The organism is Achromobacter sp. UMC71, assembly GCF_014170305.1.
Taxonomy (GTDB): Bacteria; Pseudomonadota; Gammaproteobacteria; order Burkholderiales; family Burkholderiaceae_B; genus Achromobacter.
Genome location: NZ_LZZT01000047.1, coordinates 56,017 through 166,020 on the forward strand (window position 1 = coordinate 56,017; position 110,004 = coordinate 166,020).

A 110,004-nucleotide genomic window follows, 5' to 3' on the forward strand; every position below is an offset into this window, starting at 1 on the left:
CGACGAGCGGTGCGCCACGTTCCGGTCAGATGGGATAGATCAACGAATTCGGAATCAGCTCGCTGTCGAAAATACACAGTCTTGATTCGAATTTCAGGCCGTCGGGGGTCTGGCGGATGACGTCCAGGTAGCGGCCTACGTTGAAGACGGTGGTGAGCTGGCAGGGTTTGGTGCGGAAGACGGCGTAGTTGGCTTCGGATTCGATGCGGTCGCCGGCCGCCGACAGGACCCGGGGCGCGCCGACGACGTGGCGCTGGTAGTAGGGGTCGTGGAAGATCGTGTCGGTGGCGCCGTAGATGCGGTCGCGCAGCATGCCGCGGCTTTCGAAGGACATCGTGGCCAGGGGGTAGCCGCGCTCGTGGTTTTCGCGGGGCAGGACTTTGTAGGCGCAATCTTCCAGGAAGAAGTCCGGCCACTTGTCCCATTGTCCGGCGTCCAGCGCGGCGGCGTAGTCGGTGTATAGGCGGGTCAGCGCGTAGTACAGGGGAAAATCCAGCATTTTTCAGGCCTCCGTTTCCATCACGCGGCGCCAGTAGGCATACATGCCGCGGATCAGCGTTTCGGTCACCATGTGGTCGGTGTTCTCGGCGGTCTTGCCGCCCAGTTCGGCCACGCTGCGGTGCCAGGGCTTTTGCTGGAAGCCGGATTGCGAGAACTCGATCACTTCGCCGTCGTCGGCGGACACGAAACCGGCAGGGCCGAACAGGTTGGCCTGGCGCAGGCGGCGCCGGGTCATTTCGGGCGTGTCGTCGGCGAAGCCGAAGTGGGTCCAGACGAAATCGAAGGCGTCGTGGCCGACGGGCTGGATGTGGCGGGTCGACAGCGAGTTGACCTGCTGCTGGATGATGACGCTGGGGAACAGGGTCATCAGCACGGCCGTCGGGCCGTTCCACCAGGGTTCGGGCACGATGTCCAGGAAGCGGTCGTCGTTCAGCGACATCTGTTCCTTGAAGCTGGAGACGCCGCTGGTGACGCTGCCCTTGCCGCCCTGGCCGCGGGTCGAGATCATCGCGGCGTGGCGGTAATGGCGGTCCATCTTCAGTTCGGACCGGTTGTCGGCCCGCCACAGGCCGAAGGTGACGAACCAGGTGTGCAGGAGGCCAGGGTGATAGGGGTCCTTGATGTTTTCCTGCATCAGCTTCCAGTTGCCGGGGATGCGCTGTCGGCTGTAGCCGTGCACCACCAGCTGGCGGCCGTCGAAGACGCGGTCGAAGTAATGCAGGATGTCGGGGCCCAGGTAGTCCTCCAGCGGTTCGACCTCGTGGTCGAACGAGGCAAAGACCACCCCGTTGCGACAGGCCACGGCCAGCTTGGTCAGGCCGTGTTCCTCGGGCTTGAAGTCCGGCGGCATGCCGCCGTTGATGCGGCCATCCTGCTTGACGCCGCGGCGGAACGGCACGCCGATCAGGTTGCCCTGCAGGTCGTAATTCCACTGGTGGTAGGGACAGACGAATTCGCTGCGGTTGCCCGAGAGTTCGCGGCAGAACTGCACGCCGCGATGGGCACAGACGTTTTCCACCACCCGCACCTGGCCGTCGTTATCGCGCAGCAGGATGACCGAGCGTTCGCCGACGGCGGTGCGCTTGAAATCGCCGGGGTGGGGAATTTCCGCCTCCAGGCCGACGTAGCTCCAATGGGCGCGGTAGAAGAAGCGGTCCAGCTCCTTTTGGTGCAGCGCGGCGTCGGTGTAGACGCCGAACGGAATGCGGTGCGTGCCGTCGGCAGGCCAGGGGCGCATGGTTTGTCTCCATTTTCAGGGGCCACGCGGCATGGGCGCGGCGTTTGTTGCATGATCGACCCGGCCATGAAATAAATAAATAGAATCTGCATGATGACAACAATCACCAAAATCAATATTGGTGGAGACAAGCATGAACCTGCAAGACATGGACCTGAACCTGCTGGTCGTCTTCAACGAGTTATGCAAGCACGGCCGGGTATCGGCGGTGGCGCGCAACCTGGGTATCTCGCAGCCCGGGGTCAGCAATGCGTTGGGACGGCTGCGCAAGCTGCTGGGCGATGAGCTGTTCCTGCGGACCTCGCGCGGCATGGTGCCCACGCCGTATGCCGAGGCGCTGGCCCAGCCCATCGCCGATGCGCTGGGCGCCTTGCACGGCACGCTGAATGCGCGGACGTCGTTCGATCCGGGGCATAGCGAGCGGGCCTTTGTCATCGGCGTCAACGATGTGGGCGAAACCTATTTCCTGCCGCGCTTGATGTGGGCGCTGGATGCGGCGGCGCCGGGCGTCACTATCCGGACCGTGCGCACCACGTCCATCGACGTCAAGGACGAAATGGAGCGCGGCCGCATCGACCTGGCGATGGGCTTCCTGCCGGGGCTGAAGCAGGGCTTTTTCCAGCGGCGCTTGTTTCGCCAGCCCTATGTGTGCATCTTCCGGCAGGACCATCCGCTGGCGCGCGGTGGGGTATCGGCCCGGCAGTTCCGCGCGGCCGAGCACGTGGCCATCGTGTCCGAAGGCACCGGGCACGGCGTGGTGGACCAGGTCATCGAGCGAGCAGGTATCCGCCGCCGCCTGCGGTTGACGGTGCCCCATTTCATGGCGGTGGGGCCGGTGCTGCAGGCCACCGACATGATCGCGGTGGTGCCGCAGCGCTTCGCCGACTGCGCCAGCAGGCCGTTCGGGCTGGCGACGGCGCCCTGTCCGGTGAAGATCCCGGAGTCCGTCATCAACGTGTTCTGGCACGCGCGCAACCATCGCGAGCCGGCCAATCAATGGCTGCGGCAGGTGGTGGTGGAGCAGTTCGCGGATTAGGGCCAGTTGACGCGCCCGGCGGCCTCAGGTTTCGCGCAGGGTCACGCCGAACCAGCCGCGCAGGGCGTTGGACAGGCGGATGTCGTCGGCCGCATGCAGATCGGCCAGGGTCAGGACGCGCTCGGTCACGTTGCCGGTATCCAACAGTTCGGCCCGCTGCACGCCCGGCAGGCAGCCGCTGTCCGTGGGCGGCGTGTACCAGTCGCCATCCAGGCGCAGGTAGACATTGCTGCGGCTGCCTTCGCACAGCTCGCCGCGTTCGTTCAAATAGACCAGATCGAAGATATGCGGATGCGCCGGCAGCCATTCGATGGTCTTGGTGTACCAGGGCCGGTAGGTGGTCTTGTAGCGCAAGAGCGGCTCGGACGAGCGCAGGGCCTCGGGGGCCAGCATGATTTCCTGCACGGCGGGCAGGGGCGGCAGCACCGCGGTCTGGATGTGGCGGCTGCCGTCGCGCGCGACCAGCAGGCGCAGGCGGTGCGCGCCCGGCGTGACCAGGCTGAGCGCCGCGATCATGATGTCGCTTTCCACCGTGCGTCCGCCCCAGGCGTAGCCCAGCGCCTTGCAGGACTGCTCCAGCCGGTGCAGATGGCGCGCCAGCAGCGGCACGCGGCGCTCGGCATCGACCAGGATGGTCTCGATCAGTTCGGGTTGCATGGGGGCTCCTGGGTAACGGCGGACGGGGCCGCGCTCTATCCTACTCTGCCGGCGCGGCTTGCGCATTCATGCACGCAAGATGCGGGCCTTCCAGTGGCATTCCTGCCATTCCTCGGCGGGGTCCGAATCATGCACGATGCCGCCGCCCACGCTGTAGACGCCGTGGCCGGCCGCGTCCAGCACCAGTGTGCGGATCGCCACGTTCAGCGAAAAATCGCCGTCCGGCGCCAGCCAGCCGATGCTGCCGCAGTACAGGCCGCGCGGCGCGGCTTCCATCTGGCGGATGCGGCGCATGGCGGCCACTTTGGGCGCGCCGGTGATGGACCCGCAAGGGAACAGCGCGCGCAGCACGGCTTCCAGCGTGGCGCCGGGGGCTTGCGCGGACACGGTGGACGTCATGGTCCAGACCGTGGGATAGCGTTCCAGCGAGAACAGGGCATCGACCTTGACCGAGCCCGGCTCGGCCAGGCGGCCCAGGTCGTTGCGCAGCAGGTCGACGATCATCAGGTTTTCGGCGCGGTTCTTGTCGCTGGCCAAGAGGGCCTGGCCCAGGCGGGCGTCCTCGACCGGGTCTGGATGGCGCGGCGCCGTGCCCTTCATGGGCCGGGTAGTCAGTCGGGCGCCGCGCCGGGCGACGAACAGTTCGGGCGAAAACGACAGCACCGTGCGCGCGCCGTCCTGGATGAAGGCGGCGTGCGCCACCGGATTGCGCGCGGCGATGCGCCGGTACAGCGTGGCGGCATCGCCCTGGTATTGCAGGTCCAGCGGCTGGGTATAGTTGACCTGGTAGAGCTCGCCGTCGGCGATCAGGCCGCGGATGGCGTCGATCTGGCTCACGTAGCCGGCTTCGGTCATGCGCGGCGCCGGGATGCTGATGGCGGCCGGCGGATCGGCGGCGTCCGGCGCATCCCACGGCGCCTCGTCGATCTGGCGCTCGAACACCAGCGCGGTCAGGCGCGGCGCGCCGTCGTCGCGCGGGGGCGTCCAGGGGCCGGCGGGCGCGGGCCGGGTGGCCTCGGGCAGCAGCCATTCGCCCAGTTCGTAGTCCAGCAGCAGCGCGACCCAATGGCCGCGTTGGCGGGCCGCATCGATGGCGGCCAGCGCGGGGCCGACCTCGGCCGCTGCGCGCGCCTCGATGCGGGACAGCAAGCCGTCCAGCCGCAGCGCGCGGCCGGCCAGCCGGTCTTCAAAACGACAATGCATGACGCTCTTTATTGTTGTGCCAGGAACTCCGCCAGGACCCGCCCGGTATGCGATTGGGCGCTTTGGGCCATGACGTGTTCCGGCGAACCCTGGCCCACCAGCTTGCCGCCGCCCGTGCCGCCTTCGGGGCCCAGGTCCAGCAGCCAGTCGGCTTCGGCGATGACGTCGAGATTATGCTCGATGACCACCACGGTGTTGCCGGCTTCCACCAGGCGGTGCAGCACGTGGATCAGCTTTTCCACGTCGGCCATCGACAGGCCCACCGTCGGCTCGTCCAGCACGTACAGCGTGTGCGGAATGCGCGAGGCGCGGCCGGTCTTGATCAGGCCGTCGGTCAGGCGCGCCTTGGACAGCTCGGTCACCAGTTTGATCCGCTGGGCCTCGCCGCCGGACAGCGTCGGCGACGGCTGGCCCAGCGTCAGGTAGCCCAGGCCGACGTCCTGCATCAGTTGCAGGGGGCGGTGGATTTTCGGGTGCGCGGCAAAGTAGCCGATGGCGTCATCGACTTCCATCGACAGCAGTTCGCCGGCGTTCTTGCCGCGCATCTGCACGCTGAGCGTGTCGTTGTTGAAGCGCGCGCCGTTGCAGGCGTCGCACGGCACCTTCACGTCGGGCAGGAAGTTCATCTCGATGGTGCGCATGCCCTGGCCTTCGCAGATCGGGCAGCGGCCGTCGCCAGTATTGAACGAGAAGCGCGCCGCCGTCCAGCCGCGCATGCGGGCCTCGCGGGTATCGGCGAACTGCTTGCGCACGTCGTCCCAGAAGCCGACGTAGGTCGCCGGGCAGGAACGCGGCGTTTTGCCGATGGGGGTCTGGTCCACTTCCAGCACGCGGTCGATGGCTTCCCAGCCCAAGATGTTCTCGCAGCCGGCCCAGCCCGGCGCCTTGCCTTGCGAGACGGCCTGCATCAGGTTGTCCAGCAGCACTTCGCGCGCCAGGGTCGACTTGCCCGACCCGGACACGCCCGTGACCACGCTCAGGCGGCCCACCGGAATCTTGGCGTCGACGCTGCGCAGGTTGTGCAGCCGCGCGCCCTGGATTTCGATCATGGGGGTGTCGGCCTCGACAGGGCGGCGGCCCTGCAGCGGATGCTGTAGCGGCTTGGCCAGGTAGCGGCCGGTGACGGATTCGGGGGCGTCCATCAGGTCCTGCGCGGTGCCCTGGGCCACCACGCGGCCGCCGCGCACGCCGGCGCCGGGGCCGATATCGATGATGTGCGAGGCGCGGCGAATGGTGTCGTCGTCATGCTCGACCACCACCAGCGTGTTGCCGTTGTCTTCCAGGCGCGCCAGCGCGTCCAGCAGGATGCGGTTGTCGCGCGGGTGCAGGCCGATGGTGGGTTCGTCCAGCACGTAGCAGACGCCCTGCAGGTTGGACCCCAGCTGCGCCGCCAGGCGGATGCGCTGCGCCTCGCCACCCGACAGGGTCGGCGCGGCGCGGTCCAGCGCCAGGTAGTTCAGGCCCACTTCCTGCATGAAATTCAGGCGGCCGCGGATTTCGGTGAGGATGTCGCGGGCGATCTCGCCTTCGCGGCCGCGCGCCACCAGTCCGGTAAAGAAGGTGTGCGCGTCCGACACCGGCAGCGACGCCAGTTCGGCGATTGACTTGTCGCGCCAGCGCACCGCGCGCGCGACCCGGTTCAGGCGTTGGCCGTCGCACTGGGTGCAGACCTTGGCCTCGCCTTCGTACCAGGCGTTCCAGGCGGTTTCCTCGCCGGTCTGCTCTTCGTCAAAACCTTGCAATTGCAGGCCGGTGCCGTAGCAGCCGGTGCACCAGCCGTGCTTGGAGTTGTACGAGAACAGGCGCGGATCGGGCTCGGGGAAGCTGGTGCCGCAGGACGGGCAGGCGCGCTTGACCGAGAAGTGCTGTTGCTGCAATTCGCTGTTCAGCGCGTCGTGCAACTTGTTCACCGGCCACACGACCGACATCACGCCCTGGCCGTTTTCCAGCGCGCTCTTGACCGCGGCGCGCAGGTCGGCCTCGTTGGCGGGGTCGACCACCACGTCGGCCACCGGCAGTTCGATGGTGTGTTCCTTGTAGCGGTCCAGGCGCGGCCACGGCGCCACGGGAATGAATTCGCCGTCGACGCGCAGGTGCGTATGGCCCTTGGACCCGGCCCACTTGGCCAGGTCGGTGTAATAGCCCTTGCGCGCGGTCACCAGCGGCGCCAGCAGGCCGATGTGCTCGCCCTTGTGGTCGCGCAGCAGGCGCGCGACGATCTGGTCGGTGTTCTGCGGTTCCACGGCCACGTTGCAGTCGGGGCAGTACTGCGTGCCCAGCTTCACATACAGCAGGCGCAGGAAGTGGTGGATCTCGGTCATCGTGGCCACGGTCGACTTGCGGCCGCCGCGGCTGGTGCGCTGCTCGATCGCCACAGTGGGCGGAATGCCGAAGATGGCGTCCACGTCCGGTTTGCCCGCCGGCTGCACGATGGCGCGGGCGTAGGCGTTGAGCGATTCCAGATAGCGGCGCTGACCCTCGTTGAACAGGATGTCGAAGGCCAGGGTCGATTTGCCCGAGCCGGACACGCCAGTGATGACCGTGAACTTGTCGCGCGGAATCTCGACGCTGATGTTCTTCAGGTTGTGCTCGCGCGCGTTGCGGATCTCGATGGACATATTGTCCTGGCGGCGCTTGCGCATCACCGATTGCAGCGGCGTGCCTTCGCCCGCGCCATAGGCCACGGCCGGTTCGGCGATGCGGGCCGTCAGGCCGGCTTGCTCGACTTCCTGCGCGTCGGCGTCGCTGGTCACCACCACATCGGCCGGCAGGATGCTGACTTCGTAGTCGCGCAGCGCCGCGCCGGTGTGCGAGGCGGGGTTGGCCATCAGGTCCTGCGGCGTGCCCACGCCCAGCACCAGGCCGCCGGCGTCGCCGCCTTCGGGGCCCAGGTCGATCAGCCAGTCGGCCGCGCGGATCACGTCCAGGTTGTGCTCGATGACCAGCAGCGTGTGGCCGGCGGCCAGCAGCTTGCGGAAGGCGCGCATCAGGCGCGCCACGTCGTCGAAGTGCAGGCCGGTGGTGGGTTCGTCGAACAGGAACAGGCTGCCCTTCTTGGCGACCTTGGCGGTGGAGATGCCGCTGCGTGCCGCCTCGGCCAGGTGGCCGGCCAGCTTGAGCCGCTGTGCCTCGCCGCCCGACAGCGTCGGTACGGGTTGTCCCAGCCGCACGTATTCCAGGCCCACGTCGGCCAGCGGCGCCAGGCCCGTCTGCACGTCGCGCAGGCCCTTGAAGAATTCCAGCGCTTCGCTGACGGTCATTTCCAGCACCTCGTCGATCGAGGCGCTCTTGCCCAGGTGCTCGACGCGCACTTCCAGCACTTCGGGGCGGAAGCGCTTGCCGTCGCAGTCGGGGCAGCGCAGGTACACGTCGGACAGGAACTGCATTTCCACGTGCTCGAAGCCGGTGCCGCCGCAGGTTGGGCAGCGGCCGTCGCCGCCGTTGAAGCTGAAAGTACCCGCGGTATAGGCGCGTTCACGCGCCAGCGGGGCCTGGGCGAACAGCTTGCGGATCGCGTCGAACGCGCCCACGTAGCTGGCCGGGTTGGAGCGCGCGGTCTTGCCGATGGGGGTCTGGTCCACCATCACGACGTCGGCGATCTGCTCGGCGCCCAGCAGGCGCTCGAACGCGCCCGGCGCTTCGGACGGCTTGCCCTTCTGCTTGAGCAGGGCGGGGTACAGCACGTCCTGCACCAGCGTGGACTTGCCCGAGCCGGACACGCCGGTCACGCAGACCAGCCGGCCCAGCGGCAATTCGATCGACACATTCTTCAGGTTGTGCGCGCTGACGCCTTCGAGCAGCAGGCGCGGCGTGTTGGCCGCCACCGGCATCGGCCGCGGCGCTTCGACGCGCTGGCGGCCGCCCAGATAGTTGCCCGTCAGCGTGTTGGCCGCGCGCAATTGCGCCGGCGTGCCGTCGAACACGATGTTGCCGCCGCGCTCGCCAGGGCCCGGGCCGATGTCGATGATGCGGTCGGCGGCCACCATGACTTGCGGGTCGTGTTCCACCACCACCAGCGTGTTGCCGGCGTTGCGCAGCCGGTGCATCACTTCGACCACGCGGTGCATGTCGCGCGGGTGCAGGCCGATGGACGGCTCGTCCAGCACGAACAGCGTGTTCACCAGCGAGGTGCCCAGCGCGGTGGTCAGGTTGATGCGCTGCACCTCGCCGCCAGACAGCGTGCGGCTCTGGCGATCCAGCGTCAGGTAGCCCAGGCCGACATCGCACAGGAACTTGAGCCGCGCGCGCACTTCGGTCATGAGCAGATCGGTGGCGGCATCCAGCGCGCCGGAGAACGACAGCTTGTCGAAGAAGGTGCGCACCCGCTCGATGGGCAGCAGCATCACGTCATGCACCGACAGCCCGTCCAGGCCGTCCAGCTGCGGCCGCGTCCAGTTGGCGCCGACTGGCATGAAGCGCTTGTAGCGGCCGTCATCGGGCGGCAGTACGGCATCGGCTTCTTCCTTGGTGCCCAGGCGCCACAGCAGCGCGTCGGGCTTCAGGCGCGCGCCATTGCAGGTGGGGCAGGGCGTGTAGCTGCGGTACTTCGACAGCAGCACGCGCACGTGCATCTTGTAGGACTTGGTCTCGAGCCAATCGAAAAAGCGCTGCACGCCGTACCACTGGTGCTTCCAGGCGTCGTTGCCGCCCTTCCAGTCGGGCGTGCCGTACAGCACCCAGCGCTTGTGTTCTTCGCTCATGTTTTTCCACGGCACCCCCAGCGGGATGCCGGCGCGCGGCGCGTACTTCTGCAGCTCGTCCTGGCATTCCTTGTACGACGGCGTGGTCCAGGGCTTGATGGCGCCTTCCAGCAGGGTCTTGTTTTCGTCGGGGATGACCAGGCCGAAGTCGATGCCGATCACGCGGCCGAAGCCGCGGCAGGCTTCGCAGGCGCCCAGCGGCGAATTGAACGAGAAGCTGCTGGGCAGCGGGTCGGTGTATTCGATGTTGCAGTCGGCGCAGTGCAGGCGGTCGCTGTATTTCCAGATATCGGCGTCGGCGCCCTCGGCGTCCATGACATAGACGGCCAGGTGGCCCGCACCCATGCGCAGCGCGGTGTCCAGCGCTTCCATCACGCGTTCGCGTTCGGTGTCTTTGAACCGGAAGCGGTCCTGGATCACGTGCAGGATGCGACGTTCATCGGATTCGGTCTTGGCCTTGCCCTTGCCCTTTTCCTTCTTGGCGCCCTTGGCCGGAGCCGTCGCACGGGGCACGGCGGTTTCCTCGGCATGCACGCGGGTGTAGCCCTGCTGTTCCAGGAAGCCGCGCACTTCGTCTTCGGTGAAGTTGGCGGGCACCGCGATGGGGAAGGTCACCACCAGGCGCGGATCGCCGGCCACGGCCGAGCGTTCGGCCAGCGAGTGGTAGATGGAATCGGGCGTGTCGCGCCGCACCACCTTGCCGCAACCGCGGCAGTGCAGCCGGGCGCCGCGCGCGAACAGCAGCTTTACGTGGTCGTTCAGCTCGGTCATCGTGCCGACCGTGCTGCGCGAGCTGCGCACCGGATTGGTCTGGTCGATGGCGATGGCCGGCAAAATGCCTTCGATGCGGTCTACCTGTGGCTTGTCCATGCGGTCCAGGAACTGGCGCGCATAGGGCGAGAAGGTTTCCACGTAGCGGCGCTGCCCCTCGGCGTACAGCGTGTCGAAGGCCAGCGAACTTTTGCCGGACCCCGATACGCCGGTCACGACGACCAGTTCGCCGGTGGCGATGGTCAGATCCAGGTTCTTGAGATTGTTCTGGCGGGCGCCAACGATGCGGATTTGGGAGCTCATGGACGGTATCGTAGCCTGAGGGAGGGGCCCGCCCGGGCGACGGCCTGTCGCTGGTTCCGGACGCGGCGATGTGGAATAATTGCCTATATAGTGAGGCATGAGTCCACAATGTGGTCACTCACTGTGATCAATCACGCGCTCAGCTGCTGTACAAATAAACAGTATCGCAGATTCGTCTGAAATTCGCGCGGTTTGCCTTGCGCATTCTGCATAAGCATTGTTAACGCTGGGCATCTACCCAATGTGGGGGTGATCGTGTCGGAAACCAAGGTGGCGGGCGCCGCGGCGTTCGCCAAGTTCATGACGGTGCTGCAAGCGGTGGCCGACGCCCCGCAGCCGCCCACGGCCGCCGCGCTGGCGCGCAGTTGCGGCTATCCCCGGCCCACCGCCTACCGCATCGTGGCGGCGCTGGCCGAGCAGGGCATGGTGGCCGAAACCGAGGGCGCCTATCGTCTGGGCCCGCGCCTGCTGGCCTTGGCCAGCCGCGCCTGGTCGCAATTCGACCTGCGCGCGGCGCTATCGGCCGACTTGCAGGCGCTGCGCGACGACACCGGCGAAACCGTGCACCTGGCGGTGCCGGCCGGCGCCGAAATGATCTACATCGACAAGCTCGAAAGCCCCGGCCCGGTCCGCATGGCCTCGCGTGTGGGGGCCGCCGTGGCGTTGCATTCCAGCGCGGTCGGCAAGGCCTACCTGGCAGCGCTGGCCGAGCCGGCGCGCGAGCGCCTGCTGCGCGACCTGCCTTTGGCATCGCGCATGCCCGGCACGCTGTCGACCCTGCCGGCCCTGCGCGCGGCGCTGGCCGACACGGCCGCGCGCGGCTATGCCATGGACAACGAGGAAAACGAACCCGGCATCGTCTGCTACGGCGTGGCGCTGCGCGACGCCGCCGGCCAGCCGGTGGCCTGCGTCAGCGTCAGCACCCTGCTGTTCCGGCGCCGCGACGATCCGCAAGCCGCCTATATAGAACCCCTGCTGCGGTTGCGCGACGCCGCCTCAGCCAAACTCGCCGTCCTGCCGGTGTCATCCGGCGGCGCCTGAACGCCCGTCCCCGAGGAATCCCATGACCGCTGCTCCCCTTGCCTCCAAGCTCGCCGCCCTGCTGGCCGCCCGGGTCGTGCCCGTGCTGCGCTACACCGACGCCAACACCGCCGCCTATGCGGCCGAAGTCGCCGTCGCCGCCGGCTGCACGACGCTGGAACTGACCTGGACCATCCCCGGCGTGACCGACCTGGTACGCGCGCTGCGCGACAAGCACGGCCCCAACCTGCTGCTGGGCGTGGGCACCGTGCTGAACGAAGAACAGGCCCGCGAGGCCCTGGTGGCGGGCGCCGACTTTCTGGTGTCGCCGGCCCTGGCCACCGAGATCGTGGACCTGGCGCACGCGGCCGACGCCCTGTGCCTGCTGGGCGCCTTCACGCCCACCGAAGTGCTGGCGGCACGCCGCGCCGGCGTGGACGTGGTCAAGGTGTTCCCGGCCGACACGGGCGGCCCCAAGCACCTGGCCGCGCTGAAATCGGTCTACCCGGACACGGTGTTCTGCCCCACGGGCGGTGTCACCGCCGAAAACATGAACAGCTATTTCGCGGCCGGCGCCGGCCTGGTCGGCATCGGCAGCAACCTGTACGACAAGGCCGCCTTCGCCGCCCGCGACACGGCCGCGCTGGTGACGCAGATTACCCGCACCCGCGAGGCCGCCCATGGCTGATTTCGATATCGTCGCGCTGGGCGAACCCCTGGTCGAACTGAACCAGACCAGCCAGGACCAGCTGCAATACCTGCAAGGCTTCGGCGGCGACACCTCCAACGCGGTGATCGCTGCGGCGCGCCAGGGCGCGCGCTGCGCCTACCTGACCCGCGTGGGCGACGACGCCTTCGGCGCCCAGTTCCTGGCGTTGTGGCAGGCCGAAGGCGTGGATACATCGGGCGTCGAGGTCGACGCCCAGGCCCACACCGGCCTGTATTTCGTGCAGCACGGCCCCGACGGCCACGCCTTCAGCTACCTGCGCCGCGGCTCGGCCGCCAGCCTGATGACCCCGGCCAGCCTGGCCGGCGGCCTGATCGAACGCGCCCGCTTCCTGCACGTCTCGGGCATCAGCTTGGCGATCAGCACCAGCGCTTGCGATACGGTCTTTGCCGCCATGGCCCGCGCCCGCGCGGCCGGCGTCCAGGTCAGCCTGGATTCCAACCTGCGCCTGCGCCTATGGCCCCTGGACCGCGCTCGCGCCATCCTGCGCGAAGCCCTCTGCCATGCGGACCTGTTTTTGCCGAGCATGGACGATATGCAGCACCTGACCGGCAACGACGACCCCGAACGCACGCTGGACTGGATCCGCGATGCGGGCGCCCCGGGCGTGGTGGTGCTGAAGCTGGGCAAGGATGGTTCGATCATCGACGACGGCAAGACCCGCACGCCGGTGGCGGCGCTGCGGGTGGACGCGGTGGATGCAACGGGCGCGGGCGACTGTTTCGCTGGCAGCCTGCTGGCGCGGCGCTGTCAGGGCGACGGCTGGGTGGACGCGGTGCGCTATGCGAACGTGGCGGCGGCGCTGTCGACGCTGGGTTATGGCGCGGTGAATCCGCTGCCCAGGGCAGAGCAGGTGCTGGCAAAGCTGAAGCGCTAGGCCTGGGAAATTCCGGCCCCAAAAGGAAAATCCCCGTCAGGCTCGCGCCTGGCGGGGATTTTTTCGATCAAGCCACCCAGGCAAAGCCCAGGTAACCAGCGGTCATTTAGACGCGCTTGATCTTTTCCAGCATCTTGAAAACACCCTTGGGCGACTTGACGAACAAGCGCTTGAAGGCCTTGCCCAGGCAACGGCGTTCCAGGGTGTTACGACGCACGCGTTTGCGTTCAGCCATGTTGATTCTCCTGTTGAATTTGCGGAAATCGGATTTGCGGTTGGAAGGTCCAACTTGCGGTGCTTCCAACCGACCGCACAACCGGATACTGGGCTGGCGGGGAAATTGGGTAACTCGGTATTCTAGCCTGAATTTTTTTGTTGCGCTAATTTTGGCTTTTCGGGGTTTGCTTTGCGGGGGCGGGGGGATCTTCGTAGGTCGCCCCTGGCGGCGGTGGCAGGCGGAGTGGGCGCCCACGATTGCGGTCCGGCGCGCGGGCGCCGGACTTCCCCGTTGTCATCGTCGTCCGCCTTCGGCTCCCTTCCGATTCCCTCGGGCGCATCGAGGTTGCCCACTCCGCCTGCCACCGCCGCCAGGGGCTACGGGTTTCGAGAATTGCCGCGCTGCTAGACCCGTGTTCAGGGAATGGAATCAGCAGGGCCGCCAAGCCGCGGCCGCGCGGGCGGCCACGTTTGGCATTGCATTGCTGGACAGTGTTGCGGGGGCGCTTCGCGCTGGTGGAGGTAGGGGTTCTTAAGGTTACGCAATTATTTTGGGGGGCGGTGATGGGCGGCGCGGCATGGGCTGGCTTGCGGGTGACGACGGTCTCGCGCGCCGCCCATCGGGCGCTGCACGTTGACTTGGCATGCCACGGCATCCGCGCCGCTAGAAGACTGGGGCCAGTCGGGCGTCAATTCAACGGGTGACCAAAACGCGCGCGTGCTCCGCAAGCGCGATAGCGGCATCGGTGTACGCAAGACGGCGCGTAAGTCTCGTAAGGCCGCCCGCGCGGCCGGCACGAGACGGGCCTCGCACCCCGCTCCACCCCCGCACTGATCTTCATCAATATGCCAATCGCGGCTTAAGAACTACTCAGCCGGCCCCAACTTGGGCCGAATGAAATCCATAAACGCCCGGGTCTTGGCCGGCTGAATACTCGACGGATACACCACGTAGATCGAAATAGGATCCACCGACCACCCCGGCAACACCCGCCGCAGAGAGTTCCGCTTGATGATCGGATCCAGCGCCTGGCAGTGCGGCATCCGGGTAATCGCCAGATCCAGCCCCGCCAGCGTTCCCGCGATACTCATATTGTTGGCGGCCAGATGCCCGCTGACCGGAACCAGCTCGCTCACCTTGCCGTTATGCAGCGTCCAGTGGGAATGCGCGTCGTCGATCGTCGTGCGCAGGCATTGGTGCTGTGTCAGGTCGCCGGGCGTCTTTGGCTCGCCGAAGCGTTGCAGATAGCGGTCAGAGGCATACAGGTAATTGTCCAGCGACACCAGCTCTTGCACCACCGCGCCGTCGCTGCGCGGCGTCAGTGATCCGTTGCCATTGCCGTTGTCGATATTCGCCGTCGGATAATCGCTATTGCGGCCGAAACGCAGAACGATATCGAAAGGCGTGCCTTGCGCGTCCGACGCCGTCATCATGCTCAGGTCGAACTCGCACTCCACCTCGGGGTAGCGGTCCGTGAAATCATTGATCGTTTCCGGCAGTAGCCAGATCGCCAGGCTGTAGGGCATCGATACCCGTAGATTGCCCGACGGGCCGCCCGACAGCGATTGCAGTTGCTCGTGGGCCAGGCGGGCCTCGTCGATCAGGCCCTGGCAGCGGCTCATGTAGGCCGCGCCCGCTTCCGTCAGGTCCAGGCGGCGCGTATTGCGGTTGATCAGGCGCAGCCCGATCGCTCGTTCCAGCTCGTTGATCCGGCGCGACAGCGTGGACGTGGGCATGCCCAGCGCGCGGGCGGCCAGGCTGAAGCTCTTGCGCTTGGCTACCTCTACGAACAAGGCGATGTCATTGAGCTGGACGGTCGAAGCTTCCATAGGCATTCCGGTTGGGGCCGCCCGAGTTTACGCCACTCCGGCGCCCGCCCCAACGGGCGACGCGGCGAGGTGATCCCGGCCTGCGCGCCGCATATTGTCAGATTTGATTGCAAATTTGCATGCCGTGCCATCGGTTCGCGCAGGCATATCCCCTACACTTCAGGCGAAAACACGCATACCAAGACCGCAGCGGTTATCCGGAAATCGCAAAAGGGCACAGCAGGCATGACCGAAACGTCGACGTTCTTTACCGTTCTGACGCCCACCTACAACCGTGCGGGCACACTGCACCGGGTGTATGAATCGCTATCCCGCCAGACCTTCCGGGATTTCGAATGGGTTGTCGTGGACGATGGCTCCACCGACAACACCCACGAAGCGGTGCTGGAATGGCAGCAGCGGGCCGACTTTCCGATCCGCTATGTCTGGCAGAACAACCAGCACAAGAAAACCGCCTTCAACCGTGGCGTGCGCGAAGCGCGTGGCCGGATGATCGTCGGGCTGGACAGCGACGACGAGATGCCGCCCGACTCGCTGGCTACCTTCAAGGCTGCCTGGGACGCCATTCCGCCCGCCCGCCGCGATTCCTACGTGGCCATCACCGGGCTCTGTGCGCGGCCCGACGGCAGCATCGTGGGCGACCGTTATCCGCAGGATGTGTTCGACAGCACCGCGGTGGACATCTACTTCCGCTACCGCATCAAGGGCGAGAAATTCGGCTGCATGCGCACCGATATCCTGCGCAAATATCCCTTTCCCGAAGACGTCGCCGGTTTCGTGCCCGAAAGCCTGGTGTGGTGGGCGATCGCGCGGGCGGGGTATCTCAGCCGCTTCATCAACCAGGTCGTGCGCACCTATCACGACACCCCGGGCGGCTTGAGCCAGGGGGCGGTGTCTGTGGCCAACAACGCCCAGGGGCTGTATCTGCTGGCCTGGGACATGTTGCAGCACCACCTGGAATTCTTCCGTTTCCGGCCGCGCGAATTCATCATGGCCGCCGCGCGCTATACGCGGTTCCGGCTGCACCTGAAACATTCCGGCGTGCCGACGGCGGTGCAGGCGTATCGGCTGACCCAGCCGTGGGCGCGGCTGATGGTGGGGGTGATGTGGCCGCTGGGCTATGCGCTGTACCGCCGTGACCGACGGCGGGGCGTGGCCTGAGAAAAAGGGCGGCGGGGCGCTGATCCGGATGGCCCCCCGCGCCGGCCGCATTCGCTTCAACGTTTGCACGGGGCCATCAAGTCGCCGCCGGCGCGGCGTGTCCCAGCCCCAGGTAGACCTCGACCACGCGCGGGTCCGCGGCGACCTGGGCGGCGGGGCCTTCCAGCGTGACCGCGCCGGTTTCCAGCACATAAGCGTAATCGGCCACCTGTAGCGCGGCGCGGGCGTTCTGTTCGATCAACAGGATGGACACGCCCATGTCGCGCAGGTGCGCGACGATGCGGAAGACCTCGCGCACGATGCGCGGGGCCAGGCCCAGGCTGGGTTCGTCCAGCATCAGCAGGCGCGGCTTGGCCATCAGCGCGCGGCCCACCGCCAGCATCTGGCGTTCGCCGCCCGACAAGGTGCCGGCCAGCTGGGCGCGGCGTTCCTGCAGGCGGGGGAACAGCGTGTAGACCTCGGCCAGCGTCTTGTCCTGGTCGCGCAGGCCGCGGCGGAAGCGGTCGAAAGCGCCGAGCGCCAGGTTGTCTTCCACCGTCATTTCGGCGAACAGCTCGCGCTTTTCGGGCACCAGGTTCATGCCGGCCGCCACCATTTCCTCGATCTCGGCGTGTTCCTGGCGTTTGCCGCCGAAGACGATCTCGCCGCGCGAGGGCAGCACACCCATGACGGCTGACAGCAGCGTGGTCTTGCCCGCGCCGTTGGGGCCGATGACCGTGACGATCTTGCCTTCGTCCACCGACAGGCTGACGCCCGAGATGGCCTCGACCTTGTCGTAGGCCACGCGCAGGTCGCGCACTTCCAGCAGTTTCGCACTCATTCTTCCACTCCGCCCAGGTAGGCTTCCAGCACCGCGGGGTTGTGCTGGATCTCGGCCGGCAGCCCCTCGGCGATCTTTTCGCCGAAGTCCATTACCACCACGCGGTCCACCAGGCCCATCACGAAATCCATGTCGTGCTCGACCAGCAGGATGGCCATGCCCTCGGCGCGCAGCTTCTTCAGCAGCTCGGCCAGCTCGCATTTTTCCTGGTAGCGCAGGCCGGCGGCCGGTTCGTCCAGCAGCAGGATGCAGGGGTCGGACGCCAGCGCCCGCGCGATTTCCAGAATGCGTTGCTGGCCCAGCGCCAGCGAACCGGCTTCGTCGTGCAAGTGCTTGCCCAGGCCGACGCGCTCGATCTGGCGGGCGGCTTCGGCCAACAGGCGGGCCTCTTCGGGGCGGTCCAACCGCCAGGCCGCCGGCAGCACGCCGCGGTGGCCGCGCAGGTGCGCGCCGATGGCCACGTTTTCCAGCACGCTCATGCGGCCCAACAGGCGCACGTGCTGGAAGGTACGCGACAGGCCCAGGCGCGCGATCTTGCGCGCGCCCGCGCCGGCTACGGGCTGGCCCAGCAGCGTGACCTGGCCTGAGGTCGGTGTGTCTACGCCCGAGATCTGGTTGAACATGGTGCTCTTGCCGGCGCCGTTGGGGCCGATCAGCGCCAGGATCTCGCCGGCGCGTATTTCCAGGTTCATGGCGTTGTTGGCCACCAGCCCGCCGAACTTGCGGGTCACGTCCACGGCCTTGAGCACTACCTCGCCGCGCGGCGGCATGGGCTTGCGCGGCAGCGGCTCGGCTTGCGGGTCGATCTTGCGCAGGCTTTTCCTGACCGGGAAGCGCCGCGCCAGCACCGGCCACAGGCCGCCGCGGGCGCGGTGCAGCAGCAGCACCATGCCGAAGCCGAAGATGATGACTTCAAAGTTGCCGGTTTGCCCCAGCAGCTTGGGCAGCCAGTCCTGCAGCCATTGCTTGAGCACCGTGAATACGCCCGCGCCCACCAGTGCGCCCCAGACCTGGCCGGCGCCGCCGATGACGGTCATGAACAGGTATTCGATGCCCATCTGCAGGCCGAACGGGTTCGGATTGACGAAGCGCTGCATGTGCGCGTACAGCCAGCCCGATGCGCAGGCCTGCAGCGCGGCGATGATGAAGATCACCATGCGCGAGCGGGCGGTGTCCACCCCCATGGATTCGGCCATCACGCGGCCGCCCTTGAGCGCGCGGATCGCGCGGCCCTCGCGCGAGTCCAGCAGGTTGCTGGTCGACCACATGGCCACCAGCAGGAAGGCCCAGATCAGGTAGTAGATCTCGCCGCCCTGGGTCAGCGACCAGCCGAACAGGTTGATGGCGGGCACGTCGGGAATGCCGGTGTGGCCGCCCAGCCCTTCGACCGAACCGAAGGCGAAGTACAGCGACAGGCCCCAGGCGATGGTGCCCAGCGGCAGAAAGTGGCCGGACAGCTTGAGCGTGATGGCGCCCAGCAAGTAGGCGATCACCAATGTCAGGAGCAGGCCGGCCAGCAGCGTGAGCCAGGGCGAGGCGCCCACCCAGGCCAGCCAGGCAGGCAGGGTGCCGGCCTGGGTGGTGAGCAGCGCGGTGGTGTAGGCGCCCACGCCGACGAACGCGGCCTGGCCGAAGCTGGTCAGGCCGCCGACGCCGGTCAGCAGCACCAGGCCCAGCGCCACCATGGCGTACAGGCCGATGTAGTTCAGCAAAGTCACATAGAACGGCGGCAGGAACAGCGGCGCGGCCGCCAGCAGCGCCAGGAAGGCGAGAACGAGGTGGCGCGGGGTCATTCTTCTTCTTCCTCGACGTGGTGGCTTTTCAGCGAGCGCCAGAGCAGCACGGGGATGATCAGGGTAAAGACGATGATTTCCTTGTAGGCGCTGGCCCAGAACGAGGAAAACGCTTCGATCAGGCCGACCAGTACGGCGCCGGCGGCGGCCAGCGGATAGCTCACCAGGCCGCCGATGATGGCGCCCACGAAGCCCTTCAGGCTGACCATGAAGCCGGAATCGAAATACATGGTGGTGATGGGCGCGATCAGGATGCCCGAGACGGTGCCGATCAGTGCGGCCAGGAAGAACGTGGCCTTGCCGGCGAACACCGGCGAAATGCCCATCAGGCGCGCGCCCAGCCGGTTGAAGGCAGCGGCGCGCAAGGCCTTGCCGTACATGGAGCGTTCAAAGAATTGGTACAGCACGATGATCAGCAGCGCCGACACCGCCACCACCCACAACGCCTGGCTGTTGACGTTGATCGGGCCCAGCGCCAGGCTGGCGTCGCTGAACGGCGCGGTGCGCGCGCCCTCGGCGCCGAAGGCCAACAGGCCCAGGCCGACCAGCGCCAGGTGCACCGCGATCGACACGATCAGCAGCACCAGCGTCGAGGCGGACGCGATGGGCTGGTAGAACAGCCGGTACAGCTGCGGCCCCATCGGCACCACCAGCAGCAGCGTCAACAGCGCCTGAACGGCCATCGGCAGCTGCGCCAGCGGCAGCCGGTAGAACAGCGCCGCCAGGATCAGCGGATACGCGACTTTGGCGCCGATGCGCCAGGCGCCGCGATTGCGGCCCGGCCGCTTGGCGCGCGCCAGCAGGTCGGCGGCGGCCTCGGCCAGCGCGAAGGCCAGCAGCAGCCATACCAGCAGCACCGGCTTGCCGGCCTGCAGGGCGGCCATGGTCAGCGCGCCGAAGGCGACGAACTCGCCCTGGGGGATGAACAGCACGCGGGTAACGGTAAAGACCAGCAGGATGGACAAGGCCAGCAGCGCATAGATGGCGCCGTTGGTGATGCCGTCCTGCCCGAGTATCAGGGCGATCTGGGCATTCATCAGTACTTCCGGATAAAACAGACAAACATGACGGCGACCTCATCGTGACCTAAGCGCTCCCCAGCGGGATGCCATGGAGCCGGCTTTGCCGGTCCATAGGCATGCCCCCTGGGGGGAGGCGCGTAGCGCTTCGGGGGGGCCTTTACCTTTACTTCACCAGCGTCCAGTTGCCGTCCTTCACGGTGATCAGCTCGCGGCCGCGGTCGTCAAAGCCGCTGTGGTCGGTGGCGCTCATGTTGTAGACGCCCTGGGTGCCGACCAGCTCGCGGGTCTGTTCCAGCGCGTCGCGCAGGGCGCTGCGGAATTCCTTGGTGCCCGGCTTGCCGGCTTTCTCGGCCAGCGGAATGGCCTTTTCCAGCAGCAGGCCGGCGTCGTAGACGTTGGCGCCGAACGTGGCGGGCTTGGAACCGTTGAGCTTTTCGTAGGCGGCGATGTAGTCGCTGGCGACCTTCTTGGACGGGTTGCTGTCGGGCATTTCCGGCAGCACCAGCATCAGGCTGGCGGCCAGCACCGTGCCTTCGACCTTCTTGCCGCCCAGCTTCAGGAAGTCGGGCAGCGCGGCGCCGTGGGTCTGGTAGAACTTGCCCTTGTAGCCCTGGTCGAACAGCGTCGTCTGCGGCAGCACGCTGGCGGCGCCGGGGGCGGCGATCAGCACGGCGTCGGGCTTGGCCGCCAGGATCTTCAGCGCCTGGCCGGTCACCGAGCTGTCAAAGCGCAGATAGCGCTCGTTGGCGGCGATCTTGATGCCCTTTTCGGCGGCCAGGCCCGAGAAGACCTTGTACCAGTTCTCGCCATAGGGATCGTTCAGGCCGATGAAGCCGACGGTCTTGATGCCGGTCTTGGCCATGTGGTCGACCAGCGCGCGGGCGATGATGTCGTCGTTCTGCGTGGTCTTGAACACCCACTTCTTCTGCTCGTTCATGGGCAGCACCACGGCGGCGGTGCCCACCGGCGCCAGCATCGGCACGCCCGCTTCGGCGGCGAACTGGATCACGCCCATCGCGTTGGGCGAGCCTGACGGCCCGATCAGCGCGTCCACGTTCTGTTCCGTGATCAGCTTCTTGAAGGCCGTGACCGAGTTGGTGGAATCGCTGGCGTCGTCCAGCGCGATGTATTCCACCGTCAGGTCGCCGATCTTCTTGGGCAGCAGTGGCACGGTGTTCTTCTGCGGAATGCCCACCAGCGCGGTGGGGCCCGTGGACGAGGAGACGACGCCGACCTTGACCTGGGCCAGGGCGGGCAGGGAACACAGCGCGGCCAGGACGGCGGCGGCCAGGGGGAGTTTCTTCGACAGCATGGCAAAACCTCCGGATGGAGAGCGTAAGGGGAGTGCGGCTGGAAAACGGAGAAAACAGGAACTGCTGGAAATATTTGCGGCTTGAACTTTCTGAGAGGCAAGGCTCAGCACTGTAGACCCGGTCCCCGTGCTTACCTATCCGTCAAAACCCGAAGCGGGCGTGAAACCGCCCATTCAGATGGTGATGGAACTGACGCTGGCGCCGCCGCAGACGAACAAGGTCTGGCCGGTGACGAAACTGTTGGCCGGGTCGGCGAAGAACATGACGGCGCGCGCCACATCGTCCGAACGGCCCAGGCGCTTGACCGGGATGCCGTTGGCCAACTGCTTTTCGCGTTCGCTGCCGGGTTCGATCACCTCGTAGAACATGTCGGTCTGGATCGGGCCGGGCGCCACCACATTGACGGTGATGCCGTAGGGCGCCAGTTCCAGCGACCAGGTGCGGGCCATCCCGACCATGCCGGCCTTGGTGGCGGAATAGGCGGTGCGGGTGGGCAGGCCCAGCGCGCCGCGCGAGGACATCATGACGATGCGGCCGAATTTGCGTTCCTGCATGCCGGGCAGGGCCGCCTGCACCAGGCTGATGGCCGCGCCCAGGTGGATCTGCGTCAGGCCGTGCAACTCTTCCTGCGTGACCTCCGGCAGCAGCTTGGGCCAGATCACACCGGCGTTGTGGATAACGTGGCTGACCGGAAACCGGGCCACGACTTCCGCGCCGGCCTGCGCGGTGGCGTCCGCGTCCAGCAGGTCCACCTGCACGTTGTGCAGGCGCGGGTGGCTGAAATCGGCGGCGCGGCGCGCCATCGAGATCACTTCGTAGCCGGCATCGAGCATGCTGCGGCAGATTTCGGCGCCGATGCCGGCGCTGCCGCCAGTGACGATCGCGACGTTGGATTGAGTCATGCGGGTTTCCTTTGCGTGCGGATCAGGCGCGGGGCGCCAGGGCCAGTACCCGCAACGGGCTGCCCGAGCCGCTGCGGATCTTCAGCGGCGCCGAGAAGATCACGGCGCCGGTGGGCGGCAGCTGGTCCAGATTGGTCAGGCACTGCAGGCCGTAGCGGTTGTTGCCGTGCATGTAGTAGTGGCAGGGGTAGGGCGGATTCAGGTGATGCGCCTGGCCGGCGTCGGTGCCCACCGACTCGGTGCCGAAGCCGTGCACGTCGCGTTCCTTGATCAGCCAGGGCACCACGTCGGCGTCGGGGCCGGGCGAATGGGCGCCGTCTTCCTTCATGTTCAGGTATTCGGCGGGCTTGGCGCGCTTGGACCAGTCGGTGCGCATCAGCACCCATGAACGGGCGGGAATACGGCCGTGCTTTTCTTCCCAGGCCTTGACGAAGTCGATGGTCAGCAGGAAGTCGGGGTTGTCGCGGGCCTCTGCAGAGCAGTCGATGACGCAGGCGCCGGCAATGAAAGCGTCCACGGGGATCGTGTCCACCGTGTTGTCCGGCTGGTCCTTGCCCGTGACCCAGTGCACTGGCGCGTCGAAGTGGGTGCCTGTGTGCTCGGAACACGAAAAGTTGTTCCAGTACCAGGCCGGGCCGCGTTCGTCGTAGCGCGAGATCTCTTCGATGCGGAACGGCCAGGCCTGGCCGAATTCCGGCGGCAGCACGATGGTGGGGAACTCCGGGGTCAGCGTCTCGGTCAGGTCCACCAGGCGGATGCGGCCCGAAACCAGTTCGGTCATGAATTGGGCAAGAATGGGTTGGCTCATCTGTTGCTCCTTTGGTTTTCGTGTCGTCGGATCGGGCGGCGCGTCAGGCGCCCAGCTCTCGTTCCAGTCCCTTGGGGTTTTCCGCCAGCCGCGCGCGGAACTCCTGCGCGACATCGCCGACGTACACGTCTTCGACGCCGTCCTGCAGCGCGCGCACGATGGCGCTCGCGATGGCCTTGGGCGCCACGCGCGGGGGCGGCGTGCGCTGCTCCCATTCGTGGTCGATCGGACCCGGAAACACATTCACCACCCGCACGCCCGCCGGCCGCATTTCGGCGCGCAGGCACTGCGCCAGCGACAGCGCGGCCGCCTTGGAGGCCGACCACATGCCGCGCGAGGGCAGGTTCACGTGGGCGTAGATCGACAGCACATTGACCCAGGCCGCCGCGTTGTTGACGCCGTCGGCCGCTCGGCCGCACAGCGCCGGACCGAAGCACTGCGCCAGCCGCATCAGGCCCAGCACGTTCACGTCCATGGCATCGCGGGCGGTGTTCACGTCGCGCCGGTTCAGCAGGCCGCCTTCGCGTTCCAGGTCGGCCGTGTTGACCAGGATCTCGACCTTGCCGCCGATGGACGCCGCGGCGCGTTCGACGGAATCGGAATCGGTGACGTCCAGCGCCAGCGTCTGCACGCGGGGATCGGCCGCCAGTGCGTTGAAGCCGGCGTCCTGGCGCCAGGCCTGCGGATCGCCCAGGAACACGGCGGGGCTGCCGGCATCCAGCAGCGCGCGCGCCACCGCCTGGCCGACCGCTGACTTGCCGTCGGTGACCAGCGCGCGACGGAACTTGGGATCGCACGAGGTTTCGCGCAGGGTCTTGTCGTCTTCCATGTTCGGCGTATTCCTTTCGGGCAGGGCGATCATCACGGCCTGGCCGGCGCGGTCCAGCTTCAGCGCCAGCCGCACGCGGGCGCCGTCGGCGCAGTCCTGGTGGATGTGGGCCACGACGGAGGGGCCGGCGTCCATGCGCACGGTGCCCACGCGCCAGGGCAGGCGTTCGCGGAAGTAAAGGTCGTTGCTGTGGTGCAGGGTGGTGCTGACCAGCAATTCGCCATGCGGGTCCACCGGCCGCCACGGCAGGCGGTCGGACAGGCAATGGCCGCAGGCGTCGCGTGGCGGATATTGCACCGCGCCGCAGTCGGCGCAGGTCTGCAGGTCGAAGCGGCCTTCGGCGGCCGCGGCCGTCAGCCCCAGCGCGGCGCGGCTGCGGGCGCCGGGCGGCAAGGTCGGCTGGCGGGTGCGCGCCACCGGGTTCTTGCGCGGCGGCTTGGCTAGCGGCTCGGTCATGCGTCGCTCCTTGCCAGGATGGCCGCGGCGGTGCACAGCCCGCGGTCGTAATTGATCATGCCGAAGCCACTGACCAGGCCCAGGCGTGCGTCGGCCACCTGGGTGCCGCCCGCCGTGCCGGTCAGTTGGCGCAAGGCCTCGACCATGCCCAGGTAGCCGCCGGCCGCGCCCGCCTGGCCCACCGACAACTGGCCGCCGTTGGTGTTGAAGGGCAGGCTGCCGTCCACCGTGAAGGTATTGGCGCGCACGAACTCGGGCGCCGCGCCCTTGGCGCAAAAGCCCAGGTCTTCCATCTGCATCAGGTTGATGACCGGGTAGTCGTCGTAGGCCTGCAGGAAATCCATGTCGGCCGGCGCGGCGTTCGCCATGCCATAGAGTTCGTCGATGTCCACGGTCCAGCCGCCGCGGGTCTGGATCGGGTCCTCGATCCAGGCGTTGTGGCGCTCGATGGTGGACAGGATGCGGGCGTAGGGCAGGCCCAGCGCGTTTGCGCGGGCCTCGGACATGACCAGGAAACCGTCGGCGCCCGCGCAAGGCATGACGCAATCGAACAGGTGGATCGGGTCGGCGATGACACGCGCGTCCAGGTATTGGGCCAGCGTCAGCGGCTTTTTCATCAGCGCGGGCGGGTAGCGCAGGGCGTTGTCGCGCTGGGCCACGCAGACCTTGCCGAAGTCCTCGCGGGTGGCGCCGGTGGCGCGCATGTAGTGGGCCGTCAGCAGTGCGAAGCTGGCGTTGGGGCCGCCTGCGCCGTAAGGATAGACGGCGTCCTGCGCAAAGCGCGAGAACTGGCTGACCGTGTTGCGGAACGAGTCCACCTGGTTGGTGTCGCCGGCGATGCAGGCGACGATGCTGGCGTCGCCCGCCTGCACCGCGCGCGCGGCGCGGCGCAAGGCGGCCACGCCGCTGGCGCCGCCCATCGGAATGTGATCGAGCCAGCGCGGGCTCATGCCCAGATGCTGCACCAGGCCCACGGCGGTGTCCGGCGCCAGCGTGAAGCTGGACACGCACAGGCCGTCGACATCCGTCTTGGCGATGCCGGCCTGGCGGATCAGCGCGGCCAGCGCCCGGCCCAGCCAGCCATGCGCGGCCAGCGTCGAATAGCGCTCGTACGGAATGCTGACGGGCAGGGCCGCCACCACGCCGTCGTAGCGGGCGCGCGGGGCGGTCATCGGGCAGGCTCCTGACGCTTTTTCATGGCGGTGGTGTCGACGCAGCAGGGCGTGCCCGGCAACGTCGGCGCCAGCGTCTTCATTTCGCCGCGCTGGATCTTGTTGGTGGTAGTGAGCGGCAGGCTGTCGACAAAGGCGACATAGCCGGGCGCCTTGTAGTAGGCCAGCTGCTGCAGGCTCCATTGCACGATGCCGCGGGCGGCGTCGGCGCGGGCCGCGTCGCTGGCGGGCGGGGTTTCGGCGACGATGCAGGCCAGCACCTCGTCGCCGCGTACCGGGTCGGGCACGGCGGCAACCGCCACGGCCTTGACCAGCGGATGCTGCAGCAGCACGCTTTCCACTTCCACTGCCGAGATGTTCTCGCCGCTGCGGCGGATCACGTTTTTCTTGCGGTCGACAAAGCGCAGCGCGCCGTCGGCCTCGCGCCGCACGATGTCGCCGGTATGGAACCAGCCGCCTGCCCAGGCCTGGTCGGTGGCCTCCGCGTCCTTCAGGTACCCGGCGAAAAAGCCGTAGCGCGGATCGGCGCCGGCATGGCGCACCAGCAACTCGCCCGGTTCACCGGCCGCCGCCTCGCCGCCATGATCGGCCACGATGCGCACTTGCACATCGTCTTCCTCGGCGCCGAAGCAGCTTTCGCCGATATGGCGCGGTTCCTTGTTGGCGATGATGACGGCGCCCGCGCCCGTCTCCGTCATGGCCCAGGCCTCCAGCAGCGGAAAGCCGAAGCGTTCCTCGAACGGTTGCTGCAGCTTGCGGTCCACGCCCGCGCCGAAGCCGAAGCGGATGGCGGGCTGGCGGTCTTGCGCGGACGGTTCGGCCTTCATCAGGATGGCGGGCATCACGCCCAGGTAATGCAGCACGGTGGCGCCGGAGTCGCGCACGCTGTCCCACCAGGTCTTGGGATGGAAGCGATCCAGCGGAATCAGGCAGCCTCCGGTCAGCACCATGGCCATGGCGGAATAGGCCATGGCGTTCATGTGTACCAGGGGCAGCGGCGTGAGCATGCGTTCCTGCCCCGGGCGCAGCGCGGCCAGGCCGCCGATGCGGGCGTACCAGCCGCCGGCGTGCAGGAAGTAGCGGTTAGGCAGGATGCAGCCCTTGGGCCGCCCGGTCGTGCCCGACGTGTATAGCAGCGCGCATTCGGTCAGTTCATCGGGCGCGCCGGTCAGCGGCGCGGCGAACGGCGCGGCTGGCGGCGCATCGTGCGGGGCCATCACGCGCAGCGGGCGGCCGGCGCGCTCGGCCGCGGCCAGCAGCTCGGCATGGCGTTCGGGCAGCGCCACCGCCAGCGCGATCTCGGAGTGACCCGTCAGGTATTCCAGTTCGGCCGCGCGCAGGTCGGGGTTGATCGGCACCACCGACACGCCCAGGGCGTTCAGCGCGAACCAGTGCAGGAAGAAGGCGGGGCGGTTTTCCAGCAACAGGCCGGCGCGGTGGCCGTGGCCGTAGCCGGCGCGCGCATAGGCGGCGCGCAGCGTTTCGATGGCGCTGGCCGCCTGGGCGTAGCCCAGTTCGCCGGGGCCGATGGCGTAGGCCTCGGCGGTTTCGGGCAGGATGCACAGGAAGGGCCTGGCGCCGTGGCGGGCCGCGGTGTCGCGGAAAGCCTGATGGACGGTGGTGCTCACAAGCCGCTCCTACATGAACAGTTGGATGTTGCCGAAGGCGGCGTCGCAATTGACCAGGTCAACGCGTTTCAGGCGAATCCGCAGCGCGCCGTCCTGCTCCACCAGATGGTGGGTCGTCCAGCCGGCGTACAGGGTCTGCGCGTCCTGGCGGGTTTCGACATAGTGGAAGGCGGTGCGCAGTACGTGGCGGCCTTCGTCGGGCGCCGATTCCGGATGGCCGCGCTCGATCGTGGGCGCCTGCAGCAGGTGGTGGCAGCGGCTCTTGGGCTGTTGCGAAAAGGTACGCTGGCCAGCCAGCCGCTCGACCCGCACGCGCAGCAGCAGTTTGTCTTCGTACATCAGCGAGGCGTGCAGCTTGGCGTCCGTCTGACCGTGCGCCAGCGGCATCCAGTAGTAGCCGTCCTCGGTATACAGGTCCAGCCAGTCCTCGAAGCGCAGCTCGTCGAGCAGGCGCGCTTCGGCGTAGACGAAATCGATCAACTCGCGGTCGGTGAAACTCATGCCGCCTCCGTCTGCGTCATGTAGCGGCCCCAGGCGCGGTACTGGTTGCGCATCTGCCATTCGTTGGTGCCGTTGGTGGTGACGTTCCTGCGCCCGATTTCGTCGGGCGAGTACAGCCGGCCAACGTTGACCCAGTCGCGGGCCCGCGATTGCAGGCCGTCCTGCGCGCGTTCGTACATTTCCAGGTCGTCGTGGCCGACCACGGACGTGGGGGCGTTGATCAACCGGTTGTACATGAGGGTGCGTTCCAGCAGCAGGTCGGGCGCGCCCACCAGGCGGAAGGTCCAGGATTCGACCAGCGTGCGGTCGGCGGCAATCGGCTTGAACACGCGCAGTGTCTGGATCGGGCCCTTGACCATGATGTTGGGGAAATACACCGTGTTGTGGCGCACGTCGCCCAGGATCTGGCTGGCGCGTTCCTCGCCATAGGCCGACACCATGGATTCCCAGTAGCCTGGAATGCCGGAGTAGGAGGCGTGGATCGAATCCGACACGCCCGTGTGGCCGTGGCCATTTTCCCAGACGCGGATGCCCATGTTCTCGAAGAACTCGTAGGGCGAGATGAACGGCGCGAACAGTTCCACCGCCATGGGCTTGGGCGTGCCGGCCGGGGCGGCTTCCCAGACCTTGACCGCGGTGCCGGCCGACGACTCGTGCGCCACCATCGGGTGGCAGGTGTCGGTCTGGTTGTCCACCAGCATCTTCCAATTGCAGCGATGCATATAGCGCAGCACGCCGCCGGCCACTTCGAGCCGCCCCTCGGGTGAGCGGTCGACCATATTGTCCAGGGTCGACAGCGCGTCGCCGAAGAAGTCCTCGAACGACTGGCCTGCGGGGTTCAAGCGGCAGAACACGAAGCCGCGATGATTGCGCACGTCTTTCACGGCCGCCATCCCCTGGCTGGCTTCGCATTGCTCCAGACCGGTGTTCTCGTAGCCCTTTTTCAGGGGGATCGACAGCAGGCTGCCGTCGGTCTTGAAGGTCCAGGCATGGTAGGGGCAGCGGAAGAACTTGCCCGTATTGCCGCAGGCCTCGCCCGCCACCATGGTGCCCTTGTGCGGGCAGCGATTGTGCAGCACCCGCACGGTGCGGTCGCTGTGGCGCACCATCACCACCGGCTGGTTGCCGACGGTGGTGGTGATGTAGTCGCCGGGGTTAGGCACCTGGCTGTCGTGGCCGACGTAGACCCAGGTGTTGGCGTACAGCCGTTCCATTTCCAGGTCGAACAGCTCCTGGTCAATGAACAGGTCCTTGTGCACCTCGGTCTCGCGCAGCAGGGCGCGGATGGCGTCGGGGTTGTCGCGGTATTTGGCCATGCTTGTCTCCTTGCTGCGCCCGGCCCTACAGGTCCAGCACCAGGCGCGCCGACTTGGCGCGCGAGATGCAGATCTGGATGATCTTGCCGCTGGCTTTCTCGGTGTCCGACAGGTAGTAGTCGCGGTGGTCGGGCTCGCCTTCCAGCACGGTGGCCTGGCACACGCCGCATTCGCCGCGCTTGCAGTCGTACATGGGATCGCAGCCTTCTTCTTCCATGACGTCGACGATGGTCTTGTCGGCGGGAATCGTCAGTACCCGGCCGGATTGGCGCAGTTCGACCTCGAATGGCTGGTCGCCGGCCTGCGGCGCGGCGCTGGCGAACAGCTCGAAGTGGATGTGGGCATCAGGCCAGTGACGCGCGCGGGCGCCCTGGATAACCGCGTCGATCAGGCCCTTGGGGCCGCACACGTACAGGTGCTGGCGCGGGTTGGCGGCATCCAGCAGGGCCTGCAGGTCGAAGCGGCACGACGGTTCGTCGTCAGCGTGCAAAGTCAGGGCGTCGCCGGCCAGTGCCTGCAGTTCCGGCAGGAACGCCAGCTGGTCGCGGCTGCGGCCGCTGTAGTGCAGGCGGAAAGCGCGGCCGGCGGATTTCAAGGCCGCCGCCATGGACGCGACCGGCGTGATGCCGATACCGCCCGCGATCAGCACCACCGGTTCGTCGCCGGCCGGGGATTCGTGCAGCGGAAAGTCGTTCTTGGGGCCTTCCACGGTCAGCGTGTCGCCCACCGCCAGCCCGTGCATGTGGCGCGAGCCGCCCTGGCTGGCTTCTTCCAGGCGCACGCCCAGGCGGTATTCGGTGGGTTCGGCATAGCGGCCGGCTTCGGCGGCCAGCTGTACCAGCGAATAGCAGCGCGGCTCGCACAGGCCGGGCACCGACACCTTCAAGTGGGCGCCGGGGCCGAAGGCAGGCAGGACGCCGCCGTCTTCGCGCGTCAGGCGCAGCGAGCGGATCAGGGGCGATTCCTGGCGGATCTCGCGGACGATGAGTTTCAGGGTTTGCACGGCGTTCGTCTCTATCTTGTGGGTCAGGCGGCCAATTTGTGGGCCAGCGTGTCGGCCAGCTGGCGTTCCATGGGGCCGCATTTCTCGTCGGCCAGCGCGGCTTCACGCAGCGACCGCAGCGACGCCGCGGCATCGGGCCGGCCAACCAGTTGCGCGGCCGCCGCGATCAGCTGGCGGTACTTGCCGCCGCCGCGCACGTGGGTGTCGCTATAGCCCTTGACCAGGCGGCGGCAGTTGACGGTTTCCACGGCCAGGTCGTAGTCGCGCGGCGCCAGGCTGGATATCAGATCCAGCCACTGCGTCAGCGCGGCCGATTCGATCTGGTGGCGCAGCGTGCGGCGGCGGAAACGCCGCATCCCGGCCAGCAGATACAGCATCATGAAGCCGCCCAGGGTGCCGCTTTGCATGCGCCGGCCCTTGCCCAGGCGCCGTTCGACGAAGCCGCCAAAACCTTTGGACTGCTCCAGCCACCGGCCCAGGCCCGCGGGCAGCGTGCCGCAGATCTCTTCCAGCCGTGGATGCATGAATTCGGTGGTGTAGACAAGCTGGTCCGGTTTGGCGCCGACTTCGCTGCGCACCCGTTCGAAGCGCGAGCCGCGCGTCTTCAGGTCGGCCACGCGGATCACGTCGTCGTACGCCATGGCCGTGGCCAGGTAGCGCGCGGCGGCGCAGGTCAGCGCCCATTGCCTGGCCTCGCCGCCATGGCGCGCGTCCAGCTCGCGGATGTGCTGCATGCGGGCCAGGTAGTCCTGGGCATAGGCCAGGTCCTGGAATTCGATCTGGCGGCGCACGCCGGCCGCCAGCATGGGTTGGGCACAGGGCGGGAAATCGCGCGAAATGGTGTCCAGCAGCGCTTGCGTGCGCGGGCTGGCGGCGCGCGCGGGCAATGCCGGCACCGGACGCGTCAGGTCGATAGCGGCGGGTTGCGCGGGCGCCTGGTCGGCGGCTTCGAAGCCCAGCGCGAAAGCGCGCAGGCTGGCCTCGACGCCGACGCCGGCGCGGCGCACCGTGGCCTCAAAGTCGTCGCGCGAGAACGGCAGGGCGCCGCTGCCGGCTACCGCGCCGAACAGGCTGGCGCTGATGACGCTGCCGGCCCGGTCGGCCAGGTCTTGCAGATCAAAGCACAGGAACCGGCGCGCGGCGGCGCGGCCGGCCTCGAGCACCTTGTTGGGATCGGCGATGCCGTTGCCGGGCGCCGACTTTTCGCTGACCGCGTAGCTGCGGTGCGACGAGGCGATCAGCACGCTGCGGTCGGGCGTGACCAGGCCGCGCTGGATAGCGCGGCCGCCTTCCATCAGCTCGGCCGCCACGACCAGGTCGACGTCGCCCGGCGTGGGCATCAGCGCCAGCGCGGGCGGACGGCCGGCGCGGGCCACATCGGCTTCCGGCAGCAGTTCCAGGTAATAGATGGTGGCGCCGGTGCGCTGGGCCACGCCGGGCACGGAAGTGGTCTGGGCCCACCAGCCGGCGTGCTCGGCCATGTCGACGATCCAGTCGGCCAGCACGCCGCCGCCTTGGCCGCCCATGGCCAGGATGGCGATCTTGATGGGAGTGCCTTGCTGCAATGCCACCGGGTTCATGGAGCGGGTCCTTACAGGGCGAATTTGGCCAGGCGCGCGGCGCGGCGCCGTTGCAGATAACCGATCACGCCCTGGCGCAGGCGCGCCAGGAAACGGTCGCGGCCGCTGGGGTTGTGCACGATGTCGGCGCGGTAGAAAGACGGGCACAGCACCGCGGCATGGGCGACTTCGCCGCAATTGCCGCAGCCTACGCAGCTGCTCTCCACATGGGCGACGGGGTCTTCCTTGAGCGGATCGCCGCTGTCTTTGACGGTTAGCGACGGGCAACCGGACAGCCGGATACAGGCGTGGTCGCCGGTGCACACGTCGGGGTCGACGCCAAAGCGTTCCTTGACCACGCGCTTGCCTTCCTTGACCGCCTTGTTGAACAGCGGCTTGATGCGGCGCTGCTTGTTCAGCATGCATTCCGACTGGGCGATGATGACTTTGGGGCCCTTGATGTCGGTGGTCAGCGCTTCTTCGAGGGTGGCGCGGACCTTGGCCACGTCATAGGTGCGGTCCAGCGTGCGCACCCATTTCACGCCCACGCCGCGCACGGCCTGGTCGATGGGGTTGTTGGTGGACCGGTCGGGATTGTCGGCGCGAGAGGACAGGATGTCCTGCCCGCCCGTGGCCGAGGCGTAGAAATTGTCGACGATGACAATGACGCCGTCGTACTTGTTGAACACGGCGTTGCCGATGCCCGAGGCCAGGCCGTTGTGCCAGAAGCCGCCGTCGCCCATGATCGAGATCGGCCGCTTGGCCGCCGGCACGTTGAACGCGGCCGCGCTGGACGCGCCCAGGCCGTAGCCCATGGTGGTGGCGCCCAGGTTGAACGGCGGCAGGATCGAAAACAGGTGGCAGCCGATATCGCACGAGATATGGTGCTGGCCCAGCGTTTCCTGGGCCAGGGTCAGGGCCGAGAAGATAGGCCGCTCCGGACAGCCGGTACAGAAGCCGGCTGGGCGCGGCGGCACCACGGCGGCCAGGTCGGCCACTTGCTTGTGGAAGGTGATGGGCTGCTCGACCGGACGCGGCGCCGGCTTGGGCCGGGTGATTTCGGTGATCTCGAGCTGCGGGGCAGGGGCGGCGCCGCTGTCCGCGGCTACCGCCGGATGCGTCTGCAACGATTCCGGCCGTTCGCGCTTGAGGAATTCGCGCAGGCCATCGCGCATGACCTGGGTGGTGTATTCGCCCGCCATCGGCAGCACGTCCTTGCCGGACAGGCGGGTGTCCACGCCCGCCTTGCGCAGCACCGCGTGCAGGTTCTGTTCCAGGTAGTCGGGCTGGCCTTCTTCCAGCAGCAGCACCGCGCGCTTGCCGCGGCAGAAGTCGATGACCTCGTCTTCGATGACGGGATAGGCCACGTTCATCACATACAGCGGAATGCGGCTGTTGCCGAAATTGTCGGCCAGGCCCAGCAGTTGCAGTGCCCGGATCACGCCGTTGTACAGGCCGCCCTGCAGGATCAGGCCGATATCGTCCTGGTCGCCGTCGAAGTGTTCGTTGAGCTTGTGCGCTTTGATATAGCGGATGGCGGCCGGCCAGCGTTCCTTGATCTTTTCCTGTTCATGCAGGAAGGAGGCGGGCGGCAGCACGATGCGGCTGGTGTCGCGCGCCGGGTTCTCCAGCGCCTCGGCCAGCGAGAACGCGGGCCGCTTGTTTTCCTTGGCGATGAAGCGGCCATGCACGTGGCAGCCGCGGATGCGCAGCTGCAGCATCACCGGCGTCTTGCTGGCTTCGGACAGCGCGAAGCCGTCTTCCACCGCCTTGACCATGCTTTCCAGGTTGGGGCGCGGATCCAGCAGCCAGATCTGCGATTTCATGGCGAACGCGTGCGAGCGTTCCTGCATGATGGACGAGCCTTCGCCGTAGTCTTCGCCCACGATGACCAGCGCGCCGCCGGTGACGCCGCCCGAGGCCAGGTTGGCCAGCGCGTCGGACGCGACATTGGTGCCGACGGTGGATTTCCAGGTGACGGCGCCGCGTATCGGATACATGACCGACGCGGCCAGCGTGGCGGCGGCGGTGGCTTCGGACGCGCTGGCCTCGAAGTGCACGCCCAGCTCCTGCAGGATGTCGTTGGCGTCGGCCAGCACGTCCATCAGGTGCGAGATCGGCGACCCCTGGTAACCGGCCACGTAGCCCACGCCGGATTGCAGCAGTGCCTTGGTGACGGCAAGAATGCCCTCGCCGCGGAACTCTTCGCCCGCGCCGATGCGCAACTGCTGGACTTCTTTCTTGAAAGACCTTTCAGCCATCTCGAACTCCTCCACGCGGACCGGCATCCGGGTCCTCAAGCGTTGCTGCTGCGCAGCAAGGCCACGTCACGAAATTTCACGCTGAAAAATACTTTAGGAGTCAACGTTTTAGCTGTCAACAAAAAAGATGAAATTTCATGGAATAAAAAAAATATCACGCTAAAACAAGGGTGTATATACTGGTTGTCCTCAGCATTCGATGCCCGTAAAAAGCCTCTTGATGGTGCAAAAACGGGTTGCGATTCGGGGTATACCCTGTGCTGCGCAACAGCATTGCGTCACGCCGTGGCGGGCCTTCGCGCCGTCGTGGTGCAATGCGCCCTGCGGCATGACGCCGCCTATCCATATTGGTGCGTGGGAGCAAAGCAACATGCGGTCGGACAAGCAGAGCGGAACCCAGCCCACCGGTGCGCGGTTCGTCGACGACTACCTCGCCTACCTGCTGGCGCAGGCCAGCCAGCGCATCTCGGCGGAATTCCATCAACAGGTGAAGGCCGCGGGCCTGTCGGTCACCGAATGGCGGGTGCTGGCCAGTCTGGAGGGCAGCCCGGGCGAAACCATCGGCGATCTGGCGGTGCTGGCCATCACCAAGCAGCCGACCCTGAGCAAGGTGGTGCAGCGCATGGAAGCCGACGGACTGGTGGCCCGCACCGGCGTGCGCGCCGACCGCCGCCAGACGCGGGTCGGCATCACCACCAAGGGCCGCAACCTGATCGCGGCGTTGTGCGATCAGGCCAACCAGCACCAGAAGGCGGTGCTGGCGCCGTTCGGCGAGGAAAAGGCGGCGCTGCTGATCGACATGCTACGAGTGCTGATGACGGAACACGTGCCGCTCGATCTGCCGCTGGACACAGACGAATAGGACTCGTCCGGCAGGTGAACACTGTTTACTTGGCCGGATATGCGATTTTTTTGTCATTTCTTTATATGTCCCTATTTGTGTTTCTCCTGTGAAAACCGTCTCCGGTACGCATAAACCCTGAATTGACGGGGGTCTTCCGGCTAGGCAATATCGCGCCGGTATTCAGACTACAGTCAGGAGTTGACACCTATGCGCCGCACTTTGATTGCCATCGCGATCGCCGCCGCCGTGGCCGTGCCCTCGATCGGGCAAGCCAAATCTTTCCGTTGGGCCGCCCAGGGCGACATCCTCACCTTCGATCCGCATTCGCAGAACGAAGGCATGACGATCGCCGCCAACAGCTACATCTACGAACCGCTGGTGGACTACGACAAGGACTTCAAGGTGGTGCCGCGCCTGGCGACCGAGTGGGAGCAGGTTTCGCCCACCCTGTACCGCTTCAAGCTGCGCCCCGGCGTGAAGTTCCATGACGGCGCCGCCTTCACGGCGGACGACGTGGTGTTCTCCGTGCACCGCGCCATGGCGCCCACGTCGAACTACAAGGCTTACACCACCGGCATCAAGGAAGCGCGCAAGATCGATGACCTGACGGTCGAGATCGAGACCTCGGCGCCCAACCCGGTGCTGCTGCGCCAGTTGCCCAACGTGTTCATCATGAACAAGGCCTGGTCGGAAAAGAACAACATCGCCAAGCCGCAGGACTTCGTCAACAAGGAAGACACCTTCGGCGCGCGCAACACCAACGGCACCGGCCCGTACAAGCTGAAGTCGCGCGAAGTGGACGTGCGCACGGTGTTCGAAGAAAACAAGGACTGGTGGAACAAGGCCGGCAAGGTCGGCAACGTCACCGAAGTGGTGTTCACGCCGATCAAGCAGAACGCCACCCGTACCGCCGCGCTGCTGTCGGGCGAGATCGACTTCGTGCTGGACCCGGCCGCGCAGGATCTGGACCGTCTGCGCCAGTCGGCCAAGGTGGTCGAGGGCAACGAATACCGCACCATCTACCTGGGCCTGGACCAGAAGCGTCCCGAGCTCCAGTACTCGAACATCAAGGGCAAGAACCCGTTCCAGGACATCCGCGTGCGCGAGGCGCTGTACCGCGCCATCGACGTGGACGCCATCAAGCGCGCCGTGATGCGCGGCCTGTCTGCGCCCACCGGCACCATGATCGCGCCGCAGGTGCATGGCTGGACCGAGTCGCTGCACAAGCGCGTGCCCTACGATCCCGAAAAGGCCCGCGCGTTGCTCAAGGACGCCGGCTACGACGGCACCCTGAACTTCACGCTGGATTGCCCCAACAACCGTTACATCAACGACGAGGCGATCTGCCAGGCCGTGGTGGGTATGTGGGCCAAGGTGGGCGTGAAGGCCACCATGAACGCGATGCCGCGGTCGACCTACTTCCCCAAGGTGCAGAACTCCGACACCAGCGCCTACCTGTTCGGCTGGGGCGTGCCGACGTTCGACGCCATGTACACGCTGCAGAACCTGATCCGCACCAAGGGCGAAGGCGCGGACGGCATGTACAACCTGGGCAACTACAGCAACAAGGAACTGGACGCGATCATCGATCGCATCAAGACCGAAACCGACGCCGCCAAGCGCGATGCCGATATCCAGAAGGTGCTGGAAGTCCACGCCAAGGAATTCGGCCACATCGCGCTGCATGATCAGGTCATTCCCTGGGCCATGCGCAAAAACGTCTCGGTCATCCACCGCGCCGACAATCGCCTTGTTGCCGATTGGGTCAAGGTCGACTGATCCCGGCTAACCAGATCGCGAAGCCCCGATAAGGCCTGTCAGCCCCTGAAGGCCTCCAGGGGCTTCGCCGTCTTTGCTTTTCCTGCCTATGTTTGCTTTCATACTGCGTCGCCTGTTGCAGGCCGTAGCGGTGATGCTCACCGTCGCGCTATTGGCCTTTGTGCTTTTTCAATACGTCGGCGACCCTGTCACCATCATGCTGGGACAGGACGCCACCGATGCCGAGCGCATCGAATTGCGTGAACGCCTGGGGCTGAACGAGCCCGCCATCGTTCAATTCGGCCACTTCGTGGCCAACGCCGCGCAGGGTAATTTCGGCATCTCCTTGCGCCAGAGCGAGCCGGTTTCCACGCTGCTCAAATCGCGCCTGCCGGCCACGCTGGAGCTGTCCATGGTGGCGGCTCTGCTGGCGCTGGTGGTGGGCGTGCCGTTGGGCGTCTATACCGCGCTCAAGCGCAACAGCCTGCTGTCGCAGCTGTTGCTGGCCGGCTCGCTGCTGGGGGTGTCGTTGCCCACCTTCCTGATCGGCATCCTGCTGATCCTGGTGTTCTCGGTGCAGCTGGGCTGGCTGCCCAGCTATGGTCGCGGCGAGACCGTCAGCGTCGGCTGGTGGACGTCCGGCCTGTTCACCGCCACCGGCTGGAAGCACCTGATCCTGCCTTCCATCACGCTGTCGCTGTTCCAGATGACCCTGGTGCTGCGGCTGGTGCGCTCGGAAATGCTGGAAGTGCTGCGCTCGGACTACATCAAGTTCGCGCGCGCCCGGGGCCTGAAGCGCCGCGCCATCCACTTCGGCCACGCGCTGAAGAACACCATGGTGCCCGTCATCACCATCACCGGCCTGCAACTGGGCGGCATCATCGCCTTCGCCATCGTGACCGAGACGGTGTTCCAGTGGCCGGGCATGGGCCTGTTGTTCATCCAGGCGGTGCAATTCGCCGACGTGCCGGTGATGGCCGCGTACCTGTGCCTGATCGCGCTGGTGTTCGTGGTGATCAACCTGATCGTCGATCTTCTGTATTTTGTCGTGGACCCGCGCTTGCGCTCCGGGCTGACCCGCGGCGGAGGTGGCCACTGATGCGCGCCGTTCTGAAACGCTGGTGGGACAGCGATATTGCCTGGGCCTGGCGCCGGGCGCCCGTGGCCATCGCGGCGACCGTGCTGTTGGCCCTGCTGTTGATCGGCTCGTTCGGCGCCGGCTGGGTGGCGCCGCACAATCCGTTCGACCTGACCAAGGTGGAACTGCTGGATGCCCTGCTGCCGCCCGCCTGGGAGGCCAACGGCCAGCAGACCTATCTGCTGGGCACCGATAGCCAGGGCCGCGACCTGTATTCGGCGATTTTGTACGGCACCCGCGTGTCGCTCCTGATCGGCCTGGCGTCGGTGCTGCTATCGATGCTGATTGGCATCGTGCTGGGGCTGATCTCGGGCTACGCGGGTGGACGCATCGATGCGTTCATCATGCGGATCGCGGACGTGCAGCTGTCGTTTCCGGCGATCCTGATTGCGCTCTTGATCGACGGCGTGGCGCGCGCGGCGGTGCCGCGCGAGCTGCACGAGATCATCGCGTTCCCGGTGCTGATCGGCGCCATCGCGCTTGCCGGCTGGCCACAGTATGCCCGCACGGTGCGGGGGTCGACGCTGGTGGAGAAGAACCGCGAATACGTGCAGGCCGCCCGCGTGATCGGGGTGGCCTCGCCGGTGATCATGTTCCGCCACGTGCTGCCCAATGTGCTGGGGCCGGTGCTGGTGCTGGCCACGGTGCACCTGGCGACGGCCATCATCACCGAGGCGACGCTGTCGTTCCTGGGGGTAGGGGTGCCGCCGACGGCGCCGTCGCTGGGCACGCTGATCCGCATCGGCAACGATTTCCTGTTTTCCGGCGAATGGTGGATCACCATCTTCCCGGGCGCGGCGCTGGTGCTGCTGGTGCTGTCAGTCAACCTGCTGGGCGACTGGCTGCGCGATGCGCTCAACCCGCGTCTGAACTGATGGATGGCGCCATCCGGATGCCGCGGGTAGCGGGCGCGGCAGCAGTATTTGGAAATTTAATTTTGAGAAACCCATGAGCGCTTTACTTGAAGTCCGCAATCTGCGCGTCGAGTTTCCGACGCGCCGCGGCACCCTGCGCGCCCTGGACGACGTGTCCTTTTCGATCCAGGCGGGCGAAGTCCTGGGCGTGGTGGGGGAATCGGGCGCGGGCAAGTCGCTGACCGGCGCGTCCATCATCGGCCTGCTCGAACCGCCGGGCCGCATCGCCGCCGGCGAGATCCTGCTGGCGGGCCGCCGCATCGACAACCTGCCGGACGAGCAGATGCGCCGGGTGCGGGGCCGCGAGATCGGGGCGGTGTTCCAGGACCCGCTGACCTCGCTGAACCCGCTGTATACGGTGGGCCGCCAGCTGGCCGAAACCATCGTGACGCACCTGGACCTGAGCTGGTCGCAGGCCCGCAATCGCGCGGTCGAGCTGCTGGCGTCGACCGGCATTCCGGCGGCGCGAGAACGCATCGACCACTATCCGCACCAGTTTTCAGGCGGCATGCGCCAGCGGGTGGTGATCGCGCTGGCCCTGGCGGCCGAGCCCAAGCTGGTGGTGGCCGACGAGCCGACCACGGCGCTGGACGTGTCGATCCAGGCGCAGATCATCGAGCTGCTCAAGCGGCTGTGCCGCGAGCACGGCACGGCGGTCATGCTGATCACGCACGACATGGGCGTGATCGCGGAAACGGCGGACCGCGTGGCGGTGATGTACGCGGGCCGGGTGGCCGAGATCGGCCCGGTGGCGGACGTGATCCATCATCCGCGCCATCCGTATACGGCGGGGCTGATGGGGTCGATCCCGTCGCTGGAAGGGCATGCCGAGCGGCTGGTGCAGATCGACGGCAGCATGCCGCGGCTGAACGCGATTCCGCCGGGCTGCGCCTTCAATCCGCGTTGCGGGCAGCGCCTGCCGCGTTGCGGCCAGGACCGGCCTGAGCTGTTGCCGGCGGGCACGTCGCGGGCGGCCTGTTGGCTGCATGAGGGGGCCGCGGCCCCAGGTGGCAAACAATCGGAGGTGGCGGCATGAGCGCGCCGTTGGTGCAAGTGAAGGACGCGGCGCGCTGGTTCGATGTGTCGCCGCCGTGGTTGGAGCGCAAGCTGGCGGGCAAGCCGCGGGTGATGCTGCGGGCGGTGGACGGCGTGTCGTTCGAGATCGCGCGCGGCGAGACGCTGGCGCTGGTGGGCGAGTCCGGCTGCGGCAAGTCGACGGTGGCGCGGATGCTGGTGGGCCTGTATGGCCTGACGCGCGGCGATATCCATTTCGACGGCCAGCCGTTGTCCAAGATGTCGGAGCCGGGCGGCCGGGCGCTGCGCAAGCGGCTGCAGATGATTTTCCAGGATCCGTATGCGAGCCTGAACCCGCGCTGGCGGGTGGGGCGGATCATCGCGGAGCCGATGCTGACGCATACGGCGATGACGCCAGCCGAGCGCACGGCCCGCGTGGGCGATCTGCTCAAGCAGGTGGGGCTGGATCCGGCGGACCAGAGCCGCTATCCGCATCAGTTTTCGGGTGGGCAGCGCCAGCGCATTTCGATTGCGCGGGCGCTGGCGGTGAATCCGGAGTTCCTGGTGTGCGACGAGCCGACGTCGGCGTTGGACGTGTCGGTGCAGGCGCAGGTGCTGAACCTGATGAAGGACCTGCAGCGGGAGCTGGGGCTGACCTATCTGTTCATCTCGCACAATCTGGCGGTGGTACACCATGTGGCGGACCGGGTGGGGGTGATGTATCTGGGGCGCATGGTGGAAGTGGCGCCCCGGGATGAACTGTTCGCGCGGCCTCGGCATCCCTATACGCGGATGTTGCTGGAGGCGATTCCGGATATCAATGGGGCGGGCAAGCCGCGCACGGCGGTGGCGGGGGAAGTGCCCAATCCGTTGAATCCGCCTTCAGGGTGTACGTTTCATCCGCGGTGTCCGCATGCGGATGCGCGGTGCAAAGCCGAGGCGCCGGTGGCGGTGTTGGCGGGAGCGTCGGTCGTTGCTTGCCATGCGGTGCAGGAGGGGAGGACCTAGGCTTCTTTTCTTGCTGGCGGTGGGGTTCTTTAGGCGTCTGGCACGGCGTGGGGAGGGTCTTGCGGGGTCGCGGTGACGCGGCCGCGCGGGCGGCCCGTCGCCGCATTTGGCCTGCGGGGCGTCGTTGCGTTCTGGGTCAGCTTCGGGTTTAGGGGAGTTTTGATTGTCCGACGTCTGCGTCGCCGCGGGGGTCAGTGACGGTGACCCGGGTCGTTTGGATCATGCGGATGGTCGTGGCCGAGGAGGTCGTCTTCGTCGTCGTCCGCTTCGTCGTCTTCTTCGTCAGGGTCGGGCAAGGGTTCTTCGGTCAGGGCGAAGGGCAGGACGTCTTCCAGGTTGTCGGACCAGGCGGATTCTTCGCCGTCATGGTCGAGCTTGATGAAGCGTTCGCCTTCGTTGAGCGAGATCTGGATGGCCCAGAGGTAGAGGCAGTCGTAGGTGTCTTCGCCGGTTTGGGGCAGGCCGCGGTTGCCCAGGAGGCGGGCGCCGGCGCCGCCTAGCTGGACGTGGGTCTGTTCTTCGTCGGGTTGGGCGTTTTCGTCGATGGGCACGCCGTACGTGACCCATTCGGTGCCTTCGTCGCCCAGGACGACTTCGGCCAATACCGGTTTGCCCAGGTAGGCGCTGAGCGCTTCGGCGGTCTTGGCCAGCATGTCGAGTTCGGTCGCGCTGAAGTGGGTCAGGGAAGGCGGGGGCGTGGCGGAGGCGGACATGAGGGTTCCTGGGCGCGATGATGCCGCGGGTACGGCGTTACGGAAAAACAGACGCTATTGTCGCGCGATCAGGCGGGGCTTGCATCGGACGGGTGGATGACGAGGTTAGCGGGGGGGGCGTGCGGGCGCGCACCGCGGTGGTGCGGGACGGGCACGGGGCCGCTCAGGCGGCGCGTTTGCGGGCGCTGTCGGGAGACTGGCCGGTCAGGCGCTGGAACATGGCGATGAAGGCGGACGGGGTGCTGTAGCCCAGATCGCGGGCGATGGCCTGGACGGATTGGCCGGCCTCGAGCATGCCCAGGGCACTGACGACGCGCAGGCGCTGGCGCCATTCGTTGAAGGTCATGCCCAAGTGCTGCTGGCAGTGGCGCAGCAAGGTGCGTTCGGTGATGCCGGCGGTGGCGGCCCAGTGGGCGGCGCCGCGCTTGTCGCCGGGCTGGTTTTGCAGGGCGGCCAGGATGGAGGCCAGGACGGGCTCGTTAGTGGACGGCAGGTAGCTGGCGTAGGCGCGGGCGACGTGGATCTGGTCGATGACGACCTGGGCCAGGCGCCGGTCGGCGGGGGTGTCGGGGTAGGTGATGCCGCGCCGCTCGAAGTCGGCCAGGACCGCGCGCATGACGGGGCTGATTTCGAGGGTGCAGGGGGCGGGGGGCAGGTTGGCGCAGGCGGCGGCGGGAATGTCGATGCAGGCGTAGTGGACGTCGTCCTGGTTCTGGCAGCAGTGCTCTATCTGGGGCGGTATCCAGATGGCGTACTGAGGCGGGGACAGGTAGGTGACGCCTGCGATGCCGATTTCCATGATGCCGGACAGGGCGAAGTTGAGTTCGCCCCAGGGTGACGTGTGGCGCCTGACGCGCGAGTGCGGCAGGAAGTGCAGGATGCGGCAGGCCAGGGGGTAGGGGCGGCCGGGGCCGAGGTCCGGGGGTGAAGCAGCCATGTCCGAAGTTCGTAGGGGTTTGTCCGATTTTCATTATATACATCAAGTCGGACATAGGCCTACACTGGCCAGCCATTCCTGTCTGGCAGTACCGCATCCATGACGCGCGCAGTTGCTTCGTCGGGGTCTTCCCCGGCTTCTTCCCACATTCCGGCCCGCTATTTCCTGTTTCCGCTGCTGGCGGCGCTGATCTGGTCAGTCAACATGATCGTCACCAAGATGGCGGCCGGCGTAATCTCGCCGGCGGTCATCGGCTTTTACCGCTGGGCGCTGGCGGGCGTGGTGTTGACGCCGTTCGCGCTGCCCGGCGTGTGGCGCAACCGGCGCGTGGTGCTGCCCTATCTGCCCAAGTTCGCGGTGCTGGGCGGGCTGGGCATGGCGCTGTACCAGGGCTTGGCCTATGTGGCGGCGGGCAGCACCACGGCGACCAACATGGGCATCATCACGGCGATGATTCCGCTGATGACGATCGCGGTGGGCGCGCTGGTGCTGCGCGAGCGGCCATCGGCGATGGCGATGCTGGGCGGCCTGCTGTCACTGGCGGGGCTGGCGCTGCTGATCGGCGAGGGCGATCCGTCCCGCCTGCTGTCGGTGGGCGCCAACCATGGCGACGTGCTGATGGGCCTGGGCGCGCTGGCCTATGCGCTCTACGGCGTGCTGCTGCGCCGTTGGGGCCTGCCGGTGGGGCCGTGGCAATCGCTGTATGTGCAGGTGGCGTTCGGCGTGCTATTTCAGCTGCCGGCCTTCCTGATGGCGCCGGCCTCGCCGCTCAATGGCGACAACCTGCCCTTGGTGCTGTATGCCGCCGTGTTCCCGTCGCTGTTCGCGCCGTTCCTGTGGATGCAAGGGGTGCGGCACCTGGGGCCGAACCGCGCCAGCATGTTCCTGAACGTGATGCCGGTGGCCACAGTGGCGATCGCGGCGCTGTTCCTCGACGAGAAGCCCCACCTGTTCCATATCGTGGGCGGCGCGATGGCGCTGGCCGGCGTGATGCTGGCGCAGATGCGCGCGCCGTTTGCCGGGGCCAGGCCGGCCAAGGGCGGGGCGTAGCGCCCTCGGTATTGGATCGGTCTTGCCCCGGTATCAATATCGGCAGCGGCGGCGAAGCGCGATGCCGTGCTTGCCGGGTCGCATGTCAGCCGGGCGGTGGGGTGCCCCGCCATAAGTCCAGGGCGTGGTCGACGGCGGTCCGCGCCGAGACGCGCCAGCCGTGTCCGGCGCCCACTTCAAAACGGACGGCGAGTCCGCGGTCGATCAGGGACTGGCCCACGGGCAGGAAGTGCTCGGGGTCGAGCAGCGCGGGCTGAGTAAAGCGCTTCCAGACACGCTGGCCGTCTTCGATGATGGGCGAGGCCTCGGGCTGTCTGGGGCGGTCGGGCCAGGCGCGCAGCTCGGCCAGGTGCAGCATGGTGCAGGCGTCGAAGCCCACCCCCAACAGCAGGATATCGGCGTCGGCCGCCAGCAGCTTGGCTAGCGGCGAGGCGTCGCCGAACGGATCTTCCAACTGATGGCCGGCTGTGATGCCGGCGGCGCGCGGGCCGATGGCGGCGAACGAACAGGTCGGGTGCTGGCTGCGGCGCACGCCGGGCCAGGTCCGGAACAGTTCGGCCACCGTGCCCATGCGGCGAGTCGGCGTAATGGCGGCATCGTAGGCCGGCATCTCGCGGCGCAGGGTGTCCAGCCATCCGGTCGGCACGGGAGGCGCCTGCCACAAGGCCGGGTCGGTCAGGTCGGAGGAATGCGCGGGCATGGCGACCAGGCCGTCGGGGCCGACGACATCCAGCAGCGCCTGGATGACGGCCACCGGGCCGCCCGCAATCCAGCCCAGCGCGCTGAGCGAGGTATGAACCAGCAGCGCGGCGCCCGGCTGCAAGCCGGCGGCGTGCAGTTGCACGGCCAGGCTGGCGCGGGTGGCGGGGGACGGGGTGCGGGCGAGCAGATCGGCTTCGGTCATGGGGCGGCGTATCCGGGGCCGCGCAGGGGCAGCCGGCAGCCGTAAATATAGCGTCGTCTACGGGGTGACCGCGCCTGACGCGCACCTGTCAGGGTTCCGGCCTACAATCGACGGTTCATCAGCTTTCTTTCCCTATACGAGCCCATGGCCCAATACGTCTACACCATGAACCGCGTCGGCAAGATCGTGCCGCCCAAGCGGCAGATCCTGCGCGATATCTCGCTTTCGTTTTTTCCTGGCGCCAAGATCGGCGTGCTGGGCCTGAACGGCTCGGGCAAGTCGACGCTGCTGAAGATCATGGCTGGCGTGGACCGCGAAATCGAAGGCGAGGCCACGCCCATGCCGGGCCTGAACATCGGCTACCTGCCTCAAGAGCCGCAGCTCAATCCCGAGCACACGGTGCGCCAGGCCGTCGAAGAAGGCCTGGGCGCGGTGGTCACCGCCAAGAAGCGCCTGGACGAGGTCTACGCGGCCTACGCCGAGCCGGACGCCGATTTCGATGCGCTCGCCGCCGAGCAGGCTGAACTGGAAGCCATCATCGCGGCTGCCGCCTCCAGCGGCGCCGACGACATCGAACACCAGATGGAAATCGCCGCCGACGCGCTGCGCCTGCCGCCCTGGGATGCCGTGGTCGGCAACCTGTCCGGCGGTGAAAAGCGCCGCGTGGCGCTGTGCCGTCTGCTGCTGTCCAAGCCCGACATGCTGCTGCTGGACGAACCGACCAACCACTTGGATGCCGAAAGCGTCGAGTGGCTCGAACAGTTCCTGCACAAGTTCCCGGGCACTGTCGTGGGCGTGACCCACGATCGCTACTTCCTGGACAACGCCGCCGAATGGATCCTCGAACTGGACCGCGGCTACGGCATCCCCTGGAAGGGCAACTACAGCTCCTGGCTCGAGCAAAAGGAAGACCGCCTCAAGCAGGAAGAGTCCTCTGAATCCGCTCGCCAGAAGACCATCAAGAAAGAACTCGAATGGGTGCGCCAGAATCCCAAGGGCCGCCAGGCCAAGGCCAAGGCGCGCATGGCCCGCTTCGAGGAACTGTCGTCCTACGAATACCAGAAGCGCAACGAAACCCAGGAAATCTTCATTCCCGTGGGCGAGCGCCTGGGCAACGAGGTCATCGAATTCAACAACGTCAGCAAGGCCTATGGCGATCGCCTGCTGATCGACAACCTCAGCTTCAAGGTGCCGCCGGGCGCCATCGTCGGCATCATCGGCGCCAACGGCGCCGGTAAGTCGACGCTGTTCCGCATGATCGCGGGCCGCGAGCAACCCGATTCGGGCGAAGTGAAGGTCGGCCAGACCGTGAAGCTGGCCTACGTCGACCAATCGCGCGACGCGCTCGAAGACAAAAAGACCGTGTTCGATGCGGTGGCCGACGGCGCCGACATCCTCACGGTGGGCAAGTTCGAAATGTCGTCGCGCGCCTATCTGGGCCGCTTCAACTTCAAGGGCGGCGACCAGAACAAGGTGGTCGGCCAGTTGTCCGGCGGCGAACGTGGCCGCCTGCACATGGCCAAGACCCTGATCGCCGGCGGCAACGTGCTGCTGCTGGACGAACCGTCCAACGACCTGGACGTCGAAACCCTGCGCGCGCTGGAAGACGGCCTGCTGGAGTTCCCCGGCAGCGTCATGGTCATCAGCCACGATCGCTGGTTCCTGGACCGTATCGCCACGCACATCATGGCGTTCGAAGGCGACTCGCAAGTGGTGTTCTTCGACGGCAACTACCAAGAGTACGAAGCCGACAAGAAGCGCCGCCTGGGCGAAGAGGGCGCCAAGCCCAAGCGCCTGCGCTATAAGGCGCTGAAGTAATTCCGCCTGTGATGTAGTCCGAGAAATCCCGGCCGTTGTGCCGGGATTTTTTTGAGGTGTTAGAATCAAAAACAGCATCATTTGATGCTGTTTTTGATTCAAATTCACAACGGAGAGGTCCGCATGCGTACCACTGTGACACTCGACGACGATCTGCTGGAACTGGCCCGAACCTACACGGGTATTCAGGAAACGTCGGCGCTGCTCCAGCAAGCGCTGACCAAGCTTGTGCAGAAAGAAGCCGCGAAGCGGCTGGCCAAGCTGGGCGGAAGCTCTCCCAAGCTGAAGCCGATACCTAGGCGTCAAACGGAGACTGCCGATGATCTTGGTTGATACCTCTGTCTGGATCGATCATTTGGCTGAGGGTGAACCCCGCCTTGAACGCCTGTTGAATGATGAAAGCGTGCTGATGCATCCATTCGTGGTTGGGGAGCTCGCGCTTGGCTCCTTGGGAAGGCGCGAAACGGTAATGGATGCATTGACGTTGCTACCCCAAGTCGTGAGAGCGAGTCACAACGAGGTGATGCATTTTCTGCAGGCCGAGAGACTATTTGGCAAAGGAATCGGCTATGTGGATTTGCACCTTTTGGCCTCAACTCGATTGACACCGGGTGCAACGTTGTGGACCAAGGACAAGCGTCTGCGGTCGCTTGCCAGTGAACTCAGCTTGTTCGCCGAACTCCCTCAATATCATTGAACCAGCCATACGTTGCCTGTCGGCCAGAGCGCTATGCTGGGGTTGTCCCACTGATTTCTGGAGATCCACCATGTTGCTGCAAGCCTCCGATTCCATCTTGCTCATCGTCGACATGCAGGGCCGCCTGATGCCCGTGATCCACGACGGCGAGGCCGTGCTGGCGACCGCGCACAAGTTGGCGCAGGCCGCGCACTTGCTGGATGTGCCGGTGGTGGCCACCGAGCATCACAGCAAGATGCTGGGCGTGACCGTGGCGCCGTTGAACGAGTGGGTGCAGTCCACATTCCAGAAGATGCATTTTTCTTCCACGCGCGAGCGCGGCTTCGATGCGTGGCTGCCGGCGGCGCGCAAGACCGTGCTGGTGGCGGGGTGCGAGGCGCATATCTGCGTGTTGCAGACCGTTATCGGTTTGACCGAGCTGGGTTACAAGGCGGTGCTGGTGTCGGATGCGGCCGGGTCGCGCAAGCCGTCGGATCATCACGCGGCGCTGCGTCGCGCACGCGCGCATGGCGCAGAGATCGTCACGTCGGAAATGGCGATTTTCGAATGGATGGAAACTTGCGAGCATCCGCGCTTCCGCGACGTGTTACGTCTGGTCAAATAGCGCGGGCCACCTGCAACACTGTCCGAGGGGACCGCAAAGATTCCCTCGCCGTTTGACACAATTCCTGGGCAAACCTCACACCGTGGGCCGGGATATTTTGCGATCCTGAAGGTTCTAAACCCATAAGGGGTATCGTGCGCTCGCGTCTGGATCTAGGTGCGGCCCCGGGTACAAGAATAGGAGCCTCATCATGAAGATCGCATCTGTTTCCAAAATCTGTGTCGCTGTTGCCATGGCCGCCACGATGGCGGGTTGCTCGTCCTGGGACAGCATGAGCCATCGCCAGAAGAGCACGGTGGGCGGGGCGGCGCTTGGTGGTGTGGCGGGTGCCGTCATCACCAACGGCGGCATCCTGGGCACCGTGGGCGGCGCGGCCATCGGCGGCGTCATCGGCGACCAGGTGGGCAAGCACTAAGCCATCTTCCGCCCATGAAAAAACCCTCGGGAAACCGAGGGTTTTTTTATATTCGCGCGGGCTTGCCGCCAGCCGCGCAGACGGGTCTGCGCGGGGGCGTGCGTCAAGCTTCGCTTTGCGGCATTTCGATCTTCACTTCCAACACTTCCAGCGTGTCCTGGCGTTCCAGGTGCACCTTGATGTCTTCGGGATTGATCTTCACGTACTTGGAAATGACCGCGATGAGTTCCTGCTGCAACTGCGGCAGGTAGTCGGGCGAGTCGCCGCGGCCCCGCTCGTGGGCCAGGATGATCTGCAACCGCTCCTTGGCGACGGAAGCGGACGATTTCTTTTGACCAAGCAGAAACGACAGGAAGGACATTGCTTACTTGCCTCCGAACAGGCGTTTCAGGAAACCCGGCTTTTCGTAGTCGGTAAAGCGCAGGGCCTTGTCTTCGCCCAGGTAACGGGCCACGACGTCCTTGTAGGCCTCGGAAACGTCGGTCTCTTTCAAGTGGATGGCGGGCAGGCCTTGGTTGGACGCCTGCAGCACGGCTTCGGATTCGGGGATGACGCCGATCAGCTTGATGCGCAGGATGTCTTCGATGTCGCCCAGCGACAGCATTTCGCCGTCGACCACGCGTTTGGGGTTGTAGCGCGTGAGCAGCAGGAATTCCTTGACCGGCTCGCCGCCGTCGACCGCGCGCTTGGACTTGGCCGCCAGGATGCCCAGGATGCGGTCAGAGTCGCGTACGGACGAGACTTCGGGGTTGGTCACCACCAGCGCGTCGTCGGCGAAATAGGCGGCCATCAGCGCACCCGTCTCGATGCCGGCCGGCGAGTCGCAGACGATGTAGTCGAAGCCCATTTCCTTCAGGTCGTTGATGACCTTTTCCACGCCTTCCTGCGTCAGCGCGTCTTTGTCGCGCGTTTGCGAGGCGGGCAGGATGAACAGGTTTTCAAGCTGCTTGTCCTTGATAAGCGCCTGGTTGAGCGTGGCTTCGCCTTGGATCACATTGACGAAGTCGTACACCACGCGACGCTCGCAGCCCATGATCAGGTCGAGATTGCGCAGGCCGACATCGAAGTCGATGACAGCGGTCTTGTGGCCCCGCATCGCGAGGCCCGCGGAAAAACTGGCGCTCGTCGTGGTTTTACCCACGCCGCCTTTGCCGGAAGTCACCACAACAATGCGTGTCATGACGATCAAACCCTTATGTTCGAATAAATCGCGTTATCGTAAAGCAAAAAGCCCATGTAAGGCTTCTTACAGAATGTGTTGAGACCAGGTACCGCTTTCCGGGTTGCCGCGGGCCCGCGAAACGGGGCGCGGCGTGGAAGGGGGCTTGCCCCGCGACTCGCCTGCCGGCGCGCCGCAGGGCTCGCCACTTAAGCTTTCAGGGCCTCGATGCGCAGCGTGTCGCCGTCCAGGCGCACCAGCGCCGGTTGGTTCTGCAGCGACTTGTCGAGCTTGTCTTCCACCACGCGGTACACGCCGGCCACGGCCAACAGCTCCGCATCCAGGTGGGTGGTGAAGATGCGCGCGGACGTATCGCCGCGCGCACCGGCCATGGCCTTGCCGCGCAGCGGGCCATACACGTGCACGTTGCCGTCGGCAATGACTTCGGCGCCTTGGCTGACCATGCCGATCACGACCAGATCAGTGTGGCGCGCATAGACGCGCTGGCCGGAACGCAGCGGCTTGGTGATGACCAGGGCCGATGACGATTGCGGCGCGGCCGGCGTCGGGCTGGGCGCGGACGTGGTGCTGCTGGCGGCGCGTTCGGGCAGGGGCTCGGCAGCGGACTTGCCCGCAGCCGGGTCCGCAGCCTTGTCGGCGGACGCTTCCGTGGAAGTGGGGGCGGGCGCGATTTCGACCGCGGCGGCCGGCACCGACGGCACCGGCGTGGCGACGTCGTTCGGCGGAGCGGTGTCCACCACCGGCATCGCGCGGGCGGCGGGGGTGGACAGTTCCACGGCTGTCAGGCCTGCCGCGCGGGCCGCGGCCAGGTTGGCGCCTTCGGCGACCACGCCAATGGGGGGCAGGTTATGTCCGCGCAGGGCAGCCACCAGGGCAGTCCAATCGATTTTTTCCTCGACGCGGCTGGCGTCGATGACCACGGGCTCGTTCTCGAAGAAGCTGCCCGCGTCGGCCATGCGCTTGGCCAGCGCGGCGTTCAGGCGTTCGGGGTCGGCGCTGTGCAGGACCACCCGGATGGCATACAGGGTGGCGCTCTTGAAGTCCAGGGCTAGGGATTCAGTGTTCATCTTGAGTGGGGCTGGCGGTTCTGGACGCCTGAAAGGGGCGCGTGCAACCGGCTGCGGAATGTCGGGGATGATAACCCGCCCGGGGGCCGTTCAATCGATCGGCCAAGGGTAAAAACCGCCCAATTTACGGCTGGCGTCGGCCGCAGCGGCCCCCACCAGCGCCGCATGGCCGCGCTGCAGCCGGGGCGTGGGCATGGTCAGCGTGACCGCGCCGGCCAATTCCCCCCTTTCATTGAAGACCGGCGCCGAGATGCCCGACAGCTCGGGCATGCGATCGCCTTCCAGCACCACCACGCCGCGCTGGCGGATGGATTCGTAGGGTTCGCCCGGCGCGCCCGAGAACGCCGTCAGCACGCGGCCGCCCGCGCCCCGGTCCAGGGGCAGCAGGTCGCCGGCCCTGATGTGGTCGCGCACGGGTTGCGGCGAATCCACCCGGTACAGGCACAGGCGGTGTTCTCCCTGGCGCACGTGGAACGCGGCGCTTTCGCGGGTGGCGCGGGCCAATTCTTGCAGAACAGGCATGACCACGGCTTCCAGCGAGAACGAGGCTGCATAGACAAAGTGCAGCCGCGCGATTTCCGCCCCCAGGGCGTAGTGCCCCTCGGCGGTGCGTTGCACCAGGCGGCCGTGCTCCAGCGAGGCGAGCAGGCGCAGCACGGTGCTTTTGTAGAGCTGGGTGCGCTCGGCCAGTTCGGCCAGGGTCAGGGCCCGGTCGCCGGCGCGAAAGGCGGACAGCACCGACAGGGCGCGATCCACCGCCGCGGCGCCGCCGGGGGCGGCGTGCTGGTCGGCAACAGAGGGCTGGCTGGCTTTTCTGGGCATGGCAAGGCGGCCTTTCGGGCAGGCAGGGTTGACACCCGGAAACCGGATGGGGAATAATTTATAGAACGTCGTTCTATCTTATAGAACGCTAAGGAGAAAGTCAATGCCCCAGATTCTAGTCAGCGAGGTCGGCCCCCGGGATGGGTTGCAGAGCATCGCCGCCGTCATGCCCACGCCCGCCAAGCTGCGCTGGATCGCCGCGCTGGCCGCGGCCGGCCTGCGCGAGATCGAAGTCGGCTCGTTCGTGCCGCCCAAGCTGCTGCCGCAGATGGCCGATGCCGCCGAAGTGGTGGCCGGCGCCCGGCGCCTGCCCGGCCTGGGGGTGGCGGCCCTGGCGCCCAACCTGCGCGGCGCCCGCGCCGCGTTCGAGGCCGGCGCGGCCAAGGTCACGCTGCCGGTGTCGGTCAGCGAGGCTCATTCCCTGGCCAATGTGCGCAAGACCCACGCGCAGATGCGCGACGAAGTGGCGGCCGTGGTGGCCCTGCGCAACGCTGAATTTCCCAGCGTGAAACTGGAAGCCGGCCTGTCCACCGCCTTCGGCTGCACCCTGGCCGGCCAAGTGCCGCAGGCCGACACGCTGCGCCTGGCCGCGGCCATGGCGCAACTGGGCGTGGACGAAGTGGGACTGTCCGACACCACCGGCTGCGCCAACCCGGCCCAGGTCAAGCGCTTGTTCAAGGCCCTGCGCGCCGAGCTGGGCGAGCGCGCCGGCGGCGCGCACTTTCACAACACGCGCGGGCAGGGCCTGGCCAACGTGGTGGCCGCGCTGGAAGCGGACGTCGATACCTTTGACGCCAGCCAGGGCGGCCTGGGCGGCTGCCCCTACGCGCCCGGCGCCACCGGCAATATCGTTACCGAAGACCTGGTATTCCTGCTCGAATCGATGGGGCTGGACACCGGTATCGACATGGATGGCCTGTTGGCCGCGCGCGCCGCGCTGCGCGAGGGGCTGCCCGGCGAGCCGCTGTACGGCCACGTGCCCGACGCCGGCCTGCCCAAGGGCTTCACCTATGCCCGGGAGGCCGCATGAATCCGCAACCGCACGCCGCCGCCGCGCAAGCCGCCGAACCGCCTCTGCCGCTGGCCGGCATCCGGGTGGTCGAATTCACCCACATGGTCATGGGTCCCACCTGCGGCATGATGCTGGCGGACCTGGGCGCGGAGGTCATCAAGATCGAGCCGGTGCAGGGCGACAACACGCGCCGCCTGAAGGGCTCGGGCGCGGGTTTCTTCGCCATGTTCAACCGCAACAAGAAAAGCCTGCCCGTCAATCTGCAGGACCCGCGGGGCATCGAGCTGGTGCTCAAGCTGATCGCCAGCGCCGATATCGTCAGCGAAAACTTCAAGGCCGGCACCATGGCCCGGCTGGGGCTGGACTACGCCACGCTGTCCAAGCTGAACGAGCGGCTGATCTATGTCTCGCACAAGGGCTTTCTGCCCGGTCCTTACCAGCACCGCACCGCGCTCGATGAAGTGGTGCAGATGATGGGCGGCCTGGCCTACATGACGGGTCCCGAAGGCCGCCCCCTGCGTGCCGGCGCGGCGGTCAACGACATCATGGGCGGCATGTTCGGCGCCATGGGCGCGATGGCCGCGCTGCTCGAACGCGCGCGCACCGGCCGCGGTCAGGAGGTGCAAAGCGCGCTGTTCGAGAACAATGTTTTCCTGGTCGGCCATCACATGATGCAGTACGCGGTCACCGGCAAGCCGGCCGCCCCCATGCCCAGCCGCATCTCGGCCTGGGCCGTGTACGACGTCTTCACCGTCAAGGACGGCGAGCAGATCTTCCTGGCGGTGGTGTCCGATACGCAATGGAAGCTGTTCTGCGACGCATTCGGCTTTGCCGACCTGGCCGCGGACGCGCGCCTGGCGGGCAACAACGACCGCGTCGAGGCCCGCGCGTGGCTCATGCCGATGCTGCGCGAACGCATGGCGCAGCTGCCCGCCGCCGGCATCGCCGCCCGCTTCGAGGCCCAGGGCCTGCCATACGCGCCCATCGCCAAACCGCAAGACCTGTTCGACGACCCGCACCTGGCCGCCACCGGCGGCCTGGCGGACATCACCTTGCCGCAAGACGGGGCGGACAGCGGTGCGGCCACCGGCGGGCAGGGCGTGCACGCCAAGGTGCCGCTGTTGCCCATCACGCTGGGCGGCCGCCGTCCGGGCGTGCGTACCGATCCGCCGGCATTGGGCGCGCAGGGCGCCCAGTTGCTGGAAACCCTGGGGCTGAGCGCGACGCAGATCGCGGCCCTGACCGAAGCAGGCGTCGTAGGGCCTGTGAACTGACCGCGCGCGCCCCGGGCGCAACGATGAATATCTCTGGAGACAACCGCATGAACCCCTTCCCGCGCCTTCTTCCGCGCTGCCTCGCCGCGGCCGCAACGGCCGTCGTCGCCGTCGCCACCCTGGCCGCCGCCACGCCGGCCGCTGCCGCCTTTCCCGAACGGCCTATCAACCTGGTTGTGCCCATGCCCCCGGGCGGCGGCACCGACGTCGTCAGCCGCCTGCTTGCCGAGCGCCTGGGCCTGGCCACCGGCTGGAGCCTGGTGGTGCAGAACAAGCCCGGCGCCACCGGCAACATCGGCATGGACTATGTGGCCCGCGCCCAGCCCGACGGCTACACCGTTGGCATGGGCCAGGCCGCCAACCTGGCGATCAACCCCGCGCTCTACCCGAAGATGCCCTTCGACCCGAAAAAGGACTTCACCCTGGTCGGCCTGATCGCCGCCCAGCCCGTGGTCCTGGTCGTGCGTGCCGACTCGCCGTACAAGACCCTGGCCGACCTGATCGCCGACGCCAAGCAAAAACCCGCCTCGTCCCTGCGCCTGGCCTCCGCCGGCAACGGCACCATCGGCCACATGTCCGGCGTCATGCTCGCCCGCCGCGCCGGCATCGAATTCCTGCACGTCCCCTACAAGGGCGCCGGCCCCGCCGTCACCGATCTCGTCGGCGGCCAGACCGACCTCTACTTCATCACCCCTCAAACCGCCTTCCCGCTGCTCGCCGCCCACAAACTGCGCGCCCTGGCCGTCACCTCCAACGCCCGCCTGGCCGCCTTGCCTGACGTCCCCACCGTCGCCGAATCCGGCTACCCCGGCTTCGAAGCCTCCGCCTGGACCGGCCTGGTCGGCCCCGCCAACATGCCCCCCGACCTCGTTGCCCAACTCAACGCCCGCATACAGACCGTCCTGAAAGACCCCGACCTGATCAAACGCCTCGAAGCCGAAGGCAGCCAACCCCTGGGCGGCACCCCCGCCGACTTCGACGCCTACATGAAATCCGAAACCGCCAAATGGGCCGACGTCGTCAAGGCCGCGAATATCAAGATGGACTGAGCGGGCAGGGAGTCCACCGCAAGCGCAGCGCACGCCCTTTCGACGAACCGCAGTGCGTAAGCCCCGGCAGGGCCGCCCGCGCGGCCCTGCCCAAACCAAACCCCCAGGCCGCGCCCGTCGCACGCTGCGACTCCCCGGCCCCCAGTCCACCCATAAAAAAAACGCCCCATAATGAACTGACCCCCGAAAGTTGGACGTAGATCCAACCTTCGGGGGTCAGCTCATAAAGAGGCGCCTTTCTCAAAAAAATCCAGGCAGCGATTTAAGCCTGTCCCCAAGAATCCCTGAGGGTCACCACCCGATTCAAAACCGGCTTCTCCACGGAAGACTCCTTCAAGTCCGCCGTGAAATACCCCAACCGCTCAAACTGCCAGGTCGCCCCTGGCGTTGCCACGGTCCCCGGTTCCAGCCAGGCGGTCACCGTCTGCTTCGAGTTCGGATTCAGGCAAGCCAGGAAATCCTTGTCCCCGCCATCGGGCCGCGCATCCGCAAACAACCGGTCATACAGGTGAATCTGCGCCGGCACCGCATGCGCCACGCTCACCCAGGTGATATTGCCCTTGACCTTGACGCTGTCCGCGCCCGGCGTGCCGCTCTTGGTTTCCGGCAGGTACTCGGCCTGTACCTCGACCACTTCGCCGGCCTCGTTCTTGGTAAAGCCCGTGCAGCGCACCACGTAACCGTACTTCAGGCGCACCGTGTTGCCCGGGAACAGGCGGAAATACTTCTTGGGCGCTTCCTCGCGGAAATCGTCACGCTCGATCCAGAGCTCGCGCGACAGCGGGAATTCACGCACGCCCGCTTCCGGGTCATGCGGATTGCGCGGCGCCGTGCACAGCTCGGTCTGGCCTTCCGGATAGTTGGTGATCACCAGCTTGATCGGGTCCAGCACGGCTACCGAACGCGGAGCGATCGGGTCCAGGTCGTCGCGCACCGCCTGCTCCAGCAGGCTGTAATCGATGCGCGAATCGGACTTGGACACGGCCGTGCGGTCGCAGAACAGGCGGATCGAGGCCGGCGTATAGCCGCGGCGGCGCAGGCCGAAAATGGTCGGCATGCGGGGATCGTCCCAGCCGTCCACGTGGCCTTCGCGCACCAACTGCAGCAGCTTGCGCTTGCTGGTGACCACGTAGCTCAGGTTCAGGCGGGCGAACTCGTACTGGTGCGGCAGCGGCTGGGCCAGCTTGCCCAGCTCGGCCAGGCGCGTCAGGATCCAGTCGTAGAACGGGCGCTGGTCTTCGAACTCCAGCGTGCAGACGCTATGGGTGATGCCTTCCAGCGCGTCTTCCACCGGGTGCGCCCAGCTGTACATCGGGTAGATGCACCACTGATTGCCCGTGCGGTGGTGGGTGGCATGGCGCACACGGTACATGACCGGGTCGCGCAAGTTGATGTTGGGCGACGCCATGTTGATCTTGGCGCGCAGCACCAGGCTGCCGTCCGGATGCTTGCCGTCGCGCATTTCGCGCAGCAGCGTGATGGACTCGGCGGCCGGGCGGTTGCGCCAGGGCGAGTCGATGCCGGGTTCGGTCAGGGTGCCGCGGTTGGCGCGGATCTCGTCGGGGCTCTGTGCGTCCACGTAGGCGTGGCCGGCCTCGACCAGCGCTTCGGCGAACTCATACATATAGCCGAAGTAGTCGCTGGCGAAATACAGGTTGTCGCGGCCGTCGGCCTTCCAGTCGAAACCCAGCCAGTGCACGGCTTCGATGATGGCGTCGACGTACTCCTGGTCTTCCTTTTCGGGATTGGTGTCGTCAAAGCGCAGGTGACAGACGCCGCCGAAATCGCGGGCCAGCCCGAAGTTCACGCAGATGCTCTTGGCGTGGCCGATGTGCAGGTAGCCGTTGGGCTCCGGCGGGAAGCGCGTGCGGATGCGGGCCGGATCGGCTTCGCCCTGCTGTTGCACGGCCGCCGGGCCAGGCTTGCCAGCCCAACGCTTACCCTGGAAGCGGTTGGCTTGCAGGTCGTCTTCGACGATGTTGAGCAGGAAATTGGATGCGGCGGGAGTCGGCGTCGTGGCGGAGGTCATTCTTGAAAGAATAGGAAAAAGCAGCGACAAAGCGTCAATTTTGCCACGTTCCCGGGACGGGCCCTTTTCCGGGGCTGCGCAAGCGGTTTCAAAGTGTCCCCCATCGTCATGTAACTGGCTCTACACTACGGCCCATCATGGATATTTCCACCCTATCTTTGGCCCGTGCGCAATTCGTGGCCAGCCTGAGCTTCCTGGCATTGTTCCTTGCCGTGGCCCTGGCGCTTGCCTGGGTCCTGCTGTTCTTCAAGATCCGCGCCCGCGTGTCCGGTCAGGGCGGCTGGACGGCCGCCTACCGCTTCTGGGTCCGCATTTTCGCGCTGTCCTTCGTGCTGACCCTGGCGGCCTGCGTGCCGGTGCTGATCCAGATCGGCAGCCTGTGGGCCGGCCTGATGGACAAGATCGGCAATATCGCGGGGCCGCTGCTGGGCTACGGCATCCTGTCCGTCTTCATCCTCAAGTCGTGTTTCCTGGGCGTCATGCTGTTCGGCCAGCGCCGCGTGTCCGACGGCGCCCACACCCTGGCGGTGCTGATGGTGGCGGTGGGCCAGCTGGTGGCGCTGTTCTGGGTGCTGGCCCTGCAATCCTGGATGCAGACGCCCGACGGTGCCGTGCTGGTCGATGGCCGCTACCAGGTCTACGACTGGGTGGCAGTGGTGCTCAACCCCTCTGTCGGCTGGCGCATGGCCGTGGTGGTGGTGGGCTCGGCGCTGGCCGCCGCCTTCCTGATGATGGGCGTGACCGCGATGCAGGCGCTGCGCCGCCCGCTGGACGACGGTGAACGCTGCACCTTCAAGACCGGCCTGGCCATCGCCGCGCTGGCCGCCGTGTTGCAGATACCCGTGGCTACGGGCGCCGGGCAGATGGTGGCTCAATACCAGCCCGCCAAGGCCGCCGCGGCGGCCGGCTACTGGGAAAGCGGCGCCGAGCCGCGCCTGGTGGTGTTCGGCTGGCCGGACGCCCGCGCCCACACCAACGTGGGCGACTGGACCTGGCGCAACGCCGGTGGCATGTGGCTGCACCGCAATGAAGACGGCACCTACCAGGGGCTGGACAAGTATTCCGGCATGCTGCCGCCGGTGGCGCTGACCTTCTGGTCGCTGCGGGTGGCGGCCGGGCTGGGCCTGTTGATGCTGGCCGTATCCTGGATCACCTTCCTGTGGACCTGGCGCCGCGGCCTGGACGTGGCCGTTCTGCCGCCCTGGTGGCAGCGCGTGCTGTGCGGCATGATGTTCTCCGGCGGCATCGCCGTCGTGGCCGGCTGGTGGGTGTCCATCATCGGCCTGCAGCCCTTTGCCGTGAACGGCACCGTCACGCAATCCGAAATCCTGGGCGCCGTGTCCTCCAGCACCGTGCTCTATGGCTTGCTGGGCTACGGCTTGCTGTATGCGTTGCTGCTGGCGGCCTTTGCCGGCATGTTGTTCCACGCGGCGCGCTACGGCGTGGTGCCGGTGCGCAAACTGAGCGGGGGTACGCCATGATCGCGATGCTGGCCGCCTCGCAAGGGCTCAGCCCCGAGGATCCTTCCTTCTGGATGCCGCTGGCGTTCATGGGCCTGCTGTTCGTCGTCATCGCCGCCGGCATGGTGCTCGACGGTTTCGACCTGGGCGTGGGCATTCTGCTGCAACTGGCGCCCGAGCAAGAGCGTGGCCGCATGATGAGCCTGCTCAGCCCCTGGCGCGACGCCAACGAGTTCTGGCTGTTGCTGGGCATGGGCCTGTTCGCGTCGGCGTTTCCCTTTGCCTGGGGCGCGGTGCTGGGCAAGCTTTATGGGCCGCTCACCTTCATGGTGCTGGGCGTGATGCTGCGCAGCGTGGCGTTCGAATTCCGCATCCGCGCCCGCAACGAGGCCAAGCCGCGCTGGATCTTCGGTTTCTGGGCCGGGTCGCTCATGACCGCGTTCGGCCAGGGCATGCTGCTGGGCCGCATCGCCACGGGTTACCAGTCCGATGCGGGCTACGGCTGGTTCGCCTTGTTCGTGGGCCTGTGCGCTGTGGCTGCCTACGTGCTGCTGGGCGCGTCGTGGCTGGTGATGCGCGTCGACGGCGACCTGCAACGCCGCGCCGCCAACTGGGCGCGCCACGCGATCCGCTGGACCGCCGTCGGCATGGTCGCCATCGCGGTCACGCTGGGGCTGGCCAACGCCGGCATCTTCTATAAATGGAGCAACATCGCCCACCTGAGCCTGGCGGCCACGGTCTGGGTGCTGATGCTGGCCGGTTTCGTCGCGGCCGAAATGCTGCTGGCCCGCCTGCCGGGCCGCGCCGACCGCTTCAACTGGCTGCCCTTCGTGCTGTGCGTGGCGCTGTTCCTGCTGATGCTCAGCGGCCTGGCCTACAGTCTGTTCCCCTACCTGATCCTGGATGACATGACCCTGTGGGACGGCGCCGGCGCGCTGGGCTCGATGCGGTTGGTGATGGCGGGCGCGGTGGTGGGCATTCCGGTGGTGCTGGTGTTCAACATCCTGGCCTACCGCTCGGTGTTCGGCAAAGAGCGCGCGCCGGTACCGCTGCTGCCGCCGCCGTCGCCCTGACGGCGGGCGCCGCCTGGGCCGGGCAATCCCGGTCTGGCGTCAGGCCAGCAGCCTTACAGCACCGGCCGCGCTACCCGTTGCAGGATTTCTTCGCCGTAGGCTTCCAGCTTGCGCGCGCCCACGCCGCTGATGTGGCTCAGGGCGTCCATCGATTCCGGTTGGGCTAATGCGATTTCCCGCAGCGTGGCGTCATGGAAAATGACATAAGCGGGCACGCCGTGGCTCTTGGCGACTTCGCCGCGCCAGGCGCGCAGCGCCTCGAACACCGGTTGCAGCTCGGCCGGCAGGTCCACAGCGGCCGCCTTGGTCCGGGTGCCGCCGCTCTTGCTGGAACGGGCCTTCTTTTCGGATTCGCGCCGCAGCATCAGCTGGCGTTCGCCCTTGAGCACCGCGCGGCTGCCTTCCGTCAGGGCCAGGGTGCCGAAACCTTCGCTGTCCACCGTCAGCAGGCCCTGCGCCAGCAACTGGCGCAGCACGCCGCGCCAGGCGGTGTCGCTCAGGTCTTCGCCCACGCCGAACACGCTTAGCGTTTCGTGGCCGTGCTGCCGGGTGCGGTCGGTGACCTTGCCGCGCAGGATGTCGATGATGTGGCCGGCGCCGTAGCGCTGGCCGCGTTCTTTCCAGAGCCGGTACACGGCCGACAGCACCTTTTGCGCGGCCACGGTGCCGTCCCAGGCCTGGGGCGGATCCAGGCAGACGTCGCAGTTGCCGCAGGCGGTGATCTGCTGGCCGAAGTACGCCAGCAGCCGCACGCGCCGGCATTCCACCGTTTCGCACAGGCCCAGCATGGCATCGAGCTGCTGGCCCAGCCGGCGGCGATAGGATTCGTCGCCGGGGGACTCGTCGATCATGCGGCGCTGCTGCACCACGTCTTGCAGGCCGTAGGCCAGCCAGGCCGTGGCGGGCAGGCCGTCGCGGCCGGCGCGGCCGGTTTCCTGGTAGTAGCCCTCGACCGACTTGGGCAGGTCGATGTGGGCCACGAAGCGCACGTCGGGCTTGTCGATGCCCATGCCGAACGCAATGGTGGCCACCATCACCACGCCGTCTTCACGCAGAAAACGCGATTGATTGGCGGCGCGCACCTGGGCGCTCAGCCCGGCGTGATAAGGCATCGCGTCGATGCCCTGGTTGCACAGGAATTCGGCGGTTTCCTCGACCCGCGCCCGCGACAGGGCGTAGACCACGCCGGATTCGCCCTCGTGCTCGGTGCGGATCATGTCCAGCAACTGCTTGCGCACCTCGTTCTTTTCGACGATGCGGTAGCGGATATTGGGGCGGTCGAAACTGGAAACGAAGTGATGCGCGTCGTTCAGCGACAGGCGCTGGGCGATCTCGTTGCGGGTTTCGGCGGTGGCGGTGGCGGTGAGCGCGATGCGCGGCACGTCGGGCCAGCGCTCGTGCAGCATCGACAGGCCCAGGTATTCCGGCCGGAAGTCGTGACCCCACTGGGACACGCAGTGGGCTTCGTCGATGGCGAAGAGAGCGACCCGGCCGCGCTCCAGCAATTGCAGGCAGCGGTCGGTCAGCAGGCGTTCGGGGGCGACATAAAGCATGTCCAGTTCGCCCGCCACGAAGGCTTCCTCGACATCGCGGGCCACGCGCCATTCCTGGGTTGAATTCAGGAACGCGGCGCGCACGCCCAGTTCGGTCAGGGCGTCGACCTGGTCCTGCATCAGCGCGATCAGCGGAGACACGATGATGCCGGTGCCTTCGCGCACCAGGGACGGGATCTGATAACAGAGCGATTTGCCGCCGCCGGTGGGCATCAGGACCAGCGCGTCGCCGCCGTCGATGACCTGCTGGACAATGGCTTCTTGGTCGCCGCGGAAGGATTCGTAACCGAAAACGCGCTGCAGAACACCTAGGGCGCGCGCGTCAGACATGGGGGTAGGCCGTGAGCATCATGCCGGGGATTTTAAGCCGCAAATCCGGACGCCCGGGCGTAGCTGGATATTTCCGTCCGCCCGGCGGGCCGGTTACCAGCTGAGCCAGGTGCCGCGCATGAACGTATCCACCGGCATGCTGAGGTTGGCCCGCCACTCGTAATTGCCGGAAATGATGTCGCGATCGGCCCCCACCGCCAGCTTGACCTTGGGCGCCACGAACATGCTGTGGGTCAGCCCCACGCGTTGCTCGGCCAGCGCCGAGCCCTCGTGCAGCCCCGAATAGGTGCCGCTGAGCGTGCCCCAGCCGGTGATCGGCACGCCGGCCGACAGGGTGTTGCGGGTTTGCGGGGCCGCGGCTACGCCGCCGGTATAACTGGACAGGTCGCCAAAGCCGGCCCCGATCTGCTCGTTGGTGTAGCCCAGGTTGACCGCATCGGCCACGTCGACGTTGTAGCCGAAGCGGTAGCGCCAGGCGCTGGCGGCATCGAACGAGCTCTGGGTGGCGCCGGCCTGGAAGGTGCCGTAGCTGCCGGCGGCATAGGTGGTGCCCATGCCGCGGGTGGTCAGGGACGGGGCGCTTTGCATCTGGCCTTCCAGTGTCAGCGCGGGCGTCAGCCCATAGCGCACGGTGCCGGTGCCCACGGACGCGCCGTAGTCCACCGCCCCGGACGTGGCGCCCGGATCCATGCGGTTCAGCTTGCCCAGCGACGACGAATAGCCGAAGCTGCCTTCGGGCAGGGTGGCGCCTGACCCTTGCCAGTTGGAGATCTGCAGCCCGCCCACCGGCGCGCTGCTGCCCCAGGCGGGGGCATTGGCGCTGATGTTGCCCACCGCGACGGTCGGGCCCGAGGTGTTGCGGTAGACCCAGTTGCGGTCGCCGCCGTAGCGCAGGCCGTCTTGCCCGCTGACCGAGGCGAACCAAGGGCGGCTGGGCCGCGACACGCCGGACATCACCACCACGGGCGCCCGGGGGATGTCCCCGCTTTCCAGGCCCAGCGCGTATTCAGGAAAATCGGGGGCGGCGGCCTCGGCGGGGGCGCAACCCAGTGCGCCGTCGCTGCTGCCAGAGAGCGTCGAGCCTGTCCCCGGTATCACGTCCGCATCGGACGCGGTCCCGGCGACGCTGGTGTCCAGGGCGGGCTCGGCCGATTGCAGATCGCAAGGCGAGGGATCCAGCGGCACTGCCCGCGATTCGATCGATGGCGCCGGCCGCACCGGTACCGGCTGTACCGGCGACAGGACGCCGATGCCGCGGGCCACGTAGGCGGGGACGGGTGTCGGAGAGGAGGCAGCGGATGGGCCGCCGAACGCCGGGGTCAACGGGCAGGCCAAGCCAGCCGTGAACGCCGCGTGCAACAGCCGTCTGCGCCAGAATGCAGGGGCGACCATAACGACAGTGTAGAAAGGGGACGCTGCCGCATCTGTAAACGATCTTTAGTAAACCGGACCAGGGACTGCGGACAGTGGGACTATTTTAGGGCCAGTTGCGGCGGACCTGCCACGCTTGCTCGAATTGGCCGCCAACGGCGGCAAACATCGTGCAACAGGTATATTTCAGATGATTTCCTGCCCCTTGCTCCGGAAGGCGGACGGCTCCACTATGGCATCCATGGACACTCACCACACCAAGCTGCTGGTCGTCGACGACGACCCGGCCCTGCGGCAATTGCTGGCCGACTACCTCAACCGGCACGGCTACGACACCCTGCTGGCGCCGGACGCCAGCGACCTGCCGTCGCGCATTACCCGCTACGCCCCCGACCTGCTGGTGCTGGACCGCATGCTGCCCGGCGGCGACGGCGCCGACGCCTGCCGCCGCCTGCGCGAGCAGGGCGAAGACATCCCCGTCATCCTGCTGACCGCCCGCGACGAGGCCGTCGACCGCATCATCGGCCTGGAGGCCGGCGCCGACGACTACGTCGGCAAACCCTTCGACCCGCGCGAACTCTTGGCCCGCATCGAGGCGGTGCTGCGGCGCAAGCGCGGCCCCTCGGCCCTGACCAAGGACGCGCCGGTGTCCTTCGGCCCGTTCCTGTTCGACCCGTCCACCCGCCAGTTGTCGCGCGAGGGCACCGTGGTCAAGCTGACCGGCGGTGAAATCAACCTGCTGGAAGCGTTGGTGCGCAACGCCGGCAAGCCGCTGTCGCGTGAACGCCTGCTGGCGCTGGCGCGCGACGATGATGCCGGCGAACGCAACGACCGCGCCATCGACATCGCCATCCTGCGCCTGCGGCGCGTCATCGAAGACGATCCCAAGCAACCCCGCTGGATCCAGACCGTCTGGGGCATCGGCTACCGGTTTTCACCCTGATGCGCCTGTCTGCCGATTTTCTGGTGCCGCGGTCGCTGCGGGCCCGGCTCATCCTGCTGATCCTCGGGTCCGTCCTGCTGACGCAAGCGGCCACGCTGGTGACGGTGTCCTACTTCCGCCATAAGTTCATGGAAGACGTGGCCATCGGCTACATCACCACCACTATCCGTACCCTGCGCGCCGCCGTGTCCCAGGTACCCGCCGAAGACCGCGCCGATTTCGTGCGCGCGGCATCGCAGAACCAGTGGCGCCTGTGGTCGCGCGTGTTGCCCGCCGAGGCCAAGCTGCAGCGCTTCAACGGCCGCCGGCCGCCGCCGCATTCCGCCCAGCGCCCGCCGCCGCCGCCCCCGCCGCCTTCGACGCAGATCCAGGGGCCGCCCCCGCCGCCCGACATGCGCGTCGACGAGCGCGAAGTCGAAAACGGCCACGACGCGCAGCGCGCCGAGCGCGAACGTGAAGAACACGTGCGCCGCTACAAGCCCGAACCCGACGACGTGCGCCGCGACCTGCGGGCGCTGGTGCAGCAGCTGAACGAGCGCTTGAACGACGGCACCCGGGTGGCGCTGTCGCGCGGCCCCACGCCCGAGATCTTCATTTCGCTGGCGCCCAATCCGGCCAGCGAAGATGCGCCGCGCCTGCGCGAATGGCTGGTCATTCCGCTGGACCGCCTGGACCCGCCGGTAGCCACGCCGTTTATCGCGGCCTGGCTGGGCGGACTGGGCCTGTTGCTGCTGCTGGCCGTGGGCTTCTCGTGGCACATCACGCGGCCCATCACCCGGCTGGCCGATGCTGCCGACCGCCTGGCCGCTGGCCAGCCGCAGCGCGTGGAACCCTCCGGCCCGCACGAGACCCGCGTTCTGGGAATGCGCTTTAATGCCATGCTGGATGCGCTGGCCGAATCCGACTCCGTACGGCGTACCCTGTTGTCGGGCCTGCCTCACGACCTGAAGGGTCCGCTGTCGCGCATGTGGCTGCGCATCGAATTGGCCGACGATTCCGCCCTGAAGGAAGGGCTGCGCACCGACCTGCAGGACATGCAGCACATGGTCGACCAGTTCATCGGTTTCGTGCGCGGCACCGATCCCGCCGCCTACCGCTATGCCTCGATGGTGCTGCCCGACTGGCTGACCGAACGCGTCAACGCCTGGCGCGGCGCCGGCACCGACATCCGCCTGAAGACCGCCGGCGACGATTCCGCGCTGGTGGTGCAGGGCGACGCGGTGGCGCTGGGCCGCCTGCTGGACAACCTGATCGGTAATGCCCTGAACCACGGCGCGCCGCCGGTCGATGTCAGCTTGCGGCGCGAAGACCGCTACGCGGTGCTGGATGTATCGGACCACGGCCCCGGCATCGTGCCCGAACGGCGCCTGGAGGCGCTGCGGCCCTTCAGCCGGCTGGACGACGCCCGCACCCGCACCGGCAGCGTGGGCCTGGGCCTGGCCCTGGCCGAGGCCATCGCCCGCGCCCACGGCGGCTCATTGGAACTGTTGCAGGCCGAATCGGGCGGATTGTGCGTTCGGGTCAAGCTGCCGGTCGCGGAAGGCGCGTAACCCGGCCGCGCCCGCCTGGGGGGCTGCGGCGCAGGGCGTCCGGGTTTGAACCGTCCGGCACGGGCCGCCCCGGCACGGGCCGCCCCGGCATGGGCCGCCCCCTGTTTTTCACGCGGGCCGGTTTCGTGCCCGGCCGTTACGGTACGATGCAGCATCCTGCTTCGCATCCCGTTTTTCCGCACCATGGCCATTCAGTCCGATTCGCTTTCTTCCCGACCCGACGCCCCTCGCATCGTGGCGCCCCAGCCGGTGTCGCCCAACGAGGAGTCGATCGAACGCGCCTTGCGCCCCAAGGCGCTGGAAGAATACGTCGGCCAGCAGCGCGCCCGCGAGCAGCTCGAAATCTTCATCGCCGCCGCCCGCAAGCGCGGCGAGGCCCTGGACCACGTGCTGCTGTTCGGCCCCCCGGGGCTGGGCAAGACCACGCTGGCCCACATCATCGCGCATGAAATGGGCGTGCAACTGCGCCAGACTTCCGGCCCCGTGCTCGAGCGTCCCGGCGACCTGGCCGCGCTCTTGACCAACCTGGAAAAGAACGACGTCCTGTTCATCGACGAAATCCACCGCCTGTCGCCCGTGGTCGAGGAAATCCTCTACCCGGCGCTCGAGGATTTCCAGATCGACATCCTGATCGGCGAAGGCCCGGCCGCGCGCAGCGTCAAGCTGGATCTGCAGCCCTTCACGCTGGTGGGCGCCACCACGCGGGCCGGCATGCTGACCAATCCGTTGCGCGACCGCTTCGGCATCGTCTCGCGGCTCGAGTTCTACAACGCCACCGACCTTGGCCACATCGTGACCCGTAGCGCCGGCCTGCTCAATGCTGGCATCACCCCGGACGGCGCCGCCGAAGTCGCGCGCCGCGCCCGCGGCACGCCGCGGATCGCCAACCGCCTGCTGCGCCGTGTGCGCGACTACGCCGAGGTCAAGGCCAGCGGCACCATCGACGCCGATGTCGCCGGCCGCGCGCTGGCCATGCTCGAGGTCGACCCGCAGGGCCTGGACCTGATGGACCGCAAGCTGCTCGAAGCCATCATCCACAAGTTCGACGGCGGTCCCGTCGGCGTGGACAGCCTGGCCGCCGCCATCGGCGAAGAGCGCGACACCATCGAAGACGTGATCGAACCCTACCTGATCCAGCATGGCTACCTGCAGCGCACGCCGCGCGGCCGCACCGCCACGCTGACCACCTGGCGCCACCTGGGCCTGACCCCGCCGGCCGGCACGGCCAGCGGCAGCGGCGAGCTGTTCGGCAAGTAATCGGCGGGCAGGGCGGCGGCGCGAATGCCGCCACGGGTTTATGATCCGAGGGTTTCGATTTCGACTCTCTCCGCGATCAAAGGACTGTTTCCATGCTGCCCGAACTGCCCTCTTTCGACGATGTCGCGCGCGCCAGCGAACGCCTGGCTGGCAATGCGCACCGCACGCCCGTGCTGACGTCCTCCACGGCCGACGCCATCGCCGGCGCCTCGCTGTTCTTCAAGTGCGAGAACTTCCAGCGCATGGGGGCCTTCAAGTTCCGCGGCGGCTACAACGCGATCGCGCGCCTGACCCCGGAGCAGCGCGCCGCCGGCGTGGTCACGTTTTCGTCGGGCAATCACGCGCAGGCCATCGCGCTGGCGTCCAAGCTGCAAGGTGTCAAGGCCACCATCATCATGCCGCTGGACGCCCCGGCGGCCAAGCGCGCCGCCACCGAGGGCTATGGCGGCCAGATCGTCACCTACGACCGCTATACCGAAGATCGCGAACAGATCGCCCTGCGTATCCAGTCCGAGACCGGCGCCACGCTGATCCCGCCCTATGACCACGAAGATGTCATTGCCGGCCAGGGCACCGCGGCCAAGGAACTGTTCGAGGAAGTTGGCGAGCTGGACTACCTGTTCGTCTGCCTGGGCGGCGGTGGCCTGCTGTCCGGGTCGGCGCTGTCGGCGTTCGCGCTCAGCCCGCGCTGCCAGGTCTACGGCGTCGAGCCGGAAGCCGGCAACGATGGCCAGCAATCGCTGCGCAAAGGTGAAATCGTCCGAATCCAGGCGCCCAAGACGCTGGCTGACGGCGCCGCCACCACCCACCTGGGCCACCTGACGTTCCCGCTGATCCAGAAATACGTGCGCGACATCGTCACCGTGACGGACGAGCAACTGGTCTCCACCATGAAATTCTTCGCCGAGCGCATGAAGATGGTGGTCGAGCCCACCGGCTGCCTGGCGGCCGCGGCGGTGCTGCAAAGCGTGGTGCCCGTGCGCGGCGCGCGCGTGGGCGTCATCATCAGCGGCGGCAACGTCGACCTTCCGGCCTACGGCAAGTTGCTGGCCAGCTGACCGTCATAGGCATGGCCCGGGCCGCCCGAGCGGCCCGGCGCTATCCTCCGCGCGCTTGCGGCGATGGCCCGCGCAGGGCAGAATCGGGCTTGAATCCTGAAGAACAGGGGCTGCTCCATGCGTATCCTTGTCATCGGCGGCACCGGCTTCATCGGCCGTCACCTCATCGCCCGGCTATCCGGCGCGCAACATCAGATCCTCGTGCCCACCCGCCGCTACGGCCTGGGGCGAGACCTCCAGCTACTGCCTACCGTCACCTTGCTCGACAGCAATGTGCACGACGACGCCGCGCTCGATCGCCTTGTGCGCGGCTGTGACGCGGTGGTGAATCTGGTGGGGATCCTGCACGGCAATTCGGGCCGCCCCTATGGGTCCGATTTCGCGCAGGCGCACGTTCACCTGCCGCAGCGCATCGCGCGAGCCTGCCGCCGCCAGGGCGCGCGCCGGTTGTTGCATGTCAGTGCGCTGGGCGCGGATTCCGCCGGCGCCAGCATGTACCAGCGCTCCAAGGGCGATGGCGAGGCCGCTATCCAGCAGGAACTGGCCGACTGGCGCGAGGGCGGCTGGACGATCTTCCGCCCGTCGGTGGTGTTTGGGCCGGACGACAATTTCACCAATATGTTCGCGCGGCTGGCGCGCTGGCTGCCCGTGCTGCCGCTGGCGGGCGCCGACGTGCGGATGCAGCCGGTGTACGTGGGCGACGTGGTGGCGGCAATGGTGTCCGCACTGGGCAATACGCACACCTGGGGCAAGACCTACGAACTGGGCGGCCCGCAGGTCTATACGCTGGGCGAGATCGCGCGCCTGTGCGCCAGCTGGAGCGGCCATCCGCGGCCGGTCATCGGCGTGCCCATGGGCGTGGGGCGCATGCAGGCGATGTTGTTCGAATGCCTGCCCGGCAGGCCGTTGATGTCGCGCGACAACCTGGATTCCCTGCGTCGCGACAATATCTGCATCGGGCCGATCGCGCCCGAATTGAACGTGGTACCGACCGGGCTGGAAGCCGTGGCGCCGGGTTACCTGGCGCCCGCGCGCTAGCGGCTGGCCCGTCGCCGGCGTGGCCCAGCCGGAGCGTTCAACGCACCAGCGACTTCAATGCCTGCTTGATGCCGTCCGACACGCCCACGCCTTCGGGCAGGGTCTTCAGAGCGGCCAGCGATTCTTTCTCGGAATATCCCAGCGCCAGGAGCGCGTTCAGGATGTCGGACTGGTTGTCCGGCGTGGCGTGCGAAGCGGCGCCGATGTCCGCGCCCAGCTTGCCGCGCATTTCCAGCAGCAGGCGCTCGGCGGTTTTCTTGCCGATGCCCGGCACGCGGGTCAGGCGTCCCGATTCCTGCAAGGTAATGGCCTGGGCCAGGTCGGCCACCGACAGGCCCGACAGCACCGACAGCGCGGTGCGCGCGCCGATGCCGCTGACCTTGATCAGCTCGCGGAACGCGCTGCGTTCGCCAGCGGTGGCAAAACCATAGAGGATGTGGGCGTCTTCGCGCACCGTCAGGTGCGTGTAGAGCGTCACGCGCGCGCCGGTTTCCGGCAGTGAATACAGCGTGCTCATGGGCACGTCGATGTCATAGCCCAGACCGTTGACGTCCACACAGACGGTAGGCGGCAGTTTTTCGATCAGGGTTCCGGTAATGCGTCCGATCATGGCGGGGATGGCCTGGCAAAAGAGAAGGCCGCGAAAGGCGCGGCGGATGCGGGGATTCTATACGGGTCTACACGCCGCGTGGGCGCGGCGCGCAGGCTCAGCCGATCAGGCGGCCGTTGCGGATGCGGGTCTTGCCGCTCATGCGCAGGCTGGTGCCCAGGCGCTCCAGCTTGTCCTGCAGGGGCCCCACATGCGCGTGGCAGATGGCGCAGGCCAGCGCGTCGGCCGAGTCGGGGGCGGGCATACCGTCCAGCGACAGGAGGTGCTGCACCATCATCTGAACCTGTTCCTTGGCCGCGCGTCCGGTGCCGACCACCGCCTTCTTGATCTGCAACGCGGTGTACTCGTGCACTGCCAGCGAGCTGTCGGCCAGTGCGCACAGCGCCGCGCCGCGGGCCTGGCCCAGCAGCAGGGTCGACGCGGGATTGGTGTTCATGAAGACGATTTCGAGCGCGGCCACGTCGGGTTGCGTGTCGCGGGCCACCTGGCGCAGATTGTCCAGGATGACCTTCAGGCGTTCGGACAGCGTCAGCGCCGGCGGGACCACGATGGTCCCGCTGGCCACGTAACGCAGCCGCGAGCCGTCGGCATCGATCACGCCGAAGCCGGTGCGGCGCAGGCCGGGATCGATGCCGAGGACGCGCATCAGTGGCGGAAGTGACGGGTGCCGGTCAGCACCATGGCGATGCCGTGCTCGTCGGCCGCGGCGATGACTTCGTCGTCGCGCATGCTGCCGCCGGGCTGGATCACGCAGGTCGCGCCTGCCGCCACCACCACGTCCAGGCCGTCGCGGAACGGGAAGAACGCGTCCGACGCCACGGCCGAGCCCTTCAGGGTCAGGCCGGCGTTTTCCGCCTTGATCGAGGCGATGCGGGCCGAGTCGATGCGGCTCATCTGGCCGGCGCCCACGCCCAGGGTCATGCCGCCGCCGACGAACACGATGGCGTTGGACTTGACGTACTTGGCGACCTTCCAGGCGAATGCCAGGTCGTTCATTTCCTGTTCGGTCGGCTGGCGCTTGGACACCACCTTCAGCGCATCGCGCGGCACGTTGTAGGCGTCCGGGCTTTGCACCAGCCAGCCGCCGCCCACGCGCTTGATGTCGAAGGCGTTCTGGCCCGGGCCCATCGGCACTTCCAGCACGCGCACGTTCTTCTTGGCGGCCAGGATGGCCAGCGCGGCACCGTCGTAGGCCGGCGCCAGCAGCACTTCCAGGAACTGGGCGCTGACGGCTTCGGCCGTCGCGGCGTCCACCGGGCGGTTGAAGGCAATGATGCCGCCGAAGGCCGACGTCGGGTCGGTCTTGAAGGCTTGCTGGTAGGCGCCCAGCGTATCGGCCGCCACGGCCACGCCGCAGGGGTTGGCATGCTTGACGATGACGCAGGCGGGCGCCTCGAAGCTGCGCGCGCATTCCCAGGCGGCGTCGGCGTCCGCGATGTTGTTGTAGGACAGTTCCTTGCCCTGCAACTGGCGGTAGTTGCCCAACAGGCCGGCCGGACGTTGCGGGTCGACGTAGAACGCCGCGGTCTGGTGCGGGTTTTCGCCGTAGCGCAGCGCCTGTTCCTGCTTGATCTGCAGGGTCAGGGTGCCGGGCCATTCCTGGCGGGCCGGCACGGCGTCCTGCGCCGGTTCGGCCTCGGTCAGGCTGGTCAGGTAGGCGGCGATGGCGCCGTCGTAGGCCGCCGTGTGGGCGTAGACCTTGGCGGCCAGCGCCAGGCGCAGGCCATACGAGGTGCCGCCGCCGTTGTCCATTTCGGACAGCACGCGCGAATAGTCGACCGGGTCGATCACGACCGTCACGCCGCCGGCGTCGGTGCCGTGGTTCTTGGCGGCGGCGCGCAGCATTGCCGGGCCGCCGATGTCGATGTTCTCGACCGCGTCGGCAAAGGTGCAGTCCGGCTTGGCCACCGTTTCGCGGAACGGATACAGATTCACCACCAGCATATCGATGCGATCGATCCCGGCGGCCTTGATGGTGTCCATGTGCTCGGCGCTGTCGCGGCGGGCCAGCAGGCCGCCGTGGATCTTCGGGTGCAGCGTCTTGACGCGGCCGTCCAGGATTTCGGGCGAGCCGGTGTGGGCGGCCACTTCGGTGACGGTCAGGCCGGACTCGGCCAGCAGCTTGGCGGTGCCGCCGGTCGACAGCAGGCGCACGCCGCGCGCGGCGAGCGCGCGGGCAAATTCAACGATGCCGGTCTTGTCGGACACCGAAAGCAGGGCGGTTTCGATTTTCATGGTGAGGGACGGGAGTGGGGCAGGTGCCCCGGTCTCGCTTCAGGTCGGGATGGGAAATCTGGAAAGGGGCGGCGCCAGGGGCCCGCCCGCAAGGCAACGCTATATCTGGATGTTATGAGCCAGCAGCTTCTTGCGCAGGGTATTGCGCGTGATGCCCAGCATTTCGGACGCCCGCGACTGGTTGCCGCCAGACCGTTCCAACGCCACTTCAAGCACCGGGCGCTCCACGCAGCGCATCACCATGTCCCACATATCGTGGGGCTCGGACTCACCCAAGTCTTCGAAATAGCGCTCCAGGCTGGCGCGCACGCATTCTTCCAGGACATCTTTCTTGCTCATTTGAGTACAGATATTTTTATGTTGGTGATGAGGCGGTTATGCCGCCAGCAGGGCTTTCGCGACAGGCGCCGGGTTGGTGTTGCCGTCGCGAGAAATATTGAGGAACCAGTCCGACACCGCCCGCCACTGGTCGCGGGTGTTGTCGATAAGGTTCATGCGGTCGCGGAACGAGTCCGCATCCGGCAGGCCGTCCAGATACCATCCTATGTGCTTGCGCGCCGTGCGTACGCCGGTGTGTTCGCCATAGAAGCGGTAGTGGTCGTCGAGATGTTCGAGCAGCAATTCGCGCATTTCCCCATAGCTGGGAGGGGCCAGTGTTTCGCCCGTGCGCAGGTAGTGGTCGACTTCGCGGAAAATCCAGGGACGGCCTTGGGCCGCCCGGCCGATCATGACCGCGTCGGCGCCAGTGTAATCCAGGACGCGCTTGGCTTTCTCGGGAGAGTCGATGTCCCCGTTGGCGATCAGTGGAATCTTCAGCTCGGCGCGGACGGCGCGGATAGTGTCATATTCCGCCTCGCCCGTATAGAGGTCGGCGCGGGTGCGGCCGTGCAGCGTCAGCGCGGCGATACCGGCGTTTTCCGCCATGCGGGCCACGCGCAGGGCATTGCGGCTGTCGCGGTCCCAGCCGGTGCGGGTTTTCAGGGTGACGGGTACGCCCAGCGGGGCGCAGGCATTGACCACGGCGTCCAGGATGCGGGCGATCAGGTCTTCGTGGCGCAGCAGGGCCGAGCCCGAGGCCACGTTGCAGACCTTTTTCACGGGGCAGCCCATGTTGATGTCGATGATGCGCGCGCCCTTGTTGGCGTTGAATACCGCCGCCTCGGCCATCATGGCCGGATCGGCGCCGGCGATCTGCACCGACACCGGCGCGATTTCGCCGTCGTGGTTCAGGCGGCGCGAGGTCTTGACGCTATCCCACAGCTTGGGGTTGCTGGCGGCCATTTCCGAGACGGCGTAACCGGCCCCCAATTTCTTGCAGAGCTGTCGGAAAGGACGGTCCGTCACGCCCGCCATGGGCGCGACAAGAACGTTGTTGGGAAGGGTCCACGGGCCTATGCGCATGGTCACATTTTAACCGGCTCGATCGAACCCTCTTTTCCGTCCTGCAACAGTTTGGTAACAGGTAGACGAAAAAGCAGGACGAAATCAGGCGCGGAACCCCGTCAGCAGGTGCTGCGCCAGCGGCGCCCGCAAGGGGGCGGCCAGGTCCAGGCCCAGCAGGGCCAGGCCACAGGCATGCTCCACGGGAGCAAGCCCGGTGGCGAAGATGCGCGGCATCAGATCGGTCAGGCCGGCGGTGACGACGCGGTCGAATTGGCGCGCCCGGCCGAAATCAGCCAGCGCGGCGGTCGGGCTGGCGTTCGGCTGGGCCAGCCAGCCGCCCAGGGCCTGGGCCAGCCTGGCGGCATCGCGCAGGCCCAGGTTCAGGCCCTGGCCGGCCACCGGATGCAGCGTCTGCGCCGCGTTGCCGATTGCGGCCACGCGGCCCTGCACCAGGGCGCGCCGGGCGCTGAGCGCCAGCGGGAAGACATGGCGCGGCGCCTGGCAGGACAGCCGGCCCAGGCGGTCGCCGAAGGCTGCGGACAGCGCCTGCGAAAAGGCGGTGTTGTCCAGCGCGGCCAGTTCGGCGGCGCGCTCGGGCGCGTTGCACCAGACCACGGAATAGGCATCGGGCAGTTGCGGGTGCGGCAGCAGCGCCAGCGGGCCTTCGGGGGTAAAGCGTTCCCAGGCCCAGCCGCGACGCGGCAGGGTGGCGTGGGCGGTGGTCAGGAGGGCGTGCTGGCCGTAATCGCGGCGCACGTCGCTGGCGCCGGCGCCGTCGGATTGCACGGCGATGCGGCAGCTGAGCGCCGCGTCGCCCTGGCGGATGCGCACGCCGTCGCCGTCTTGGCCGTCGACCTGGGCCGGCGGGCCGGACAGCAGCGTGACGCCGCTGGCGGCCACGCATTCCTCGAGCTTGGCGTGTAGAGCCGAATAGGCGACCACGCAGCCCAACTGCGGCACGCCGAAATCAGTGTGCTGGATCACGCTGCGGCCCAGGCGCCCACGCTGCGACACATGGATATTGAGGATGTCCGCCGCCTTCGCGGGCCAGGCGTGCAGGGATTCGAGCAACACCCGGCTGCCGTGGTTCATGGCCAGCACGCGGGGATCGGCGGCCGGGACGGCGGCGGGCGCGGCCGGCGCCGGAGTTGCGCCGGCCAGCAGGGCGATGCGGGCCGGGTCCGGCGCCACGCGCGCCAGCATCAGCGCCAGCACGCGGCCCACGGGGCCAGCGCCAAGAATCGCAATGTCGAAGGCGGAGATAGTCATGCCCGGATTTTACCCGTCCACTACAATCCCGGGCAGCCGGCGCGGCTTGGCGCCAGGGACCTTTCTACCGGTTGATCGATATGACGCAGCTCGAGGCTTCTTCTTCGCTTTCCGCCGACATCGGCCGCCGTCCGCGCGGCAAGGTCGCCGTCGGCCTGCTGGCCTGCCTGTTCGGCTGGCTGGGCGCGCACTGGTGGTACCTGGGCCGGCGCCACGCCTGGCTGGTGACGCTGGTGGCGGCGGTCAGCCTGTTCTGCGCGTTCCGCTTCTACCCGGTCTGGTACGACAACCCGGCGTTCTTCGTGCTGTTCATTCCCATGATCGACGGCTTCATCGAAAGCGCGGTGTTTTCATTGATGCCCGACGAAAAGTTCGACCGCCTCTACAACCCGGGGCAGGGCGCGGCCAACAAGACGGGCTGGGGCCCGGTGCTGGTTGCCATCCTGGCCTGCCTGGTGGGCGCCACCGTGTCCATGTTCGCCATCGCGATGTTGGTGGTGTACATCTGGGTCGCGATGGGCTGGCTGGACGGCCTGGTGCTCTGAACCGGGCAGTGCCTCATTCGCGCATCAGCGCTTCGATTTCACTGGCCTGCACCGGCACGCCGCGGGTGATCAGTTCGCAGCCTTCATCCGTGACCAGCGCGTCGTCCTCGGTGCGGATGCCGATGTTCCAGTAAGCCTCGGGCACGTCGTCGGCCGGACGCACGTAGATGCCCGGCTCGATCGTCAGCATCATGCCCGCCTGCAGCGTGCGCCACGGGCGTTCGGCGCCCTGGCCCGCGCCGCCCGGTTGGCGATAGTCGCCCACGTCGTGCACGTCCAGCCCCAGCCAGTGGCCGGTGCGGTGCATGTAGAAGCGGCTGTAGTCGCCCGATTCGATCACGCCGTCCAGCGATCCCTTCAGCAGCTTCAGATCCAGCATGCCCTGCGCCAGCACGCGCACCGCCGCCTCGTGGCCGTCGTTCCAGCCGCGCCCCGGCGCGGTTGCCTGCGCCGCCGCTTCCTGGGCGGCCACCGTCAGGTCGTACAGCGCGCGCTGCGGGCCGCTGTAGCGGCCGTTCACGGGAAAGGTGCGGGTGATGTCGCTGGCATAGCTGTCGACCTCGCAGCCGGCGTCGATCAGCACCAGATCGCCGTCGCGCAGCACCGCCTCGCCGGCGGGGTAGTGCAGCACGCAGGCATTGGCGCCGGCGGCCACGATGCTGTTGTACGCCACCGCCTGGGCGCCATGGCGGCGGAACTCGTATAGCAGTTCCGCTTCCAGTTCGTATTCATGCATGCCGGCGCGGGCGACGCGCATGGCGCGGACGTGTGCGCCGGCGGAGATCTTGGCCGCCCGGCGCATCGCGGCGATTTCCGCGGCATCCTTGATCAGCCGCATTTCGGCGATGATCGGCCGGATGTCCTGTTGCCGCTCGGGCGGCGCATGGCCGCCGCGGCTGGCCTCGCGCGCCGCCGCCAGCCAGCGGTGCAGCCGGCCGTCGCTGCGCTTGTCGCCGGCCAGGGGCGCATACAGCGTCGGCTGGTCCAGCAGCAGCTTGGGCACCAGTTCGTCCAGTGCGTCCAGCGGGTGCGCGTCGTCAAAGCCGAAATGCGCGGCCGCGGCCTCGGGGCCGAAGCGCCGGCCTTCCCAGATCTCATGCTCGACGTGGCGCGGGCGGCAGAACAGCAGGGCGCGGTCGGTGGCGCCGGCGATCAGCACCACCCAGGCGCCGGGCTCGGTAAAACCGGTCAGGTAGAAGAAATCGCTGTCGTGGCGGTAGGGATATTCGGCGTCGCGGTTGCGGATGGCCTCGGGGGCGGTGGCCAGGATGGCGATGCCGCCTCCGTCCGCGCGCATCCGGTCCATCAGGCGCTGGCGCCGGGCGGCGAAAGGGGCGATGTCGTCGGGAGGCAGGCTCATGGGTAACGGGGCGGCGGGGCCGCGCAGGAAGCTGGGATGCCGTTTACTTTACTCGCCGTGCCGCGGATGCGACAGTGCGGCGGCATTGGCGCGCAAGGAGCGCGGATTCATTGGACTGTCATGGACGGACTGCTACAATCGCGGCTCTGTCATTGGGGAGTAGCCATCCTTTGTCCCCAAAGGAGTTAGCGTCAACAGACTTGGTGGTTCGGTACCGCGTAGCGGCTGCCAGAACTCCATGGCGCTAACGGTCTCCATGTCGCGGCCCGCCCGCGCATGGATCAGCCAGGCGAGACCTTTGGCCGCGTAGCGTTCACCCTAGCCGGGCGAGCCGTTGCGTCGCGCCAATTGGTTTCTGCTCGTCCGGCTGCGTCTATATGTTGCTCACCCTGTTTCTGTTTTTCCTGTCCGCGGCAGTGATCTATCTCGCCTGCGAGTTCTTCGTGAACGGCGTTGAGTGGGTCGGACACCGGTTCCATCTCGGCGCCACCGCCACCGGCACCGTGCTTGCCGCCTTCGGCACCGCGTTGCCCGAGAGCGCCGTCACTTTCATGGCCGTGGTCTTCGGCGAGACCCCCGAACAGAAAGACATCGGCGTCGGCGCCGCCATGGGCGGTCCGCTGGTGCTGGCGACCCTGGCCTACGCCGTCGTCGGATTCGCCCTGTGGCGCGCGCGCCGCGGCCAGTCCACCCAAGCCAACTGTATCAACGCGGACCAGCGCCGGCTGGCCCGCGACCAGGCCTGGTTCATGGGCATCTTCATCTTCAAGGTCGGGCTGGGCCTGTTGGCCTTCGCCTGGAAGCCCTGGCTGGGCATCCTGTTCCTGGCCACCTACGGCCTGTACATCAAGCGCGAACTGAGCAACGACGAGGAAAGCATCGATAGCGAGGACCTGGAGCCGCTCAAGCTGCGTCCGCGCGATGACAATCCGTCCATGTTCTGGGCGGCCACCCAGACCATCCTGGCCCTGGTGGTGATCGCCGGCGCCTCCCATGTGTTCGTCAACCAGATCGAACTGCTGGGCGTCGCCATGGGCGCTTCACCGCACGTGGCGGCCTTGCTGCTGGCGCCCGTCGCCACCGAACTGCCCGAAATCATGAACGCGCTGATCTGGGTGCGCCAGGGCAAGGAACGCCTGGCCCTGGCCAATATTTCCGGCGCCATGATGATCCAGGCCACCATTCCCAGTGCGCTGGGCATCTTCATGACGCCCTGGCTGCTGGATGGCCCGCTGTTGGCCGCGGGCCTGTTCACCATGCTGTCCATCGGCCTGTTGTGGCTGCGTTTCCGCCGCGCCGTCATGAGCGTGCCGGCACTGTCCGCGGTGGGCGGTTTCTATGCCTTGTTCGCGGCCTACCTGGGCTGGCATTTCTACGCCTGACAAGGATCGGGATGCAAGGCGCGCGCGCCCTGCATCCTTTTTCGCACAATGGGGGCTTTTTATACCCTAAACCTTGTCCATCAGTGGAAACCCGCGTAAAATTCCGCTGTTATCCATCTCAGGAGCAGTCTTCGTGAATACCGATTCCGGCGAAAGTAGTCGATCTTGCATCGACGTCGCTGTTTAACAGGTCCACGCAGAACGCCCTCTGCCGCAGCCTGTTGAACAGGTTGCGGTTGTATCCCAAGCCCCAGGCAGCACCGGGGCGGTAGCGCAAGCCCACGGCTTGCCGGGATTCTTCCCCCGACATAATCCGCCAGAACCGCCGCTAGTCGCAGCGCCAGCGTTCGTGCACGTTTTTTTCGTGCCACCCGCCCAGCGCCGTGCGTGCGTGCGCGCGTATCCGCGATACCGCTCCCCATTTTGCAATGGAGGTCGTTATGCGTTTCTTCGACTTGTTCCTGCGCCGCGCCGGCGTGGACCGCGCCACCGCCCTGGGCCGCCGCCGCGGCACTTCGCGCCTGACCGTCATCTGCCCGCGCGATGAACTGGGCGCCCTGCGCAAGCAGATCTGCCTGGACTTCAGCGCCGCCGGACTCGATGTTTCGCAGGTGCAGATCGACCAGGGCCGCGATCCTGGCATGGCTTCGGCCTGCATCACCGTCAATTGCCCGCCCGAACTGCGCGCCGAACTGATGTCGCAAGCGCGTCGGCTGAGCGCCAATCCCGCTGTGCGCCACGTGCATTTCGGCGCCCAACCGCTGGCGGCCTGAGTCCGCCGCCCATCCCCCCAGGAGAGACCATGCCCAGTGCCTTAGACCCCGAGCCTCGATCGCGCCCCACGCGTGGCGCCGGTTTGTCCGTCTGACCTGTCTTCTCCTTGCGAGCCGACTGGCCGGATAGTCACCCGGTCCGTACGGAATCCGCAGCCCTGAACCCCCGGCCAGGCCCGCCACGCGCGCGCCGGTTCCGCCGGCCCAGGTTCTTCCGCTAGTTTCCCGTTCCGCTTCACGCTCCCGGCGCGCCCATCGACGCGATCCGGACACCGGCAACATCGCCCCGGTGCCTGCGCACGCCTGTACGTGGCGGATCCGGCCTGCTTTGCGCAGGCCGTGGCCCCGTGCTGCCTGCGATCAGGCCTGGCCGCGTGCCGCCCGTGTCTCTCAGAACAACACCAAAAAACCCCGAGCACTCCGATGTTTACATTCCTGAAGACCTTTTTCTCTTCCGCGGCCGGGCTGCGGCGATCGGGGCGCCACTTCCGGCGTTCCCCCATGCTTGAACAGGGCAGCGGCCAGGCTGTCGCCGTGTCGTCCGACGCCTCGCGCCGCGCCAACCGCCGCATGCTGGACGTGGCGCGCATGGACTTCGATGCGCTGTTCGCGATGTTCCGCAGCGGCCGCGGCGGCCTGTCGCAGGCCCAGGCCGAAGAAGCCCGCGCCCGCTACGGCGCCAATGAGGTCGATCACGAAAAGCCGCTGACCTGGTATGCCCACCTGTGGCAGTCGTTCCGCAATCCCTTCAATCTGCTCCTGACCGGCCTGGCGACCCTGTCCTGGGTCACCGATGTGTACATGGCCGAACCCGATGACCAGTCCTGGAAGGGCGTCATCATCATCGGCTCCATGGTGGTCATCTCCACGCTGTTGCGCTTTGTGCAGGAGCGGCGCTCGAACCGCGCGGCCGAAGCCCTGAAGGCGATGGTGCAGAACACCGCCACCGTCTTGCGCAGCGACGCCGCCGGCATGGCCGAGGGCGACACCCAGCGTGTCTTCGGCGCCACGCTGCACGCTTCTGGCTCGCGCCAGATCGAAGTGCCGCTGGCCGAACTTGTGCCCGGCGATGTGGTGCTGCTGTCTGCGGGCGACATGATTCCGGCGGACTGCCGCATCCTGGGCGCCAAGGACCTGTTCATCGCGCAGGCCGCGCTGACCGGCGAATCGCTGCCGGTTGAAAAGTACGCCGTGCAGCGCGCCGAGACCGCCAACTCGCTCGAACTGGAAAACATGGCCTTCATGGGGACCAACGTGGTCAGCGGGTCCGGCAGCGCGCTGGTGGTCGCGACCGGATCGGGCACGTACTTCGGCCAGCTGGCCGGGCGTGTGACCCAGACCTCGCGCATCCCTACGCAATTCCAGCAGGGCATCAACCGCGTGAGCTGGGTGCTGATCCGCTTCATGCTGGTGATGGCGCCGATCGTTTTGCTGATCAACGGCTTCACCAAAGGCGATTGGCTCGAGGCGTTGTTGTTTGCGCTGGCGATCGCCGTGGGCCTGACCCCGGAAATGCTGCCCATGATCGTCACTGCCACGCTGGCCAAGGGCGCCGTGCGTATGTCGCGGCGCAAGGTCGTGGTCAAGCGGCTGGACGCCATCCAGAACCTGGGCGCGATGAATGTGCTGTGCACCGACAAGACCGGCACGTTGACGCAGGACCGCATCGTGCTCGAGCGCCACACCGACGTGTACGGCGCCAGCAGCGACGACGTGCTGGCCTATGCCTACCTGAACAGCTATTACCAGACCGGCCTGAAAAACCTGTTGGACGTGGCAGTGCTGCGCCATGCCGAGGTCGAGCGCCAGCTGGACCTGGCCGCCAAGTACCGCAAGATCGACGAGATCCCGTTCGATTTCTCGCGCCGTCGCATGTCGGTGGTGGTCAGCGAAACCGAGAACGGGCGCGAACACCACGAGCTGATCTGCAAGGGCGCCCTGGAAGAAATGCTGTCGGTCTGCACCCGCCTGCGGGTAGGCAGCGACGTGCACCTGTTGACCGACGCGCGGCGCGCGGACATCCGCCGCGTGACGGCCGACCTGAACCGCGACGGGTTGCGCGTGATCGCGGTGGGCGTGCGCGAATTGCCGCCTACGCAGCAAGCCTACGGCGTGGCGGATGAATCCGATCTGGTTCTGGTGGGATACATCGCCTTCCTGGATCCCCCCAAGGAATCCACTGGCCCGGCGCTGGCGGCCCTGCGCGGGTCCGGCATCGAAGTGAAGGTGCTGACCGGCGACGTGGAGCTGGTCACGCAAAAGGTCTGCCGCGAAGTGGGGTTCGAGGTCCGCAAAGTCTATCTGGGCGACCAGATCGAAGCGATGGACGACGCCCGCCTGGCGGTGGCCGTCGGCGAGGCCAATGTGTTCGCCCGGCTGACGCCGGCGCACAAGGAGCGCATTGTGCACATGCTGCGCGCCCAGGGCAATACGGTGGGTTTCATGGGGGACGGCATCAACGACGCGCCGGCCTTGCGGGCGGCCGATGTGGGGATTTCCGTCGATTCGGCGGTCGATATCTCGAAGGAAGCCGCCGACATCATCCTGCTGGAAAAAAGCCTGATGGTGCTGGAAGACGGCGTGATCGAAGGCCGCAAGACCTTCTGCAACATGCTCAAGTACCTGAAGATGACCGCCAGCTCCAACTTCGGCAACGTCTTCTCGGTCCTGGTGGCCAGTGCCTTCCTGCCGTTCCTGCCGATGCTGCCGATCCACTTGCTGCTGCAGAATTTGATGTACGACATATCGCAGACGGCCATTCCGTTCGACAATGTCGATGAAGAACTTCTGAAAAAGCCGCAGCAATGGGATCCCGCCGGCCTGGGACGCTTCATGGTGTTCTTTGGCCCCATCAGCTCCATTTTCGACATCGCCACCTATGCGCTCATGTGGTACGTGTTCCAGGCCAACGCGCCCGAACATCAGACCCTGTTTCAGTCGGGCTGGTTCGTCGAAGGGCTGTTGTCGCAGACGCTTATCGTGCATATGATCCGCACACGCAAGATTCCGTTCCTGCAGAGCCGCGCCGCCTGGCCGCTGATGGCGATGACGGTGATGGTGGTCGGGTTGGGGCTGTTCCTGCCGTTTTCGCCCTTGGCCGGCTACTTCCAGCTGCAGGCGCTGCCGTGGTCGTACTTCCCGTGGCTGGTGGGCATCCTGCTCAGCTACTGCGTCCTGACGCAATTGCTCAAGGGTATCTGGGTCCGCCGCTACGGCTGGCAATAGTCAAACCGAACCACCTGGCGGCGGGCATCTGGCCCGCCGCGGATTCAGGAGATAGCTATGAGAATCACGACTGTTGCCACGACGCTGATGGCGGGCGCGGCAAGTATTCCCCTGATGGCGCACGCGGCCGGCGACGGCCCGGGCGTGCAACTGTACGGCGTGGTCGACGCCGGCATCGCCACCACCCATACGTCGGGCCAGGGCAGCCATAGCGGCCTGCTCAACGGCGGTCTGACCGATTCCTTGTGGGGCCTGCGCGGCAGCGAAGACCTGGGCGATGGCTGGAGCACCCGCTTCCAATTGGAAAGCGGCTTCGATCCGTCCACCGGCAAGCGCGCCGACGACGACCGCCTGTTCAACTACGGCGCCTGGGTCGGGCTGGCGCATGAACGCTACGGCGACCTGCGCCTGGGCCGCCAATACACCGTCGGCAAGACCTACGGCAATGCGCTGGAGCTTGCCTCCTGGAAGGAAATGGGCATGGGCGCCACCTTCAAGGCGTCCGACAACTATCAGTTCAGCAACCTGGTCAACTATTACACGCCTACCTGGCAGGGCTTCCAGGCCGGCATCGGCTATGCCTTCGATGCCGATGGCCGCGACCGCTTCCAGACCGCCGCCAACAACCGCGCGCTCAGCCTGGGCCTGAAATACGAGGACGGACCGCTCCTGGCGGTGGCCACCTGGGACCAGATGCGTCTGGCGGATCCGCCCGCCGGCAACAATGGGCGGCCGCAGGCGGTGCAATTGGGGGCGTCCTATGACTTCGAGGTCGTCAAGGTGTCGGTGGCCTGGTCGCGTCAGCGCAACGGCTACGTCGGCCTGGACGGCGGCGATCCCGACAATCTCGGCCAGAACCTGGGGCCGGCGGCCTTCGCCCGCGGCGGCGCCATCAACGCCTGGCTGCTGGGCGCCAGCGTGCCGGTGGGGCATGGCACCGTGGTGGCGCAGTGGTCGCTGGCCAGTCCGGACTGGACGTGGGAAGACGGCTCCAAGGCGCGTAATGCGCAGTTGGTGACCCTAGGGTATACCTATGACCTGTCGCCGCGCACCACGCTCTATGCGTTCGCCGGCTACGCGTCCAATTACACCCTGGATAACCAGTTCGACCCTGGCCATTCGCATACCTCGCGTTTTGGCACGGGCATTTCGCACCGGTTCTGAGCCGGACGGGGGGCGTCCGGGTCTACTACAATCGACCCGGTTGCGTGTTTTGGCCCGGGCGGCTTCCCCCCGCTGGCATTTTCCGGATGACCCGCATGGACAGTCTCGAATGGCTCATACCCTGGGAGTTCTCTCCCACGCTGGTGGCCTCCTTCCTGGTGGCCATCGTGCTGTTTGTGCGCGGCCAGCGCGTCCATCACGTATCGGGCGCGCGCCGCGTGCTGTTCTGGACCGGCATGGTCCTGCTGTACCTGTCCATGCACACGCGGCTGGACTACTACGCCGAGCGGATGTTCTTCATCCATCGTATCCAGCACCTGGTGCTGCACCACCTGGGGCCGCTGGTCGTCATGGCGGCTTTTCCTGGCCAGGTCATGCGCGCGGGCCTGCCGATGTCCTGGCGCGTCCGGCTACGTGATTTCCTGTGCACGGGTTGGGGCCGCGGCACCGTGGCCGTGCTGACCAACAAGATCTTCGTGCCGACCCTGTTCGTGTTCCTGGTGCTGGTCTGGCTGATCCCGTCGGTGCAGTTCTATTCCATGCTCGACTGGCGGCTGTACCGCGTGATGAACTGGTCCGTGGTGATCAGCGGCTTCATGTACTGGAACCTGATCCTGGACCGCCGTCCCAGTCCGCCTGCCGCGATGACGCCGGGCGGCCGCGTGATTTCACCGATCCTGACCATGCTGCCGCAAATGGTGGCGGGGGCGGTCATCGCCTTTACCGAAAGCGATATCTATCCGCTGTTCGAGCTGTGCGGCCGCGCCATCGCGATGTCGGCCCAAACGGACCAGACCATCGGCGGCCTGACCATGTGGATTCCGGCCGCGCTGGTGGAAGTGATCGGCTTGATGGTGGCCCTGGGGACGCTGATGCGGCTGTCGGCCAAGGGCCGTCTGCGCAAGGCCGACCGCGACGCCCTGGCGCAGGCCCGTGCCCGAGCCCGGGCGGCGTCCGTCTGAAGACTGCCGGGGCTGGCGCGCCGCGAGGGCGCGCCAGATGGGGATGCGCGGCTGCCGGATCAGTCCGGCAGCAGACCGTGGTACTTCTTGCCCAGCGCCACGGTGGCCTGGAACATGCCTGCCTTGTTGCCGCAGTCGTAGCGCGTGCCTTCGTAGCGGTGCGCGTACACCGCGCGTTCGCGCATCATCGAGGCGATGCCGTCGGTCAGCTGGATCTCATTGCCCGCGCCCATCTTGGTCGAGCGCAGATGGTCGAAGATCGCGGCTTCCAGCACATAGCGGCCCACCACTGCCAGCGTCGAGGGCGCGGCGGCGGGATCGGGCTTTTCAACGATGTGGGTCACGCGCTCGGTGCGGCCGTCGGCCTGGGCATCGCCGGCCCGGGTGGCCACGATGCCGTACTTGCGCGTGTCTTCGCGCGGCACGTCCTGCACGCCCAGCACGCTGGCGTTCTGGAGCATGGCGACGTCCACCAATTGCTTCAGGGCGGGAGAGTCGCCGTCGATCAGGTCGTCGGCCAGCAGCACGGCGAAGGGCTCGTCGCCCACCGCCGGAGCGGCCGACAGCACGGCGTGACCCAGGCCCAGCGGCGCGGATTGGCGGATATAGAGGCAATTGACGTGGGCAGGTAGAATGCCCCGCACCATCGCCAGAAGCTCGTGCTTGCCTTTGCTTTCAAGGTCGGACTCGAGCTCGGGGGCGGAGTCGAAATGGTCTTCGATGGCGCGCTTGTTGCGACCCGTAACGAAGATCAGGTCCGTGATGCCGGCAGCCACGGCTTCTTCGACGGCGTACTGGATCAGCGGTTTGTCGACGACGGGCAGCATTTCCTTGGGCATCGCCTTGGTGGCGGGCAGGAAACGCGTGCCCATGCCGGCGACAGGGAAAACGGCTTTACGGACGGGACGCATTGAAACCTCGTAGGGGGTAACGATGAAACATTTTAAGCGCATCGCTATCATAGGCTTATGAACCGCAGGAAAATGCCATCCATTTGCTCGATTGCGCAGCGGGGCGCGATCGCCGGAATCTGTTTCGCCCTGGTCGCGCCGACCTTGCCGGTGGCCGCCTGGGCCCAGCCCGTGGGTTTGCCCACGATGGGCGCCGCATCCGCCGCGGACCTCTCCCCCATGCTGGAGCGCAGCCTGGGTGAGGCCATCATGTCGCAAGGGCGCCGCGATCCCACCTATATCGACGACCCCGAACTCAGCCAGTACCTCACCACCATGGGGCGCAAGCTGGCGGCGTTTTCGCCCGGCGCGGTGCCTGATGTCGAGATGTTCGGCGTGCGCGATCCCGAGATCAACGCCTTCGCCATGCCGGGCGGCTTCATCGGCGTCAATACCGGGCTGATCGTGTCCTCGGGCAGCGAGTCCGAGCTGGCGGCGGTGCTGGCGCACGAAATCGGCCACGTCGTGCAGCGCCACATCGCGCGCGGCATGACCCAGCAGAACCAGAACAGCATGGTGATGCTCGCCAGTCTGGCGGGCGCGCTGCTGGCCGCGCTGGCCGGCGGCGGGGGCAACCTGGCGATGGGGGTGGCCGCATTCGGCCAGGCCGCCGCCATCAACCGCCAATTGGGCTTTTCCCGCGATGCCGAACGCGAGGCCGACCGGGCCGGCTTCACCATGCTCACCAAGGCCGGCTACGACGCCGAGGGCATGGCGCAAATGTTCTCGCGTCTGATGAACGCGTCGCGCCTGAACGAAGGCGCGGGCGGCGGCTCGTGGGCCAGCACCCACCCCTTGTCCATCGAGCGTATGTCCGATGTGCAGAACCGCGTGCGTTCACTGCCGCCCGCGCGCCACGTCGACAGCGACGACTTCTGGTACGTGCGCGCCAAGATGCGCGTGGTGCAGGGGCGCGACGCGGTCAGCCTGCGGTCGGCCACGCAGCAATTGCAGGACGAAGCCCAGGCCCTGTCCGGCGTGCGCCGCTCGGCCGCGTATTACGGCCTGGCGTTGCAGGCCTTTCAGCGCAACAGCCTGGATGAGGCCGAGCGCAACATGGGGCTGGCCTCGGCCGACGGGCGCGATTCGCCGCAAATGGCCAAGCTCGCCGTCGATATCGCGCTGGCCCGCAAGGACTACCGGCGCGCGCAGGACCTGGCGCAGGCCGCCACGCGCCGCTGGCCCGAGCAGCGGGCGCTGGGCCTGGCCTACGCCACCGCGCTGCAGGCCAATGGCCGCCACGCCGAGGCGCAGGACTATCTGCGCGCCAAGATCAAGCAATGGGGTTCGGACGAGCCCAGTCTCTATCAGATGCTGGCGCAAAGCGAAGAGCGCAACGGCAAGCCGGTGCAGGCGCGCCGCGACCTGGCGCGCTACTACGTCATGACCGGCGCCTTCGCGGCGGCCGAGTCGCAGCTGCAGCAGGCGCGTAGCATGTCCACCGATTTCTACGAGCAGTCGCAGATCGACGTGCAGATCAAGGAAGTCAAGGACAAGCTGGCCGAAGAGCGCCAGTTGCTGGAACGCTTCAAGTCGGGCTGATTCAGGCCGGGTTATCTGTGCCGGCCGGACGCAGGCGCGCTACAGCCCGGTCTCGAAGAAGCGGCCCAGGCGCTGCGGCAACCACCCCAGGTGCGCCGGAAAGGCGCCCGTCGGAAAGCCGGCATGGCCGCCGTCCGTGGGTTGGTGCAGCAGGATGCTCGACGAGCATTCGTCCGGCTTGGGCAACGCGCTGGCCGGAATGAATGGATCGTTCAGCGCATTGAGCACCAGCGTCGGCACCGATATCTGCGGCAGCCACGGCTTGCTGGACGCGCGGGTCCAGTAATCGAGGGCATTGCGGAACCCGTGCATCGGCGCGGTGTAGGCGTCATCGAAATCGCGCAGGTCGCGCGCATGGGCGATGCGCATGACGTCGATGGCGCCCGGATAGCGATGGGCCTTTTCCAGCACCTTGTGCTTGAGCGTTTTGAGGAAATGGCCCGTATAGACCTTGCGGTTGAAGAACCCCGTGGACAGGGTCTTGCCGCAGGCCACCAGGTCCAGGGGCACGGACACGCCGGCGCACGCGGTCAGCCAGGAGGTGTCTTCGTGGTGTTCGCCCAGGTACTTGAGCAGCGCATTGCCGCCCAGCGATACGCCCACGGCGTGCCAGCGTGCATGCGGAATGCGGTCGCGCACCGTCTTGAGCAGGAAGCCGACCTCGGCGGAATCGCCGGAATAATAGGCCCGCGCCAGGCGGTTGGGCACACCCGAGCAGCCGCGGAAATGCGCAATGACGACGATCCAGCCGCGCGCCCGGAAATGATGCGCGATGGACTGCGCATAGCGGCTGTTGCTGCCGCCTTCCAGGCCATGGAACAGCAGCAGGGCAGGGGTGTCGGCGGTTTGCGGCAGCGATTTCCAGTCGGCGTCGGTCATCCAGCGGGCCGCGGCGGTCTTGCCGTTGGCCACGGGGCCTTGTCCGCTGACCGGCGCGCCGTCGGCCGCCTTGTGAGGGAACAGCCCGGGGCCGGTCCAGTCGAAATCGACGAAATCGGTGTCAGGCGTTTCGACGCGGTCGCGCACGAAAGCGATGCGGTGGTACTGCGCGAACAGCGCGGCGTAGACCGTCTGGGCATCGCCTCCGGGCAACCAGGAGGGAACAGGGCAGGGCGTGGTATCGAAACGAGCAGCAGCCAAAAAAATCCACCCGCCTTCAGTGCAGCATGTCGGGTACGTCGTGCAAGTCGAGCACTCCGGCTTCCGTAGGCGCCGACGAGGCATGGTGCATGACCATGCGCCAGCCGGTGGGGCCCTTGTGGTAGATGTTCGTGGCGTAGCAGTTGGCGAACTGCGTGCCTTCCCGGGTGCGTACCGCCACTTGCTCGACCAGCACGTGCACCGCGCACATCATGCTCAACATGACCAGCGGGCGCAGCGGGCGGATATGCAGGGGGCCGTTGGCCAGCACGTGTTGCCAGGATTCGTGCACCGCCGAGTGGCCGACGATGCGCAGGCCTCCCGGATGGATGCAGACGACTTCCTCGTCGTCCGCCCACACTTGCATCAGGCGGACGGTGTCCCCCTGCTCAAGGGCTTCGTAGAACGCGTGTTCTGCTTCTTCGGGCGTGGCGAACATGATGGCGGGAACGGTTTGGCGGTTGCGGCGAAGGCTTAGTGGTGGCCGTGCAGCACGGTGCCGGGCTTGAGCCGGTATTCGGCGCCGCAGTAGGCGCAGCGCGCCGAGCCGTTGCGCGCGACGTCCAGGAAGACGCGCGGGTGCATGCTCCACAGCGGGGCCTTGGGGCCGGGACAGAAGACGGGCAGGTCTTCGGCGCCGACTTCAATGACTTCGTGGGGGTGGGGGACGGCGGCCGGGGCAGCAGCGGTCATGGAATTTCCTGAATAAAAATACCGATGGACGGTAGGTTGGGGCAGTAATGCCGCCCTGGCGGGCAGGGCGGCGCGAATCAGACTTTGCTCAGCCAGTGATGGTACTTCGGGTTGCGGCCATTCACCATGTCAAAAAACGCTTTCTGGAGTTTCTCGGTGATGGGGCCGCGCCGGCCCGAGCCGATCTGGCGGTTGTCGACCTCGCGGATCGGCGTGACTTCGGCGGCGGTGCCGGTGAAGAAAGCCTCGTCGGCGATGTAGACGTCGTCGCGGGTCAGGCGTTTGGTAACAATGCGCAAGCCGAAGTCGGCCGCCAGGGCGTGGATGGTCAAGCGGGTGATGCCGGTCAGGGCCGAGGCGATCTCGGGCTCGCAGAGCACGCCGTCCTTGACGATGAACAGGTTTTCGCCCGAGCCTTCGGCCACGAAGCCTTCGGTGTCCAGCAGCAGGGCTTCGTCGTAGCCGTCCTGCAGGGCCTCGGTATTGGCCAGGATCGAGTTGGCGTAGGTGGTGGCCACCTTGGCGCGTGGCATCGTCACGTTGACGTGCTGGCGGGCGAACGACGACACCTTGACCCGGATGCCCTGCGACAGGGCTTCTTCGCCCAGGTAGGCGCCCCAGGGCCAGGCAGCGATCGCCACGTGCACCTTGGCGCCCTTGGGCGACACGCCCATTTTTTCGGGGCCGTAGAACACCAGCGGCCGCAGGTAGGCGGATTCGAGCTTGTTCTCGCGCACCACCATCCGCTGGGCCTCGTTGATCGTGTCGCGATCGAAGGGCATCGGGATCTGGTAGATGTGCGCCGAATTGAAGAGGCGGTTGGTGTGGTCTTCGAGACGGAAGATCGCCGTGCCGATCTCGGCGTGGTAGGCGCGCACGCCTTCGAAGACCGACAGGCCGTAGTGCAGGGAGTGCGTCAGGACGTGCGTGGTCGCGTCGCGCCAGGGCACGAGTTTGCCGTCATACCAGATGAAGCCATCGCGGTCAGCCATCGACATGGTCTGCTCCCTCTCAATGTGAGGGCCGTATTGTATCAAGCGGCGAGGTTACAATAGGCCCCTATTCGCGCACCGGCGTGGTGCCTCCGGGCCTTCCGCGGGCCCGGCGGGCGAGCAGGTTGTCGTGCGTTTCCTTCCATAGAGTCTCCATGTCGTCCTGTCCGAATACCCAGGGGTCCGCCGTTGTCCTCTGAGTCCGCGTTGTCCGATACCGAAGATCCGCGGGTGGCCCGCCAGGAGCGCATCGCCGCGTTCCGATCCGGGGTGCACGCCATCGTGCCGGCCCTGATCGCCACCGCGACCTGGGGCCTGGTGACCGGCGTTGCCATGGTCAAGTCCGGACTGACCGAATCCATGGCCCTGGCCATGACCCTGCTGCTATACGCCGGCTCGGCCCAGCTCACCTCTTTGCCCCTGATCGCCACCGGCGCGCCGCTGTGGCTGATCTTCGCCGCGGGCTGCGTGGTGAACCTGCGCTTCCTGATCTTCGGCGCCGCGCTGCAACCCTATTTCCGCCACCTGTCCTGGCCCAAGCGCCTGGGTCTGGGTTACTTCACCACGGACATGGGCTTCGTGCTGTTCATGCCCCGGTTCGGCGACGCCGCCGAGCGCGGCACCCGCGAACAGCTCTGGTACTTCATCGGCGCGGTTGCCCCTGGCTGGGTCGTCTGGCAGACCTCGTCCATTGTGGGCATCTACCTGGGTACCATGGTGCCGGCCGGCTGGTCGCTGGACTTCGCGGCGGTGCTTGCGCTCTTGGCCATCACGGTGCCGCTGGCCAATTCCAAGCCCATGCTGGTGTCGATGCTGGCCGCCGGCGTGGTGGCCTGGACCGGCCAGGTGCTACCGCTGCGTCTGGGCCTGGCTGCCGCGGTCATCGCCGGCGTCGTCGCCGGCATGTGGGCGGAACGTTTCTTCAAGGCGCGCCAATGACCCTCTGGCCTTCCGAGATCTACGTCTATTCGGCCATCCTGCTGCTGGCGCTGTGCAGCGTGCTGACCCGCGCCGGCTTCATGCTGTTCGGCGACTACATTCCCTTGCCCGACGGCGTGCGCCGCGCCCTGCGCTACGCGCCGGCGGCCGCGCTCACCGCCATCGTGGTGCCGGACCTGCTGCCCTGGAAAGCAGGGCTGGGTCCGATATTCGACTACAAACTGGTGGCCGGCATCGTAGCCATCCTGGTGTTCCTGCGCACCCGCAGCGCGGTGCTGGTCATCGTCGTCGGCATGGTGGTCCTGTGGGGCTTGCGCTGGCTGGCCGGCTGATGGCCGTGCTTGCTATGCTTGGTGTCCGCTGGGTGGACACTAAGGTTGCGCGGCAGACCCCGCCCGGCAGGGGGCGGGGCCGGTCCGCGGCGCATTCCTGACACGCGCTTGCCCGTGTGGTAGGCCGGCTGCGCTAAAATCAACTTATCCACAGCAATCCGGGCCTGGTACTGCCCTCATAAGTATCGAAACCAGAATGCGCCGCCTGGCCTGCAAGGCAGGGTGCAGATTGCCCGTGACGCGCGTTGCGCGCCTGGGTGGTTTGCACGTGGCCGCGTGAGCGTGGCGCGCGTTCCGGTTGTCCCGATGCATATGTAGTGCAGTGCTCGAAGCACTCTCGTTTTGTTCTTTTTCAATGGTCCCGGTATCTGCCAAACCCTGATGACTGAATCCACTCAATCCGCAGCACCCACCGCCGCAGCGCCCGCGCCGACGCCCACGTTCTCCGACTTCGGGCTGCATCCCCTGCTGTTGCAATCGATCGCCGAAACCGGCTACACCACGCCCACCCCCATCCAGGCCCAAGCCATCCCCGTCGTGGTGGAAGGGCGCGACGTCATGGGCGCGGCCCAGACCGGCACGGGCAAGACGGCGGCGTTCACGCTGCCCATCCTGCATCGCCTGATGCCGCTGGCCAACACCAGCGCCTCGCCCGCGCGGCACCCGGTGCGCGCGCTGATCCTCACGCCCACCCGCGAGCTGGCGGACCAGGTCTACGAAAGCGTCAAGCGCTACAGCAAGCAGACGCCCCTGCGTTCTGCGGTTGTGTTCGGCGGTGTCGATATCGGGCCTCAGAAAGAAGCGCTGCGCCGCGGCTGCGAAGTCCTGGTGGCTACCCCGGGCCGCCTGCTCGACCACGTCGAGCAAAAGAACGTGAACCTGAGCCAGGTCGGCATCCTGGTGCTGGACGAAGCCGACCGCATGCTGGACATGGGCTTTCTGCCCGACCTGGAACGCATCATCCGCTTGTTGCCCGCGCAGCGTCAGGGTCTGCTGTTCTCGGCTACCTTCAGCAACGAAATCCGCAAGCTCGGCCGTTCGTACCTGAACCACCCGGTGGAAATCGAAGTCGCGGCGCGCAACGCCACGGCCACCACCATCACGCAGATCGCCTACAAGATGGCGGGCGACAAGAAGCGCGCCGCCGTCGTGCACCTGGTGAAGTCGCGCGGCCTGAAGCAGGTCATCGTGTTCTCGAACACCAAGATCGGCACGGCGCGCCTGGCGCGTGAACTCGAGCGCGACGGCGTCAAGGCCGAATCCATTCACGGCGACAAGACCCAGGCCGACCGCATGAAGGCGCTTGAAGCCTTCAAGGCCGGCGAACTCGAAGTCCTGGTCGCCACCGACGTGGCGGCTCGCGGCCTGGACGTGGCCGGCGTGCCTTGCGTCATCAACTACGACCTGCCGTACAACGCCGAAGACTACGTGCACCGCATCGGCCGTACCGGCCGCGCAGGCGCCTCCGGCGAAGCCATCGCTCTGTTCACGCCTGACGAAGAGCGCTTCCTGCTCGACATCGAAAAGCTCATCAAGCGCGAAGTGCCGCGCGGCACGCTGGATGTGCCCGCCGACCTGGTCGCCCGTAGCCATGGCCGCGGTGAAGAGCGTGGTTCCTCGTCGCGCGAAGGCCGTGAAGGCCGCGAAGGCCGTGAGGGCGGCCGCGAGCGCGGCGGCCGTTCGTCGGACCGGCGTTCGGGTGGCGGCTACGGCTCGAATTCGTCGCGCCAGCCCGTGGACGATTTCTTCCTCAAGCCCTACGAACCTTCGGCCGCTTCGGCACCCGCCGAAGAACAGGCGCCGCGCCAGAACGGCAATTCGACCGCGCCCAAGCGCCAGGTTGCCGTCTTGCTCGGCGGCAGCCGGAAATAACGCCCTCACGCCGCCCGCACTGCGTGCGCTAGCAGCCCCCGAAAGGGGGCTTTTTTGATGCGCCGCCCCAAAAGAGAACGCGCCCTTGCAGGGCGCTTTTTGTTTGCCGGCAATTTAGGCGCGGACGTGTCAGGCGGCAAGCAGCCTGGGCAAGTCGGGCAGGGCCGACGTCACCACCGGGCTGTGTTCGTCCAGGCTTTCCAGCAGGCGTTCCAGGTGGCCGATGTGCGGCAGCATGGGGCCGTAGAAAACCACGCGGCCGCCGATCTGGACCAGCAGGGTGGGGAAGTTCTCGACGTCGACTTCGCCCAGCAATTCGGCGTGATCCTCGATGTCGATCCAGGCGAACACATGCTGCCGGAAGGTGCCGGACAGCGTGCGCAGCTTGGGTTTGTATTCCTCGCAGGTATCGCACCAAGCGGCGCAGAAACAGGCGACGAGCCAGGCCTGGGGCGAAGCCGCCAGTTGGGCGCGCAGGGCGGAGAGATCGGAGCCGGGTACTAGGAGCGTCATACGAGCGAAGGCAGGCGTGTTTGACTATCATACCCGGGATGCCCACCTTTCATTTCCGATGCCATGACTGCCTTGCGCACTGATTCCCAACCCGCCGGCGCCGGCCGTTTTACCGGCCCCGCGGGCAGCGTCGCGCAGGCTTTCAAGCGCGCGCTGGTGTCCCAATGCCACCCGACGATGCTGTTCGCGGTGCTGCTGCCTTTCCTGATCGCGCTGGTCGGCGCGTTCCTGCTGCTCTGGTTGTTCTGGACGCCCCTGACCGACTGGCTGCGGGTCGAAGCCTCGCACTGGGACTTCGTCAACCGCACGGACGAATGGCTGGTGGCGATGGGGCTGTTCTCGCTCAAGATCTACCTGATTCCCGTGATCGCCGCGGCCATCCTGTTGCCGGTGTCCGGCATCCTGGGCCTGGCCATCGCCGCCGTCTTCGTCATGCCGCTGGTGCTGCGTCACGTGGGCCAGCGCGAATACGCCGGCCTGGCTCACCAGGGCAGGTTTTCCACCGCCGTCAGCGTCTGGAACGCGGTCTGGGTGTCGGCGGCATTCGCCGCCGGCTGGCTGCTGACTTTGCCCTTGTGGCTGGTGCCGCCCATGGCCGTGGTGCTGTCGGTGTTCTGGTGGGCCTTCGCGTTCTCGCGCATGATGCGGCTGGACGCCATCGTCGAACACGCCAGCCCCGCCGAGCGCAAGATCATCCTGAAGCGCAACAACGGCGGCTTCTGGGTCATCGGCCTGATCTGCTCGCTGCTCAACCTGCTGCCGCCGGCCTGGATCATCCTGCCGGTGTTCTCGGCCCTGGTCTACGCGCATTACGGGCTGGACGCCGTCCAGCGCCTGCGCCAGGAACGTACCATCGACGTCGCCTGACGGCGGCGACCCCATTCAACCCGCCTCAATCTGGAACCGGACATGGCTGCAGAATCCGCCTCCCGCCGCATCGGCCTCATTATCGTCGGCGACGAAATCCTGTCGGGCCGCCGGCAGGACAAGCATTTCTCCAAAGTCGTCGAACTGCTGGCCGCCCGCGGCATGCAGCTGAGCTGGGCGGAATTCCTGCCCGACGAGCGCGACACCCTGGTGGCGGCCTACCGGCGCAGCTTCGCGACCGGCGACGTGGTGTTCTCCTGCGGCGGCATCGGCGGCACGCCAGACGACCACACCCGCCAGGCCGCCGCGGCGGCGCTGGACCTGCCGCTGGCCCTGCACCCGGAGGCCGAACAGGCTATCGCCCTGCGCACCGCCGAAATGGCGGCCAAGGGGCAAGGCACGGCCGACATGAGCGCGCCGGAAAACCAGCAGCGGCTGCAGATGGGGGTGTTTCCCGAAGGCTGCGAGATCGTCCCCAACCCCTATAACCGCATTCCGGGCTTTTTCATCCGCGACCACACCTTCGTGCCGGGCTTTCCCGTGATGGCCTGGCCCATGCTCGAATGGACCCTCGACACGCGCTATCGTGCATTGCAGCATGTGCGCCAGCACGCCGAGCATTCCTTCCTGGTGTTCAGCATGCCCGAATCGCGCATCACGCCGGCCATGCAAAGTGTTGAAACCCGCTGGCCGGGCGTGCGCGCCTTCAGCCTGCCCAGCGTGGGCGAGGCGGGCGGCACGCCGCACATCGACCTGGGCGTCAAGGGTGAACCCCAGGCGGCCGCCGAGGCGCTGGCGTTCCTGCGGGCCGAAGTGCTGCGCCTGGGCGGCAAGCTGGCGCCTCCCGCGGCGTGATGGCACAAAACGGGGCGCGTCCCCGTTTTATCCTTGCAAAAAGCGGTTGCCAAACCTGCCGGTAAATTTCACAATACGGGAAAGAACTGTTTGCTGCGTTGCCGCAAGACCGGTCTCTTTCGGTGGCGCCGCGCGAGCCCCTTCCCATCCTATGTCCCGTCTTTCCACCACCCGCAATCCCCTGGACGCCGAGGCCGATGGCGCTTCGTCCCATCCCATCGCGATCCAGGTCATCGAGCGCGCCATGCGCCTGCTCGACGCGCTGGCCGCGCAGCCCGATCCCGTCACGCTCAAGGAATTGTCCGCGACCACGGGCCTGCATGCGTCCACCGCGCACCGCATCCTGAATGATCTGGTCGTGGGCCGTTACGTCGAGCGGGTGGACAACGGCCTCTACCAGCTGGGCATGCGCCTGCTGGAGCTGGGGTCGCTGGTCAAGGGGCGGCTCAACGTTCGCGAGGCCGCTATTTCGGCCATGCGTTCGCTGCACAAGCTCACCGGTCAGACGATCAATCTGTCGGTGCAGCAGGGCGACGAAATCGTCTACATCGACCGCGCCTGGAGCGAACGCTCGGGCATGCAGGTGGTGCGCGCCATCGGCGGCCGCGCGCCCTTGCACCTGACGTCCACCGGCAAGCTGTTCCTGTCCACCGGCGACACGCGCCAAGTGCGCGCCTACGCCTTGCGCACCGGCCTGGCCGGTCACACCCGCAACAGCCTGACCGACCTGGACCGGCTGGAACGCGAGCTGGCGCTGGTTCGCCGCCACGGCTATGCGCGTGACAACGAAGAATTGGAATTGGGCGTGCGCTGCATCGCCGCGGGTATTTTCGACGATACCGGCAAGCTGGTCGCCGGCCTGTCGATTTCGGCGCCCGCCGAGCGCCTGCAAGACGACTGGATCAAGGCCCTGGTCGACACGGCCGCCAGCATCTCCGAAGCGCTGGGCTACGAGCCGTCCGTGTCCAGCGGCTTCAACGGCCTGGGGCTGGCGGCGCAGGCCATGCGGCCCTGATCCGCGGCAGCGCGCGCTGCGCCCCGCAAAAGAAAAAGCCCCGCAAGGGGCTTTTCTTGATTCCGGCGCGAGCCGGTGGGCGTCTGCTCGGCAAACCCGCCGTGGCGGGCCTGCCGGCAGGGGCCAGGTTTATTGCTGCTCGACGCCGGCCTTTTTGAACAGCTCGGCCCATTGCGGCACTTGCTGCTTGACCTTGGCGTCCAGCGCTTGGGGATTCGCTTCGGCGGTCAGCACCGTGGCGCCCAGCTGCTTCATGCGTTCCTGGAACTTGGGATCCGCCAGACCGGCCTGCAGGCTCTTGATCAGCTTGTCCACGACGGGCTTGGGCGTGCCCTTCGGCACCCACATGCCATGCCAGATGCCGACTTCGAAGCCCTTGAAGCCGGACTCGTCCATGGTCGGCAGCTTGGGCAGGGTGGGCACGCGCTGCAGGCTGGTGACGGCGTAGGCCTTGACCTTGCCGCTGTCGATCTGCTGCGTCGTGTTGGTAGTCTGGTCGCAGAGCAGGTCCACCTGCTTGCCCAGCAGGTCGTTCATGGCCGGCGCGGTGCCCTTGTACGGGATGGTCAGCAGTTGCACGCCCAGGGCTTCGACCAGCATAGTGCCGCACAGGTGGCTGGCGGCGCCGATGCCGGCGTTGGCCAGCGAGACCTTGTCCTTGTTCTTTTTGACGTACTCGGCCAGTTCCTGGATGGTGTTGGGCGGGAAGTCCGAACGGGCAATGATGGTCATGGGCACATCGACCACCAGGCCGATGGGTTCGAAACTCTTGTAGGGGTCGTACCCCGGATTCTTGTACAGGGACGGCGCGGTCGAGAAGCCGGCGTGCATCAGCAGCACCGAATAGCCGTCCGGCTGGGCGCGGGCCACTTGCGTGGTGCCGATGGTGCCGCCCGCGCCACCCTTGTTTTCGACCACGACGGTCTGGCCCAGCGAGTGCCGCATGGCTTCAGCCAGCGAACGCGCGACGTTGTCCGTCGGACCGCCGGCGGCGAAAGGCACCACCATATTGATGGGGCGTTCCGGGAATTCCGCGTGGGCGGCGCCGGCCGCGAGCATGGCGCTGGCCGCGAGCAGGGCCGAAAGCGTGCGGGGGATGAAGGTCATGAAGTCTCCGATTGCAGGGGGTTTTGCTTGCTGCGATGTGTTTTTGATCGCTGACTTATCGTTTGTGTTTGTCTGTCATCAGCGTGCAAGCAGTGTAGAAAAGAATTGATACGCCGTCATGTCCGGTATTTCCCGAATCATGGGAAATCCTTGCGCGGGATCAACCCCCTGCGCGGGCGTGCACTGTTAAAGTGCAAATAGTTGTTGCGTTGCACCAATATTGCTTGACAAGGTTTTTTTGGCCCGTAGAATGTGAATTGTGCAGTGCATCAAACGGGCCGGCGGTAGCTTGTAGTACCAGTTTCCGCGCACGTTCTTATCGTTTCGTCGCAGACACCATCCTTACCTGCCGGAAAGCCTCCGGCTACCCCTAAAAGGAGCAATTCTATGAGCGCTATTCCGCAGCAAGTCCTGGACCGTCAACAAGCCAGCATCAACACGTTCGTGGCCGCCCAGTCGGCTGTGTTCGCCGGTTTCGAAAAGCTGGTCGAGCTGAACCTGAAGGTCGTTCGCGCCACCCTGGACGAAGTCGCCCAGAAGTCGCAGCAAGCCGCCTCCGTCAAGGATCCGCAAGAAGCCGCGGCTTTCGCCTCCGGCCTGTTGCAACCGGGCGCCGAAAAGGCCCTGGCCTACACCAAGCACGTGTATGACATCGTTGCCGGCGTGCAGGGCAACCTGGTCAAGCTGACCGAAGAACAAATCGCCGAAGGCCAACAGCAACTGACCGACGCCGTCGAGCAGTTCTCCAAGAACGCCCCCACGGGTTCGGAAAGCGCCGTCGCCCTGATCAAGTCGTCGTTGGCCACCGCCAACAGCGCCTACGATTCGCTGACCAAGGCCGCCAAGCAAGCCGCCGAAGTCGCCGAGTCCAACCTGAATGCCGCCGCCAACGCGACCTTCAAGGCCGCGACGGATGCCGCCGACGCCGCCACCAAGGTTGCCAGCCGCAGCCGCCGCAGCGCCTAAGTATTTGGCGCGCAGTGCTGCGCAAATCGCAGTTATGTAGTACTGTTGAGTGACAGAGCAGAGCTGGAATTAGGGCCACCCTTCGGGTGGCCTCTTTTTTTGCCTGCGCTGCGGACGCCGGGGGCGCGATGCCCGGGCCAGGCCTGTGGCGTCACTGGCGGGCGATGGCCCGCACGCATTCGCCCACCAGGGCGGGGCCGCGGTAGATCAGGCCCGTGTACAGCTGCACGGCATCGGCGCCGGCCTGCATTTTTTCCTGCGCCTGACGGCCCGACAGCACCCCGCCCACGCCGATGATCGCCAGGCTGTCGCCCAGGCGCTCCTTCAGGCGGCGGATCACCGCCAGCGACAGTTCATGCACCGGCGCGCCCGACAGGCCGCCAGCTTCTTCGGCGTGCGCCATGCCCGTGACGGCGTCGCGCGACAGCGTGGTGTTGGTGGCGATCACGCCGTCGATGCCGTGGCGGGGCAGGGCATCGGCGATGGCGTCGATCTGTTCCGTCGTCAGGTCGGGGGCGATCTTCACCGCCATTGGCACGCGGCGCTGATGCTGGTCTTCCAGCGCGCGGCGCTTGTCCGCCAGTTGCGCCAGCAGCGCCGACAACTCGTCGCCGCCTTGCAGGGCGCGCAGGTTCTTGGTGTTGGGCGACGAGATGTTCACCGTCACGTAGTCGGCGTGAGGATAGACCCCCGCCAACCCGATCAGGTAGTCGTCGGCCGCGCGTTCGATCGGGGTGTCGGCGTTCTTGCCGATGTTCAGCCCCAGGATGCCGCCTTGCTTGCGCCATTGGCTGCGCTGCACATTGGCCAGAAAGGCGTCCAGGCCCTGGTTGTTGAAGCCCAGGCGGTTGATCAGCGCATTGGCGCGCGGCAGCCGGAACATGCGCGGCTTGGGGTTGCCCGGCTGGGCGCGCGGGGTCACCGTGCCGACTTCCACGAAACCGAATCCCAGATTGCCCAGCGCGTCGATATAGGCGCCGTTCTTGTCCAGCCCCGCGGCCAAGCCGATCGGGTTGGCCAATTGCAGGCCCATGAGCGTGCAGGGCGCCTTGGGCTGCGCATGCAGCAGCTTGCGGGTCGCGCCGCAATCATAGGCCCGCTGCAGTCCCGACAGGGTAACTTCGTGGGCGGTTTCCGCGTCCATGGCGAACAGCGCCGGGCGGGCCAGGGGGTAGGCGTGGAAAAGGATCGACATGGAGCGGGATTGTAAAGCGTCTTTGGCCGGCTCAGCCGCCCGCCGGCGGCCCGTGGGCGGTCAAGCGTGCCGGGCTCAGGCCGGATCGCCGGGCAGGGCGCCGGCCGGCGTGGCGGAGGCGGGGGCGTCGCCCCAGGCGCCGTCGATCAGGTATTGGGCCGGGTGGAAGCTGGCCTTGTAGGACATCTTGCGGCTGTCCTCGATCCAGTAGCCCAGGTACAGCCAGGGCAGGTTCAGGGTGCGGCACTGCTCGATCTGCCACAGGATGCTGTAGGTGCCCAGGCTGCCCGCGATGTCGGGGTCGTAGAAGGTGTAGACGGACGACAGGCCGTCGTCCAGCACGTCGATGATGGACACCATCATCAGCACGCCAGCGGGGTCGCGGAATTCGACCAGCCGGGTATTGACGCGGCTGGTCAGGAGAAACTGCGCGTATTGGGTGCGGCTGTCTTCGTCCATGCCGCCGCCGGGATGACGGCCCTGCTGGTAGCGGGTGTACAGCCGGTAGTGCTCGGGCGACCAGGCCAGTTCCGCCACGAATGATTGCAGGCCGCGATGATCGCGCCAGGCGCGGCGTTGGCTGCGGTTGGGGGCGAAGCCGGCGGTGTCGACCCGCACCGGCACACAGGCGTGGCAGTTGTCGCAATGCGGACGGTAGGTGAACAGGCCGCTGCGGCGAAAACCCTGCTCCACCAGTTGGGAATACGTGCCGGCGTTGATCAGGTGCCCGGGCGCGGCCACCTGCGACCGAGCCTGGCGTCCCGGCAGGTAGCTGCAAGGGTAGGGTGCGGTCGCGTAGAACTGCAGCGTGGAGAAAGGTAATTCTTTTAGCTGGCTCATCTGGGGTCCCGGCGTGCGGCGCCAAGTCCGTGACGGGATGCATACATATTAACGCTTAACCCGGGGCGGCAGGTTCCGCGTCGGCGGCCAGGGGAATCAGCCTGCCGGCGCTGTCCAGCCGGCCGGGTGTCCAGTCGATGGCCGGCGCGGCCGTGGCGGCGCGCACATGCGACAGGAAGCGCGAGCGCGGCACGGGCTGCGCGCCCAGGCTGGCCAGGTGGCGCGTCTGCTGCTGGCAGTCGATCCATTGCACCCCTTGGGCGCTGACGTACCGGATCAGGTAGGCCAGCGCGATCTTGGAGGCGTTGGGGACGCGGGTGAACATGGACTCGCCGAAGAACATGCGGCCCAGGCTGATGCCGTAGAGACCGCCGGCCAGCTCGCCGTCGATCCAGGTCTCGATGCTGTGGACATAGCCGGCCGCGTGCCAGGCGCGGTAGGCCTCGCGCATGGCGGCGGTGATCCAGGTGCCGGGCTGGCCGTCGCGCGGCGCGGCGCATTGCGCCATGACCTCGGTAAAGGCCGTGTCGACCCGGACCTCGATGCGCGGCGCGGCCTCATATTCGTGGCTGGCGATCTGGCGCAGCTGCTTGCGCAACGAATGCGAGGGCGCGAAATCCTTGCAGGCCAGCACCATGCGCGGGTCGGGGCTCCACCACAGCACGGGCTCGCCTTCGGAATACCAGGGGAAGATGCCGCTGGAATACGCCTGGATGAGCCGGTCCGTCGACAGGTCCGCGCCGGCCGCCAGCAGGCCATCCGGATCGGTCAACGCGAACTCGGCGGGCGGAAACGGGGTGTCTGCGGCAAGCCAGGGCAGCTTCAACGGTGCGATTCTAGGGTGTAGTGGTGAGGGCCGAATGTGCCGCGCTTGCGGTCCTCGAAGTAGCGTTGCAGCGTGGTGGCCACGGTGCGGAACGCCAGGTCGTCCCAGGGGATGTCGGCCTCGTCGTAGAAGCGGGCTTCCAGGCTTTCCGGGCCGGGATCCAGCTCGGGGCCCAGTACCTCGGCCAGGTAGAACACGTGCACCTGCTCGATCTGCGGCACGTCGATAATGGTGTAGATATCGCCCAACCGGATGCGCGCGCCGGATTCTTCCAGCGTTTCGCGGCCGGCGCCCTGCGCGGTGCTTTCGCCCAATTCCATGAAACCGGCCGGCAGCGTCCAGGTGTTGTAGCGCGGCTCGATCGCGCGGCGGCACAAGAGGATGCGGTTGTCCAGCACCGGCACCGTGCCGACCACCAGGCGCGGGTTCTGGTAATGGATGGCGCCGCAGTGGTCACAGATATCGCGTTCGCGGTTGTCGCCCTCGGGCACCCGGCGGTTCACGGGCGAGCCGCATTGGCTGCAGAAGTTCGCGCGGCGCGGCGCGGGAAAATATTCGAGGGGCGATTTGGCGGTCATGGGGTCGATTCTAACGGCTGCGGCGCCGGCTGGCGCGCCGGGCGGGGACGGCCGGCGTGCGGGTGCCGAAGCGCGCTTCCAGGTGCTCGACGAACGAGCGCACCTTGGGCGACAGGAAGCGCCGGTGCGGGTAGACGGCGTACATGGAAATCGGGGAGTGACCATAATCCTGCAGCAGCGCCACCAGCCGGCCGGCGCGGACGTCGTCGCCCACCAGGAATTCCGGTTGCAGGATCACGCCGTGTCCGGCCAGCGCGGCGGTGCGCAGCACGTCGCCATTGTTGGCGCGCAGCGCGGCATTGACCCGCACCAGATGGGTGGTGCCGTCCTTCTCGAAGTGCCATTCGTTGCCGGTGCTGGCGTAGGCGTAGTGCAGGCAGCGATGCTGCTTCAAGTCTTCGGGCGTGCGCGGGGTGCCGTGGCGTTCCAGGTAGGCGGGAGCTGCGCACACCAGCAATTGTTGCGCCGCCAGCGGTCGCGCCACCAGCGACGAATCCTGCAGCGGCCCGATGCGCACCGCGACGTCGTAGCCGTCCTCGACCAGGTCCACCACCCGGTCGTTCAGGTCCAGGTCGATCACGACGTCCGGATAACGCAGCAGATATTCGGCGATGGCCGGCCCCAGGTGCAGGATGCCGAACGACACCGGCGCGCTGATGCGCAGGCGGCCGCTGGGCGCCTGGCCTTCGGCTTGTAGCGACAATTCCAGATCGGCCACTTCCGCCAGGATCGGCCGCACCCGCTCATAGAAGGCGCGGCCGGCGTCCGTCATGCTGAGCTTGCGGGTGGTGCGGTTCAACAAGCGCACGCCGTATTTTTCTTCCAGGTAGGCGATCTGCCGGGTTACGACGGAACGGGCCTGGCCCAGCTTGTCCGCGGCGGCCGCGAAAGAGCCCAGTTCAACGACCCGGGCGTAGGTCTGCATGGCGGTATGAGTGTCCACGGGGTGTCCTGGATTGTTACCGATCGGGGAACAATAAGTTGCGATTTTGCATGTTTATCTTTGTTTTTGGAATCGCAAGAATAGCGGCCATGAAGAATCTTCCCGTCCTGGGCGATTCGCTCACGGAGAATGCAATGATCGATACCCGTACCGCGCCCTATGCGGCGCTTCTGCTGCGCATTGCGCTGGGCGTGATGTTCCTGGCCCACGGCCTGACCAAGCTGCTGGTGTTCACGCTGCCCGGCACCGCGCAGTTCTTCGCCAAGATCGGCTTTGCGGGCTGGCTGGCCTATCCGGTGACGTTCTTTGAGATCGGCGCCGGCGTCCTGTTGATCCTGGGCGTCGTACCGCGCTGGATCGCCGTCATCGCCACGGTGCAGCTGTTCGTTGCGTCCACGGTCCATTTCGGCAACGGCTGGGGTTTCAGCAACCCCAACGGCGGCTGGGAGTACCCCGTGTTCCTGTCGGTCGCGGCCGCCGTGCTGGCGCTGCTGGGCGACGGCAAGTACGCGCTGGTCAAGAGCGGCCGCGGCTGAGCGCCTCGCGCATCAGTCTGTCAACCAGATTGGACGTCGCACCGGTTTCGGCGGGCACCTAGAATGGGCCGGTCGTACCGGTGTTTTTATCTCTGGAGATTCCATGACGTTCACGCAGCGCGCCTTTGGCGCCATCCTGATTGCCGCCGCCTTGTCGCCCGCCGTGCATGCTTCGCCCGAGCAAGAAGCCGCCAACAAAGAGGCGGTGCTGGCGTTCTACGAGAAAGGCCTGAACCAGAAAGACGCGGATGCCGCCTTGAAGTACGTGGGCGACCGCTATGTGCAGCACAACCCCAACGCGGCTGATGGCCCCGAGGGTTTCCGGAAATTCGTCGCCTTCCTGCGCGACAAGTATCCGCAGTCCAACAGCGAGATCAAGCGGGTCTTCACCGACGGCGACTACGTGATCCTGCACGTGCACGCCGTGCGCGAGCCGGGTACGCGCGGCAATGCCATCATCGACATCTTCCGCCTGGAAAAGGGCAAGATCGTCGAGCACTGGGACGCGGTCCAGCCGATACCCGAGCAGTCCGCCAATACTAATGGCATGTTCTAAGAGGCATTGCGCGGGGGCGCGATCCACGCGGCCAGCAAGGCCTGGCGCATCGCGCCGAAGCTGATCTATGCCGCGGGATTGGCCTGAAAGCCCAACGTCGCGGCCACGTCGGCCTGATCGATCAATCGCAGCGGCGAGGCAGGATAGGCGCCGGGCAACGCGATGCGGATCGCCTGCCCGGGCGCCAGGCCATCCAGCACATCCAGCAACGGTGCACCGTCTTCGGTAGCGAGCCGCTCCAGCAGGGCTGGCAGGTCGCGGTCCAGCACGATGCCGGGCCCCGGCGGAGTCATCGCATATAACTGGCCGGCATCATCCAGCCACCAGCCGCTGACCGTTTCCACGGCCGCATCGGTATGTGTGACCAGCGCACGGCTGTCATCGCTGAGACGTAGCACGTACGGCGCCGCGTCCAATCGCACGTACACGCGCTGCGGCCCGTTCTGGAAAAACCAGCGGCCCGCGTCGTCGTGTTCGTAATTGCGGTTGATGAAACCCAGGATCTGCGTGTTGGTGATCGACTCGCCCGGCCCGCCTTGCGCGGCCAGGCCCTGCGGGTGCAGGCGCCAGCGTCCGCGCGCGTCCAGCGACAGCCAGCCAAACACCGCCGGTACGTCGGGCCAGCGGGCGATGGCGTCTTTCACCGAAGGATCCATGGTCAGGGGCGGATGATGATGGGCGGCGGGTTGATGATGATGGCGGGTGCGGGCATCGGCACCATGACCGGTTGCGGTGCGCCGTAACCGTAGCGGTAGTCGTCGCGGCACTTGCGCTTTTCGCGGTAGTCGCCGTTGCGCTTCCACTTGCGCTCGACCTCGCAGGCGCCGTCCCAGTACTTCTCTTTATACTCGCCACGGCCATGGCCGTGGCGGTGATGATGCCGATCGGAATCCGCTTCGGCCGCAAGTGGCGCCAGCGTCATCAGCGTGGCCGCGGACAGGGCGAGCAGGGTCGAGGGGGCGCGTCGGGGACTCGGTTTTTTGTGATTGTTGTGCATGGCATCGTCGTCAGATGAAAACGGCGTCACCTTAGCAACCAATCGATTGACCGGGCGTAGGGATGGGTAACGAGATGCAGGGAAGGGGGAAGTGCAGGAGGGAAAATACTGGAGGCGCAAGCCGGAATCGAACCGACGTACACGGATTTGCAATCCGCTGCATAACCACTCTGCCATTGCGCCAGTACTGCAAGAAAAAAGGAAGCGCGGTGTTGGCCGTTGCTTCCTTTTTGTATTTGGAGCGGGAGACGAGTCTCGAACTCGCGACCTCAACCTTGGCAAGGTTGCGCTCTACCAACTGAGCTACTCCCGCTTGGGGTACTGCTGGCTTGTTTTCAAGCCGTTGTTTTCCAGCCGTACTGCATCTGTTTTTGGCAGGGCTTTTCGAAAAAGGCCGTGTCCACCAAAGACAGCGATTATACACAGTTTTCCGAATTGTGCCGATGCATGAGCCGGAAACCGGATCATCCAACAACGTAGCGGCGGTAATGAAACGGCCTGCTGCGTAAGTGTTGGAGCGGGAGACGAGTCTCGAACTCGCGACCTCAACCTTGGCAAGGTTGCGCTCTACCAACTGAGCTACTCCCGCGCGGGGCACTGCGGTACTGCTTTGAAGAGGCGAGAGTATACATCAAATCGCGCAAGGGTCAACGAAGGGCTGCGCCGATGCGCGCTTGGCGTGGGGGCTTGGCGGTGCCATGGTTCGAGCGTGCATCATGGCCCAGCCCAAATTGCGCTTCTTGGCGCTTTTGCGCCGTGTCGTGCCGTTGCACTATGCCGGTACGCGGTGTCGTCCGCAACCCATCGAAAAAAGGTACGAGTGAAATGAGCCAGCGTTTGAATTACTTCCAGGTGTCCGCTGATCTGTCCAAGCACTACATGGACTTCAGCGCTTCCCTGAAAAAGAAGGCCGTCATCAAGGAGTTCAACGATCTGGTGACGATCCGCGCCTCGCAGATCAACGGCTGCGGTTTCTGCCTGGATATGCACATCAAGCAGGCCAAGATCGGCGGCGAGCGTGAACTGCGCCTGCACCACATCGCCATCTGGCGTGAATCCCAGCTGTTCAGCGCCCGCGAACGCGCCGCGCTGGCATGGACCGAGGCCCTGACCGTGCTGCCCCCGCACGGCGTGTCCGATGCCGTCTACGAGCAGGTCCGTGGCCAGCTGTCCGAAGAAGAGATCTCGGACCTCACCTTCCTGGTGGTGGGCATCAACGGCTGGAACCGCCTGAACGTGGCGTTTCGCACCGAGCCCGGCTCGGCGGATGCCGCGTTTGGCCTGGACAAGGCCGGCTTGAACTGATGTTGGCGCAGCGGGGCGCCCGCTGTCATCGAAAGGCCTGCCCATCCGGGCAGGCCTTTTCACATCAGCGCCAGAATGCGCCGGCCTAGCTGTTCGGCGCGTTCCTGCGATTCGATATTGGTAAAGCTCATCAGCAGGCCTGATCCGCAAGGCGCCGCCGTGGACCAGCGCGACAGCGCGTGCGCATAGATGCCGTTTTCGACCATGCGGCGGGCCAGCGGGCGGTCGGTATGGTGCCCCTTCATCTTGACCAGCAGGTGCATGCCGCCCGGCTGTGGATTGATGGGCATGCCGGGCCCGAATACCTTGGCGAGCCCCGCGGCCGTGGCCTCGCGGCGTTCCGAATACAGCCGCCGCATCCGCTGGATGTGCCGCGCGAAATGCCCCTCGGTCATGAATGCGCAGACCAGCGCCTGGGTCAGCCCCGGAATGCCGTTGCCGAGCACCCGGTTGACGTCCTCGAAGCGCCGGATCTGCGCGTCGGGCACCACCAGGTAGGCCAGGCGGATACCGGGAAACATGACCTTGCTGAAGGTGCCCGCGTACAGCACCCGGCCATGGCGGTCCAGGCTTTTCAGTGCTGGCAGGGGACGGCTGATGTAGCGGTATTCGCCGTCGTAGTCGTCTTCAACGATCCAACGCTGATTGCGCTCGGCCCATTCCAGCAACTGCTGGCGCCGGGTCAGCGACAGCGTCACGCTCAAGGGGCTTTGATGCGCGGGGGTCACCACCGCGGCGCTGGCGTCGGGGGCTTGCTCGATGCCTCGCGACACCATGATGCCTTCGGCGTCCACCTCGACGGGGACGCGTTCCAGCCCGGCGTGGGTCAGCAGCTCGCGCGTGGGCGGATAGCCCGGATCTTCCACCCAGGCCTGCTGGCCGGGCTGCAGCAGCGCCTGGATCACCAGGTTCAGGCTTTCGCGGTAGCCGGACGTGATGAAGACCTGGGCCGGCGTGCAGTGGATACCGCGGGCCACTTGCAGGTGGGCGGCGATGGCGGTGCGCAGCGCGGGCAGCCCGTCGGCCGGCGGATAGGACAGGTCGGCTGCCTGCGTGGCGCGCAGGTGCCGGGCGCCCAGCCGTGCCCAGATCTTGCGCGGAAACGCGTCCAGCGCGGGCAAGCCCATCTGGAAGGGCAGCAGCGACGGCGGCTGGCGCCAGGTGTCCGGATCCGGCTTGGCCGGCGCGGGCGGCGGCTTGGGGGCCGGTTGCGCATGCAGCCCGGGCGTCACCACCGTGCCGGCTTGGCCGCGCGGCTGCACATAGCCTTCGGCATGCAGCAGCGAATAGGCCATCTCGATCGTGCCACGGGCCACGCCCAGGTCCTTGGCCAGCGCCCGCGCCGACGGAATCCGGTCGCCGGGCTTCAGCGTGCCCTGGGCGATGGCGCCGCGGAAGCGGTCATAGATCTGGCGGTATAGCGGCTCGTCGCTGGCAGCGGCGGACGGCGGAAGGCTGTCGATGGGAGACCGCGTCATGGCCTAGTCCAAAGTTCAATTTATGGTTCTTCAAATTATGGCATGGGCTGACTAGCATGAGGTCTGCGTCGGCCGTTCCGGCCGCGGACCAACCCGGTCACGGCATCGCAGCCGAGTCCGGCAAGACAGGACAGTCATGAATCATCAGGACATACGCCATATCGAAACCGCCGAGGCGCTGCGCGCCTGCTTCCCGGTCATGCGGGAGTTGCGTCCGCACTTGGCCGGCGAGGCCGACTTCGCCGCCCGCATCGCCCGCATGCGCGCCGAGAACTACGCCTTGCTGGCGGTCTGGGAGGGCGGCGAACCCGTCGCGCTGGCCGGTTACCGCTACCAGGAAAACCTGATCTACGGCCGCTTCCTGTACGTGGACGATCTGGTCACCACTGAGCGCAGCCGCGGCGGACGCCATGGCGCAAGCCTGTTGCAGGCGCTGGAAGGCATTGCCCGCGATGCCGGCTGCGCCAAGCTGGTGCTGGACACCGGCCTGGGCAACGCCCTGGCGCAGCGCTTCTACTTCCGCCAGGGGCTGTTGACCGGCGCGATGCGTTTTTCGAAGGTCCTGGGAGAGCAAGCGGCATGAGCGTCCTGCGTTTGACTTGCAGCCCGCGCGGCGTGGGCTCGGAAAGCCATCGGCTGTCCCAATCCGTGGTGGAACATCTGGCTCGGCATGACCCCGTGCGCGGCCGCGACATCGTCGAAATCGATGCCAACTTGCTGCCGCACGTGGACGTGGACTATGCCCATGCCCTGGGCTCGCCCGCCGACCCCGGCAGTGACGTTTGCGGCCGCGGCTCGCTGCGTCAGTCCGATCAGTTGATCCAGTCGTTGTCCGACGCGGACTACGTCGTCATCGCCACGCCGATGCACAACTACACCGTGCCATCGGCCCTGAAAGTCTGGATCGATCACGTCGTGCGGGTGCGCAGCACCTTCAGCGTGACGCGCGAAGGCAAGGTCGGCGTGCTGGCCGACCGGCCGGTATTCGTCGCCGCGTCATCGGGCGGCCTGTTCTCGGGGCCTGATGCGCGGCAGCCCGATTTCCTCACACCGTACCTGAAGGCGGCCTTGGCCACGATCGGTCTGAAGCGCCTGGCATTCTTCTCGGTGGAGGGCACCGCCATGGGCGGACAGGCGCTGGAATCGGCCAGGCTGCGCGCGCAGGAGCAGATAGCGGGGCATTTCGCGGCGATGTGATGCTGTCTTGCCATGCTCGTTGCCAGGTCTCTGGCGGCGCTTGCGGTGTTTGCCTCCAGTGTGCGCGCCGAGGTCTGGCGCCGTTACCGGCGGACCTCGGTGACCTGCAGGTAGCCGGAGGCGAACGGCTTGATCGTGCAATGCGTCGGCGGGTCAGGGAACAGGTCTTGAGAAAAGATCAGCCCGGCATAGTCCAGGTCGTTGTCTTCTTCGGGAGTGGCAAACGCCAGCAGGTCGTAGGCTTCACCGCCGAAAAGGGCGCGGCGATACCCAGAGAGCGCTTGCAGGCGTGCATGGAGCGCGTCGCGGATTATTTCCAGCGGCTGCGCATCGCATAGCTCCGGCCGTGACGGTAGCGTTGGGGGAATGCCATAACCCATTCCTTGCGGCCACACCTCGACAAACCAGAGGCCCCTTTGATGGCTCCGGTGTGTCGCGCAGATTGCCGGTGCGCCATCGGGCAACTCGACCACGAATTCGTGGAAGTGCGCCACAGCGGCTGCGGCCATGTCCGCATTCGCGCCGCAGTCGATGCCGAGATTGAAGTACGTTGCCATGACTTCCTGTGCGGACGTATTGCCCGATCTTTCAGGCGCAGGCTGTGGCCGCTTTCCCGAATACGTTCATTGCGCCATCCACACGTCTTCGTAGCCCTGGTCGTCAATGATGAATTTTGCGCCGGGTGGCAGGTGCAGGTAGTTGATGACCTGCGGCAGCAGCTCGGTCAGGTGCGCGGTGTGGACGGGTTGATAGAAGTCTGCCGCATCGGAGTATTCGCCGCAATGGATGAACCAGCTGATGGTGCCATTTTGCGGCAGGGCGATGCGGGTGCCGTAGATGGGCATCTGCCCCAACGTGGGCATGGCGACGGCGATCCTGTCTTCAGGAGGCGTGTCAGCCAGGCCATATTTGGCGCACATGCCATTGCGTGCTTGCATACCGGGAGCCCCTTGCTACATGCGGCGATCTGGCGCGCCAATGAAAAAAGGGCCCGCAGGCCCTTTCGTCAATCTGCACAGCGGTGGTGAAACGCGCTACGCATCAAAATTTGGAGCGGGAGACGAGTCTCGAACTCGCGACCTCAACCTTGGCAAGGTTGCGCTCTACCAACTGAGCTACTCCCGCATGGGTTCGCAGTGCCCAGCGCGATGCTGGTTGCCTTGCGGCGTGCAAACCATTTTTTATTGCCAACCCCAGTTCGGTTGCTCTTGGGTTTAACCCCGGGTTTTAACCCTTGGTTTTAACCCTTGGCTTTAACCTTGGCAGATACCTTTTCTGGCGTTGCCCGATCAACTTGGTTATCGATCAGAAGGCGCGCATTCTACATGATTTTTTTAGATCGTGCTGGCCGCTGGCAGGTTGCCGGGGCAGGCGGATCGCGCTGAACTGGGCAATATCGGGGTTGACCGTGCTGCCAAGCTCAATCAAGTAATATGAGCGAAGACCAAAAATATAGCATAGCCAGTAGTATCCATGTCAAATTCTCCCGCTACGGCGCCTGTGCTGGTTCCCCGGCAGCAGGACCTATCCGCCCTGAATACGCTGGGTCTGGCCGCGACGGCCGAGGCTTGCGTGACCCTGGACGCCGCCGCCCAATTGCCGGCGCTGTCCGATCTGGCCGTGCGCAGCGGCGGCCCCCTGCTGGTGCTGGGCGGGGGCAGCAATCTGGTGCTGCCTCAATCCGTTCCGGGGCTGGTGGCGCGGGTGGCGCTGCGCGGCGTGCGTTTGTTGCGGGTATCGCCTGACGCCTGGCTGGTCGAAGCCGCGGGTGGCGAGACCTGGCATGGTTTCGTGGCCGAATGCGTGCGCCAGGGCTGGGACGGGCTGGAAAACCTGGCCTTGATTCCCGGCACGGTGGGCGCGGCGCCCGTGCAGAATATCGGCGCCTACGGCGTCGAGCTGGCCGACCGGTTCGACAGCCTGACGGCCTGGGATGTACGCGCGGGCCGCTATGTCGAGATGAACGCGGCGGACTGCCGCTACGCCTATCGCGATAGCGTGTTCAAGCACCAGCCGGCGGGCAGCTGGGTCATCGTCTCGGTGCGTTTCCGGCTGCCGCGGCCTTGGCAGCCGGTGCTGGGTTATCCGGATCTGCAGCGCCATCCGCGGCTGGCCCAAGGCGAGCCGGCCGCGCGCGACATTTTCGACGCGGTGTGCGAAATCCGCCGCGCCAAACTGCCGGACCCGGCCGTCACTGGCAATGCCGGCAGTTTTTTCAAGAATCCGATTGTCTCGGCCGCGCAGCGCGATTCGCTGTTGGCGCAGCACCCCGCGATGGTGTCGTATCCGCAGCCGGACGGGCGCTACAAGCTCGCGGCCGGTTGGCTGATCGACCAGTGCGGCTGGAAGGGCCGCAGCCTGGGCCCGGCCGGCGTGCATGATCGCCAGGCGCTGGTGCTGGTGAATCGCGGCGGCGCCACGGCCGCCGACATCATGGCGCTGGCGCGGGCAATCCAGGCCGATGTGTCCGAGCGCTACGGTGTGATGCTGGAACCCGAGCCGGTGGTGGTCTAGGCCTGTGCGGAGGCGCCTTCTAGTGTGAACAGGCCCTAGTCCCGCCGCAGCTGGCAAAAGCGCAGCCATGAAAAAAGGACCCGAGGGTCCTTTTTTCGTGGGCAGGCTATGGCGCCGGGATCAAAGCCCCAGCACCGCCTGCATGTCGTACAGGCCGTTGTGCTTGCCTTCGAGGAAGCGCGCGGCGCGCAGCGCGCCTTCGGCATAGGTGGCACGGCTGGCCGACTTGTGGGTGATTTCGATGCGCTCGCCGATGCCGCAGAACGACACGGTGTGATCGCCGACGATGTCGCCGCCGCGCAGTACCGAGAAGCCGATGGTGCCGGGCTTGCGCACGCCGGTGTCGCCGTGGCGGCTCCAGGTGGCGACGTCGGGCAGCGCCACATCCCAGGCGGACGCAATGGTTTCACCCATTTTGAGGGCGGTGCCGGACGGCGCATCGACCTTGTTGCGGTGGTGCGCTTCGAAGACTTCGACGTCGTAGCCGGAGTTCAGGATGCGCGCGGCCATGTCCAGCAGCTTGAGCGTGGCGTTGACGCCCACGCTCATGTTGGGCGCGAACACGATGGCGGTCTTTTGCGCGGCCACTTCGATGGCGGCGCGGCCGTTGTCGTCAAAACCGGTGGTGCCGATGACGGCCTTCACGCCCAGCTTGGCGCAGGCCTGCAGGTGTTCCAGCGTGCCCTCGGGGCGCGTGAAGTCGATCAGGCAGTCGGCGTTGGCCAGGGCGTCCAGGTTGTCGGTGATGGCGACGCCGGTCTGCTGGCCCAGCGGGGCGCCCGCGTCCTGGCCCAGGGCCGTCGAGCCCTTGCGGTCGAGCGCCACGGCCAGTTGCAGGCCATCGGC

103 protein-coding genes, 4 tRNA genes and 1 riboswitch (1 of these 108 only partly in view) are annotated in these 110,004 nt (G+C 66.7%); of the genes, 47 read left to right on the forward strand and 60 right to left on the reverse strand.

The features are described 5' to 3' along the window. Positions 1-25: 25 nt before the first annotated feature. Both A9974_RS22945 and A9974_RS22950 read right to left on the reverse strand, forming a co-directional pair. The gene (locus A9974_RS22945; protein WP_183006487.1) at positions 26-499 is read right to left on the reverse strand and encodes a nuclear transport factor 2 family protein; all 474 of its coding nucleotides are present in this window, start codon (positions 497-499) and stop codon (positions 26-28) included. Positions 500-502: 3 nt separating this feature from the next. Continuing rightward, positions 503-1,738 carry an aromatic ring-hydroxylating dioxygenase subunit alpha gene (locus A9974_RS22950; RefSeq protein ID WP_183006488.1) on the reverse strand — a complete coding sequence of 412 codons (1,236 nt, stop codon included), beginning with the start codon at positions 1,736-1,738 and terminating at the stop codon, positions 503-505. Between the two features lie 133 nt (positions 1,739-1,871). Between A9974_RS22950 and A9974_RS22955 the strand changes: the two genes are divergently transcribed. Then, a complete protein-coding gene (locus A9974_RS22955; protein WP_183006489.1) occupies positions 1,872-2,774 on the forward strand; it encodes a LysR family transcriptional regulator in 903 nt (300 codons plus the stop codon). 24 nt (positions 2,775-2,798) lie between these two features. On the opposite strand, the gene A9974_RS22960 is transcribed toward A9974_RS22955, so the two are convergent. From A9974_RS22960 to uvrA, 3 genes are all read right to left on the reverse strand, one after another. Continuing rightward, entirely contained in the window at positions 2,799-3,431 is a 633-nt protein-coding gene (locus tag A9974_RS22960) for an aminotransferase class IV family protein (protein ID WP_183006490.1), read from the reverse strand. Between the two features lie 66 nt (positions 3,432-3,497). After that, positions 3,498-4,634 (reverse strand): aminodeoxychorismate synthase component I, encoded by a 1,137-nt coding sequence (locus tag A9974_RS22965; RefSeq protein ID WP_183006491.1) that lies wholly within the window; start codon positions 4,632-4,634, stop codon positions 3,498-3,500. A gap of 8 nt (positions 4,635-4,642) precedes the next feature. Beyond that, entirely contained in the window at positions 4,643-10,408 is a 5,766-nt protein-coding gene (gene uvrA, locus A9974_RS22970; RefSeq protein ID WP_183006492.1) for an excinuclease ABC subunit UvrA, read from the reverse strand. Positions 10,409-10,663: 255 nt separating this feature from the next. Between uvrA and A9974_RS22975 the strand changes: the two genes are divergently transcribed. The 3 genes from A9974_RS22975 to A9974_RS22985 are packed head-to-tail and all read left to right on the forward strand — an operon-like array spanning position 10,664 to position 13,032. Then, entirely contained in the window at positions 10,664-11,449 is a 786-nt protein-coding gene (locus A9974_RS22975; protein WP_183006493.1) for an IclR family transcriptional regulator, read from the forward strand. 22 nt (positions 11,450-11,471) lie between these two features. Then, on the forward strand, positions 11,472-12,116 hold the full coding sequence (locus A9974_RS22980; RefSeq protein ID WP_183006494.1) for a bifunctional 4-hydroxy-2-oxoglutarate aldolase/2-dehydro-3-deoxy-phosphogluconate aldolase: 645 nt from the start codon (positions 11,472-11,474) through the stop codon (positions 12,114-12,116). Continuing rightward, a complete protein-coding gene (locus A9974_RS22985) occupies positions 12,109-13,032 on the forward strand; it encodes a sugar kinase (RefSeq protein WP_183006495.1) in 924 nt (307 codons plus the stop codon). Before A9974_RS22980 ends, A9974_RS22985 begins: the two co-directional genes overlap by 8 nt. A 106-nt stretch (positions 13,033-13,138) precedes the next feature. Here A9974_RS22985 and A9974_RS29540 read toward each other — a convergent pair whose 3' ends face one another. After that, positions 13,139-13,267: a hypothetical protein gene (locus tag A9974_RS29540; RefSeq protein WP_006226408.1), complete on the reverse strand. Its 129-nt coding sequence runs from the start codon at positions 13,265-13,267 to the stop codon at positions 13,139-13,141. 848 nt (positions 13,268-14,115) lie between these two features. Continuing rightward, entirely contained in the window at positions 14,116-15,078 is a 963-nt protein-coding gene (locus A9974_RS22990; protein ID WP_183006496.1) for a LysR family transcriptional regulator, read from the reverse strand. 225 nt (positions 15,079-15,303) lie between these two features. On the opposite strand from A9974_RS22990, the gene A9974_RS22995 reads away from it, so the two are divergent. Then, positions 15,304-16,239, forward strand: a complete 936-nt coding sequence (locus A9974_RS22995) for a glycosyltransferase family A protein (RefSeq protein ID WP_183006497.1) — start codon at positions 15,304-15,306, stop codon at positions 16,237-16,239. 76 nt (positions 16,240-16,315) lie between these two features. On the opposite strand, the gene A9974_RS23000 is transcribed toward A9974_RS22995, so the two are convergent. The 14 genes from A9974_RS23000 to A9974_RS23065 form a co-directional block, all read right to left on the reverse strand. Continuing rightward, positions 16,316-17,059 (reverse strand): ABC transporter ATP-binding protein, encoded by a 744-nt coding sequence (locus tag A9974_RS23000; RefSeq protein ID WP_183006498.1) that lies wholly within the window; start codon positions 17,057-17,059, stop codon positions 16,316-16,318. Then, entirely contained in the window at positions 17,056-18,852 is a 1,797-nt protein-coding gene (locus A9974_RS23005) for an ATP-binding cassette domain-containing protein (RefSeq protein ID WP_183006499.1), read from the reverse strand. The genes A9974_RS23000 and A9974_RS23005 overlap by 4 nt, the downstream gene beginning before the upstream one ends. Continuing rightward, complete coding sequence (locus tag A9974_RS23010) at positions 18,849-19,889, reverse strand: branched-chain amino acid ABC transporter permease (RefSeq protein WP_183006500.1); 1,041 nt, start codon at positions 19,887-19,889, stop codon at positions 18,849-18,851. The genes A9974_RS23005 and A9974_RS23010 overlap by 4 nt, the downstream gene beginning before the upstream one ends. A 148-nt stretch (positions 19,890-20,037) precedes the next feature. Beyond that, complete coding sequence (locus A9974_RS23015; RefSeq protein ID WP_183006501.1) at positions 20,038-21,186, reverse strand: ABC transporter substrate-binding protein; 1,149 nt, start codon at positions 21,184-21,186, stop codon at positions 20,038-20,040. A 174-nt stretch (positions 21,187-21,360) separates the two neighbouring features. After that, positions 21,361-22,089, reverse strand: coding sequence for an SDR family NAD(P)-dependent oxidoreductase (locus A9974_RS23020; RefSeq protein WP_183006502.1), 729 nt, complete (start codon positions 22,087-22,089; stop codon positions 21,361-21,363). Positions 22,090-22,111: 22 nt separating this feature from the next. Continuing rightward, complete coding sequence (locus A9974_RS23025) at positions 22,112-22,897, reverse strand: cyclase family protein (protein WP_183006503.1); 786 nt, start codon at positions 22,895-22,897, stop codon at positions 22,112-22,114. 43 nt (positions 22,898-22,940) lie between these two features. Further along, the gene (locus A9974_RS23030) at positions 22,941-24,182 is read right to left on the reverse strand and encodes an SDR family NAD(P)-dependent oxidoreductase (protein ID WP_183006504.1); all 1,242 of its coding nucleotides are present in this window, start codon (positions 24,180-24,182) and stop codon (positions 22,941-22,943) included. Next, complete coding sequence (locus A9974_RS23035; RefSeq protein ID WP_183006505.1) at positions 24,179-25,354, reverse strand: thiolase family protein; 1,176 nt, start codon at positions 25,352-25,354, stop codon at positions 24,179-24,181. Before A9974_RS23035 ends, A9974_RS23030 begins: the two co-directional genes overlap by 4 nt. Continuing rightward, entirely contained in the window at positions 25,351-26,982 is a 1,632-nt protein-coding gene (locus tag A9974_RS23040) for an AMP-binding protein (protein WP_183006506.1), read from the reverse strand. The genes A9974_RS23035 and A9974_RS23040 overlap by 4 nt, the downstream gene beginning before the upstream one ends. A 9-nt stretch (positions 26,983-26,991) precedes the next feature. Continuing rightward, positions 26,992-27,483 carry an aromatic-ring-hydroxylating dioxygenase subunit beta gene (locus A9974_RS23045; RefSeq protein WP_183006507.1) on the reverse strand — a complete coding sequence of 164 codons (492 nt, stop codon included), beginning with the start codon at positions 27,481-27,483 and terminating at the stop codon, positions 26,992-26,994. Beyond that, the gene (locus A9974_RS23050) at positions 27,480-28,799 is read right to left on the reverse strand and encodes an aromatic ring-hydroxylating dioxygenase subunit alpha (RefSeq protein WP_183006508.1); all 1,320 of its coding nucleotides are present in this window, start codon (positions 28,797-28,799) and stop codon (positions 27,480-27,482) included. The genes A9974_RS23045 and A9974_RS23050 overlap by 4 nt, the downstream gene beginning before the upstream one ends. A gap of 25 nt (positions 28,800-28,824) precedes the next feature. Continuing rightward, positions 28,825-29,802: a PDR/VanB family oxidoreductase gene (locus A9974_RS23055; protein WP_183006510.1), complete on the reverse strand. Its 978-nt coding sequence runs from the start codon at positions 29,800-29,802 to the stop codon at positions 28,825-28,827. A 23-nt stretch (positions 29,803-29,825) separates the two neighbouring features. After that, a complete protein-coding gene (locus A9974_RS23060; RefSeq protein ID WP_183006512.1) occupies positions 29,826-31,382 on the reverse strand; it encodes an indolepyruvate oxidoreductase subunit beta family protein in 1,557 nt (518 codons plus the stop codon). A gap of 11 nt (positions 31,383-31,393) precedes the next feature. Next, on the reverse strand, positions 31,394-33,622 hold the full coding sequence (locus A9974_RS23065) for an indolepyruvate ferredoxin oxidoreductase subunit alpha (protein ID WP_183006514.1): 2,229 nt from the start codon (positions 33,620-33,622) through the stop codon (positions 31,394-31,396). A gap of 370 nt (positions 33,623-33,992) precedes the next feature. Here A9974_RS23065 and A9974_RS23070 point away from each other — a divergent pair, with 370 nt between their 5' ends. The 6 genes from A9974_RS23070 to A9974_RS23095 all read left to right on the forward strand — a co-directional run bounded on the left by A9974_RS23070 (position 33,993) and on the right by A9974_RS23095 (position 40,298). Next, on the forward strand, positions 33,993-34,484 hold the full coding sequence (locus tag A9974_RS23070) for a MarR family winged helix-turn-helix transcriptional regulator (RefSeq protein WP_183006515.1): 492 nt from the start codon (positions 33,993-33,995) through the stop codon (positions 34,482-34,484). A 189-nt stretch (positions 34,485-34,673) separates the two neighbouring features. After that, the gene (locus A9974_RS23075; RefSeq protein WP_183006517.1) at positions 34,674-36,245 is read left to right on the forward strand and encodes an ABC transporter substrate-binding protein; all 1,572 of its coding nucleotides are present in this window, start codon (positions 34,674-34,676) and stop codon (positions 36,243-36,245) included. A gap of 88 nt (positions 36,246-36,333) precedes the next feature. Beyond that, positions 36,334-37,323, forward strand: a complete 990-nt coding sequence (locus A9974_RS23080; RefSeq protein ID WP_183006519.1) for an ABC transporter permease — start codon at positions 36,334-36,336, stop codon at positions 37,321-37,323. Continuing rightward, complete coding sequence (locus tag A9974_RS23085) at positions 37,323-38,237, forward strand: ABC transporter permease (protein ID WP_183006521.1); 915 nt, start codon at positions 37,323-37,325, stop codon at positions 38,235-38,237. The genes A9974_RS23080 and A9974_RS23085 overlap by 1 nt, the downstream gene beginning before the upstream one ends. A 73-nt stretch (positions 38,238-38,310) precedes the next feature. Continuing rightward, on the forward strand, positions 38,311-39,312 hold the full coding sequence (locus tag A9974_RS23090) for an ABC transporter ATP-binding protein (protein ID WP_183006522.1): 1,002 nt from the start codon (positions 38,311-38,313) through the stop codon (positions 39,310-39,312). Beyond that, complete coding sequence (locus tag A9974_RS23095) at positions 39,309-40,298, forward strand: ABC transporter ATP-binding protein (protein ID WP_183006524.1); 990 nt, start codon at positions 39,309-39,311, stop codon at positions 40,296-40,298. Before A9974_RS23090 ends, A9974_RS23095 begins: the two co-directional genes overlap by 4 nt. Before the next feature lie 191 nt (positions 40,299-40,489). On the opposite strand, the gene A9974_RS23100 is transcribed toward A9974_RS23095, so the two are convergent. Together A9974_RS23100 and A9974_RS23105 are read right to left on the reverse strand one after the other, a co-directional pair. Beyond that, entirely contained in the window at positions 40,490-41,011 is a 522-nt protein-coding gene (locus tag A9974_RS23100; protein ID WP_183006526.1) for a hypothetical protein, read from the reverse strand. Between the two features lie 163 nt (positions 41,012-41,174). Continuing rightward, positions 41,175-41,948, reverse strand: coding sequence for a helix-turn-helix transcriptional regulator (locus tag A9974_RS23105; RefSeq protein WP_183006528.1), 774 nt, complete (start codon positions 41,946-41,948; stop codon positions 41,175-41,177). Positions 41,949-42,047: 99 nt separating this feature from the next. Here A9974_RS23105 and A9974_RS23110 point away from each other — a divergent pair, with 99 nt between their 5' ends. Further along, entirely contained in the window at positions 42,048-42,998 is a 951-nt protein-coding gene (locus A9974_RS23110; RefSeq protein WP_183006530.1) for a DMT family transporter, read from the forward strand. Between the two features lie 85 nt (positions 42,999-43,083). Here the strand turns inward: A9974_RS23110 and A9974_RS23115 are convergent, their stop codons facing one another. Further along, complete coding sequence (locus A9974_RS23115; RefSeq protein ID WP_183006532.1) at positions 43,084-43,902, reverse strand: aminoglycoside N(3)-acetyltransferase; 819 nt, start codon at positions 43,900-43,902, stop codon at positions 43,084-43,086. A 144-nt stretch (positions 43,903-44,046) separates the two neighbouring features. Here A9974_RS23115 and ettA point away from each other — a divergent pair, with 144 nt between their 5' ends. The 5 genes from ettA (at position 44,047) to A9974_RS23140 (ending at position 47,436) form a co-directional block, all read left to right on the forward strand. Next, the gene (gene ettA / locus A9974_RS23120) at positions 44,047-45,720 is read left to right on the forward strand and encodes an energy-dependent translational throttle protein EttA (protein ID WP_183006533.1); all 1,674 of its coding nucleotides are present in this window, start codon (positions 44,047-44,049) and stop codon (positions 45,718-45,720) included. A gap of 123 nt (positions 45,721-45,843) precedes the next feature. Next, positions 45,844-46,053: a type II toxin-antitoxin system VapB family antitoxin gene (locus tag A9974_RS23125; protein WP_025136801.1), complete on the forward strand. Its 210-nt coding sequence runs from the start codon at positions 45,844-45,846 to the stop codon at positions 46,051-46,053. After that, positions 46,040-46,417: a type II toxin-antitoxin system VapC family toxin gene (locus A9974_RS23130; protein ID WP_183006535.1), complete on the forward strand. Its 378-nt coding sequence runs from the start codon at positions 46,040-46,042 to the stop codon at positions 46,415-46,417. Before A9974_RS23125 ends, A9974_RS23130 begins: the two co-directional genes overlap by 14 nt. 70 nt (positions 46,418-46,487) lie before the next feature. Beyond that, positions 46,488-47,021 (forward strand): isochorismatase family protein, encoded by a 534-nt coding sequence (locus tag A9974_RS23135; RefSeq protein WP_183006537.1) that lies wholly within the window; start codon positions 46,488-46,490, stop codon positions 47,019-47,021. Positions 47,022-47,211: 190 nt separating this feature from the next. After that, the gene (locus A9974_RS23140; protein WP_025136803.1) at positions 47,212-47,436 is read left to right on the forward strand and encodes a glycine zipper 2TM domain-containing protein; all 225 of its coding nucleotides are present in this window, start codon (positions 47,212-47,214) and stop codon (positions 47,434-47,436) included. 103 nt (positions 47,437-47,539) lie between these two features. Here A9974_RS23140 and minE read toward each other — a convergent pair whose 3' ends face one another. From minE to A9974_RS23160, 4 genes are all read right to left on the reverse strand, one after another. Further along, positions 47,540-47,797, reverse strand: a complete 258-nt coding sequence (minE, locus tag A9974_RS23145) for a cell division topological specificity factor MinE (RefSeq protein WP_025136804.1) — start codon at positions 47,795-47,797, stop codon at positions 47,540-47,542. Positions 47,798-47,800: 3 nt separating this feature from the next. Further along, positions 47,801-48,616: a septum site-determining protein MinD gene (gene minD / locus A9974_RS23150; RefSeq protein ID WP_025136805.1), complete on the reverse strand. Its 816-nt coding sequence runs from the start codon at positions 48,614-48,616 to the stop codon at positions 47,801-47,803. A 188-nt stretch (positions 48,617-48,804) separates the two neighbouring features. Further along, the gene (gene minC / locus A9974_RS23155) at positions 48,805-49,683 is read right to left on the reverse strand and encodes a septum site-determining protein MinC (RefSeq protein ID WP_183006538.1); all 879 of its coding nucleotides are present in this window, start codon (positions 49,681-49,683) and stop codon (positions 48,805-48,807) included. A 90-nt stretch (positions 49,684-49,773) separates the two neighbouring features. Next, a complete protein-coding gene (locus A9974_RS23160) occupies positions 49,774-50,505 on the reverse strand; it encodes an IclR family transcriptional regulator (RefSeq protein ID WP_183006540.1) in 732 nt (243 codons plus the stop codon). A gap of 103 nt (positions 50,506-50,608) precedes the next feature. On the opposite strand from A9974_RS23160, the gene A9974_RS23165 reads away from it, so the two are divergent. Genes A9974_RS23165 through A9974_RS23175 form a run of 3 tightly spaced genes read left to right on the forward strand, consistent with a single transcriptional unit; the run spans position 50,609 to position 53,840 of the window. Further along, positions 50,609-51,535, forward strand: coding sequence for a hydroxymethylglutaryl-CoA lyase (locus tag A9974_RS23165; RefSeq protein WP_183006542.1), 927 nt, complete (start codon positions 50,609-50,611; stop codon positions 51,533-51,535). Continuing rightward, positions 51,532-52,791 (forward strand): CaiB/BaiF CoA-transferase family protein, encoded by a 1,260-nt coding sequence (locus A9974_RS23170; RefSeq protein WP_183006544.1) that lies wholly within the window; start codon positions 51,532-51,534, stop codon positions 52,789-52,791. The genes A9974_RS23165 and A9974_RS23170 overlap by 4 nt, the downstream gene beginning before the upstream one ends. Positions 52,792-52,838: 47 nt before the next feature. Next, positions 52,839-53,840 carry a tripartite tricarboxylate transporter substrate binding protein gene (locus A9974_RS23175; protein ID WP_183006546.1) on the forward strand — a complete coding sequence of 334 codons (1,002 nt, stop codon included), beginning with the start codon at positions 52,839-52,841 and terminating at the stop codon, positions 53,838-53,840. A gap of 262 nt (positions 53,841-54,102) precedes the next feature. Here A9974_RS23175 and A9974_RS23180 read toward each other — a convergent pair whose 3' ends face one another. Beyond that, positions 54,103-55,869 (reverse strand): glutamine--tRNA ligase/YqeY domain fusion protein, encoded by a 1,767-nt coding sequence (locus A9974_RS23180; RefSeq protein ID WP_183006548.1) that lies wholly within the window; start codon positions 55,867-55,869, stop codon positions 54,103-54,105. Positions 55,870-56,006: 137 nt separating this feature from the next. Between A9974_RS23180 and A9974_RS23185 the strand changes: the two genes are divergently transcribed. Together A9974_RS23185 and A9974_RS23190 are read left to right on the forward strand one after the other, a co-directional pair. Continuing rightward, complete coding sequence (locus A9974_RS23185; protein WP_183006549.1) at positions 56,007-57,350, forward strand: cytochrome ubiquinol oxidase subunit I; 1,344 nt, start codon at positions 56,007-56,009, stop codon at positions 57,348-57,350. Then, complete coding sequence (locus A9974_RS23190; protein WP_183006551.1) at positions 57,347-58,402, forward strand: cytochrome d ubiquinol oxidase subunit II; 1,056 nt, start codon at positions 57,347-57,349, stop codon at positions 58,400-58,402. The genes A9974_RS23185 and A9974_RS23190 overlap by 4 nt, the downstream gene beginning before the upstream one ends. A gap of 53 nt (positions 58,403-58,455) precedes the next feature. Here A9974_RS23190 and recQ read toward each other — a convergent pair whose 3' ends face one another. Both recQ and A9974_RS23200 read right to left on the reverse strand, forming a co-directional pair. Further along, positions 58,456-60,285, reverse strand: a complete 1,830-nt coding sequence (gene recQ, locus A9974_RS23195; protein WP_183006553.1) for a DNA helicase RecQ — start codon at positions 60,283-60,285, stop codon at positions 58,456-58,458. 93 nt (positions 60,286-60,378) lie between these two features. Continuing rightward, a complete protein-coding gene (locus A9974_RS23200; protein ID WP_183006555.1) occupies positions 60,379-61,644 on the reverse strand; it encodes a fimbrial protein in 1,266 nt (421 codons plus the stop codon). A gap of 253 nt (positions 61,645-61,897) precedes the next feature. Here A9974_RS23200 and A9974_RS23205 point away from each other — a divergent pair, with 253 nt between their 5' ends. The 5 genes from A9974_RS23205 to A9974_RS23225 all read left to right on the forward strand — a co-directional run bounded on the left by A9974_RS23205 (position 61,898) and on the right by A9974_RS23225 (position 67,502). Continuing rightward, positions 61,898-62,599 carry a response regulator gene (locus tag A9974_RS23205; RefSeq protein WP_025136814.1) on the forward strand — a complete coding sequence of 234 codons (702 nt, stop codon included), beginning with the start codon at positions 61,898-61,900 and terminating at the stop codon, positions 62,597-62,599. Further along, positions 62,599-64,149 (forward strand): sensor histidine kinase KdpD, encoded by a 1,551-nt coding sequence (locus A9974_RS23210; RefSeq protein ID WP_183006557.1) that lies wholly within the window; start codon positions 62,599-62,601, stop codon positions 64,147-64,149. The genes A9974_RS23205 and A9974_RS23210 overlap by 1 nt, the downstream gene beginning before the upstream one ends. A 183-nt stretch (positions 64,150-64,332) precedes the next feature. Continuing rightward, positions 64,333-65,406, forward strand: a complete 1,074-nt coding sequence (gene ruvB, locus A9974_RS23215) for a Holliday junction branch migration DNA helicase RuvB (RefSeq protein WP_183006559.1) — start codon at positions 64,333-64,335, stop codon at positions 65,404-65,406. Between the two features lie 92 nt (positions 65,407-65,498). Further along, a complete protein-coding gene (locus tag A9974_RS23220; RefSeq protein ID WP_183006561.1) occupies positions 65,499-66,464 on the forward strand; it encodes a threo-3-hydroxy-L-aspartate ammonia-lyase in 966 nt (321 codons plus the stop codon). Between the two features lie 117 nt (positions 66,465-66,581). Further along, positions 66,582-67,502 carry a complex I NDUFA9 subunit family protein gene (locus tag A9974_RS23225; RefSeq protein WP_183006563.1) on the forward strand — a complete coding sequence of 307 codons (921 nt, stop codon included), beginning with the start codon at positions 66,582-66,584 and terminating at the stop codon, positions 67,500-67,502. Positions 67,503-67,539: 37 nt separating this feature from the next. Here the strand turns inward: A9974_RS23225 and ruvA are convergent, their stop codons facing one another. From ruvA to A9974_RS23255, 6 genes are all read right to left on the reverse strand, one after another. Then, the gene (gene ruvA / locus A9974_RS23230; RefSeq protein ID WP_025136819.1) at positions 67,540-68,112 is read right to left on the reverse strand and encodes a Holliday junction branch migration protein RuvA; all 573 of its coding nucleotides are present in this window, start codon (positions 68,110-68,112) and stop codon (positions 67,540-67,542) included. Between the two features lie 97 nt (positions 68,113-68,209). Next, complete coding sequence (ruvC, locus tag A9974_RS23235) at positions 68,210-68,758, reverse strand: crossover junction endodeoxyribonuclease RuvC (protein WP_183006565.1); 549 nt, start codon at positions 68,756-68,758, stop codon at positions 68,210-68,212. After that, a complete protein-coding gene (purH, locus tag A9974_RS23240; protein ID WP_183006566.1) occupies positions 68,758-70,347 on the reverse strand; it encodes a bifunctional phosphoribosylaminoimidazolecarboxamide formyltransferase/IMP cyclohydrolase in 1,590 nt (529 codons plus the stop codon). Before purH ends, ruvC begins: the two co-directional genes overlap by 1 nt. Before the next feature lie 99 nt (positions 70,348-70,446). Then, positions 70,447-70,686, reverse strand: a complete 240-nt coding sequence (locus tag A9974_RS23245; RefSeq protein WP_173143855.1) for a helix-turn-helix domain-containing protein — start codon at positions 70,684-70,686, stop codon at positions 70,447-70,449. A 36-nt stretch (positions 70,687-70,722) separates the two neighbouring features. Continuing rightward, positions 70,723-71,748, reverse strand: a complete 1,026-nt coding sequence (gene dusB, locus A9974_RS23250; RefSeq protein WP_183006568.1) for a tRNA dihydrouridine synthase DusB — start codon at positions 71,746-71,748, stop codon at positions 70,723-70,725. A gap of 84 nt (positions 71,749-71,832) precedes the next feature. After that, positions 71,833-72,999 carry a UbiH/UbiF/VisC/COQ6 family ubiquinone biosynthesis hydroxylase gene (locus A9974_RS23255; protein ID WP_183006570.1) on the reverse strand — a complete coding sequence of 389 codons (1,167 nt, stop codon included), beginning with the start codon at positions 72,997-72,999 and terminating at the stop codon, positions 71,833-71,835. An 80-nt stretch (positions 73,000-73,079) separates the two neighbouring features. Here A9974_RS23255 and A9974_RS23260 point away from each other — a divergent pair, with 80 nt between their 5' ends. Beyond that, entirely contained in the window at positions 73,080-73,544 is a 465-nt protein-coding gene (locus tag A9974_RS23260; protein ID WP_183006571.1) for an NINE protein, read from the forward strand. Between the two features lie 13 nt (positions 73,545-73,557). Here the strand turns inward: A9974_RS23260 and A9974_RS23265 are convergent, their stop codons facing one another. Continuing rightward, on the reverse strand, positions 73,558-74,904 hold the full coding sequence (locus A9974_RS23265; RefSeq protein ID WP_183006573.1) for an aminopeptidase P N-terminal domain-containing protein: 1,347 nt from the start codon (positions 74,902-74,904) through the stop codon (positions 73,558-73,560). A gap of 135 nt (positions 74,905-75,039) precedes the next feature. After that, positions 75,040-75,279: riboswitch (yybP-ykoY riboswitch) on the forward strand. A gap of 2 nt (positions 75,280-75,281) precedes the next feature. Here A9974_RS23265 and A9974_RS23270 point away from each other — a divergent pair. The 5 genes from A9974_RS23270 to A9974_RS23290 all read left to right on the forward strand — a co-directional run bounded on the left by A9974_RS23270 (position 75,282) and on the right by A9974_RS23290 (position 82,410). Continuing rightward, entirely contained in the window at positions 75,282-76,286 is a 1,005-nt protein-coding gene (locus A9974_RS23270) for a sodium:calcium antiporter (RefSeq protein ID WP_183006575.1), read from the forward strand. Between the two features lie 440 nt (positions 76,287-76,726). Then, the gene (locus tag A9974_RS23275) at positions 76,727-77,059 is read left to right on the forward strand and encodes a hypothetical protein (RefSeq protein WP_183006577.1); all 333 of its coding nucleotides are present in this window, start codon (positions 76,727-76,729) and stop codon (positions 77,057-77,059) included. A gap of 423 nt (positions 77,060-77,482) precedes the next feature. Next, the gene (gene mgtA, locus A9974_RS23280; RefSeq protein ID WP_183006578.1) at positions 77,483-80,284 is read left to right on the forward strand and encodes a magnesium-translocating P-type ATPase; all 2,802 of its coding nucleotides are present in this window, start codon (positions 77,483-77,485) and stop codon (positions 80,282-80,284) included. Between the two features lie 57 nt (positions 80,285-80,341). Then, positions 80,342-81,448, forward strand: coding sequence for a porin (locus tag A9974_RS23285; protein ID WP_183006579.1), 1,107 nt, complete (start codon positions 80,342-80,344; stop codon positions 81,446-81,448). Positions 81,449-81,534: 86 nt separating this feature from the next. Continuing rightward, the gene (locus A9974_RS23290) at positions 81,535-82,410 is read left to right on the forward strand and encodes a cytochrome c oxidase assembly protein (RefSeq protein ID WP_183006581.1); all 876 of its coding nucleotides are present in this window, start codon (positions 81,535-81,537) and stop codon (positions 82,408-82,410) included. Between the two features lie 59 nt (positions 82,411-82,469). Here A9974_RS23290 and galU read toward each other — a convergent pair whose 3' ends face one another. Further along, entirely contained in the window at positions 82,470-83,321 is an 852-nt protein-coding gene (gene galU / locus A9974_RS23295; protein WP_183006583.1) for a UTP--glucose-1-phosphate uridylyltransferase GalU, read from the reverse strand. 57 nt (positions 83,322-83,378) lie between these two features. Between galU and A9974_RS23300 the strand changes: the two genes are divergently transcribed. Then, complete coding sequence (locus A9974_RS23300) at positions 83,379-84,902, forward strand: M48 family metalloprotease (RefSeq protein WP_183006585.1); 1,524 nt, start codon at positions 83,379-83,381, stop codon at positions 84,900-84,902. A 39-nt stretch (positions 84,903-84,941) separates the two neighbouring features. Here A9974_RS23300 and A9974_RS23305 read toward each other — a convergent pair whose 3' ends face one another. From A9974_RS23305 to A9974_RS23320, 4 genes are all read right to left on the reverse strand, one after another. Next, positions 84,942-86,042: a YheT family hydrolase gene (locus A9974_RS23305; RefSeq protein ID WP_183006586.1), complete on the reverse strand. Its 1,101-nt coding sequence runs from the start codon at positions 86,040-86,042 to the stop codon at positions 84,942-84,944. A 16-nt stretch (positions 86,043-86,058) separates the two neighbouring features. Further along, positions 86,059-86,481, reverse strand: coding sequence for a nuclear transport factor 2 family protein (locus A9974_RS23310; RefSeq protein ID WP_006393176.1), 423 nt, complete (start codon positions 86,479-86,481; stop codon positions 86,059-86,061). Between the two features lie 35 nt (positions 86,482-86,516). Beyond that, positions 86,517-86,735 carry a zinc-finger domain-containing protein gene (locus tag A9974_RS23315; RefSeq protein ID WP_175190827.1) on the reverse strand — a complete coding sequence of 73 codons (219 nt, stop codon included), beginning with the start codon at positions 86,733-86,735 and terminating at the stop codon, positions 86,517-86,519. 77 nt (positions 86,736-86,812) lie between these two features. Next, positions 86,813-87,733 carry a branched-chain amino acid transaminase gene (locus A9974_RS23320; RefSeq protein WP_183006588.1) on the reverse strand — a complete coding sequence of 307 codons (921 nt, stop codon included), beginning with the start codon at positions 87,731-87,733 and terminating at the stop codon, positions 86,813-86,815. A gap of 183 nt (positions 87,734-87,916) precedes the next feature. Here A9974_RS23320 and A9974_RS23325 point away from each other — a divergent pair, with 183 nt between their 5' ends. The 3 genes from A9974_RS23325 (at position 87,917) to A9974_RS23335 (ending at position 90,870) form a co-directional block, all read left to right on the forward strand. Next, positions 87,917-88,666: an AzlC family ABC transporter permease gene (locus A9974_RS23325; RefSeq protein WP_183006590.1), complete on the forward strand. Its 750-nt coding sequence runs from the start codon at positions 87,917-87,919 to the stop codon at positions 88,664-88,666. Beyond that, positions 88,663-88,998 carry an AzlD domain-containing protein gene (locus tag A9974_RS23330; protein ID WP_025136838.1) on the forward strand — a complete coding sequence of 112 codons (336 nt, stop codon included), beginning with the start codon at positions 88,663-88,665 and terminating at the stop codon, positions 88,996-88,998. The genes A9974_RS23325 and A9974_RS23330 overlap by 4 nt, the downstream gene beginning before the upstream one ends. Positions 88,999-89,379: 381 nt before the next feature. Further along, positions 89,380-90,870 (forward strand): DEAD/DEAH box helicase, encoded by a 1,491-nt coding sequence (locus A9974_RS23335; RefSeq protein ID WP_183006591.1) that lies wholly within the window; start codon positions 89,380-89,382, stop codon positions 90,868-90,870. A 129-nt stretch (positions 90,871-90,999) separates the two neighbouring features. On the opposite strand, the gene A9974_RS23340 is transcribed toward A9974_RS23335, so the two are convergent. Then, a complete protein-coding gene (locus tag A9974_RS23340) occupies positions 91,000-91,383 on the reverse strand; it encodes a thioredoxin family protein (RefSeq protein WP_183006593.1) in 384 nt (127 codons plus the stop codon). Between the two features lie 63 nt (positions 91,384-91,446). Here A9974_RS23340 and A9974_RS23345 point away from each other — a divergent pair, with 63 nt between their 5' ends. The 3 genes from A9974_RS23345 to A9974_RS23355 all read left to right on the forward strand — a co-directional run bounded on the left by A9974_RS23345 (position 91,447) and on the right by A9974_RS23355 (position 94,120). Then, positions 91,447-92,250 (forward strand): EI24 domain-containing protein, encoded by an 804-nt coding sequence (locus tag A9974_RS23345; RefSeq protein WP_183006594.1) that lies wholly within the window; start codon positions 91,447-91,449, stop codon positions 92,248-92,250. Positions 92,251-92,292: 42 nt separating this feature from the next. Further along, entirely contained in the window at positions 92,293-93,105 is an 813-nt protein-coding gene (locus A9974_RS23350) for a molybdopterin-binding protein (RefSeq protein WP_183006596.1), read from the forward strand. Between the two features lie 151 nt (positions 93,106-93,256). After that, positions 93,257-94,120, forward strand: a complete 864-nt coding sequence (locus tag A9974_RS23355) for an IclR family transcriptional regulator (protein WP_183006597.1) — start codon at positions 93,257-93,259, stop codon at positions 94,118-94,120. Positions 94,121-94,249: 129 nt separating this feature from the next. On the opposite strand, the gene A9974_RS23360 is transcribed toward A9974_RS23355, so the two are convergent. Next, entirely contained in the window at positions 94,250-95,227 is a 978-nt protein-coding gene (locus A9974_RS23360) for a tripartite tricarboxylate transporter substrate binding protein BugD (RefSeq protein WP_183006599.1), read from the reverse strand. A gap of 387 nt (positions 95,228-95,614) precedes the next feature. Here A9974_RS23360 and phaP point away from each other — a divergent pair, with 387 nt between their 5' ends. After that, on the forward strand, positions 95,615-96,193 hold the full coding sequence (gene phaP / locus A9974_RS23365; protein WP_183006606.1) for a TIGR01841 family phasin: 579 nt from the start codon (positions 95,615-95,617) through the stop codon (positions 96,191-96,193). A gap of 151 nt (positions 96,194-96,344) precedes the next feature. Here the strand turns inward: phaP and A9974_RS23370 are convergent, their stop codons facing one another. The 5 genes from A9974_RS23370 to A9974_RS23390 all read right to left on the reverse strand — a co-directional run bounded on the left by A9974_RS23370 (position 96,345) and on the right by A9974_RS23390 (position 100,575). Continuing rightward, the gene (locus A9974_RS23370) at positions 96,345-97,388 is read right to left on the reverse strand and encodes a quinone-dependent dihydroorotate dehydrogenase (RefSeq protein ID WP_183006607.1); all 1,044 of its coding nucleotides are present in this window, start codon (positions 97,386-97,388) and stop codon (positions 96,345-96,347) included. Between the two features lie 75 nt (positions 97,389-97,463). After that, positions 97,464-98,228 (reverse strand): arginyltransferase, encoded by a 765-nt coding sequence (locus tag A9974_RS23375; RefSeq protein WP_183006609.1) that lies wholly within the window; start codon positions 98,226-98,228, stop codon positions 97,464-97,466. Between the two features lie 55 nt (positions 98,229-98,283). Beyond that, positions 98,284-99,054 (reverse strand): leucyl/phenylalanyl-tRNA--protein transferase, encoded by a 771-nt coding sequence (gene aat / locus A9974_RS23380; protein ID WP_183006611.1) that lies wholly within the window; start codon positions 99,052-99,054, stop codon positions 98,284-98,286. After that, the gene (locus A9974_RS23385; RefSeq protein WP_183006612.1) at positions 99,051-99,632 is read right to left on the reverse strand and encodes an NUDIX hydrolase; all 582 of its coding nucleotides are present in this window, start codon (positions 99,630-99,632) and stop codon (positions 99,051-99,053) included. The genes aat and A9974_RS23385 overlap by 4 nt, the downstream gene beginning before the upstream one ends. Before the next feature lie 10 nt (positions 99,633-99,642). Continuing rightward, the gene (locus A9974_RS23390; RefSeq protein ID WP_370539677.1) at positions 99,643-100,575 is read right to left on the reverse strand and encodes a LysR family transcriptional regulator; all 933 of its coding nucleotides are present in this window, start codon (positions 100,573-100,575) and stop codon (positions 99,643-99,645) included. Between the two features lie 134 nt (positions 100,576-100,709). Between A9974_RS23390 and A9974_RS23395 the strand changes: the two genes are divergently transcribed. After that, on the forward strand, positions 100,710-101,111 hold the full coding sequence (locus tag A9974_RS23395; RefSeq protein WP_183006762.1) for a DoxX family protein: 402 nt from the start codon (positions 100,710-100,712) through the stop codon (positions 101,109-101,111). A gap of 103 nt (positions 101,112-101,214) precedes the next feature. After that, positions 101,215-101,667: a nuclear transport factor 2 family protein gene (locus A9974_RS23400; RefSeq protein ID WP_183006613.1), complete on the forward strand. Its 453-nt coding sequence runs from the start codon at positions 101,215-101,217 to the stop codon at positions 101,665-101,667. Between the two features lie 65 nt (positions 101,668-101,732). On the opposite strand, the gene A9974_RS23405 is transcribed toward A9974_RS23400, so the two are convergent. The 5 genes from A9974_RS23405 to A9974_RS23425 all read right to left on the reverse strand — a co-directional run bounded on the left by A9974_RS23405 (position 101,733) and on the right by A9974_RS23425 (position 103,253). Next, on the reverse strand, positions 101,733-102,323 hold the full coding sequence (locus tag A9974_RS23405; RefSeq protein WP_183006614.1) for a DUF2946 family protein: 591 nt from the start codon (positions 102,321-102,323) through the stop codon (positions 101,733-101,735). 2 nt (positions 102,324-102,325) lie between these two features. After that, the gene (locus A9974_RS23410; protein WP_183006615.1) at positions 102,326-102,664 is read right to left on the reverse strand and encodes a hypothetical protein; all 339 of its coding nucleotides are present in this window, start codon (positions 102,662-102,664) and stop codon (positions 102,326-102,328) included. Between the two features lie 109 nt (positions 102,665-102,773). Next, positions 102,774-102,847: transfer RNA gene (locus tag A9974_RS23415), tRNA-Cys, on the reverse strand. A 54-nt stretch (positions 102,848-102,901) separates the two neighbouring features. After that, positions 102,902-102,977, reverse strand: a tRNA-Gly gene (locus tag A9974_RS23420). Positions 102,978-103,177: 200 nt separating this feature from the next. Continuing rightward, positions 103,178-103,253: transfer RNA gene (locus A9974_RS23425), tRNA-Gly, on the reverse strand. Between the two features lie 236 nt (positions 103,254-103,489). Here A9974_RS23425 and A9974_RS23430 point away from each other — a divergent pair. Next, positions 103,490-103,969 carry a carboxymuconolactone decarboxylase family protein gene (locus A9974_RS23430; RefSeq protein WP_183006616.1) on the forward strand — a complete coding sequence of 160 codons (480 nt, stop codon included), beginning with the start codon at positions 103,490-103,492 and terminating at the stop codon, positions 103,967-103,969. Between the two features lie 59 nt (positions 103,970-104,028). On the opposite strand, the gene A9974_RS23435 is transcribed toward A9974_RS23430, so the two are convergent. Then, positions 104,029-105,447: a PLP-dependent aminotransferase family protein gene (locus A9974_RS23435; protein WP_183006617.1), complete on the reverse strand. Its 1,419-nt coding sequence runs from the start codon at positions 105,445-105,447 to the stop codon at positions 104,029-104,031. Positions 105,448-105,583: 136 nt separating this feature from the next. On the opposite strand from A9974_RS23435, the gene A9974_RS23440 reads away from it, so the two are divergent. Further along, positions 105,584-106,030, forward strand: coding sequence for a GNAT family N-acetyltransferase (locus tag A9974_RS23440; protein WP_183006618.1), 447 nt, complete (start codon positions 105,584-105,586; stop codon positions 106,028-106,030). After that, positions 106,027-106,644 carry an FMN-dependent NADH-azoreductase gene (locus A9974_RS23445; protein ID WP_183006619.1) on the forward strand — a complete coding sequence of 206 codons (618 nt, stop codon included), beginning with the start codon at positions 106,027-106,029 and terminating at the stop codon, positions 106,642-106,644. The genes A9974_RS23440 and A9974_RS23445 overlap by 4 nt, the downstream gene beginning before the upstream one ends. 83 nt (positions 106,645-106,727) lie before the next feature. On the opposite strand, the gene A9974_RS23450 is transcribed toward A9974_RS23445, so the two are convergent. The 3 genes from A9974_RS23450 to A9974_RS23460 form a co-directional block, all read right to left on the reverse strand. Then, positions 106,728-107,201 (reverse strand): hypothetical protein, encoded by a 474-nt coding sequence (locus A9974_RS23450; protein WP_183006620.1) that lies wholly within the window; start codon positions 107,199-107,201, stop codon positions 106,728-106,730. Between the two features lie 66 nt (positions 107,202-107,267). After that, complete coding sequence (locus A9974_RS23455; RefSeq protein WP_183006621.1) at positions 107,268-107,582, reverse strand: hypothetical protein; 315 nt, start codon at positions 107,580-107,582, stop codon at positions 107,268-107,270. A 111-nt stretch (positions 107,583-107,693) separates the two neighbouring features. After that, positions 107,694-107,769, reverse strand: a tRNA-Gly gene (locus tag A9974_RS23460). Between the two features lie 348 nt (positions 107,770-108,117). On the opposite strand from A9974_RS23460, the gene murB reads away from it, so the two are divergent. Then, complete coding sequence (gene murB, locus A9974_RS23465; protein ID WP_183006622.1) at positions 108,118-109,158, forward strand: UDP-N-acetylmuramate dehydrogenase; 1,041 nt, start codon at positions 108,118-108,120, stop codon at positions 109,156-109,158. A 120-nt stretch (positions 109,159-109,278) separates the two neighbouring features. On the opposite strand, the gene dapB is transcribed toward murB, so the two are convergent. Beyond that, a protein-coding gene (gene dapB, locus A9974_RS23470) for a 4-hydroxy-tetrahydrodipicolinate reductase (protein ID WP_183006623.1) crosses the window boundary here: on the reverse strand, positions 109,279-110,004 show its 3' portion. Its footprint extends 66 nt past the window's final position; only the last 726 of its 792 coding nucleotides appear in the window; the start codon falls outside the window, past its right edge — the gene reads right to left on this strand; its stop codon occupies positions 109,279-109,281.

What these genes read in the sequence shown, in the direction of transcription:
- A9974_RS22945 (WP_183006487.1), bottom strand. Translation starts at nt 499, where the DNA reads ATGCTGGATTTTCCCCTGTACTACGCGCTGACCCGCCTATACACCGAC.
- A9974_RS22950 (WP_183006488.1), bottom strand. Translation starts at nt 1,738, where the DNA reads ATGCGCCCCTGGCCTGCCGACGGCACGCACCGCATTCCGTTCGGCGTC.
- A9974_RS22955 (WP_183006489.1), top strand. Translation starts at nt 1,872, where the DNA reads ATGAACCTGCAAGACATGGACCTGAACCTGCTGGTCGTCTTCAACGAG.
- A9974_RS22960 (WP_183006490.1), bottom strand. Translation starts at nt 3,431, where the DNA reads ATGCAACCCGAACTGATCGAGACCATCCTGGTCGATGCCGAGCGCCGC.
- A9974_RS22965 (WP_183006491.1), bottom strand. Translation starts at nt 4,634, where the DNA reads ATGCATTGTCGTTTTGAAGACCGGCTGGCCGGCCGCGCGCTGCGGCTG.
- uvrA (WP_183006492.1), bottom strand. Translation starts at nt 10,408, where the DNA reads ATGAGCTCCCAAATCCGCATCGTTGGCGCCCGCCAGAACAATCTCAAG.
- A9974_RS22980 (WP_183006494.1), top strand. Translation starts at nt 11,472, where the DNA reads ATGACCGCTGCTCCCCTTGCCTCCAAGCTCGCCGCCCTGCTGGCCGCC.
- A9974_RS22985 (WP_183006495.1), top strand. Translation starts at nt 12,109, where the DNA reads ATGGCTGATTTCGATATCGTCGCGCTGGGCGAACCCCTGGTCGAACTG.
- A9974_RS29540 (WP_006226408.1), bottom strand. Translation starts at nt 13,267, where the DNA reads ATGGCTGAACGCAAACGCGTGCGTCGTAACACCCTGGAACGCCGTTGC.
- A9974_RS22990 (WP_183006496.1), bottom strand. Translation starts at nt 15,078, where the DNA reads ATGGAAGCTTCGACCGTCCAGCTCAATGACATCGCCTTGTTCGTAGAG.
- A9974_RS22995 (WP_183006497.1), top strand. Translation starts at nt 15,304, where the DNA reads ATGACCGAAACGTCGACGTTCTTTACCGTTCTGACGCCCACCTACAAC.
- A9974_RS23000 (WP_183006498.1), bottom strand. Translation starts at nt 17,059, where the DNA reads ATGAGTGCGAAACTGCTGGAAGTGCGCGACCTGCGCGTGGCCTACGAC.
- A9974_RS23005 (WP_183006499.1), bottom strand. Translation starts at nt 18,852, where the DNA reads ATGACCCCGCGCCACCTCGTTCTCGCCTTCCTGGCGCTGCTGGCGGCC.
- A9974_RS23010 (WP_183006500.1), bottom strand. Translation starts at nt 19,889, where the DNA reads ATGAATGCCCAGATCGCCCTGATACTCGGGCAGGACGGCATCACCAAC.
- A9974_RS23015 (WP_183006501.1), bottom strand. Translation starts at nt 21,186, where the DNA reads ATGCTGTCGAAGAAACTCCCCCTGGCCGCCGCCGTCCTGGCCGCGCTG.
- A9974_RS23020 (WP_183006502.1), bottom strand. Translation starts at nt 22,089, where the DNA reads ATGACTCAATCCAACGTCGCGATCGTCACTGGCGGCAGCGCCGGCATC.
- A9974_RS23025 (WP_183006503.1), bottom strand. Translation starts at nt 22,897, where the DNA reads ATGAGCCAACCCATTCTTGCCCAATTCATGACCGAACTGGTTTCGGGC.
- A9974_RS23030 (WP_183006504.1), bottom strand. Translation starts at nt 24,182, where the DNA reads ATGACCGAGCCGCTAGCCAAGCCGCCGCGCAAGAACCCGGTGGCGCGC.
- A9974_RS23035 (WP_183006505.1), bottom strand. Translation starts at nt 25,354, where the DNA reads ATGACCGCCCCGCGCGCCCGCTACGACGGCGTGGTGGCGGCCCTGCCC.
- A9974_RS23045 (WP_183006507.1), bottom strand. Translation starts at nt 27,483, where the DNA reads ATGAGTTTCACCGACCGCGAGTTGATCGATTTCGTCTACGCCGAAGCG.
- A9974_RS23050 (WP_183006508.1), bottom strand. Translation starts at nt 28,799, where the DNA reads ATGGCCAAATACCGCGACAACCCCGACGCCATCCGCGCCCTGCTGCGC.
- A9974_RS23060 (WP_183006512.1), bottom strand. Translation starts at nt 31,382, where the DNA reads ATGAACCCGGTGGCATTGCAGCAAGGCACTCCCATCAAGATCGCCATC.
- A9974_RS23065 (WP_183006514.1), bottom strand. Translation starts at nt 33,622, where the DNA reads ATGGCTGAAAGGTCTTTCAAGAAAGAAGTCCAGCAGTTGCGCATCGGC.
- A9974_RS23070 (WP_183006515.1), top strand. Translation starts at nt 33,993, where the DNA reads ATGCGGTCGGACAAGCAGAGCGGAACCCAGCCCACCGGTGCGCGGTTC.
- A9974_RS23075 (WP_183006517.1), top strand. Translation starts at nt 34,674, where the DNA reads ATGCGCCGCACTTTGATTGCCATCGCGATCGCCGCCGCCGTGGCCGTG.
- A9974_RS23080 (WP_183006519.1), top strand. Translation starts at nt 36,334, where the DNA reads ATGTTTGCTTTCATACTGCGTCGCCTGTTGCAGGCCGTAGCGGTGATG.
- A9974_RS23085 (WP_183006521.1), top strand. Translation starts at nt 37,323, where the DNA reads ATGCGCGCCGTTCTGAAACGCTGGTGGGACAGCGATATTGCCTGGGCC.
- A9974_RS23090 (WP_183006522.1), top strand. Translation starts at nt 38,311, where the DNA reads ATGAGCGCTTTACTTGAAGTCCGCAATCTGCGCGTCGAGTTTCCGACG.
- A9974_RS23095 (WP_183006524.1), top strand. Translation starts at nt 39,309, where the DNA reads ATGAGCGCGCCGTTGGTGCAAGTGAAGGACGCGGCGCGCTGGTTCGAT.
- A9974_RS23100 (WP_183006526.1), bottom strand. Translation starts at nt 41,011, where the DNA reads ATGTCCGCCTCCGCCACGCCCCCGCCTTCCCTGACCCACTTCAGCGCG.
- A9974_RS23105 (WP_183006528.1), bottom strand. Translation starts at nt 41,948, where the DNA reads ATGGCTGCTTCACCCCCGGACCTCGGCCCCGGCCGCCCCTACCCCCTG.
- A9974_RS23110 (WP_183006530.1), top strand. Translation starts at nt 42,048, where the DNA reads ATGACGCGCGCAGTTGCTTCGTCGGGGTCTTCCCCGGCTTCTTCCCAC.
- A9974_RS23115 (WP_183006532.1), bottom strand. Translation starts at nt 43,902, where the DNA reads ATGACCGAAGCCGATCTGCTCGCCCGCACCCCGTCCCCCGCCACCCGC.
- ettA (WP_183006533.1), top strand. Translation starts at nt 44,047, where the DNA reads ATGGCCCAATACGTCTACACCATGAACCGCGTCGGCAAGATCGTGCCG.
- A9974_RS23125 (WP_025136801.1), top strand. Translation starts at nt 45,844, where the DNA reads ATGCGTACCACTGTGACACTCGACGACGATCTGCTGGAACTGGCCCGA.
- A9974_RS23130 (WP_183006535.1), top strand. Translation starts at nt 46,040, where the DNA reads ATGATCTTGGTTGATACCTCTGTCTGGATCGATCATTTGGCTGAGGGT.
- A9974_RS23135 (WP_183006537.1), top strand. Translation starts at nt 46,488, where the DNA reads ATGTTGCTGCAAGCCTCCGATTCCATCTTGCTCATCGTCGACATGCAG.
- A9974_RS23140 (WP_025136803.1), top strand. Translation starts at nt 47,212, where the DNA reads ATGAAGATCGCATCTGTTTCCAAAATCTGTGTCGCTGTTGCCATGGCC.
- minE (WP_025136804.1), bottom strand. Translation starts at nt 47,797, where the DNA reads ATGTCCTTCCTGTCGTTTCTGCTTGGTCAAAAGAAATCGTCCGCTTCC.
- minD (WP_025136805.1), bottom strand. Translation starts at nt 48,616, where the DNA reads ATGACACGCATTGTTGTGGTGACTTCCGGCAAAGGCGGCGTGGGTAAA.
- minC (WP_183006538.1), bottom strand. Translation starts at nt 49,683, where the DNA reads ATGAACACTGAATCCCTAGCCCTGGACTTCAAGAGCGCCACCCTGTAT.
- A9974_RS23160 (WP_183006540.1), bottom strand. Translation starts at nt 50,505, where the DNA reads ATGCCCAGAAAAGCCAGCCAGCCCTCTGTTGCCGACCAGCACGCCGCC.
- A9974_RS23165 (WP_183006542.1), top strand. Translation starts at nt 50,609, where the DNA reads ATGCCCCAGATTCTAGTCAGCGAGGTCGGCCCCCGGGATGGGTTGCAG.
- A9974_RS23170 (WP_183006544.1), top strand. Translation starts at nt 51,532, where the DNA reads ATGAATCCGCAACCGCACGCCGCCGCCGCGCAAGCCGCCGAACCGCCT.
- A9974_RS23175 (WP_183006546.1), top strand. Translation starts at nt 52,839, where the DNA reads ATGAACCCCTTCCCGCGCCTTCTTCCGCGCTGCCTCGCCGCGGCCGCA.
- A9974_RS23180 (WP_183006548.1), bottom strand. Translation starts at nt 55,869, where the DNA reads ATGACCTCCGCCACGACGCCGACTCCCGCCGCATCCAATTTCCTGCTC.
- A9974_RS23185 (WP_183006549.1), top strand. Translation starts at nt 56,007, where the DNA reads ATGGATATTTCCACCCTATCTTTGGCCCGTGCGCAATTCGTGGCCAGC.
- A9974_RS23190 (WP_183006551.1), top strand. Translation starts at nt 57,347, where the DNA reads ATGATCGCGATGCTGGCCGCCTCGCAAGGGCTCAGCCCCGAGGATCCT.
- recQ (WP_183006553.1), bottom strand. Translation starts at nt 60,285, where the DNA reads ATGTCTGACGCGCGCGCCCTAGGTGTTCTGCAGCGCGTTTTCGGTTAC.
- A9974_RS23205 (WP_025136814.1), top strand. Translation starts at nt 61,898, where the DNA reads ATGGACACTCACCACACCAAGCTGCTGGTCGTCGACGACGACCCGGCC.
- A9974_RS23210 (WP_183006557.1), top strand. Translation starts at nt 62,599, where the DNA reads ATGCGCCTGTCTGCCGATTTTCTGGTGCCGCGGTCGCTGCGGGCCCGG.
- ruvB (WP_183006559.1), top strand. Translation starts at nt 64,333, where the DNA reads ATGGCCATTCAGTCCGATTCGCTTTCTTCCCGACCCGACGCCCCTCGC.
- A9974_RS23220 (WP_183006561.1), top strand. Translation starts at nt 65,499, where the DNA reads ATGCTGCCCGAACTGCCCTCTTTCGACGATGTCGCGCGCGCCAGCGAA.
- A9974_RS23225 (WP_183006563.1), top strand. Translation starts at nt 66,582, where the DNA reads ATGCGTATCCTTGTCATCGGCGGCACCGGCTTCATCGGCCGTCACCTC.
- ruvA (WP_025136819.1), bottom strand. Translation starts at nt 68,112, where the DNA reads ATGATCGGACGCATTACCGGAACCCTGATCGAAAAACTGCCGCCTACC.
- ruvC (WP_183006565.1), bottom strand. Translation starts at nt 68,758, where the DNA reads ATGCGCGTCCTCGGCATCGATCCCGGCCTGCGCCGCACCGGCTTCGGC.
- purH (WP_183006566.1), bottom strand. Translation starts at nt 70,347, where the DNA reads ATGAAAATCGAAACCGCCCTGCTTTCGGTGTCCGACAAGACCGGCATC.
- A9974_RS23245 (WP_173143855.1), bottom strand. Translation starts at nt 70,686, where the DNA reads ATGAGCAAGAAAGATGTCCTGGAAGAATGCGTGCGCGCCAGCCTGGAG.
- dusB (WP_183006568.1), bottom strand. Translation starts at nt 71,748, where the DNA reads ATGCGCATAGGCCCGTGGACCCTTCCCAACAACGTTCTTGTCGCGCCC.
- A9974_RS23255 (WP_183006570.1), bottom strand. Translation starts at nt 72,999, where the DNA reads ATGACTATCTCCGCCTTCGACATTGCGATTCTTGGCGCTGGCCCCGTG.
- A9974_RS23260 (WP_183006571.1), top strand. Translation starts at nt 73,080, where the DNA reads ATGACGCAGCTCGAGGCTTCTTCTTCGCTTTCCGCCGACATCGGCCGC.
- A9974_RS23265 (WP_183006573.1), bottom strand. Translation starts at nt 74,904, where the DNA reads ATGAGCCTGCCTCCCGACGACATCGCCCCTTTCGCCGCCCGGCGCCAG.
- A9974_RS23270 (WP_183006575.1), top strand. Translation starts at nt 75,282, where the DNA reads ATGTTGCTCACCCTGTTTCTGTTTTTCCTGTCCGCGGCAGTGATCTAT.
- A9974_RS23275 (WP_183006577.1), top strand. Translation starts at nt 76,727, where the DNA reads ATGCGTTTCTTCGACTTGTTCCTGCGCCGCGCCGGCGTGGACCGCGCC.
- mgtA (WP_183006578.1), top strand. Translation starts at nt 77,483, where the DNA reads ATGTTTACATTCCTGAAGACCTTTTTCTCTTCCGCGGCCGGGCTGCGG.
- A9974_RS23285 (WP_183006579.1), top strand. Translation starts at nt 80,342, where the DNA reads ATGAGAATCACGACTGTTGCCACGACGCTGATGGCGGGCGCGGCAAGT.
- A9974_RS23290 (WP_183006581.1), top strand. Translation starts at nt 81,535, where the DNA reads ATGACCCGCATGGACAGTCTCGAATGGCTCATACCCTGGGAGTTCTCT.
- galU (WP_183006583.1), bottom strand. Translation starts at nt 83,321, where the DNA reads ATGCGTCCCGTCCGTAAAGCCGTTTTCCCTGTCGCCGGCATGGGCACG.
- A9974_RS23300 (WP_183006585.1), top strand. Translation starts at nt 83,379, where the DNA reads ATGAACCGCAGGAAAATGCCATCCATTTGCTCGATTGCGCAGCGGGGC.
- A9974_RS23310 (WP_006393176.1), bottom strand. Translation starts at nt 86,481, where the DNA reads ATGTTCGCCACGCCCGAAGAAGCAGAACACGCGTTCTACGAAGCCCTT.
- A9974_RS23315 (WP_175190827.1), bottom strand. Translation starts at nt 86,735, where the DNA reads ATGACCGCTGCTGCCCCGGCCGCCGTCCCCCACCCCCACGAAGTCATT.
- A9974_RS23320 (WP_183006588.1), bottom strand. Translation starts at nt 87,733, where the DNA reads ATGTCGATGGCTGACCGCGATGGCTTCATCTGGTATGACGGCAAACTC.
- A9974_RS23330 (WP_025136838.1), top strand. Translation starts at nt 88,663, where the DNA reads ATGACCCTCTGGCCTTCCGAGATCTACGTCTATTCGGCCATCCTGCTG.
- A9974_RS23335 (WP_183006591.1), top strand. Translation starts at nt 89,380, where the DNA reads ATGACTGAATCCACTCAATCCGCAGCACCCACCGCCGCAGCGCCCGCG.
- A9974_RS23340 (WP_183006593.1), bottom strand. Translation starts at nt 91,383, where the DNA reads ATGACGCTCCTAGTACCCGGCTCCGATCTCTCCGCCCTGCGCGCCCAA.
- A9974_RS23345 (WP_183006594.1), top strand. Translation starts at nt 91,447, where the DNA reads ATGACTGCCTTGCGCACTGATTCCCAACCCGCCGGCGCCGGCCGTTTT.
- A9974_RS23350 (WP_183006596.1), top strand. Translation starts at nt 92,293, where the DNA reads ATGGCTGCAGAATCCGCCTCCCGCCGCATCGGCCTCATTATCGTCGGC.
- A9974_RS23355 (WP_183006597.1), top strand. Translation starts at nt 93,257, where the DNA reads ATGTCCCGTCTTTCCACCACCCGCAATCCCCTGGACGCCGAGGCCGAT.
- A9974_RS23360 (WP_183006599.1), bottom strand. Translation starts at nt 95,227, where the DNA reads ATGACCTTCATCCCCCGCACGCTTTCGGCCCTGCTCGCGGCCAGCGCC.
- phaP (WP_183006606.1), top strand. Translation starts at nt 95,615, where the DNA reads ATGAGCGCTATTCCGCAGCAAGTCCTGGACCGTCAACAAGCCAGCATC.
- A9974_RS23370 (WP_183006607.1), bottom strand. Translation starts at nt 97,388, where the DNA reads ATGTCGATCCTTTTCCACGCCTACCCCCTGGCCCGCCCGGCGCTGTTC.
- A9974_RS23375 (WP_183006609.1), bottom strand. Translation starts at nt 98,228, where the DNA reads ATGAGCCAGCTAAAAGAATTACCTTTCTCCACGCTGCAGTTCTACGCG.
- A9974_RS23385 (WP_183006612.1), bottom strand. Translation starts at nt 99,632, where the DNA reads ATGACCGCCAAATCGCCCCTCGAATATTTTCCCGCGCCGCGCCGCGCG.
- A9974_RS23395 (WP_183006762.1), top strand. Translation starts at nt 100,710, where the DNA reads ATGATCGATACCCGTACCGCGCCCTATGCGGCGCTTCTGCTGCGCATT.
- A9974_RS23400 (WP_183006613.1), top strand. Translation starts at nt 101,215, where the DNA reads ATGACGTTCACGCAGCGCGCCTTTGGCGCCATCCTGATTGCCGCCGCC.
- A9974_RS23405 (WP_183006614.1), bottom strand. Translation starts at nt 102,323, where the DNA reads ATGGATCCTTCGGTGAAAGACGCCATCGCCCGCTGGCCCGACGTACCG.
- A9974_RS23410 (WP_183006615.1), bottom strand. Translation starts at nt 102,664, where the DNA reads ATGCACAACAATCACAAAAAACCGAGTCCCCGACGCGCCCCCTCGACC.
- A9974_RS23430 (WP_183006616.1), top strand. Translation starts at nt 103,490, where the DNA reads ATGAGCCAGCGTTTGAATTACTTCCAGGTGTCCGCTGATCTGTCCAAG.
- A9974_RS23435 (WP_183006617.1), bottom strand. Translation starts at nt 105,447, where the DNA reads ATGACGCGGTCTCCCATCGACAGCCTTCCGCCGTCCGCCGCTGCCAGC.
- A9974_RS23440 (WP_183006618.1), top strand. Translation starts at nt 105,584, where the DNA reads ATGAATCATCAGGACATACGCCATATCGAAACCGCCGAGGCGCTGCGC.
- A9974_RS23445 (WP_183006619.1), top strand. Translation starts at nt 106,027, where the DNA reads ATGAGCGTCCTGCGTTTGACTTGCAGCCCGCGCGGCGTGGGCTCGGAA.
- A9974_RS23450 (WP_183006620.1), bottom strand. Translation starts at nt 107,201, where the DNA reads ATGGCAACGTACTTCAATCTCGGCATCGACTGCGGCGCGAATGCGGAC.
- A9974_RS23455 (WP_183006621.1), bottom strand. Translation starts at nt 107,582, where the DNA reads ATGCAAGCACGCAATGGCATGTGCGCCAAATATGGCCTGGCTGACACG.
- murB (WP_183006622.1), top strand. Translation starts at nt 108,118, where the DNA reads ATGTCAAATTCTCCCGCTACGGCGCCTGTGCTGGTTCCCCGGCAGCAG.